Origin of the sequence: Amycolatopsis thermophila, from assembly GCF_030814215.1 — a bacterium.
In the GTDB taxonomy this organism is placed as follows: domain Bacteria; phylum Actinomycetota; class Actinomycetes; order Mycobacteriales; family Pseudonocardiaceae; genus Amycolatopsis_E; species Amycolatopsis_E thermophila.
Genome location: NZ_JAUSUT010000001.1, coordinates 112,672 through 228,014 on the forward strand (window position 1 = coordinate 112,672; position 115,343 = coordinate 228,014).

A 115,343-nucleotide genomic window follows, 5' to 3' on the forward strand; every position below is an offset into this window, starting at 1 on the left:
GGCGCTGTTGACCAGCACCAGGCTCCGCACCCGCGACGGCGCGTCCACCGACAACCGCATCGCGACGGCGCCACCCAGCGAGTTCCCGGCCACATGGACCGGGCGGGACTCCCCCACCGCGTCGAGGAACTCGGCCGCGAAACCGGCCAGTGCCTCCAGCGTGTGGCGTCCCGGTAGCGGTTCCGACCTCCCGAAACCGGCCAGGTCGACGCTGTAGGTGCGGTACTCGTCGGCGAGCAGGTCCTGCTGCTCGGACCAGTCCCGCAGGCTCCGGCCGATGCCGTGCAACAACAGCACCGGCGGCCCGTCGCCCGCGACCCGGTAGCGGGCCCGCCGCCCGCGCACGTCCACGAAGTCCATGTCAGCCCAGCCGCCCCAGGATCCGGCTGTGCGCACCCGGCAGCAACCGCACCAGCAGGTCGGGGATCTTCGCGCTCCACCCGATCAGCACGCGCGGCTTGCGGTGCTCGATCGCGTCCACGATGATCGCCGCCGCCTTCGCCGGGTCCATCCGCAGCACGCGTTCCCACTGCCGCGTGTCCATCCCGCCCGGCACCCCGCTGCCGACCCGCGCGGACTGCGCGATCCGGGTGCGGATCCCGCCCGGGTGCACCGAGGTGACCCCGACCTGACCGGCCAGCTCGTGCCGGATCGCCTCGGTGAACCCGCGGACCGCGAACTTGCTCGCCGAGTACGCCGACTGCCCCGCCGGCGCGATGAGCCCGAACACGCTCGACACGGTGGCGATGTGCGAACCGGGCGAAGCCTTGAGCGCGGGCAGCAGCGCGTGCGTCAGCTGGACCGGGGCGCGGAAGTTGATGTCGATCACCCAGCCGAACTCCTCCAGCGTCACCTGGTCGAAGCGCCCGCCCAGCGCCACCCCGGCGTTGTTGACCAGCAGCGTCAGCCGCGGGTTCTCCGCCAGCACGCGCTCGGCCACTTCGGCCGTCTCCTGCGCCGAGGCCAGGTCCACCACGTGCGTGGACACGTCCACTGTGGACCCCACCGTCTTCGCCACCGTCGCCAGCCGTTCGGCGTCGCGGTCCAGCAGCACCAGGTTGCTGCCCCGGGCCGCCAGCGCGTGCGCGAGCGCCTCACCGATGCCGCTCGCCGCCCCGGTGACGACGGCCGTGCCGCCGTCGAACACGTAGTCGCGCATCAGGCCACCCGCTCCTTCGCGGGCTTCACGGTCCGCGAGAACCGCATGGCGCCGTCCTCCAGCGAGCCGTGCCGCATCAGCAGCACGTCGCGGGGGTAGTTCTGGAACAGCCGCCACGGCGCCGACGGCCCTTGCTTGGGCAGCTTGTCGATACTGCGCAGCACGTACCCGGACTTGAGGTCGATCAGTGGCGCGGCCGCGGTCACCGACGGGCCGGGCACCGGCGTGCACGTGGTGAGGCCGCGCTCGTCGAGGTGGTTGAGCAGGCGGCACACGTACCCGGCGACGAGGTCGGCCTTGAGCGTCCACGAGGCGTTGGTGTAGCCGATGGTGAACGCGTAGTTGGGGACGCCGGAGAGCATCATCCCCTTGTACGCCAGCCTCTTCCCGATCTCCACCGGCTCGCCGTCGACCACCAGCTCGAGCCCGCCGAACGGCAGCAGGTTCAGTCCGGTCGCGGTGACGATGATGTCCGCCTCGAGCACCCGCCCCGACGACAGCCGGATGCCCTCCGGCGTGAACTTCTCGATGGTGTCGGTGACGATGTCGGCCTTGCCGCGCCGCACGGCCTTGAACAGGTCACCGTCCGGGACGAAGCACACCCGCTGGTCCCACGGGTCGTAGCTCGGCGCGAAGTGCCGGTCGACGTCGAAGCCCTCCGGCACCTGGGCCGAGACCCCCTTGCGCAGCAGCTTCTTCACCACCCCGGGCACGCGACGGCTCAGCTGGAAGAACAGCATGCTGGTCAGTACGTTCTTCCAGCGCACCACGGGATACGCCACCTTCGGCGGCAGGATGCCGCGCAGCTTGTCGGCGAGCGGGTCGGTGCCCGGCAGGGACAGCACGTAGCTGGGCGAGCGCTGCAGCATCGTCACGTGGGCGGCGTCGCCGGCCATCGCGGGCAGCAGCGTGACCGCCGTGGCGCCACTGCCGATCACCACGACGCGTTTGCCCGTGTAGTCCAGGTCCTCGGGCCAGTGCTGCGGGTGCACGATCGTGCCCGCGAAGGTGTCCTGCCCGGGGAACTCCGGTGCGTAGCCCTGGTCGTAGCGGTAGTACCCGGAGTTGACGTAGAGGAATCCGCACGTGACGCGCACCGTCTCGCCGGTGTCCGAACGCTTCGCCTCGACCGTCCACAATGCCTCGTCGGACGACCACTCGGCCCGCACCACGCGGTGGTGGAACCGGATCTTCCGGTCGATGCCGCGGGTGCGCGCGGTGCGCTGCACGTACTCGCGGATCGAGGTGCCGTCGGCGATCGCCTTCGCCTCGGTCCACGGCTCGAAGGAGTAGCCGAGGGTGAACATGTCCGAATCGGACCGGACACCCGGATACCGGAACAGGTCCCACGTGCCGCCGATCGCCCCGCGCGCCTCGAAGATCGCGTAGGTCTTGCCGGGACACTCGGCCTGCAGGTGGCTGGCCGCGCCGATCCCGGACAACCCGGCACCGACGATCAGGACATCGACGTGTTCGAGCGGCATCGCTTCCTCCCTCGTCCGACCCGGGAACCTACCAACAGTAAGTCGAGGTGGTCAACACCGTGTCGAGAGCGCCGACGCGGTGTTGAAAAGCTGCTACGGTGTCGGCATGACGCCCGAGTCCGCCACCCGGCCCCGGCCGGCTCGCGGTCGCCGCGTGCCCCGGCCCACCGGCGACGAGCGGGAGCTGGCGATCCTGGCCACGGCCGAGCGCCTGCTGGCGGACCGGCCGCTGAGCGAGATCTCGATCGACGACCTCGCCCGCGGCGCCGGGATCTCCCGGCCGACGTTCTACTTCTACTTCCGCTCCAAGGACGCGGTGCTGCTCACGCTGCTGGACCGGGTCACCGAGGAGGCCGACCGGGCCTCCTCGGCGGTGTTCGACCACCCCGGCCCCAGCCCCGCTCAGCGCTGGCGCGACTGCCTCGACGCCATCTACACCACGTTCCGCGCCCACCGCGCGGTCGCGCTCGCGGCCGCGCAGGCCCGGCACACCAACGCCGAGGTGCGGCAGCTGTGGGCGGGCATGATGGAGACGTGGGTCAGCCGCACGGCCGAGGCGATCGAGGCCGAGCGCGCCCGCGGCGCCGCGCCCGGCGGGCTGCCCGCGCGTGACCTCGCCATCGCGCTGAACTCCATGAACGAGCGCGTCCTGTACGCGACGTTCGGCGGCGACGGGCCCGCGGTACCCGAGGCGGACGTCGTGGACGTGCTGCTCGACGTGTGGCTCACGACCATCTACCGCACCCCCAGCCCGCCCGCTGAACCGTTTCGGCAGGCCGCGCCCGGGTAGACCCCGGTCATGGAACGCAAGGCCCAGCCCGACGACGCCCGCGAGGACCTCCCCGGCGCCGAGGACGCATCGCAGGACGAGCAGCAGGTGCAGCGCGGCGAGCAGGGCACGTCAGCCGGCGACCCGCACGACGACTTCGACCCGCAGCAGGGCCGGTAACTGGCACCCTGGAGGGCGTGGACCGCCTCGCCCGCTTCGAAGCCAACCGCCCGCGCCTGCTCGGCCTCGCCTACCGGCTGCTCGGCGAGGCGTCCGAAGCCGAGGACGTGGTGCAGGAGGCCTACCTCCGCTGGGACGCGAGCACCGGCGTCGAGGTGCCGGAGGCCTGGCTGACCAAGGTGGTCACGAACCTGTGCCTGACCCGCCTGAGCTCCGCGCGGGTGCGGCGCGAGCGCTACACCGGGCCGTGGCTGCCCGAGCCGGTGTTCACCGACCGCGACGAGTTCGGCCCGCTGGAGACCGCCGAGCAGCGCGAGTCGCTCTCGCTCGGACTGCTCGTCCTGCTGGAACGGCTGACCCCACCGGAGCGCGCGGCGTTCGTGCTGCGCGAGGCGTTCGGTCACAGCCACCGCGAGATCGGCGAGATCCTCGACCTCGACGAGACCCACGTGCGGCAGCTCTACCGGCGCGCGCGGCAGCACGTCAGCGAGGGGCGCAAGCGTTTCACCGCGACCGCCGAGCAGCGGCGCCGGATCACCGAACGATTCCTCGCCGCGACCGTCGAAGGCGATGTGGCGGCGCTGGAAAAGCTGCTCGCCGCTGACGCCGTCGCCTGGTCGGACGGCGGCGGCAAGGTCAGCGCGGCCCGCCGCCCGGTCACCGGCCGGGACAAGGTCGCACGCTACTTCTCCGGTCTGGCCCGTGACCCGCGGGCGGCGCACGCCGAGTTCACGGTGCGCTGCATCAACGGGGAGCCCGGTCTCGCGGTGCACCTGGCAGGCGCGCTGTACGCGGTGGTGGTGCTCGACCCCGGTGACGACGGGGTGGTCGCGACGCGGACGATCGTGAACCCGGACAAGCTCGCGTTCGCCGCCGCCCAGCCGGTGTGATCTGCCTCACTCCCCGTCACGAATCCCGGCGCCGCCCAGGTCAAGGGGCGTCGAAGGGAGCAGGAGATGAAACCCCACATCGTCGTCCTCGGTGCCGGCTACGCGGGACTCGCCGCGGCCAAACTGGCGGCCCGCCGCACCGGCGCCCGCGTGACGCTGGTGAACGCGCACGACCGGTTCGTGGAGCGGGTCCGGCTGCACCAGCTCGCCGCGGGCCAGGAGCTCACCGAGCACCCGCTCGCGGACCTGCTGGCGGGCACCGGCGTGCGGCTGGTCGTGGACCGCGTGACGGGCCTCGACGCGGGAAGCAAGCGGGTCCGGCTGGCCGGCGGGTCCGAGGTGGACTACGACGTGCTGGTGTACGCCCTGGGCAGTCACACGCCGGTTCCCGAGCACGCGTTCGGCGTGACCGGGCCGGCGGACGCGGCGCGGCTGCGCGCGCGGCTGGCCGAGGCGAGCACGGTGGCGGTCGTCGGCGGCGGGCTGACCGGGCTGGAGACCGCGGCCGAGCTGGCCGAGTCGCACCCCGCGGTCAAGGTCCGGCTGCTCACCAGCGGGGTACTCGGGGAAGCGCTGTCCCACCGGGCGCGGCGGTATCTGCGCGAGGTGTTCGCCGGGCTCGGCGTGGAGGTCCGGGAAGGGGTGCGGGCCGCCGGGGTCCGGCCGGACGGGGTGCTGCTCACCGGGGGTGAGCACGTCGCCGCCGACACGGTGGTGTGGACCACCGGGTTCGGGGTGCCGGATCTCGCCCGCGCCGCCGGGTTCGCGGTGGACGACCACGGGCGGATGCTCGTGGACGAGACGCTGCGTTCGGTGTCGCACCCGGACGTCTACGGCATCGGCGACGCGGCCGCCGTGCGCGACCAGCACGGACGGGAGCTGCGGATGGCGTGCGCAACCGGGTTGCCCACCGCGCACCAGGTCGCGGAATCGGTCGCCGCGCGGCTGGCCGGGCGTGCTGCGCGGCCGTTCCGGTTCCGGTACTTCAACCAGTGCGTGAGCCTGGGGCGGCGGGCCGGGCTCGTGCAGTTCGTGCGCGCCGACGACACGCCGGTCGAGCGGATCCTCACCGGGCGGTTCGCCGCCCGGTACAAGGAGGTCATCGTGCGGGGCGCCGCCTACGCGCAGCGGCGGCCGGGGGTTCTCGGCGTCTACTACCGGGCCGGTGCGCTCACCAGCGGTCACCACCCCCGCTGGAGCGGGATGGTGTCCGCGCCGGCGCGGCGGGCGGCGATGACGAGACAGCGCTCGCAGGGCATGCCCACGGGGCGGTCGAGCCGGTCCAGTTCGCCGGGACGGCCCTCGAACCCGCAGTAGGCGAGCAGGACACCGGGCCGCTCGGACGGCAGCGGGAACACGTGCGCGACGCGCTGGGTCTCGCCCACGACGCCGCGCCGCGGCCGGGCCAGGACGAAGGTGCCGTGCAGGTCAGCCGGCTCGTCGCGCACCCTCACCCATCCACTCACGGTGAGCCTCCTCTCCGGTGGACCCGAGGCGGGTCCACTCCGGATTCCCGAGGCGATGGTTCCCTGGCGCGGGCGCGCGGCAAACTCCCCGGCGCGGTTTTCACCCGTCAGTGGTCTGTCCACAGTGGTCCACGGTCAGGCGCGGACCGCCGCGTCCAGGAGCGGCCCCAGCTCGTGGACGACCGCATCGAGCGGGGCGACGTCCTCCTGGGCCCGCGCGAGGACGATCGCCCCCTCCAGCGAGCTGATCATCAGCAGCGCCAGCGTCCGGCACCGCTCCTCCGGAACGCCCATGCCGCGCAGGCTCTCCGCGACCGGCTCGAGCCACGTCTCGAACCCGTCCTTCACGGCGTCGCGGAGCTTTTCATTGGCCGCCACGACGTCCGCGGTGGTGGCGACGAGCGGGCACCCGGCGGCGAACCCGTCCTCGCGGAACTGGTCCCGCCACTGGCCGACCATGCCCGCGAACAGGCCGGACGGCGTCGGAGCCTGCTGGGCACAACGTTTCACCCGGGCCGCCGCGAAACTCCCCGCCCACGTGACCGCCTCGCGCACCAGCTGGTCCTTGCCACCCGGGAAGTAGTGCTGGAGGGACCCCCGCGGCGCCGACGCGTGCTCGACCACCTCGCGCATGCCCGTACCGCTCACCCCCTGGGTGCGGATGAGCTGCGCGGCGCTGTACACCATGCGTTCCCGTGGGCTGTGGTTCATGCGACCTCCGGTGCCGGCATCGTCAGTTCGTAGTGGTACTCGCCGTGGTCCAGGCCGTGCCGGGCGCGGAAACCCTGGCGCCGCAACAAGGCTCTGGCCGCGAGGTTGTCCGCCTGTGTCACCGCGCGCACCGTCCACCCCTGCCAGCGCCCGGAGGTCCGCAACCACGCGGCGAGGCCCGTCGCGATGCCCTGCCGTTGCCACGGGTCGGCCACCATGATGCCGAGTTCGGCCACCCGCGCCTCGGCGGCCACCAGGTTCAGCAGGCCCACCGCGGCGCGCCCACGCACGGCGACGAGCGCCACCCCGTGTGGCGGCCCGGCGAGGAGGTAGCGCCGATACCGTGCGAGAACGTCCCACGGATCCGGCCGGCCCGGCAGGAAGAACCGGCGCTGCAAGGTGCCCGGCGAGCAGGCGAGGACCACAGCGGCGACGTCCTCGGCCGCGGTGGCGCCCAGCTCGCGGAGCGTTATGACAGTCGTCATAGCTCCGGTGTACTCCGCCGCAGCGCGGCTGGCAAGGGAAGACGGCGATCCAGCGGCGCGGAAGCGCCCTGCCCCAAAGAGAGCTGGGTGGTCATCCCGTCGCCTGAGGCCGTCACATCACTGTGAGCCAGGCCCGCACCCCCGGCACCCGCGCGAGATGACATGCCAAGCTTGCGGGCCTGGCTCACAGTGATAGGCCTCAATGCAGGCGACGGGATGGCCACCCAGCGACCACCCACCCAAGGCGACCCGACAACGCTCCCCGGTCATCCCGGAGCCTGCCCGTCCGGCGAGGACATTCTTTTGATCTTTTCCCGCCGCTTCGCGGCAGGGCGCCTGCGGCGCCCAGTGGTCGCCTTGGGTGCCGACCTCCCCCGCCCCCTCCGGGTGGAGGGTTTCGGTCGCCGAGCAGGCGTGTCAAGGCGGGAAAGAGTACCTTGACACGCCTGGTCGGCGACCAAAGGCGGGCTGGGGATCGGGGGCGGGGGAGGTCTGGGGACGTCGCACCTCGCCTCGCGTCGCCGGGCGCCTGGGGGTGCGGGGGAGGCCTAGTGGGGCCGCACCTCGCCTCGCGTCGTCGGCCGCCGGGAAGTCTCGTGGGCCCGCCTCGCCTTGCCAGGCGCCAAGAAGTCTCGTGGGACCCGCCGTGCGTCGCCGGGCGCCGGAAGCTCTGGGCGCCCCACCGTCGCCTAGCGTTGCCAGGCGCCGGGAAGCCTCGTGGGCCCGCCTCGCGTTGCCGGGCGCCGGGAGGTCTGGGGAGGCCCCGGTCGGCTGGCGGTTGCCGGCCGCAGGTAGCGAAAAATCCTTGCCCGCCAGCTCATTGGCCCCACCCGACCCGGCACGCCGCCTGCCGAACCCGGGCCCGGGACCGCGCTCGGCCTAGACTGGCCCCCATGCGGCGATGGGTGTCCCGTGCGGACCGGCAACTGTTCGCCCGCGTGGCGGCGACCGATTCCGTTCTCCTGGACCGGGTGTTGCCACGCCTGGGCCGGTCGGCGAACTACGGCGGGTTGTGGTGGGCCGTGAGTGGCACGCTCGCCGCGACGCGCAATCGCCGCGCGAGGCGGGCTGCCTTGCGCGGCATGCTCGCCCTCGGCATCGCCAGCGCGACCGCCAACGGTCTGAGCAAGCGCGTCATCCGCCGCGCCCGTCCGTCGACCGTGGGCATCCCGCCGGTTCGCCAGCTCCGCCGGGCACCGTGGACGACGTCGTTCCCGTCGGGGCATTCCGCCTCCGCCGCGGCCTTCACCGCGGGCGTCGCCCTGGAGTGGCCCGCGCTCGCCGCGCCGGTGGGCGCGCTGGCCGCCGGGGTCGCGACCTCCCGCGTCGTCACCGGTGCCCACTACCCGTCGGACGTGCTCGCCGGCATCGGACTCGGCTTCGGCGCGGCCGCGATCACGCTGTCGTGGTGGCCGCGCACCCCGGCCGGCCCCGCACGGGCCGAACCCCACCCGGCTCCCGCCCTGCCCACCGGCGAGGGGCTCGTCCTCGTGGTCAACCCGTCCGCGGGCAGCGCCAACGCCGCGGTCCTCGACCGCGTCGGCAACGAGCTCCCCCAGGCCAAGATCGTCGAACTGGACGACGGCGAGGACCTCGAGGACGCGCTCACCGAAGCGGCCCGCACGTGCCGCGTCCTGGGCGTCGCCGGCGGGGACGGCACCATCAACGCCGCCGCCCGCACCGCCGCCGACCACGACGTCCCCCTCCTCGTCCTCCCCGCGGGCACGCTCAACCACTTCGCCCGCGACCTCGGCGTCGAAACCCCGGACGACGCGATCACGGCCCTGCGCAAGGGCGCCGCGGTGCGCATCGACCTCGGCAGCGTCGACAGCCAGGTCTTCGTCAACACCTGCAGCACCGGCCTCTACACCGACCTGGTCCGCTACCGCGAGAAGTGGGAGAAGCGGATCGGCAAGTGGCCCGCGATGCTGGTCGGCCTGGTACACGTGCTGCGCCGCGCGAAACCCCAGGACCTCGTGGTGAACGGCGAGCCGCGCAAGGTGTGGATGATCTTCGCGGGCAACGGGGCCTACCGGCCGCGCGGGTTCGCCCCGACCTACCGGCGCAGCCTGGACGACGGGCTGCTGGACATCCGCACCGTCTACGCCGAACGCCCCTGGGCCCGTACGCGCCTGGTCCTCGCCGTGCTCACCGGCACCCTCCGCTGGTGCACGCCGTACCAGGACCGGCCGGCCGCGCCGCAGCTGACCGTCCGCGCCCCGAGCGGACGGCTCGACCTCGCACTGGACGGCGAAGTGACACACGTCCCGCCCGATGTCACGCTGCGCAAACGCCGCGGCGCGCTGGTCGTCTACCGCTGACCGGCGTTTCATCGATATTCACGGCCGGGCTTCGCCGGATGGGGTTTGACGCTCGCCGCCGCGAGGACGTCAGCGCCGTCGTCGGCAGTACTGCCGGACGAAGTGGACGACCAGCTCGCGGCTCGCCGCGATGGCCGTCGACGCGATGTTCGCGCCCGGCTTCTCCGAGCCGCTGGGTGGACGTCGAAACCGTCTGCTGCGACGCGGAAACGGGCTACCCCCTCGACGAACCTCGGCCCGCCGAACCGTTCCACCCGCTGCGCCGGGCGCCGCACGCGGCCGGGATTCCCGTGGGTGTTCAGGCCCCTCGCCACGAACCCCTGCACCGCGCGGGTGGAGCTGCGCATCGTCAACGAAGCGGGAGTCCTGACCTTCGACCTTGCGCTCAACTGGTCAATCTGGCTCGAGCAGGCAGCGACCGGGCCGGGGCGACGTCGAAGCCGGGGTCGCGCGGCGCTCGGGTGGGACGTGAGCTCCAGCGGTTGAGTGGCGGCGTGGGTCAGGACTGCTCGGCCCGGGCCTTCAGCCTACGGAGCGTCGTGGCGATGTTCGCCCGGTTGCTGTCGTTGCGCCGCCACACCCCGGTCACCAGCGAGCTGGGCCCGCGGAACCAGCCGGGGCGCTTGTCCCAGGTGCTCTCGGTGACGACGCAGCCCTCGCCGGCCGGTTCGATGTCGTACTGCCACCGCGACACCGGGATGCCCAGCGAGCGCACCTCGAAGGCGAACCGCTTCCCCGCGTCGGCGTCGGTGATCGTGCTGACGGTGCTCCACCGCCGCACCCCGCGGCGGTTGACCCCGCGGAACCGCGCACCCACCCGTGCCCCGGAAGCGCCGCCGAGCCAGCGGAAACCGCTGTACTCCTCGGCCAGTTCCGCGAGCACCCGCGGATCGCTCACCAACCCGTACACGCGCCCCGGCTCGGCGCCGATCTCGATCCGGCCCGTCGCGTCGGGCTCCGTCATGTCCACCTCACACCCTCGTGGCACAGCTACATACCGACTGCATGTATCTTGCCCGCACCCCTGTCGACCAGGTCCTCGACACGCCGGACCAGGTCGGAGTCTTCGGCGGGGGTCAGGGTGACGCCACCGGCTCGGCGAGCCAGCAGGTAGCGGCCTTGCGGGGTGTCGAACCAGGCGACCACTGTGGACGGTCGACCGCCGTTGAGCACGCCGATCTGCCCACCGCCGCAACGGTTCCCGGGCGAACCGGGCCCGACGCCGGCGGCGCCGGGCGGGAAGACAGCCATGATCCGCTGCACCAGCGCGCTCGGCGGGATCCCGGTCAGCCACACCTCGCCGCCGGCGAGCACCGCCAGCACGCCGGTGCGGCCGTCCGCCGCCGCGAGGGCGCGGACCGGGTAACCGATGTGCCCGACCGCGTCGACCGACACCTCCGGACCCGCCAGCAGCGCTTCCAGCCGGGAATCGAGCCGGCGCCCGGTGGCCGGACAGCGATCGGCCAGTTCGCGGTACACCTCGACGGTCAGCAGGGCCCGCTCGGCGAACGTCCGGCCGGTGCTGGGAACCTGCAGCGGGTACGGCATCGCCGGCAGGCCGAGGTCGCCCCACAGCAGGTCGAACTCGTGCGTGGACAGCACGAAATCGGGCGGGCACCACATCTCAGCCGCGACCGGACGCGGCGCAGCCCGCGCCGCACGGGGGACCACCGGAACCCGGGATCGCCGGGCCGGTGGTCCACGTGCCGGGCAGCCGGGGCGAGTTCGCCGCACCCGGCCGATGGGTGGCGCTGTCCGCGGCCCCGGTGATCACGGGCGCGGACGGGACCGGCGGATCGCTCCGCCGGACGTCGTGATCTCCGAACGCGGCTGTCATCGCCGCCACGACCCGCACGGCCCGCTCGTGCGCGGCGCGGGCCCGCTCGCACCCGGCGCGCAGGTCGGCGGCCGCCTCCGCGGGCCCGCCCGTGCCGCCCTTGCCGAACAGCCGCGTGAGGGTCGCGTCGAGGTCGAAGTCGACCGGCTCGGGCATGGCCGCACGCGCCGCCGCCGCGATGGGCCCCTCCGCGCACCGCACCGCGTCGGCCAGCTCACGGTGACTGCGCGCCGCCCAGTTCTGCACGCCGCTCCCTCCGAGATCACCGTCAGTGAACCCGGCGTGAGCGGACCGCACCAGCGTCAGCGGTGTGACATGCCCGTTCGGACTGTCAACTTTGCCCGCCCGGTCCGGCGACGAGGCGTTTCGCCAGGCTCAGCGCGGCCTCGGTGCCCAGGTCTTCGCACACCGCCAGCGCCTCGCGGCGGTACTCCCCCGCCGCGGCGTCCTGCCTGCCGGCATCAGCCACCAGTGCCAGCTCCCCCAGCGCCTGAGCCCGCTGCCAGCGCGTGAGGACCGGGGTGAACACGTCCAGCGCCGCGCGCAGGCAGGCTTCGGCCATCCCGAGCCGGCCGGCCTCCCGCCACGCGGCGCCCTCCTGCACCGCGCATTCCGCCCCCGCCACGCGGAAACCGCCTTCGTCGAACAGGGTCCGCGCGGTGTGGAAGGCACCGGCACCGCCCGGCCAGTCCCCGGTCGCGGTCAGCGCCGTGCCGAGCAACTGGAACGTGAGCGCGCGGAAGAACCGGTAGGTGAACGAGTTGGCGTCATCGCGGTAGCGCTCGGTGTCGGCGAGCACCTCGCGGTGCACCAGCAGCGCCTCCCCCGGGCGCCCCACCGCGCACAGGACCTTCCCGAGCACGTTGCGGATCGAGCCCTGGCCCATCCAGAAGTCCATGTCGGCCAGCCCGACCGCCCGCTCGACGTGGTCCAGCGCCTCCTCGGGGCGGCCCAGCCGCAGCAGCACCGAGCCGAGGTAGGCCAGCGCCCAGGTCTGCTCGCGCCGGTCGCCGATCTCGGTGGCGATCTCGAGCGCCTCGCGGTGCGCGGCGCGACCGCCTTCGTTGTCGCCCAGGCAGTAGTAGCGCGCCCAGCCGAGGAAGTTGAGCAGCACGGCCTCGTCGCCGCGGCTGCCCAGCGCCCGCGCCGCGTCGACGCCGAGCGCGAACACCTCGTCCCACGGCAGCTGCTGGATGCGCCCGTCGGAGAACCAGTGCAGCGCCCTGGCCAGGTCCACCACCTGCCGGTACTTGCCGTGGTCGAGCGCCATCCGTTGCGCGGCACGCCAGTTCGCCGCCTCCGCGTCGAGCCAGGCCGAGGCCTGATCACGCGAGGCGAACCGGCTCGCCTCCACCGACTCCCGCAGCGCGTCCGGGAAGAACAGCCGTCCGGCCTCGATCCCGGTGTCCAGCAGGTGGTCCACCACCGCGCACACCGCGGCCGCCGACTCGGCCGCGTCCTCCTCGGCCGCCAGCCGCTCGCGGGCGAACAGGCGGATCAGGTCGTGGTAGGTGTAGCGGCCGGGAACCCCGCCCGCCTGCAGGAGGTTCGCGTCGACCAGTTCGTCGATGTGCGCCCGCACGTCGGGGACGGCCATGCCGGTGGCGACGGCCGCGAGCTCGGCACCGAAGTCCGGTCCGGGGATCACCGCGAGGCGGCGGAACACCAGCCGCGCGGCCGGGGACAGCCGCCGGTGGGACATCTCGAACGCCGACCGCACCCGCAGATCGCCCGCCGACAGGGCGGCCAGGCGCGTGCTCTCGTCCCGCAGCTGGTCGACGAGGTAGGCGATGCTCCAGTGCGGCCGCGTGGCCAGCCGGTTGCCCGCGATCCGCACCGCGAGCGGCAGGTTTCCGCACAGTTCGGCCAGTTCCGCGGCCGCCGACGGTTCCGCGTGCACCCGGTCCGGGCCCGCGATCGCGGCGACGAGCGCGGAGGCGTCCGCGGTCTCCAGCGGCCGCAACCACACCCAGCGGGCCGACTCCAGGCCGGCCAGCGCGCGGCGGCAGGTGATCAGGGTCAGGCAGCCGGTCGCCGCCGCCATCAGGGGACGGACCTGGGCCTCGTCGGCCGCGTTGTCGAGCAGGACCAGCACGCGGCGGCCGGCCAGCAGCGAGCGGAACAGCGCGGACTGCTCGGTCACCGTCGCCGGGATGTCCCCTGGCGGCACGTTCAGCCCGCGCAGCAGGATGTCCAGCGCCGCGCGGGGCGGGAGCGGCTGGTCGTCCATGCCCCGCAGGTCGACCGACAGGAAGCCGTCCGGGAACTCGCCGGCCAGCAGGTGCGCGGCCGTGCGCGCCAGCGCGGTCTTGCCCACGCCGGGGTGACCGACCAGCGAGACGACGACACCGCTCGGGGTGGTCGGCGCGTCGGCGGCCGCGCGCCGCAACACGTCCAGTTCGGGACCGCGGCCGACCAGGTCCGGCACGGCGGGCGGCGGTGGACCGGCGAACGTCGCGGACGGCTTCGGCTTGCGGCGGCGGCCGTCGCGGGCGGCGGCGAGGAAGTCGTCGCGCGCCGCACCGGCCAGCCCGAGGGCGTCGGCGAGCGCTTCGGTGGACCGGCGCTGGGCGGCGCGGGCCCGGCCGCGCTCCAGGTCGGACAGGGCGCGGACGCTGACCCCGGAGGCAGCCGCGAGATCGGCCTGGGTGAGGCGGGCGGCGCGGCGGTGACGTAGCACCAGCTCGCCGAAGGTCGGATCTTCCCCCGGCGACCCTACGTCCAGCGTCTCACTCACCGCGACCCATTAAACCGGCAGGAGTTGAACGCGGGAAACCTGCCGGTCCTTCCGCCTGGTTACCGGCGGGTCAGGTACGGTTGAGTGGTCCCATGGCGTTCAGCACCGCTTCGCGGGAACTCCCCGGCGCCCGGCCCGCCACCCGTCTGCACGCCGTTCCGGCCGCCGACCGGGCGGTCGTCCGGGTCGCGGTGCTGGCCGACGACGTGTTCCTGCGCGCCGGCCTGCTCAGTGAGATCCAGGGCAAACCGGGCATCCACGTCGTCGCCGGTTCGCCCGCGTCGGCCGATGTGGTGGTCGCGATCACCGAGTCAGCCACCGAGCTGCCCGCGCTGGTCGCCGACGCCCCGACGAACGCCCGGCTGGTGCTGATCACCGGCGCGCCGCGGCCGGCGGAACTGTGGACCGCGATCGAGCAGGGGCTGGTCGTCCTGATCCCGCGCGCGGAGCTCACGACGGCCCGGGTGCTCCGCGCCATCGCCGACGCGCACCAGGGTCACGGGCACCTCCCGGCCGAATTGCTGGGCCAGGTGCTGCACGGGCTGGCCCGCCTCCAACGCGACGTGCTCGCCCCGCGCGAGCTGATGCTGAACGGGTTGTCCCGCCGGGAAACCGAAGTACTGCGCCGGCTCGCGGACGGGCAGGACACGGCCGAGATCGCCGCCGAAATGTCCTATTCGGAGCGGACGGTCAAGAACATCCTGCACAACCTGACCAGCAGGCTCGGCTTGCGGAACCGCACGCACGCGGTTTCGTACGCGCTGCGCAACGGGTTGATCTGACCGCCGGCTGCGGCCGGGGACGGTGGCGCGGCGGTGGCGGTTGCGGGCGGCGGTGGCTGGACCAACACCGACACCGTGAACGGACCATTCAGATTGCGGGCGAGCCGCCGATAGTCCAATCGCGAGACCCGAACGAACCGTCCACCCACACCCGCGAGCACCAACGGACCAACCGTGCGGCCGCCGCCCCACCACTCAAGCACGCGCGGACACAACCCCCACCGGCACCGGCACCGGCAAACGCGAACATCCCCGCCCGCGAACCTAAACGCACCCGCGAACGCACCCACCCGCGCCCCCGCGAACCCGAACGCGACCACGTACCCCCAAGCCACGAAACCCAGCCAAGAAACGCAGCGGGCACACCGAGGCGAGGCGGCGCCTCGGCGTGCCCACCGAGCCCGGAGCGTGCGATGGTCGCCCCGGGAGTCGTGCGCCTCAGGCGACCGACGGCGCGCGCCAGGGATCCCCGGTGAAGTCGCGCAGCTCCTCGGCTTCCGGCGTGCCCATTTCGTCGAACAGGGTGTACGCCCGGCGCCAGTAGTCCTGCGCCAGACCGGCCCGGGCGGCGCACCGGTGCAGTTCCGCCAGCTCGTTCAACGCCCGCGCCTGCTGGTACCGCTCGCCACGGTTGATCGCCACCCGCAGGCCGGCCTCGGCCAGGTCGGCGGCCGTCAGCAGGTCCCCGATGTCGCGGTGCACGCCGCCGAAGTCGATCAGCACTTCGCTCTCCGTGGCGGGACCACTGACCGCCCGCACGATCCGCAGCGCCTCGTTCAGGTTCGCGAGCGCGTCGTCGAACCGGCCGGTCTCGCGATAGGTGTTGCCGAGCCGGTGCCGCGCGTAGGCGATCCGCGGCTCCAGCGCGTGCGCCTCGGCCAGTTCGACCGCCGCCTTGAGGTGCTCGACCGCCTCGCGGTGCCGGCCCAGCCGCCGCCACACGTCGCCGAGATCGGCCAGCGCTCCGCTTTCCCCGTCCGGATCACCGGTCCGCCGCGCCAGCACCAGCGCGTGCCGGTACTGGTCCACGGCGTCGTCGAGCCGTCCCAGAACCGCGAGCGTGGCACCGAGGTTCGCGGCGACAGCGCCGTCCAGCCGCGGCTCGCCCGCCGACCGGGCCGCGGCCGCCCGGAACAACCCCAGCGCCTCGGAGAACTCCCCCGCGCGGTGGCAGAGCACACCCAGCGCGCTGAGCGAACTCGCTTCCAGGTCGCGCTCGCCGTTGTCCCGGTGCAGTTCGATGGCGCGCCGGAAGTGCTCGCGCGCGTCGGCGGCGCGGCCGTGGTGCAGGTAGGCCGCCGCGAGATCGGAACGGGTGTGGGCCTCGCCGACCTTGTCGTGCGCCGCCGTCGCCGCCGCCAGCGCCGCTTCGTGGGTGTGCACCCAGTCGTGGTCGTGGCTGTAGCCGTAGAGGTACAGGTACGCGCGCAGGCACCGGGTCAGCTGCCAGGCGTGCGTCGGCCAGCCCTGCTCGGCGGCCAGGCCGACCGCGGCGATCAGGCACGGCCGCTCGGCCTCCAGCCAGCGCTTCGCCGCCTCGCGGTCGGCCAGCACCGGCCCGTGCACCGGCGCCGCGCCGGCCAGGTCGATCCCCTTGGCCGGGTAGATCAGGTACGTGGCGCGGGCCGCTGTGTGCAGGTAGAAGTCGAGGACGCGCGTGATCGCGGCGCGGCGCGCGGGCTCCGGCTCGCTGTCGCGGGCCAGCCCCCGCGCGTACTCGGCGAGCAGGTTGTGCAGCCGGTACCGGTCGCGCGTCACGACGGTGACCAGGTTCTCGTCCACGAGCCGGTCGAGCAGCCACCGCGCCCGCGCCGGGGTCAGCCCGGCCAGCGCGCCGACCGACTCGGGCGTGAAGTCCGCGCCGGGATGCAGGCCCAGCAACCGGAACAGGCGTCGCTCCTCGGTTTCCAGTGCCTGGTAGGACAATTCGAACACCGCCCGCAGGCGGCGGCTGCCCGCGGCCAGCTCGTCGAGGCGGTCGCCCGTCTCCGCGAGGCGCACCGCCAGGTCCGCGACTGTCCACGTGGGACGGGACTGCAGGCGGCGCGCCGCGAGCGCGACCGCCATCGGCAGCCACCCGCACAGTTCGACGACCCGGCGGGCGGCCTCCGGCTCGCTCTCCACGCGCTTCGCGCCGACGACCCGCACCAGTAGCTCACGCGCCTCGGCCGGGGTGAACACGTCCAGCGGCAGGGTGCGCGCCCCGTCCAGGGCGAGCGCGCGGCGGCTGGTGACGAGCACGAGGTTCGTCGGGCCGGCCGGCAGCAGCGGCAGGATCTGGTCCTCGCTGGCCGCGTTGTCCAGCAACACCAGCACATCCCGCCCGTAGACGCGGTCGCGGTAGAGCGACGCGCGTTCGTCGAGGCTCGGCGGGATCTGGTCGCCGGGCACCCCGAGCAGGCGCAGGAACGACGCGAGCACCGCGGCCGGGTCGGCGGGCGGCTGGTCGGAGTGCCCGCGCAGGTCGACGTAGAGCTGGCAGTCGCCGTAGCGGCCCTCGGCCAGCAGCTGGTGCGCGACGTGCACGGCGAGCCGGGTCTTGCCGACGCCCGCCATGCCCTCGATCAGCGCGATGCCGACCGCGGTCCCGCCGTCGATCGCGCGAAGCCCGTCGCGCAGGGTGGTCAGTTCGGCCTCGCGACCGCTGAAGTCGGCGGTGTCCAGCGGCAGCTGGCGGTGGGCGCTGACCGGGGCGAACTCCGGCCGCGCGACCTCCTGGCGCAGCACGCGCTGGTAGGCGGTGGCCAGTTCGGGGCCGGGGTCGGCGCCGAGCTCGGTCGCGAGGCGGCGGCGCAGGGTGTCGAACACGTCGAGCGCGGCGGCCTGCTGACCGCTGCCGGCCAGCGCGATCATCAGCCGCGCGTGGACCGCCTCGTGCAGCGGGTCGGCCTCGGCGACGCGCTGGAGCAGCGGGAGGACCTCCTGGTAGCGGCCGAGGTCGCTGGCGGCGCCGGCGTACTCGACGACCACCGCGCGGTACTCCCGCACCAGGGCGACGACGATCGGGTGCGACGCCAGCGCGCTCAGGCCTTCCAGCGGCTCGCCCCGCCACAGGCCGACGGCCTCGGCGAACAGCCCGCACGCCTCGGTCAGCTCACCCTCCTCGCGGACGTGGCGGGCACGCGCGACGAGACGGCGGAACACGAGCAGGTCGTGCTGCCCCTCCGCGACCTTCAGCTGGTAGCCACCGCGCGTGGACAGGATGGACCCGTTGTCCGGGTCGGCCTGCAAGCGGCGGCGCAGGCGGGAGACGCGGGACTGGAGGAGGTCGACCGTGCCGTGGTCGGGCTGGTCGCCCCAGATCGCCTCGACGAGCGCGTCCCGGCCGACCGGCGTGTTCGGGGACAACGCGAGCAGCGCGAGCAAGGTCCGCTGGGTTTCCGAGCCCGGGTCGACGGGGACGCCGTCGGCGAGCACGCGCAGCGGGCCGAGCACCTCGACGCGGAGACCGCCCCCGGTGGCCTGCTCACTGCCCGCCTCGCGCAGCAGCTCGCCCAGCTCCACACGGGACAGGGCGAGCACGTCGCCGAGCTTGCGCAAGGTGGACGCGCGCGGGCGGGTGACCCGGCCCTGCTCGACGTCACGCAGGCCGGCGACACTCAGCCCGGCCAGGTCGGCGACCTCGCGCTGGGTCAGGCCCGCGCGCCGGCGGAAGCCCTGGACCAGCGTCCCCAAGCGGCTCCGCGAACCGTCGCTCATCCGTCCACCGCCCCCGATCTCGTCGTTCACAGCTGGGACGTCACGATCCGCCCAGCCGTTCCCGCGTTACTCCGACAGAGTTACAAACTCCGCTTCGAAAACGCTTCGAACCGGCGGGACCGTCGCGTCGATCGGCGAAGCCGGCGCGCCCGCCCTCACGCCACGTGGCGGAACGCCTCCACCACCACATCAGCGCAGTGGCCGGGCGTGCCGTCATCGGCGCGGGTGATCACCTGGCCGGCCACGGTCAGTGGCGGGTCGAACGGGATGACCCGCACGCGCGTCGACGGCGCGTCCGCCAGCTGCTCGGCGGGCAGCACCGCCCAAGTGCCGGCATCCGCGCCGACCTCGACGACGGTCGCCTGGGTGCTCGCCGCCGGACGGCCCAGCCGCGGCCGCGCGCCCGCCTGGTCGAGCGCCGTGAGGACGGCGTCGTGCAGAGGCGGGTCGCAGCGGCGGGACGGCAAGCGCAGCACCGATCCGGCCAGGTCGCCGGGTGCCAGGGCCGCGCGGGACGCCAGCGGGTGCCGCACGGACACGACGGCGTGCAGTGGTTCGGTCCAGGCTTCCCGGACGCTCAGGCCGGCTCCGGCGACCCCGCCGCGGGCCAGCGCCAGGTCGATGTCCCCTCGCCGCAGGGCGCGCAACCGCGCGGCGACGGGCAGGTCGACCAGGACCACGTCGAACCACGTGCCCGCCACCCGCAGCGCCTCGACACCGCTTTCCAGGCGGCGGGTCAGGCCCGGCGCCGTACCGATGCGCACCGTGGTCACTCCCCCGGCGGCGATCCGCACCCGGTCCACCGACGCGAGCGTCTCCCGCGCCGCATCCAGCACGCGTTGCCCGGCGTCGGTCAGGCGCACGTGGCGCGGCGAGCGGTCCAGCAGCCGCACGCCGAGCTCCCGCTCCAGGCGCGCCACCTGCTGGCTGACCGCCGGCTGCGCGATGGCGAGCCGGTCCGCGGCCCGGCCGAAGTGCAGTTCTTCGGCGACCGTCACGAAGTACCGCAGGGCCCGCAGTTCCATTCCGCCTCCGATCAGCGACGATCAGCCGAGCTTATTACTGCGCGGGCGGACCGGGGCTGGTTCGGCGGCCATGATCGTGTTGAGCTCGGGGCATGCGCATCGGACTCCACCTCTCCAGCACCGGCCCCCTGGACGCCTTCCCCCGGGAAGCCGCCGCCGCACGTCACCTCGACAGCGCGTGGACCAACCAGCAACCCGGCGGATGGGACCCCCTGGCCCTCCTGCCCCACGTCGACGGCCCGCCCGAGCTCGGCACCGCGGTCGTGCCGACGTACCCGCGGCACCCGGTGGTGATGGCCACGGAGGCGTTGACCGTGCAGGCCCTCACCGGCGGCCGGCTGACGCTCGGCATCGGCCCGAGCCACGAGCACGCGATCACCGGATGGTGGGGCATCCCGTACACGAAACCCGCGAGCCACACACGGGAGTACCTGGAGGTGCTTCGCCCGCTGCTGCGGGGCGACCACGTCAAGTACTCCGGCGAGTTCTTCACCGTCGACCACCAGCTGGCCGTGACGGCGCCCCCGCCGCCGGTGCTGATCGCCGCGCTCGGGCCGCGCATGCTCGGGATCGCGCGGGATCTCGCCGACGGGACCATCGGGGTGTGGCTCCGGCCGGACACCGTCGAGAGTTACCTGGTCCCCCGGCTCGGGGAGAACCAGCGTGTCGCGGTGGTGGTGATGGTCGCCCTCACCGGCGACCCGGACGCTACCCGGGAACGGATCGCCCGCGACTTCGCGATCGTCGGCGAGCTGCCCGCCTACCGGGCCGTGCTCGACCGGGGTGGTCTGCGCGGCCCCGCGGACACCGTCGTGGCCGGCGACGAAGCCCAGGTCCTGCGGGAGCTGCGCCGCTTTCGCGACGCCGGGGTGACGGATCTGATCATCTCGCCGCTGACCGCGCGGGAGCGCCTGCTGGAGGTGGCGCTCGAGGCGCGGTGAGCGGTGGGCCGCGGCAGATCGCGGCCCGGTCAGCGCTGGGAGAGCACGCCGTCGAGTTTGGCGCGGATCCGGTCCGCGTCGGGCGAGCCCAGCTCTTCCAGCAACGCCACCGCCGCCTGCCAGGCCTGCCGCGCGGCCGGCAGGTCACCGCGCGCCTGGTGGGCGTCACCGAGGTGGTTGAGCGACCGGCCTTCGTAGTAGCGGCTTCCGTGCCTGCGGTACATGCTCACGGCCTTGTCGTAGCAGCGCACCGCCTCGTCGAGGTGTCCCAGCGACTGCCGCGCGTACCCCACGGTGTCCCACGCGTTCGCCTCGCCCAGCAGGTTCCCCAGCTCGGCCTGCCGCGCGATCGACTCCTGGCAGTACCCGAGCGCCTGCTCGTACCGCCCCAGCCGCGCGCAGCTCCACCCGACGTTGTTGAGCGCCAGCGCCTCCCCGAGCCGGTTCCGCGCGGCCTGGAACAACTCCAGGGCCCGCCGCGCGTGCCGGTACTCCTCGGTGTAGTCCCCGAGCCGGTCGCAAACCCAGGTCAGCCCCTGCCGCACGTCCGCCTGGTTGCCCAGGTCGCCCAGTTCCTCGAACAGCGCCAGGGCGCGTTCCAGCTGCGTGCGGGCCTCCTCGTCCCGCCCCAGCGCGGTGAAGATGACCGCCAGCCCGCGGTGGCTGTGCGCCAGCGCCACCGGATCGCCGAGCCGCTCCGCCGCCTCCAGCGCCGTCCGGTACGTCCGCGGCTCGCCGAGCCAGTGCCTGCCCTGCCGGACGAACGTGTGGCTCAGCGCGCACGCCAGCTGCCACGCCGCCACGTCGAACCCGGCCGCCGCGGCCCGGTCGATCGCCGCGACCAGCACCGGGTGCTCGGTGGCGAACCAGGCGGCGGCGTCGGCGGGCGGATCGACGGTGACACCGGCCGCGGGCGGGTCGAGCGCGATCCGGGTGCGCTGCGGGGCCAGCGCCGCCGCCCCGGCGTGCGCGGTGTGCACGTAGTGGTCGTACATGCGGCGCACCGCCGCGGTCCGCTCCGGCTCCGGGTCCTCCTCGTGCGTCAGCTCGATCGCGTACGCGCGCAGCAGGTCGTGGAATGCGTAACGGCCGGGCGCGCGCTCGGCGACCAGGTGCGCGCGGGTCAGCTCGCCCAGCAGCGGCCGCACCTGACGCACCCCGGTGCCCAGCAGGCTGGCCGCGGCCGCGGTGGTCACGTGCGGACCCGGGTGCAGGCCGAGGAACCGGAACAACCGGGCCGCGTCGTCGCTGATCGCGTGGTAGGACCAGGAGAACACGGCGCGCACGTCGGAGGCGTCGTCGCCACCTTCGAAGGCGTCCAGTCCCCCGCGCGCGGCGCACAGTTCCGCGGCCAGCTCGGCCAGCGTGAATCCCGGGTTCGTCGCCGCGCGCGCCGCCACGATCGCCAGCGCCAGCGGCAACCGCGCGCACAGGGTGTTGATCTGCGCGACCGCGTCCGGCTCGGCGGCCACCCGGTCCGCGCCGAGCCGCCGGGCAAGCAGTTCGCGGGCGTCGGTGTCGGACAGCAGATCCAGGCTCACCGGCGCGGCGCCCTCGACGGCGACCAGGCTCGCCAGCTGGTTCCGGCTCGTCACCAGCGTGAAACTGCCCGGCGCCCCGGGCAGCAGCGGCCGCACCTGGTCGGCGTCGCGCGCGTTGTCCAGCACGACGAGCACCCGCTTGTCGGCGATCAGGCTGCGGTAGAGGCTCACCTGCGCCTCGACGCTCACCGGGACCCGTTGCGCGGGAACGGCGAGCGCGTCGAGGAACCGCCGCACCGCCTCGGCCGGGCTCATCGCGCACGCGCCCGGATCGAAGCCACGCAGGTTGACGTAGAGCTGCCCGTCCGGGAAGTGCCCGCGCGCGCGGTGCGCCCAGTGGACGGCGAACGCGGACTTGCCCACGCCCGCACCGCCGCTGACGACCGCCACCGACACCGACGGACCCGCACCGCTGCCGTCCAACGGCAACAGGGCGTCCAGGCGCGCGAGGTCGCGGATCCGGCCGGCGAACTGCGGCACGTCGCCCGGCAGCTGCCGGGGCACGGGACTGGTCTCCTCGGGCTCGTCGCGCAGCAACCGCATCTGGGTCTCCCGCAGCAGCGGCCCCGGCTCGACGCCCAGTTCGTCGATGAGCCGCGACCGCACCGCGGTGTAGACCTCCAGCGCCTCGGGCGTGCGGCCGCACCGGTGCAGCGCCAGCATCAGCAGCGCCTGCAGGCGTTCCCGGAACGGGTTGTCCTCGGCCTCCTGCCGCAGCTCGCTGACCACCGACCGGTGCCGTCCCGCGGCGAGCTCGGCGTCGAAGTAGTCCTCCAGCGCGCTCAGGCGTTTCTCCGCCAGCGCGGGACCTTCGCGGTCGAGCAGGGACTGGGTGACGCCGCCCAGCGCGGGACCGTGCCACAGGTCCAGCGCGGCGCGCAGGCGCCCGGCCGCGTCACCGACCCGGCCGGCGTCGAGGTCGGACCGGGCCCGCGCCACGGCGTCGTCGAACTCGTGCAGGTCCAGCTCGCCCGGCCCGACGTCGATCACGTACCCCGGTGCGCGCCGCGTGATCACCGGTCCGCCGATCAGCTTGCGCAGCTCGGAGACGTACACCTGCACCTGACCGCGCACCGTCGCGGGCGGCGCGGCACCCCAGACCAGGGAGAACAGGTGCTCGTCCGGCACGACGCGCCCGGCGTTGAGCAGGAGCGCCGCGAGCACCGAACGCTGCTTGGGCCCGCCCAGCCGCACCGTCCCCTCCGGACCCGACACCTCGATCGGGCCCAGCAGCCGGTACCGCACCGGGCGGGACGGGGTCTCGGGCACAGCTCGTCATCACCTTTCCGCGTGCGGGCCAACGCCCGGTCATGGCTGAAAACAACCAGAAAGCCGGCCGGACGCGCTAGGAAGTCCCTCCATCGGAGGACAGGTCCTCCGCGATCAGGTCGACCATCTCGAGCACCGCGGGGCCGGTCAGGACCACCTCGGTGGCCGCCCCCGGGTTGAAGCAGAGGACGTGCCGTTCGTCCGGCCAGCGGATGAACAGGTTGAACATCAGGTCGGTGGTGTGGTGGTGGTCCGTGCCCGCGACCTCTTCGAGCATCGCCACCGACGAGAACGCGGTGATCACCGGGATCTCGTCGGTGCCGGCCAGGCGCCACGGCAGCGGCGGGATCCCCGGCCGGTCGGTGACCGGCACCGGTGCCGTCGTCGGCACCACCACCTCACCGGTCACCAATGCCTCCAGGAATGCCTTGTCGTCACCGCTTGCGACGGCCGCCGCGAGTGCGTCCTCCAAGGCGTTGGACGGCGGCAGGTCGGTGCGCGGTTCCCGCTCCCCGGCGAAATCGTCGAGCACGAGCAGCCGGACCACCGTGCGCAGCTCGTCATCGACCACCCCCTGGAACTCGGCGGCGGGCACGGTGCTCAGCCCACCCCCGGCCAGCTCGCTGATCGCCGGGACCGGCAGGTCCGCGCCGATCGGCAGACCCGGATCGATGAGCAGCCGGTCGGCGTCCAGGTCGGCGAACGCGGCCTGGTGGTGGCCACGGGCGTAGGGACCGAGGAAGCGGCCGAGTGCCGCGGCGGAGGTGAACACGATCAGGTCCCGCTCGCCCAACCCGAGTTGACGCGTCAACTCCTCACGTTCGGGCGTCCCCGGCTCGGGCAGGACCGGGACGTAGAAGGACCCGTCCAGCACCAGCCGCGCGTACCGCCGCGGGTCGCCGTCGTCGATCGCCGCCTGCAGTGCGTGCTCCAAGTCATTGCCCGGCTGCCAGGAAGGTTCCACGCGTCCTTGCCTCTCTGGGGTACCTTTCGTCCTGCAGACCCTAGTCGTCCGAACCACGGAAGCCATGCCACGCACCCTCTTCGTCGCCCCCGACCAGCGCGGCGCCCTGCCCACCATCCGCGACGCGCTCGAAGCCGCCGACGAGGGCGCGGTCATCTCGATCGCCCCGGGTGACTATCCCGAGCCGATCACGATCACACGCCAGCACGTGACGCTCTCCGCCCGCGAGGCCGGCAGCGTCACGATCAGCTCACCGTTCCCCGACCAGCCGGTCGTGTCCGTCACCGACGCCCGCGTCGAGCTGATCGGGCTGAAACTCACCGGCGAGGAGCACGCGGCGATCCGGGTGCGCGGCGGCCAGGTGAAGATCGTCGACTGCACCGCCACCGCGCGGTTCGCGCCGGGGATCGACGTCGCCGGCGCCGACCGCGTCGAGGTGCGCAACACGCAGGTCACCGGCGCGCAGTACGGGATCGTCGTCGAGGAGTCCGACGGCATGATCGACCGGTGCGAGATCCGCGAGATCGCCGACGACGGCGTGATCATCCGGCTCGGCTCGCGCGTCAAGGTGCAGCACAGCACCATCGCCGGATGCGGCTTCCGCGGCGTGTACATGTACCAGGCGGGCGATTCCGCGCTGGACCGGTGCGACATCTCGCAGACCGGCGACGCCGGGGTCGCGGTGGCGGACCAGAGTTCGCCCACGATCAGCACCTGCTGGGTGCACGACACGCAGGGCGTGGGGATCAGCGTGGGCCGCGGCTGCGGCGGCCTGATCGAGGACTGCCGCGTCGAGAACACCGCCGTCCCGGGCATCCACCTCGCCGACGGCGCGCGCGCCGAAGTCCGGGAGGGCGACCCGTCCCGCGGCAGGGTCCCGGTCGGTGCGGTCGCGACCACCGGCAACCACCAGGACCTGGAGACCGTCGACAAACTGCTCGGCGAGCTGGACCGCATGATCGGCCTGGGCAGCGTCAAGGCCGAGGTGCGCGGGCTGATCGACGAGATCCAGGTCAACGAGTGGCGCCGCAGCGAGGGCCTGTCCGTCGGCACGGTCAGCAACCACCTGGTGTTCGCCGGCGCGCCCGGCACCGGCAAGACGACGGTCGCGCGCATCTACGGGCAGCTGCTGAAGGCGCTGGGCATCCTGCCGAACGGCCGGTTCAAGGAAGTGTCCCGACGGGACCTGGTCGGCCAGTACATCGGTCACACCGCGGAAAAGGCGGCGTCGGCGTTCGAGGAAGCCCGTGGCGGCGTGCTGTTCATCGACGAGGCGTACACGCTGTCCCGGTCCAGCGGCAGCGGCGCCGACTTCGGCCAGGAGGCCATCGACACGCTGGTGAAGCTGATGGAGGATCACCGCGACGAGGTCGCGGTCATCGTCGCCGGCTACACCGACGAGATGGACAAGTTCCTCGACGCCAACCCGGGTCTGGCGTCGCGGTTCGGCAAGACGCTGGAGTTCGAGAACTACAGCCCCGAGGAACTGGTGTCGATCAGCCTGCACATGGCCCGCAGCGACGACTACCTGCTCGGCGAGGACCTGGACATCGCGCTGCTGGAGTGGTTCACGCAGATGGAGCGCGACCAGAACTTCGGCAACGCGCGTGAGGCGCGCAAGCTGCTGGAGCGCATGCGCAAGGCCCAGTCCACCCGGCTGCGGTCGCTGGGGCACCGGCCCTCGCGGGACGACCTGCGCACCCTCACGCTGGACGACCTGCTCGCCGCCGTGCGCGGCACCGGGTAGCGAACCGGGCGTGCGCGCAGAAAGGCTGCGCAGTGGCGGCTTTCACGTCGCGCAGGATCTCGGTGCTGGCCAGGCGGGTTTGGTCGGCCCGGCTTCCGGCACGGCCCGGAACCTTGGCGCACCACCATCGGGGATGCGGCCGAGTTTTTTGATGTAGACCTTCACCCCAGCTCGCCGAGATGGTTCCCGGCCACCACCGGCACGCCATGACGGCGCAACGTCGCGTTCATCCCTGCCGCGCCGTGAACGCGGTAGCGCTCAGCCCAGCGAGTCGCGCGCGGGTGCGAGCCCTGGAACCGTTCCGCTGACGTTCCCGAAGGAAGCAGCTGGAGCGCCAGGCCGAACGTCTTCGCCGGCTGGGCGAGCTTGTCCGAAGAGGACGAATCGCGGACCCGGGCGGTGCTGAGCGCGGCCACGGAGAACTCCTCGACCAGGCCCGTTCCGGATCGGTTCCGGCGAGCGCCGCCAGCGCGGTGCCCGCCCGGCCCGCCACGTCGTAGCGCGGGGTGCGCGGCGTCCAGGTACGGGCCGGTCCGGCTCTTGATCTCCGCGGCCACCTCCCGGGCCGCGCGCGCCGCGGCGAGGAACAGCACCCGGTCGATGTCCCACAGCTCCCGGTAGGACGGTTCGTCCGCGGCCCGCCACGACCCGCGGCAGCACCGGAACCGCTTGCGTGATGCCGAGGATGCCGCACGCGGCGGCCAGCGCCCGCAGCGGCGGGGAAATGCTGTCCCGCACCGGGAGTTCGATCGTGCCGAGCAGCCGGACCGCTCACGGCGCGCCACCAGGTCCGCGTGGGCGGGGTACGCCTCGCCCAGCGCCTCGATCGCTCGGCCTGCGGATCGGTGCACTCGGTCGTCCGCCAAGACGGCGGCGAGCGCCTCCCTCGCCCCGGTCAGCCGCACCAGGGCGCGAGTCGCCGCCACCCGCGCCGCCGGTTCGCCGTCGCGGGCGCCCTCCCGCGACCGGTCGCGGCCGGCGGCCGGCGGTCATCTTCGCCGCGCAGGTCCAGCTCGGCCGGGTCGGCGAGGATCCGCGCCGGCCGGGTGTTCCGCGCGCCGATGTCAGGCTCCCGCCGCGATGCCGTCGCCGCCCTCGCCGGTGGCGGGCCGCCCGGTGGCCGCGGCCTCAGCGATCGCCGTGACCAGTTCCGGCACGCTGCTGCCCGGCAGGGTCAGCTCCATGCTGGTGCCCGGGTTGAAGCACAGCACGTGATCCTCGCCCGGCCAGTTCAGTAGAACGTCCAGAAAGGACACGGTGACGCGAGGACCGCCGCCCGGGGCGACGGTATCGGCCACCCGCTCGGAACTGAACAGCGGCACCACCGGGACCTCGTCATCACCGAGGATCCGCCACGGGAAGTCGCCGTCCTCGATCCGCGACGGGTCGTCGACCGGTTCGGCGAGCGGCAGCACCACGTCCGAGCCGATCAGGGCGAGCAGGAACGTGTCGAAGTCCAGTTCGGACACCGCGTCGCGCAGCCGCTCCTCCAGCTCGTTGGCCGGCTGCAGCGCCGCGGCGGCGTCGGCGTCACCGCCCAGCTCGGCCAGCGCCAGCCGGCGCACCTCGGCCAGCACCTCGTCGACCATCGCGTCCTGGACGTCCGCGACCGGGACGAGCTCCTGACGGCCCTCGGCCAGGTCGTCGACCTCGCCGAGCACCAGGTAGACGCCGATCGGCACACCCGGGTTCACCACGAGCTGCGCGTCGTCGGGGTGGATCTCCCGCAGCGCGGCGACACCGGTCTCCCGCCAGCCGTCGACCACCCCGCCGAGCGCCCAGTCCAGCGACTCCTCCGAGGTGAACACCACCACGTGGTTGCCCTCGGGCATGGGCAGGCTCTGCGGCCACGGGTCGCCGGGCTCCGGCGCGTACGGCACGTACAGCACCGCGTCGCTCAGCAACTGGGCGTAGCGCCGGCTGTCGCCCTCCTGCAGCGCGGCCAGCATGCCGGTCTCGACCTCGTTGGCCGGGCGCCACTCAAAGTCCACTCCAGACACTTCCTTCTGCTCGTCGCTCCGCGGTACGCGTCGGGTCCCACGGTAGCCCGGGTGTCACCGATCCGGCGGCCGGGTCGTGGTGATGCCCAGGTCGAACTCCTTGCGGACGTAGCCGGCGTACAGGTCGCGCGGGCGGTCGGCCGCCGGGATCCGCCGCAGCTCCTCCTCGGTGTAGTCGTCCAGGTCGGCCTTGGTCACCTCGGCCCGGACGTGGAAGTACCGCAGCTGCCCGTGGTCCAGCTGGGTGCGCATCTCCCGCGCCACCCGCGCCTCGTGCCCGCCGCGGCTCTCCATCGCGTCGAGGATGTTCCGCACGTACTCCGGGTGCCCCTGCTCGTACCCGCCGTTGGCGTTGAGACCGGCGCTCGGGCCCTTCGCCTCGACGATCACGTAGTGGCCGTCGCCGTCGCGGTAGACGGCGTCGAAGTGGTGGGCGCCGCGGTCCGGGATGCCGACCCGCCGCAGGTCGCCCTTGCCCGCCGCGCGGTACTCCTTGCGCAGGTCGCGCACCGCGTGCTCGGCGGCGATGTCGCCGAGCTTGTTGTTCCAGTGGTTGCTCTGCACGTCGTTGAACCCGGACTTGTCGAACTCGTCCAGTGGCGTGGTGAACCGGCTGTCCGGCCGGTGGTTGCCCTTGACGGCCTCGACAGCCTCGGTCAGGTACTCCTGGATGCCCGGGCGGCCGGCGGCAAGGAGGTCCGCGTCAGCCCGGCGGGCCGGCGGCAGGCTGTCCCGGCGCCCGACCGTGCGGCTGCCCTCGATCGTGGCCGAGCGCACCGGCCCCTCGGCGGTGTCGTGCACGGCGAACGTGCCGTCCGGGCGGCGGCGCAGCACCGGCACCTCCACCCCGCGGTACCGCGCGCCGCTGTCCCGGCGCGGGTACACCCCGTCGGTGCCCATCTGCCGCCAGTACCGCTTGAGGAACTCGGCCGCCTTCGCGTCACCGCCGTTGACGATGGTGAGGATCTCGCGGTGGACCTGCGCTTCGCTGGGGACGCGCGGGTCCGCGCCGCGCACGTTCTCGTCGAAGCGGTTGACGACCGCCCGGTCCTCCGCGTGGCGGCGGGTGCGGGGGGCGACCGGGTTGAGACCGGGATCGCCGTCGGCGGGCACCGGCGGCGCGGGCGGCACCGGCGCCTCCCCGGGCAGCGGCGGGACGCCGACCACCAGCGGGTCGTCGAGGGACAGCAGCTGCGCGAACACCGGGATGGTCGGCTTCGTCGCCAGTCCCGGAATGTCGATCCGGATCTCGCCGTCCACCCGGACCGGCGTGGCCGGGACGAAGACACCGTGCCGGACCGACGGCATCGTCGCCAGCACGGGCATCCGCGCGTCGGCGACCGCGGGCAGCAGGTTCTCCAGCGCGGCGGTGGTGGCGACCACCGGCAGCCCGGACACCACACGCAGGAGCCGCGCGACGTGGTCGGCGTCGCCGAAGTACCCGGCCTTCATCTGACCCTGGTGGATCAGGGCCTGCTCCACCGCGAGCATCCACCGCGGTGCGGCGACCTCCGCCGGCAGCAGGAACTCGTTCGGCACCGCCACCTCGCGAACGCCGTCGCGCAGGTGCAGCCGCACCAGGTGGTCGCCGGAGCCGGGCAGCTCGGTGACGAGCTGGTCGCGGATGATGTCCGGCCGCGCGGCGGCCAGCGCGCGCAGCACCTGGTAGGTCACGCCCGTCCGCAGGCCGTGCGAGTCGAGCAGGTGCGGGTCGAGGGTCTCCATGAACGGCCGGTCGTCGCGGCGCCACTGTCCCCCGTCGGCGTCCGACGTGTACAGGAGCGGGCGATGGGCGAGCGGGTAGGGATTGGCCGGGTGGCGCGGGTTCTCCCGTGACAACACCGAGTCGGCCAGGTCGCCGAACGCCCGGTGCACGAGCACCATCCCGCGCTTGTCCGCACTGTAGAAGAAGTCGTGGTCGGCCAGCAGGTCGACCACCTCGGGGGTGTCGCGGTTGGCGAGCATGAACGCGGTTCGCGCCGTCTCCCGGTCCTCGGCGAAGCGCGCCGCGGGGTCGGCTGCCGTGCTCGGCGTGATCTCGGGGACCCGGCCGGACGCGGCCACCGGCTGGAACCGTCCGACGTCGGCGGTGCCGTGCACCGGGTGCAGGCGCATCCCGTGCTTGCGCACGAGTCCGGCGAGCACCGGAGCCTGCCGGGCGAATTCACGCAGCGCGTCCGGGGAGAAGGGGAGCGGCTCGCCGTCGGCGCGGGGGTCGAGCGTGCCGATCCGCGCGTACCGGGCCGCGCCCGGCGCCAGGTCGTCCGGCACCAGCGCACCGAACCCCCGGTCCCACTCCGCCGCCAGCGCCCGCTCGACGGCCTGCTCCGCGGGCAGATCCGGTCGCGCGTCCACGGCCCGGGCCCGGAAGGTGTCGAAGCCGCGCCGCAGCAGCGCGAGATCACCGTAGAGGTGCTCGTACCACGCGGCGAACTGACGCCGGGCTCGCGGATCGACGAGGTCGGCGTACGCGGGGGCCAGGTCACCGAACAGGGTGGGGTCGGGCTCCTCCACGACCAGGCGGGTCCCTTGGCGGACCCATTGCTCCAGCTCGTAGTCGGCGGCGGCGGGAACGTACTCCGCCGTCGGCGGGAGCTGACTGACCAGGCTGTCCACGGTGTGCTCCAGCACGACCGGTTTCCCGTCTCCGTCGATGACCAGCACGTCCGTGCCGAACGTCGTCGGGTAGTCCGGGCGCAGGGTCATCCGCTCGTGCGGGATCAGCCGGTCGGTCCGCACGCGGGGCTCGATGCCCAGGTTCGCGAGCTCGGCGGCGACGGCGAGGCGCACGATCCGCTCCTTGGCGTTGCCGGCCACCTCGGCGACCGAGATCGGCTTCAGCGGCGGCCGCTCACCGCTGATCACCTGGTCGGTCAGCCAGTACACCGTGCCCTCGTGGTTGATCACCACGACCGCGGCGTGCGGTCCTCGCGGATCGGAGGTCAGGCGGTGGAGCATCAGCGCCATCGCGCCGGGCCTGTCCCGGACGGCGCGCTCGACGACGGTCTGGTCGTCGACAACCGGATGACGGATCGTGCGGAAGCGGGCGGCGGTGATCTGCTCGACGCGGCCCGCCGCGCCCGCCTCGGCGCCGAACGGCTCGCCGTCGCGGATCCCGCGGAACGCCGGCATCGCCGGGAGTTTGGGCACCCCGTCGTGGTAGATCGACCGCGCGGCCAGGAACACCTCGAACGACTCGACGCCGGGCCGCCACAGCTGGTTCGCCCACTTCTTCGGGTTGAGCCGCGCGGTGAACCTCCCGTCCTCGCCGCGCATGATCTTCCGCAGCGGGGCGAGATCGCGGTCGATCGGCGGCCGGAGCCCGTCCGGCTCGTCGTAGGGCGCCCCGACCTCGCCGCTGGTGTCGGTCGCGCCGTGCGTGGAGTTGAGCATCGCCACCAGGTCGGGCCGGCTCTCGCCGAGGTGGCCCAGTTGTTCGGGGGTGAGCTTCTCGTCGTCGATCACCTTCAGGACGTGGTGGATCCACTCCAGGTCCGACATCCGGCTCGCGGGATGGCGCATCGGCAGCTCCGCGGCGGCCGAGGGCACCAGGTCCCGCAGTTCGGTGCGCCAGTTCCGCGCCAGCAGCTCGCCGAACGGGACGCCCCGCCACCGGGCGACGCTCTCCAGGTGCCGCACCGCTTCGGCGAACGTGTCCGGGTCGGCGATCGTCTCGGCCAGCGCCCGCAACTCGAGCCGCGCCGCCCGGTCGTTGACGAGCGAGTGGTACCGGGACGCGACCTCCGGCGGGAAGTGCGCCACCTCCTCGTTCGCCTGCTCCGCGGCCACGATGCTCTCGGCGCGCCGTCCCCAGGCGTCCTTCTCGCCGGCGGGCAGTGCGTCGAGGTACACCGTGGTCGGCGGCCGGCTGTTGATCTCGGACAGCGGCAGCCCCGGGATCGGCACCGCGGGCGCCGCCAGCTTGTCGCGGTTGTGGACGATGACGTCGATCGCCTCCACCCCGTCGGCGCTGGTGTACAGCGGCGTGTCACCGGACACCCCGCGCGCCGGATCGAGGTAGAGCGGCCGGCCGCGGTCCTGCACCGCGACCGCCGTGACGTAGGGCGCGTGGCCGCCGCGGTGCACCACGACGTAGGCGAACGCGTGTCCAGTCGTGGTGGCCGCGAGGAAGTGCTCGAGAAGCCGGTAGCCCTCATCCACTCCGGGCAGGCGCTGGAACCGCCCGCCGCGGTCGGCGATGCGGCCCAGCCCGTCGAGCTCGGCGCCGACCGGGCGGGTGATGTCGCCGTCGAGGAAGCCGTCGAAGGTGCGCCGGGCCGCGGGGTCGGCGCCCAGACCGATCCAGTAGTCGTGGAGCACCATCGCGGCGTCCGCGTCGGCGAGCCGACCGGCCGGGTCCCCCGGCCACGGGGCGAGCAGCGGCACCGCGCGGGCCAGTTCGTGCCGGGCGGGCTCGAACGGGTGCGAGATCGGCGACTGCCGTACGACGGCCAGTTGCGCACCGGGCGCGGGCAACAGGCCGCCGCGCTCGCCGAGCACGCGGGTGACGCGGGCAGGCGGGAACAAGTGCTCGCCCGTGGTGTACGCCGGGGCGACCTCCCCGGAGACGACGTTGGCGGCCCGCCAGTCGTCCTCGGGCAGGCTGCGCTGGAGTTCCGGCGGCAGCTCGCGCAGCTGCGCGCGGGCGGCGACGTCGAGGAGGTCGTCCCGCTCGGACAGCATCGCCCGGGTCAGCGGTCGCAGGTGCGCTTTCGCGACGGCATCGAAGTCGCGGCCTTCCGGCAGCGCGATCGCGACGTCCTGCGCCGCCTCGAACAACTCGTCGGTGCGGGCGGAGTACCCGTGCTCGACGATGGCGTCGGCCTGCTGGAGCGCCAGGACGTCGAGCGCCAGCAGGCGGCCTGCGGTGCCGGCGTCGACGACCGTCGCCGGGTCCGGGCCGCGCAGCCGACCGCGCCGGAGCCGCTGCAGCCGGGTCTCGGTGTTCCGCTCGTGCCGGATCCGGCCGAGCTGCTCGGCCAGCGCGCGGGCGGCCCGGTCGGCCGGTGTGCCCGCGTCGACGTGGAGCCGGACGACCGGCTGGGTCGACTCGTGGGCCACTTCGCGGAAGGCGGGCATCAGCCGGAGGCCGCGTCGGGTGGCCGCGTCGGTGTAGTCCACGGCGACCGGGGCACCGTCGAACGTGACCTGGGTGCCGGCGACGGTCAGCTCCGGCATGACCCGCCGCAGCGTCTCGAACGCGAAGAACAGTTCCTGCCGGTCGGTCAGGAACCGCTGCTCAGCACTGTCCCCACGGCCGGCGCCGGCTGCGCCGTCCGTTCCAGCAGCAGGACCGTCCAGCCCTCCCGCCTGGCCAGCGGCGACGGGAACTCCACCGAGAGCACCGCCCAGGCGGCCGAAGTTCCCGAGTCGGTCAACGTCGTCCCCGGTGCGATCGGCTCGCCCTGCTCGCGGCCCATCACCCGGATCCCCGGGAACGCCGCCAGGTCGTCCACCTTCGTCACCTGGAACTGCGTCATGAGCATGTCCTTCCCCGTGGAACAAGAACGGTTCGACCTCGCCGGCCGGAGCGGGCAGTTGGTCCGGCTCGACCACGGCCGGCCGCGAACGGCGACCGTACAGGCGGTCGACCGCGGCGTCGCCGTGGGCCTCGGCGTTGCGCTCCAGCAGTGGCACGAGGTTGGCGGTTGGCCGGATGCCCAGGCGCAGCTGACCGACGTGCGCCAGCTCATGCCCGAGCACGCGGGCCAGCGTTTCGGCGGACGCGAACGCACCTGGGGCCAGCCAGATCTCGTTCTCGGTGACCGTCGGCGTCAGGCCCACGGCACCTTCCTCCCGCATCAGGGCGAGGATCTCGGGGTCGTCGACGACCCGGATCCGGATGTCGGTGACGTCCAGCCCCGCCTGGATGGCCACCCGGCGCGCGGTGTCGGCCGACGGCTCGAGCGGGCCCGTGGGCAGGTTCGACGGATCACCGGACCCCTGGTCCGGACGGTGACCGGTGTGCTCCTCGAGCGCCTCGCGGACGTCCCGCGCCTTGAAGACGCGTCCGCTGCCCCACAGCTCGTGCGCGTGGTTGAGCTTGTTCGTCAGGTCGGCGACCAGCGCCGTACGGTGTTCCTCGGTCAGCGACCGGTCGGCGAACGCCTCCGCCACCCGCATGGTGTCGACCACGGCCGACTTGATCCACGCGTGGTCGGTGTAGCGCTGGAGGTCCTCTTCCCACCCCTCGATCGCGGACGGATTGGTCCGGCTCATCTCCTCGACCCACCGCTGGACGAGGTATTCCCGCTCACTGTCGGAATAGCGCATGTGGTACAGGTGGCTGGCCAGGTCGGCGACCGGGTCGCCGTAGAGCGCCAGCTCCCAGTCCAGGAACGAAGTGCTGTGTTCGCGGACCATGAGGTTGCCCCGGTGCAGGTCCATGTGCACCAGGCCGAACGGGCGGCGGGTGAGCTCCGGCCAGCCGGTCCGCACCACCTCCAGCGGATCGTCCGGGACCCCGAACGCCCGCAGCAGGTCGTCGCGCTCCTCACGGACGCGCTCGTGCACGGCCTCGGTGAGGTCCGACTGCCGACGCGCGAACCCGGCGGTGTCACCGGACTCCGCCCAGCCGGGTGGCAGCGGCGGCAGGTCGTCCGCGCCGATCGTGGAGGCCCGGGCGAACAGCCGCGCGATGTCGTCGAGGACCCGGGCCGGAACGGGCTCGCCCTCGGCCAGTGGCCGGCCCGCCACGAAGGTCTGCACCTGGTTGCCCCCGAGCGACTGCCACATGAACGAGACGTTGGCGAGCTTCGGGGCCAGCGGGACCTCGACCGGGCGGAGCCGCGCGAGCAGGTCCGCCTCGTGCCAGATCCGCATGTCCACATAGGACGCTCCCTCGATCGGGATGCGGACGTTGACCCGGCCGAAGCCGGTTTCCACGGGCACGTTGCGGTTGTAGTGGCCCTCGGCTCCGGGCTGGTTGCGGGCCAGCGCGATCACCGTCTCGCCCCACAGCTCGCGCAGCTCCTCGTGCTCGGGATCGCGGTGGGCCGGGTGCACGCCCTGCTCGCGCATCTGCGCTTCCAGGTACGCCAGCAGTTCCGCGGCCTCGGCGCGGGCCAGCGCCGGGGCCTCGTTGTCGCGCACGTGCCGGTTGAGATCGGCCCAGGTCCAGTTGTCCGGCAGCTGATCGGCGCGGACACCGTGGTGCACGAACACCTCGGTGGCCGATTTCGCGTCCCCGTCGAGGACCTCCCGCAGGATCTCGATCGTCTTGGGCGCGTACCACTCCGCCGCCTCGGCGAACTCGAGCAGGTCGAGCATCTGCCGGCGGCTGTACTCGGCGCTCTTGCGGGCGAAGTACTGGGCCAGCTGGTCGCGGTCCTCCGACATCACCGCGCCGTCGTAGGCGTACCGCCACCGGAACTGCTCGCTCTTGAGGAAGTCGCCGCGGCGGAACCAGCTCAACGACATCACGGTGACCGCGGCCGACTCCGCGCCCGATGCCCCCTGCTGCGCGATGCGGGCGGCGCTCGGATGCGGCGCGAGCACCTCCGTCGTGGTCCGGCTCAGGAAGCTGCCGACGTTGCCCGGGCCGAGCTCCTCCAGCAGCAGGTTCAGCGCCCCGGGCACCCCTGTCGGCCCGTGGTGGTAGACCTGCACGATCCGGGCGATCCGGTCCAGCGCCTCCTCGGCGTTCTCGCCCACGACGAGGAAGTGCGAGTCGATCGCGTTGGCCAGCACCCGGGTCGGCTCGCCGGGGATCCCGGTCACGAAGCGGAAGATCAGCTGCTGCCGGTGCGCACCGCGGAGTTTGGCCCACAGTTCCTTCGGCCCGGGCTTGCCGACCTTGTCGATGTGCAGGACGAGTTCGCCGTTGCCGTAGCGCAGCACCTTCGCCAGGTGCTTGACGCGCCGGACCATCTCACCGCTTTCCCGGAGGCGGTCCATCTCCTCGAACAGCGTCCCGGGGCGCGGTAGTTCCGTGCCGCGCCGGCCGAGGATCTCACGGGCCTTCTCGCCCAGCGCCGGGTCGTCGGCGTACCCGGTCAGGAGGTTTCGCAGGTCGCGGTCGGCGTTGTGGATGTCGGTGGCCAGTGCCAGGGCCCAGTCGTCCATCGCCCGCGCGGTCGCGGCCCGGTTGCTCAGCTCCTTCTGCAGCCGCGCCGCCACCCGTTCGATGCCGTTGCGCGCGGTCACCATCCGCATGGCCCCGTCGAGCGTCCGCTGGCTCGCCTCGGTCGCGGACTGGCCCGCCGCGGCGGCGTTGCCCTGCTGCACGCTGACCGCGGCGTTCACGGCACCGCTGCCGACGGCCTTGCCGAACGCGGCGATCGCCAGCTGGCGGATCTCCCGGCGGTGCATGAACTGCTCACGCTCGATGACGTCGTCGACGTGCCGGTGCATCCACGTCCGGAGGTCGTCTTCGGACAGCCGGGTGCCCTCCGCGGTCCACTGACCCGGCAGCAGGGTGACGAACTCGCGGACGTCGGTGTTGCCGCGCTTGTACACGGCGAGGTGCGTCGTCATCGGCGAGATCGCACCGGGAAGCCCGTCGCTGACGCCGACCTTGATGCGGAGCTCGCCCGGCACCTTCGGCGTCCGCAGCCGTGGCTCGGCCTTGACGAGCACCGTCAGGCCGTTGCCCACGCCGATAGCCCTGGCGATCTCCTCGACGGTGAACTCCTCGCCGTCGTCCTTGCGCCGGGCGACTGGCTTCGCCGCGGCCGCGGTCTCGTCGGCCTTCCGCTTCGCTGCGAGCACCTTCTCCCGGGCCGCCCGCAGTGCCGTCTCCGCCTCGCCGGCGGCAGCGGTGAGAGCCGCGACCTCCGCCTCGGGGGCACCGTCCTTGCGGGCCTGCCTCACTTCCGCGGCCGCCTTCCCGGCCTTCGCCTTGGCCACCGTCAGCGCCTTCCCGGCCGCCTCGTGCTCCGCCTTGGCCACGTCCGCGGCGATCTCTTCGGCACTGAGCAACCGGGCCGACTTGATGCCGGGACGGGTCACCGCCCGCGCGACCATCTCGTCGGCGGCGGCGCGCACCAGCATCGTGGCCGGGCCGGCCGGCACGACGGCGGGGGCCGGCGTGGTGGGCAGGTGTCGCCCGATCTCCGCGGCGACGCCGCCACTCACCCCGGCCGCGGCGCCCATCATCCGCAGCGACAGGTCGGCCATGCCGATCCGGGCGGTCGCGCCGATCAGGGCCTGGAAGCCCTGGCGCTCGCGGACGGCGTCCTCCCACAGTTTCCGGGCCAGAGCCGTGTACTTGAAGTTGAGGTACCGCGACGACATGAACCCGAAGCGTGACCCCGCGCTGCCCGCCACGAGCGGCGCGATCAGTTCGAGACTGCCGGCGCTCATGTTGAAGAACGTGGTGACCGCGATCTCCAGCGGGAGGGTCGTGAAGTTCTCCTTGGCCAGCGACCGCAGCGTGGGCTGGATCCACAACTGCGTGCCCTTGGTGACGACGTCGACCAGCTGTTCCGAGATCGCCGCGCGGATCGCGTCCGGCCCACCGTGGAAGGCGTTCGGCGCGACGCCGATCCAGTACCGCTGTTCGCTGTCGGGCACGCTGCCGCCCTTGAGGACCTGGTACGACCGGGGCAGGTTGCCGGTGACCAGGGACACCTTGAGCGTCTCGCCGGTCGGCAGCTTGAGGGTGAGCGTGCCGGCGTCCCGCACGGCCTGCGCACCGGCGTCGTGGACGGCGATGCCTTCGTCCGACCACGACACCGAGGTCAGTTCCTTGAACGTCTTGCGCAGCCCCGCGTTGTGGATGAGGTGTTCCGGGAACGCCTTCGCGGCCAGCTGTCCGGCCAGTTCGGCACCGATCCGCCGCATGTGCTGCTGCAGCTCGTTCGCCTCGTCGCCGGACAGGTGCACGAGCGGTTCGGGAGCCGGCGCGTCCGGCACCTCGGTGTGCGTCAGCTCGGCCAGGGGCCGCAGGACCTGGCTGGTGTCGTGCGCGCCCTGGGTGAGCGATTCGGCGGTCGGCCCGATGCCGCCGCGCATGAGGAACGCCCGCAGGCGGCGCATCTCGTTGGCCGCCTCGGACTGCTTGGCTACGGAGGTGTAATAGGCGGCCGGCGCGACCATGCCGGTCCAGCCGTAGTAGACCCCGCGGGCGATGAGGTACGTGCTGCTCATGCCCAGGCCGGCCCCCATCGACGCGAGGGTGCCGAGGGTGACGCCGGCGGCGCTGCCGGCCTGCACCAGCAGCGTGGTGCGGGCCTCCACGCCGAGCGTGGGCAGCTGTGAGCGGTACCCGGCGACCTGCTCGACGAGCAGCTGCTCCAGTTCCGCCCGCACTGGTGCGCGTTCGGCATCCGGGCGCACGGCCACGACCAGCTGCCCGCCGTCGACCCACTCCACCGGCACCAGGGCCGGCATCGGCAGCGCCACGCCCTCGGTGGGGTCGGAACCGTGCCCGGCGACGAACGCGTCCAGGTCCGCCTGGGTCCCGATCCGGACGCCGTGGTGCTCCTGGATCCACTGGGCTTTGGCGCGCAGGCGGAACTCGGCCGCGAGCGGGTGCTCACCCGACTCGATCTGCGCCAGCGACGGCCCCACCTTCGCCTGCAGTGTGAAGCCGGACCGGAACACCCGGCCGCCCAGCGCCATGTCGGTCCCGGAGTTCCAGGTGATCTTGACGACGTTGTGGAACGACGGTTCGGCGGCGGCGACCGCGTCCGGCGGTTCCTGCTCCTCGACCGGCGTGTACAGCGCCTCGATCGCGAACTCCGTGGACTGCCGGGCCTTGATGGTGTAGAGGCGGTCGTTCAGCACGCCCTTGCGGGTCCGGTCGCCGAACCCGCCCTTGTTGAGCTCGTCGAGCAGGTAGGCGAGTCCGCGCGCCGGGTGCTCGTCGGGCTTGCGCAGCTCACCGAGCAGCCGGAGGCTGCCCGGGTCGCGCACCCGGCCGCGGAAGTTCTCGTGCGTCAGGATGGCGTCTTCGAGCAGCCGCGCCCGCTGGTGACTGCGGGCGATGGCCTCGTTCAGGCCCAGCCCGTGGCCGGTGCCGTCAGCGTCCCCGTTGAGCAGCTGCCGCAGTGCGTCCTCGATCGCGGCCAGCTCGGCGGCCGCCTGCCGCACGGCGGGTTCGGACGAGTCGGGCAGGTGCGCGAAGTCGCTCGCCCGCCATCCCCGGTGTCCTGCGTCGTGCAGCGTGGCGACGACGCGTTCGCGGTCGGTGAGCAGGCCCACCACCTGCTCGACGTTCGCCAGGTCGCGCTGGGTCAGGTCGGACAGCGTGAGGCTGTCGCCGCGCAGCGGGTTGGCCCGGAACAGGCGCGCGCCGTCGGTGGCCGGGTCGATGCCCTCGGCCGGCGCCGCGAGCCGCTGGAAGCGCGTGTGGACCTGGTCCAGGGAGGCGGCTTCGCGGGTCAGCTCCGCCAGGGCCACCGACAGCGGCCGGCGCAGTTCCTCCGCGCGGGCCACGGCGCGCAGGAGGTCGCGGCGGGTGCTCTCGACGTACTGCTCGGCGGTGGCCGACGTGGCCGGCTCGCCACCGACGTCCGGCAGGTCCGGTGTGGTGCCGTTCGCCCGCGCCGCGGCTTCGGCGGCGCGAGCCTGCTCCGCCGTCTCGGTCCACAGCGCGAGCCGGGTGAGCTGGAAGTTGGCCTCCGCCAGCTGGGCCTGGTGGTCCTCGGCTCGCGCCCACAGCAGGTCCAGCGTCCCGGCGAGGCGCCGGTAGCGGTGCGTCAGCGCCGCCTCGAGCTCGCTCTCCCCCGTCTCGTGCCGTCCGGCCAGGTCGGTCGCCTGCTCGGCCAGCAGCACGACACGACCGCGGATCGCGTGCAGCATCCCGGTGAGCGGTTCGGCCAGTTCCTCGGCCCGCTCGGCGGCGGCCGGGTCGTCCGGGCTGCCGTCGATCTCGGCCAGCGCGGCCCAGCCGCGCTGGTAGGCGTCGGCCAGCTTGGCCAGGTCACCGACCTCGGCGCGCAACCGCCGGTCGGCGGTGAAGTCGCGCTCCGTTGCCGGGCCGGCCGCCTCGGGCGTGTGCTGCCGGGTCTCCAGCGCGGCCAGTTCGGCGGCGATGTCGAGCTGCGCGAACCCTTCGGTGACCGCCGCGCCCGGGATCTGCCCGGTGAGCCACGCCGCGAAGGCCGGGCCGTGACTGTGCAGCGCGGCGGCGAGCCGTTCGGCGGCGCCGGCCGGGACATCGGCGGTCGGGGTGCCGCCGTGGAAGAACCGGTCCAGCAGGTGCTGAGCGGTATCCCGGAGCCGGACCCGCTCGGCCTGCGGCAGCCGCGCGATCTCTGCGCGCGCCGCGCGGGCGAAGTCGGTGTCCGAACCGGGCAGCAGCGCCGACGCCGGCACCCCGTCCGGCAGGCTGTGGAACGCGTCTCCGATCACACCCGGCTCGGCCTCGGCGAACTGGCGCCGCTGCGGCCCGGTCACCAGGTGGTCGCCGAGCACGAGGAGCGCGGCCACTTCGCGCAGCCGTCGCAGGTCCACAGTGGACAGATCCGCCGGGATTCCAGCGCGGTCCAGCCACGCGGCGAACGCGTCCCCCTCGGCGGGGCCGAACCCGAACCACGGCGCGGCGTCGGACAGCGACCGCGGAGCCGGCGTGTGCGGGGGCAGCGTCATCGCGGCCTGCAGGCCCCGTGCCGGATCGCCGGCCCAGCGTTCGGCGAGCCCGTCGAGGTAGTCGGCGCCGTGGGTCAGCGCCACCTGCAGCGCCTCGGGCAGGAGGTCACCGAAGCGCCGGTGCAGCTCCGTCAGATCGGTCTCGTGGCTGAGCAGGCCGTAGACGTTCTCCCCTGCGGTCACCGCCGCGTGCAACGTGTCCGCCGGGATCGCCCCGCTGGGCCGGGCTCCGGTGGGCGGGGTCTGGGCGCCCTGCCAGGCCGGGTCCAGGTAGTTGATGGTGACCGGGTCCTCGCCGCTGCGCCGGGTGCGGGGCGCGACCGGGTTGCCGTCGTTCGCCGGCGGCGGCACCGGTCGTTCCGCGAGCGCCGCGCGGGTGCGGCTGGTGAGGTGGTCGGCCTGCACCTGGGCGAAGCTCAGGCCGGACGGCAGGTCCGCCTCGATCCGCCCGGCGAACGTCTGCATCTCGGCCAGGGCGCGGATCGGCGCGTCCCCGGCCGCCCGCTGCCGCGCCATCGCCTCGAGGATCATCAGGCGGCCGGCGAGATCCCCGGTCAGGACCGGGTCGCGGTGGCGGAGCAGGCCGCGGAAGAGGCGGCGGCCCTCCCGCTCCTGCCGCAGCTCGTGCAGCGTCCGGCCGAGGTGGTAGGCGATCTCCCGGGTGGCCTGGACCGGGCTGAGGCCGGCGGCCAGCTGCACCTCGATCCGGTGGTCACCGTCCTCGGTGACCACCTCCGACCGCGCGACGATGGGTTCGCCGGTCTCCTCCGGCGTGTTCAGCACCTCGCTCGAGCTGAGGAAGATCGTCACCGGGGTGTCGCCGGCGCGGAACCGGACCACGCTGCCGAGGACCTTCAGCGCCGCCACGCCGGGCAGCGCATCGCCGAGCAGCCGCACCGCGTCCACGACGTCGCCGGTGCCGGCGTCGTCACGGGCGGGTGGCTCCGGCGCCTCGTTCTGATCCGGTTCCGGATGGTCAACGGTGTGGCCGGTGTCGCCGGTGCGGTCGCTCCCGGCCGGCCCCGGTGGCGGGGTGGGCGGCTCGTCCGGCGTCGACGTCGGCGCGGGGGGTGGCTCGGTGTTCTTGACGCCGTGGATGGTGAGGGCACCGGCGGACCGCTGCGCCCGGGCGTCCACACCGGACTCCCCGAGCGCGGCGACGAGCGGAGCCTGGTCGGCTGCCGCGCCGGTGACGATCTCCACCGTGGAGCCCAGCGGCAGCGCGGATCCCAGGCGGCGCATCAGGTCCGGCGTGAGCTGGTCGGCGGGCAGGTGTTCCAGCCGCAGCCGCGCGGGCCGCCGGTTCGCGGGTGCCTCCGGGATGGCCGCCGCGTGGCGGTCGTGCTCGGCCCGCGCGTGGTCGAGCATGATCCGCGAGCGGGCGTCGCCGGCACCGGCGAGCCGGGCGGCCGCGCCGGCGTAGACGCGGGCGAAGGCGGCCGGGTCGTACGGGCCCTTGACGATGTCGACGACGACCATGCCCGGCGAGACGGCTTGGACGCGGATGTCGGTGGCGCCCAGCGCGAGCGCCTCCGCCGCCACGCCGGCCACCCGCCCGTCGTCGCCGCTGGTCAGCAGCAACCGGCCACCCTCGGGCAGGGCGTCGAAGACGTCCGCCAGCGCGGCGGCCGGGGAACCGGCGAACCCGTCCCGCGGCACCCCGTCGAACTGGACGGAGGTGAACCCGCCACGCCGCAGGACCCCGGCCGCGACGTCGGCGGCGGTGTCGGCGGAGGTGCCGGGCTCGAGGTCGATCGCGACATCCCCGGGCACGTGCCCGTCGGCCGCCCGGCCGCGGCCGATCACCAACCGCGGCCCCGCCGGCAGGTCGGGGTACACCGGGCGCCCGCGTTTGGCCCAGCCGACGATCCGGCCACCGTCCACCCCGGACTCGGCGCCGATCCCGGTGAAGTAGCGCTCGATCGTGTCGCGCACGGTGTCCGCGGCCAGGTCCGGCCCGACCTCGACGACGAGCCGGCCGTCGTGGCGCAGTTTCCGCCACGCCGCGGCGACGACCTCGGCCACCCCGCCGCTGCGCGGATCCGGCCGCACGCCGCGCAGGACGATCTCCGGAACGAGTTCTCCGGGACGAGCGCGCACCGCCTCGGGCGTGGCGTCGTCGACCACCAAGTGCCCGGCGGGCGCGGGACGAGGCTCGGCCACCGCGGGGGCCGCGGTGACGGTCAACGCCCGGTACGCGGTCCAGGCGCCGAGGCCGCGCAACACGTCCCGGCCGGGCCAGGGATCGGTGGCGCCGAGGACCATCCCCGGCGCGCCGAGGTCGTGGACCTCGCGGGCGGTGGGATACCCGGGGGTGCCGAACTCGTGTTCGGCGGCGCGCAGCAGGAGCGCGTCCGCCTCGTGGAGCGTGCGCCGGGTACGGGCCACGTCCAGGGTGCCGCCCTCGACCGGGAACGGCTGGCCGCGCCGCACCGCGGTCGCCATCGCGTCGCGCATGTCCCGCAGGCGGACCATGGCGCGGGCGGAGTCGTGGCGGCCGACCTCGCTCGGGTGCCAGTCGTAGCCGGCCTCCCCCACCAGCGGGACGCCGCGCTGCCCGGAGACCTGCTGGCTGACGTGCGACAACCCCGCCTCGCGGTAGATCGCCTCAAGGTGCCGGGCCACCCGCGCGGCCGCCGACGAACGCGGCGGCTCGTCGGGCGAACGCGGGTAGCGGTGCTCGGCCCAGAGCCCGCCGTCCGCCTCCCGGTGCAGCCGCACTTCCAGGGTCCCGGCGTGCGGCTGCCCGGGTTCGAGGTCGAAGGTCGCCACGACCGTGTCGCGTCCGCCGGCGCTGACCGGCCGGACATCGACCAGGCGGGCCGTGCCACTGATGCGGTGGCCCGGCGGGAACCAGCCGCGCACCGACCGGGTGAGGTCGTCGGCCCACACACCCCGGTGCGGGAAGTACCCGGCGATGCCGTCCGGCCGGTCGCCCGCGCCGGCCGCGGTGACCGGCGCCGACGCAGCCGGCGCGTGCGGCTCTTCCCGCTTGTAGCCGGTGAGGACGGCCTCGTCCGATCCGGTCACCTCGGTCACCTCGACCCCGGCGGCGTCGAGCACGGCACGGATCTGCGCGGTCGGTGCGGCGACCGAGGTGGTGATGCGGAGGGTGGACCCGGCGGGCAGCGCCTCGGCCAGCTGGGTGAGCACGTCCCCGGTCAGGTCGGCGTGCCGCCAGTTGTCGAGGGTCAGGGTGACCGGTTCCGCCACCGTGGCCGTGCCGGTCGTCTCCGCCATCGTCCGCGCGTGGGCCAGTGCGGCGCGCAGCCGCGGCGACGCGCCTTCGGTGTCCGCGCCGGCGGTTTCGAGACGGCGCACGGCCTCGCGGTAGACGCGCCCGATGCCGGTGGCCGCACCGGCGCCACGGTAGGCGGTGATCGCGACCCCGGCATCGGAGTCCGCGGTGATGGTGGTGGCGCCGGACGCGACCAGCGCGTGCACCACGTCCGGCAGGTGCCGGGCGGCCCGGATGCTGCTGGTGATCGCCAGGGTGCCGCCCGGCCGCAGCGCTGTCATGCCGTTCGCGACGGCCGCGATCGCGGGGCCGGTGAACGCGGCGGGCGGCAGGTCGTCGAAGCGGACCTGCCCGGCGTCGGCGCCGGGCACGGCCGCGGCGATGTCGTCGCCCGCGACCAGCACCGGCCCCGCGGCGGGCGCGATCAGCCGGGGGTGGCCGTGCGGCATCGAGGCGACCACGCGCCGCCCCGCGTCCGGGCTCGCGAGGTACTCGGTGTGGGCGAACCACTTTCCGAGCGCGGCGACCACCTGCCGTACGCGCTCGGGGGTCGCGTCGGCCGGCAGGCGGACCGTCAGCCGGCCGTCGGCGGTGAGCAGGTTCCACGCCTCCCCGGCCAGCCGCCCGAACCCGCCGTTGCTGTCGTGCCGCGGCAGCTCGCCCAGGGTGATCTCGTGGTAGGTGGTGTCCCGGCCTTGCAGGAGCAGGTCGGCGCCGGAGGCGAGGGTGAGTTCCCGCCGCGGCTCCGGGTGCCAGGACGGCTCCCGTTCGGGCACCGTGAGGTCGTCGCGCAGGCCGACCGCCCTGGGCGCGCTCAGCGCCGCCCGGCCGGGGGCGCCGATCTCGGCGATCTCCCGCGGCGACGGGTATTCCGGGCTGCCGAACTCGTGGGCCTCCGCCCGGCGCAGGATGTCTTCGACGGCCGTGATCTGGCGGTCGAAGGTCGCGCGGAGGTCGTCGGCGTCCGTCGCGCCGTAGCGGCGCACGGTCTGCTCGACCTGGCCGCGGGCGCCCCGCGCCAGCTGCCGCTCCAAGTGGTCCCGGCCCTCGCGCAGGCGGTCGAGTTCACCGGACAGGTGGGTCAGCACGTCCCGCGCCGAGTGCCGGCCGAACTGGTCTGGCGTCCACATGTGACCGGCCAGCGCGCCCGCGACCGCCGCCGCACCGGCCACGGCGGCGTCCACAGAGGACACTCCCCACTCGCGGTAGCGGGCGCGCAGGAACTCGTCGAGCGCGATCGCGACCGGCGAATCCGCTGAGGAGTGCCGCGCGCGCAGGGTGTCGCCGTCCCAGAAGAACGTCCGGTGGGCGGGGAACGCGTCGTCGGCGGAGCCGAAGCGCAGGTGGACCGCGTTCTCCTCGGTGCGCACGTCCGCCAGCGACACCTCGCCCGCCACCGGGCTGTTCCGGATCAGCTCGGCGAACCCGCGCCCGGCGTCCTGACCGGACACCGGGTGGCCCGGGCGGGGCACCAGCTCCGCGATCCCCACCGGCGCCGGCGCCACCGGCTGGGCGAGGCGGGGCAGCAGGTCCAGCGCCTTGCGCATCGCCGTGCCCAGCAGCAATCCGCGGTGCCGCTCGTCCGCCGGCATCCACGGCAGCTTCACCTCGGGCGTCCCGTCCTCGCCCGGCGGATACAGGCGGGGCCGCGGAGCGTCGCCGTCGACGCTCACGCGGAGGTGGAAGGTGTTCTCCCCGGCGGCCACCAGCCACACCCCGTCCCCGAGCGCCACACCGCGGTTCGCGCGCATCCACGCCTCGAGCGTCTCGGCGAAGCCGGCCGCGGGCTCCGCGGCCCGCGCCGTGCCGTTCCACGGCCGGCCCACGACGTGGTGCGGACGCTCGCGGAACGGGACGACCTCAGCGTCGCCGAACGCGTTCCCGTCGCCCGGCGCGAGGGTCTCGCCCGGCGCGGTGTGGATGGCCGACGCTTCCCCGGCGAGGTCACCGGGGCCACGGCCGGTGCGCGGGGCGGGCACCGGCGCGCTGTCGCGATCGAGCCGGCCGGTGCCGAACGGATCGTCGCCGCGGTGCACGGTCCGGCCCGGCCGGGTGGACGGCGGCGCCGGGTCGTGGCGCGAAGCCGGGCCGCGCGGGGGCCGCCGGGTGTGCTCGGCCAGCTTCGCCGCGTCGTCCTCGCGCAGGTTCTCGGCGACCTTGCTGGCGAGTTCCGCCCGCTGGACCGGGGTGGCCGGGTCCGGGTGGTGCGCCAGCCGGCCGACCGCGTCCAGGCCCCGCCGGACCCGGCCCCAGCCCAGCTGGGTGCCGTCACCGAACCCGGTCGCGGTGATCTCCGGCCGCTGCGCCCGCTGCGGTGCGCTGCCCTCGTAGCGGGTGTGGATGGGCGCCTGGAACCGCTCGATCGCCCGGAACCGCGCCCAGGCGCCGCGCGCCAGGTAGATCGCGGGGCCGGCGAGCGCGAACACCCCGGTGGCGGCCAGGGCCACGGGGTTGCTGGTGACCATCGACGTGCCGATCGCGGTCAGCGCACCCTGGGCGAAGAACATCGCGCCCGGCCCGATCTTGGCACCGGCCCGGCCTTCCTTGCGCTCGATCTGGAACCCGATCTGCGACAGCTTCGCGGTGGCGGCGGTCAGGGTCGTGCCGACGACCGCGTTGAGCCAGTGCCCCTCGTGGATGTACTGCACGGTGAGACCGGCGTTGGCGATCGTCAGCAACGGGAAGGCCAGGATGTTCTGCAGCCTGCGCATCCCCGGCCGGGAGAGCGGGTCGTACGCCGCCCAGATCCCGGGAATCGCGGTGATCCCGAACGCGACCGACGAGGGCAGGTAGGCCGCCGACACCCACGCGGCCAGCCCGGCCCCGTGCACCCACCCGTGCAGCTGGTTCAGCGCGTTGACGATCCAGGTTCCGGCGGTCAGCACGTGTGAGAGCCGCCCGAACACCCCCGCGGCCGGGTTCATCCGGTTGATCGAGTCCGACGTGCCGCCGATGACGCGGTTGACGTAGTCCTTCAGCCGCGAGAACAGCATGTTCGCGTGCACCCGGCGGCTCGCCGCGGTCACCCCGTCCGGAAGTTTGAAGTGGACGGTGGCGATGTAGTCGATGAGCATCTGCTTGACGTGCCGCTCGAAGTCGGCGACGACCCGTGCGACGATGGGCGCGAAGGCGTCGCGGAACTTCTTCCCGCCCGGCGCGATCTCGCTGACCATCAGCTTCCTGGTCATCTTCATCAGCCGGTGCGCGGACTCCACGTCGACCCGCTCACGCTCCATCATGGACTCGACGGTCACCCGGATGCTCTGCGCGTGCGCGGTCTTCAGGTTCGACAGCACCGAGCGCACGACGAACGCGGTGCCGGCGGCGATCCCGAGCGCGGCCGCGGGCACGGCACCGGCCACGACCGCGGCCGTGCCGGCGGCGGTACCGGCCGCCACGGTGGTCCACCCGATCACCCCGCGCTTGCGGAAGTGGCTGTGCAGCTCCTCCTGGACCTTCTCGGTCTCGAGCCGCTGCTGCTCGGTCTCGGTGACGTCCGTGAGAACCTTGCCGACGAGCTCCTGCCGCTCCTCGTGGCTCAACCCCTCGGCAGCCGTCATCGCGTAGTGCGCGGCGATCAGCGCCTCCACCGGCGCTTTCAGGCCGAGTTTGTCCTCCTCCACCGGCTCGAGGCGGTTCCCGTTGCGGATCCGTTCGAACCGCTCGGACACGGCCGTGCGGATCCGCGACTTCATGTCGCGCACGACCTGTTTGGCGCTTTCGGTGTGGCGGAACTCGCCGTAGGCGATCTGGTAGGCGTGGTGCAGCGACTGGATCTGCGGGTTCTCCCGCCAGTTCCCGTCCCGGGTGCCGGCCGGGCCCAGCGCCTGCCCCTCGCGCGGGCGGAAACCGGCGTCCCACAGTTCCTGCGCGCGGGCGTGGAACGCCTCCCGCACCTCCTTCGGCGCGTGGGCCATCAGGTCGAGCCAGGCGTCCCGGTGCTCGGAGAAGTACTCGTCGACGAACCGCTGGCTGCGCTCGTCCGGGGTCTCGGCCGACCGCAGCTCCGAGCCGTCGCCCATGGCGACACCGGGCCCGACCGCCTGGTCCGGATGGGGCACGAACCCCTTCTCGATCAGTTCCTTCGCCTTGCCGTGGAAGCCGGCCAGCACGTGCGGTGGCATGCCGGACAGGACCTCGAGCCAGGCGGTGTGGTGGCGGGAGAAGTACTCGTCGACGAACCGTTGGCTCGCGTCCCGCTCCGCCTCGCTCATCACCCGGACGTAGTTGCCGCCGCGGATCTTCGCGACGATCGCCTCGCCATCCGGGTAACGCTCCATGATGGCCCGGTAGACCGGCTCCATCTCGGTGGAGTGCCGGTCGAGCTGGGTGCTGGGCATCATGCTGATGCCGTCCGAGCCGAAGATCAACCGGTCCTGGTACTTGACGGCGAACTCGATGAACCGTTCGAACACGGCCGCGTCGTCGCGCATGTACTGGCCCAGCGGCGTCCAGGAGAAGTCGTAGTTCAGGCCCGGGACCAGCTGCATCATGCGATCGAGCCTGTCCAGGTGGTCGGCGGTCAAGGTGGTCCAGTTGCCGACGCCCAGGTGCGCCCAGATGATCCGGTTGTCGCGGAACTCCGGGTGGTGCTTCATCAGCGCCATCATCGGCATCAGGCCGCGCTCGTCCGGGTCGCCGGCGCGGAACAGCCCGTTCAGGTCGACGGTGGCGAAGCCGTTGTCCTTGTGCAGCAGGAAGGTCTGCCCGGTCATCCGGTTGCCGCGCAGTTTCGACAGCAGGTGCGGGTTGAACATCTCCGGCACCTCGGCCGGCAGGCTCGCCGCCATCTCCGGGTGGCCCGCCGACCGCAGCAGGTAGCGCAGCGTCTCACCGTTGTGGACCAGCTTTTCGAGGTAGTCGGCCTTGTCCATCGGTGAGCTCAGCGAGTCCGGGTCGCCGAGCAGCGCCCTGGCCTCTTCGGCCGCGGTGCCGGTCAGCCGTCCCTGTGCGAGGTCGGTCTTGACCTGCACCGCGGCGGCTACGCTCAGCTTGAGCTGGTTGATCCACTTCGGGTTGTAGGTGGTGTTCGCCTCGTCGCCGAGGAGTTGCTTGATGGCCTCCTTGTCGTCGGTCTGCTCCGCGCCGAGATAGGCGAACTCGGCCATCAGCATGGTCAGGTCGTAGCCCTCGGCGCCGGCGATGTCCCAGCGGGTGCCGACCAGCCCGACGTCGGCCCGCCACCGCACGTCCTCGGACAGCTCGCGGTACATCTTGAACATCAGCACGTCGGCGAGCTTGCCCTGCAGTTCCAGGATGTTCTTCTGGTCGACCAGGCCGGCCCGCAGCATCGGGATCAGGCCGTAGTAGACGGCACCGCTGGCGGCGGCGAGACCGAACGCTCGCTCGCGGATCGCCGAGTACAGGATCCGGCCCAGGTCGCCGCGCGCCGCGCGGTAGCGCAGCTGCCGCTCGGCGAGGCTCTGCTTCGGCTCGAGCTTCAGCCACGCGAGCAGCTGCTTGACCTGGGTCTTCGCCTCTTCGGCGTGCTCCCGTCCTTGCCCGAGGTACTGGTTGTCCAGCGCGTAGCTGAGCAGGTGGTGGTGCACGTCGCTGATGTCGCGGGTGGACAGCCGGTTGACGAACAGCGCGAGCGCGGTGTCCGGCGACACGCCCAGCTCCAGCAGCTGTTGCAGCGCGTCCGGCGAGTTCGGGTCGATCGCCTCGACCTTGGCGATGAGCCCGTCGACGTCGACGATCCCCTCGGCGGCGAGGACACGGCGCACCAGCTTGTCCATCAGGCCGTGCGCTTCCAGGTAGCGGTCGACGTAGGGCAGGCGGTAGCGGGACTCGGTCTCGGCACGGCCCGAGGCCACCACCCGTCGGGTGATCTCGCTGACCTCGCTGTCGGTCAGGCCGGTGCGGTGGGCGATCTCGACGAGCTTGACCCCGTCGTCGGCGGCGGCGTTGACCACCTCGCGCAGACTGTCCACATAGGTCCGGTGCGCCTCGTCGCGGGCCCGCTCCGCCGCCAGGTACGCCTCGATCGCCTCGTCCAGCTTCGCCTGCCGGGCACGGACCCGTGTGGCGGCCTGGCGCAGCAGCTCCGTCCGGTCGCCCTGGAACGGCAGGCGGGCCTCCGCGGTGCGGCTCGCGGTCACGTACCGCACCGGCAGGCCCAGCGCGTCCGCGACCGCCCGCACATCGGCGGCCGTCTCGCCCTGGGCGCGCAGCAGGGCGGGAGCCCAGCCGCGGCGTTCGTTCAGGGCCCGGCGCGCCTGCCGCAGCTCGGCGGCGGCCGTGCGGTACCGCTTCTCCACGGCCCGCCGGGCCGGTTCGTGCTCGCGGACCGCGCGGGCCAGGTCGCGGCGGGTGCCGACGAGGTCGCCGGCGGTGCGTCCGCGCACACCGAACTTGATCTTGTCCTGCTTGTCGCGGAAGTCGCGGGGCTTGAACTCCGGCCGCCTGCTCTCGTCGAGGACCTGGGCCAGCGCCGCCGACGTCGCGGACCGTGCGATCCGGTCCGGCAGGCCGTCGTCGATCGCGTCCTGGCGGATCCGCTCGATCTCCCGCGCGCCGTGGTCGCGCGCCTGGTTCCACCGGCGTTCCGCCTCGACCACCCGGTTGCCGGCGTTCTCCGCACGGACCAGCAGGCGGTCCCGGTGCTCTGCGACCAGCTGGAGGGTCTCGTCCGCGGTCCGGCCGATGATCTCCCGCGCGATCTTCGGCGGCGGTTCGATGACCTGCGCCCCGTCCAGCACCTTCCCCGGTTCGACGATGCGCGCCTCGATCTCGGGCCGGCTCAGGTCGTAAGCCGCCTCCAGCGCGTCCAGCACCCGGGTGTCGTTGACCGGCACCACGAGCAGCTCCGACAGCCGCTGCGCGACCCACGGCAGGTACGCCTCGTCGTCCTCGATCGCGTCCAGCGCCGTCAGGTACGCCTGCTGGGCGCGGCGCAGTTCCGCGAGCGAGTCCCGGACGCCGCCGGCGATCTCCTCGGCGGTCGTGCGCAGCGGGTGCGCCTGCGGGAACAGCGCGGTGTAGTCGGTCGGCTGGCCGCCGAGGTGGGCCACGGCCGGGTCGCTGGGGACGGGGACGACGGGCAGCAGGTCCGCCTGGCTGTCCGGGGCGATCGCGGTGCGGGGCGCCGGCGGGTCGCCGAGCCCGAGCGCGGCGTGCCGGTATCCGAGGACGCCGCGCAGCCCGTCGGCGACCATCCGGACCTGGCCGGCCTCCGTCGCGCCGGGTGGCACCTCGACCACGTAGGCGAGGTCGTCCCCGGCCGCGATGCGCAGCCGCGGCGCGTGGAGGCCCTGGACGGTGCGGAACTCGACGCGGAACGGCCGGCCGCCGGAGTCGGTGACGCGGACGGTCACCGCGCCGGCCTCGGGCCCGGGCGTGACGAGCCCGGCCCGCACCGAGTCGCCCAGCGCGGCGCGGGCGATGCCGCGCTCGGCAACGGCGACCGGGATCGCCTCGCCCGGGGCGTGCGAGAACCGGGTGGCGGCCGGGGGGTTGAGCTGGCTGCGGAACCGGGACAGGGTGATCTGCAGGACCGCGTCGGCCACCACGGTCGGCAACGCGTCGCCGAGCGCCGCGACCGGCAGGGGGATGTGGTAGGTGTTGCCGACCCGCAACCCGAAGGTGTCGTCGCGCGGCCGCACGCCGTCGCGCAGGTCCTGGAAGTACGGCCAGACCTCGGTGCTCTCCCGCACGACCACGGTGAACGGCCGCTGGTCGGCGTAGGTGACCACGAGGTGGACCTCGTCCGCGTCCACCCGGGTGGCGCTGACCCGCACCGGATGCCCGGCCATCCGCGCCACGACCGTCTCGGCGACTGTCCGCATCGGACCGTCGCTGCCGTCGCCCTGGCGGATCCACACCGGCGCCGGCGGTTCGACCGTGGGAACGGGGCGCGGGGTGATCGGCAGCGGCGCCGGCGGCTGGATCTCCTGCGGTCCCGGCTTGAGCGGCTCGGCGGTGGCCAGGCCCCATTCGGTGGCGAGGACGCGCAGCTCCCCGGCGATCATCCGGGTCCGCGTCGGGCCGTCCACCCCCGTCGGCACGGCGAACCGGTCGGCACCGGCGGCGCGTCCGCCCGGCTCGATGAACAGCCCGTCGGTGACGCTGATCCGGGCGCGGTGCTGGCGGCCGGAGCGGTCCAGCACCACGAGCTCTACGTGGTCCTCCTCGATGCGGGTGGCGACCTGGCCACCGTGGTCACGCAGCCCGGCTTCGGCGATCGCGGCGTCCACCTCGTCGCGCAGGGCCGCGAGGACCTCGGCTTCCGAGGGCGCTGCCGGGCTCCGGTCCGGGTTCTCGCCGGGGGCGGCCGGGTCGGGGACGGCCGGGGCGGGAGCGGCCGCGTCGGGAGCGGCCGGCAGGACCCCCCGCAGCGCGGTGACCAGGTCGGCGAGCCGGGCGCGCGGGTCGGCCTGCGACGGGACCACGACGCGGACCACGTCGTCGCCCGGCACCGCCGGGTGCACGTCCAGGTCGTCCCCGGCGCGGAACTCGATCCGGCGGGTGCCCGCGGTCACCGTCACGCCGTCCGGGTGTGCGGTGAGCGTGACGTCCGCCCGGTCCCGGACGCCCAGCTCCCGCAGGACGGCGTCCACCTCGTCGGCGCTGAGGAACGCGTCGACCGGCAGCTCGGCCCCGAAGCGCCGCTCGATCAGCCGGACCTGCTCGGCGATCGCGCCCGCCGGGGCGGACGGCTCCAGGAAGACGGTGGCGGTGCGCCCGCCGCGGTAGGTGAACTGCAGCGCGACCCGGCCCGGGCCGGTGAGCTGCGCGGTCACGTGCAGCGGGTGGCCGCCCGGCCCGCCGCGCACCGCGTTCGTCGCCTGCCGCAGCAGCCACAGGTCGTCCTCCCGGCCGAGGCTGGGCTCGACCACCGGGTCGCCCTGGCGCAGGGCCGTCGTGAAGCGGTCCACATGGTCCACAGTGGACGGGTACCGCCACCGCAGCACCTCGGTCAGCAGCTCCGGCGTCCAGGTGCGCACCTCGGCCAACTCGGCGGACAGCGGGCCGTCCAGGGCGCGCACCCACTCCAGCACCACCAGGTGGTCGGCGATCTCACGGCCCAGCATCAGCTCCGCGGGGTCCACTTCGGACGTCCGCGCGGCCTCGGCGGGCGGCTCCCGGAAGGAGGTGACGACTTCCTTGACCAGGCCGGCCGCGACGACGTCCACCGGGGCGCCCACGGCCAGCCCGACTCGCCCGGACCGCCAGTCGTAGACCGCGGCCGCGGGCAGGTACGGCACCAGCCGGTCGAACGCGGCCTGGTCGCCGCCGAAGGCACGGGCGATCCCGCGAGGGCTGAGTTCGAACGCGCCGGCGAGTTTCTCGTCGATCCGGCGGACCACCTCGTCCTCGCCCAGCTCCAGCGCGTCCGCCACGGCCCGGGCGCCCCGCTTGGCGAAGCCGCCGATCTCCGCCCGCGCGGCGTCCAGCGACGACACGACCGGTTCGGTGGACGGGACCAGATCGCCCGGGTTCGGCGCCGTCGGGGCGGCTTCGGCCTGGGCCCGCCGCACGTCCCCCAGCATCCGGCTGTTCGCCTGCTCGACCGCGCCGGCCAGCACGTCGGCCAGCGCCCGGCCGCTCACCGGCGGGACCACGATCTCCACCGGACCGGCCTGCACCCAGCGCCCTTCGGCGAGGTCGGCGTCGCTGCCCGCCATCGCGCGCGCGCCGAGGTGCAGTTCGACCGCCGGGACGTGCACCCGCGGTACGGCCGCGTCCGGGTCGACGCGCACCTGGTACCGCCACCGCAGCCCATCGGCCCGGACAGTGCCCTCCACCGTCCCGTCCGGACCGACGGTGGTCTCCGCGCGGATCCCGGCGGCGGTGAAGGCCTGGCCGACCTCCCGCGCCACGTCGGCGGCACCGTCCACACCGGACTCCGACCGGGGCAGCTCGAGGTCGGCCGCACCCGTGGTCAGCACCGCGAACGAGGCGGCGGGCGGTGGCTCCACCGGAGCGGACCCGGTGAGGGGTTCGGTGGCCACGTTCCCCACCGGCGGAAGGGACACGTCCTCCCAGGCTGTCCACAGCCCGCGCAGGTGCTCCACCGTCGCCCGCAGCACTTCCGGCGTGCGCACGCCGAGTTCCACCGCGAGCGGGATGAGCGCCCGGCGGTGCGTGGACGGCGCCGCGGAGACGGGGGGCACCACCACCTCCGCCACGCCGTCCTGCACCCAGCGGCCCGCGGCGAGCCGGCTGCCCGGTTCCGCATCGCTCGCGGTGTCGGCGTTCACGCGCAGGTGCAGGCCCGGCACCACCACCCGGGCCGTGGTCGCGTCCGGGTCCACCCGGACGCGGAAGCGGAGCACCGGGCCGTCGTCGCGGCCGGCCAGCAGCCAGGTGGTGCCGTCGCCGCCCGGGTCCGGCCGGATGTCCCCGGCCCAGTCGGCACGCGCGAGCATGTCGCGCAGCGTGTTCTCGATCAGCCGCGGATCAGTGGTGGGCGCGCGCCACGGTTCGGTCACCGGCGTCACGCCGCGCACGATCCGCTCGTGGCCCTCCCGGCGCAGCACGGTCACTTCGCCCTGCGCCACCGGGCCCGCCGGCGCGCCGGTGACGGGCAGGTCCGCCGCCACGTCCCGCGGCGGCGGCAGCTCGCCGAGCCGCGAGTCGCGCCGCAGGCCCTCGATGACGCCATCGACCGGCCGGACGATCTTGTCCCGGGCGTCCAGCAATGCCGAGACGACCATCGCCTGCCGCCACCCCGGCTCGAGCACGACCGGTGGCAGCACGATCTCGATCGGACGGCCCTGCGTCCAGCGGCCCTCGCCCTCGCCGATGCGGAAGTGGATCGGAGCGACCCGCATCCGGGCGTGGGTCGCGTCCGGGTCGATCCGCAGGGTGAAGCGGAATCCGGCGTCACCGAAGACGCCGGAGACGGTCGTGCCGTCGAAGGTGGTGTCCCGGACCCCGGTCGCCTCGAGCGTGCGGCTGACGGTGTCCGCGACGAGGGCCGGGTCGGCCGAGGTCACCAGCCACGGCGCCGCCGGCTGCGACCGCAGCGGGACCTCGTCGGTGTGGGTGTCGAGGGCGACCAGCGGGTCCGCCACGAGCACCACGGCCGGGTCGGCGGACACCGGAACCGGGTCGGGGGCGGTGATCTCCCGGGTGGCCGGGGACGGCCAGTCCACGGAGGCGGTCTCGGCGGCGAGGCCGCGGATGGCGGGCGGCACCTGCGACAGCAGCGCGTCGACGAGCCCCGCGGCCACTGTGGACCGCCACGCCGGGTGAACCGGCACCGGCGGCACGACGGCCACGACCGGGTCCTGGACCCACCGGGCACCGTCGAACCGCGGCGGCGGCACGTCGACCAGGGCGTTGCCGGCACCCGCGGTCCCCACGACCCCGTCGCGCACCAGGACGGTCAGCCGCCAGGACACGCCCCGGTCGCTCAGGGTCCACGTGGTGGTGCCGCCGTGCGCCTCGCGCACCGCGTGCACCCCGGCGTCGGCCAGCGCCCGCTCGACTGCGTCCGCCATCCCGTCCTGGTCGGCCGCCGTGATCACCTCGTCGGAGAAGACCGGCATCCCGGTCCGCAGCACACGTCCGGTGCGCCATTCCCCGGCCGCGTTCGGCTCCACCGGGGCGTGGCCGGCGTCCATCGCGGACCGGACCTCACCGAGGTGGTCGAACCGGGGCGCCGCGGAGAGTTCCGGCTGCCTGCCGAGCACGGTTTCGGCGCGGGCCCGCACGTCCGCCAGCGCCGCGTGCCGCTCGCCGTCGAATCCGTTCAGCCAGGCTTGGACGACGCGATGGTCCGCGGCCCGGCGGCGCGCGAGCACCCGGTTGGCCGCCAGGTCGTCGTCCCCGGCCGACCGGACGTCGTCGGCGGGTGCGGCCGTCCGGAACGACGTGACCACGCCCCGGACGAGGTCGGTCACCACGTCGGCGGCGGGCCGCCCGAGGCGCAGCCCGACGCGGCCGGACTCCCAGTCGTAGACGCTGTCGGCGGCGAGGTACGGCGCCAGGCGCTGCCGGGCCACGTCGTCGCCGGGGAACGCGGCGGCGACGCCCTGCTCGCCGAGCACGAACGCCTCGGCGGCCAGCCGGTCGAGGCGTTCCTCCACTTCGGACACCGCCACACCGAGCGCGTCGGCGAGGGTGCGCGCGCCGGCCTTGCCGAAGTCCGCCAGCGCCCGGCGCGCGTCGTCGCCGAGCGCGGTGACCGGCGCCGGTTCGCCGACGACTACCGGACGGGGATCTCCGCCAGTCCCTGCTTCGGCAGATCCATCGCGTCCAGCAGCAGCCACAGCGTCCGCCGTTCCGCCGCCGTCACCGGGATCCGGTGCCTGCGCAGCAGCGCGACCGTCGCCTGCGTCAGATCCAGCCAGTCCTGCTCGTCCTCGGCGTCCGTCAGCTCCCAGCGGTCCGTCTCCGGGATCCGCTCCGCGAACGTCGGCCGCAGCGTCTTCGCCTGCTCCGCGATCTGCGTCCCGGTCAGGCTGGTCACCTCGGCCAGCTTCGTCAGCTGCGCGGTCGCCCGGTCCAGCACCGTCCCCAGCCGGTTCGCCTTCGCCGGGGCCGCGAACGTCTCCAGCAACGTCCGCAGTTCCGCCCGTTCCCGCGTCGACACCGGGCTCCGCGCCCGGCTCAGCGACCCGATCAGCGCCTGGACCGTCAGCAGCCACTCCCCCGCGTCCCGGTTGCGCGTCACGGCCTTCAGGTCCGCCGGGTCCAGCCGGTCGGCGAACCGTTCCGGCAGTCTCGCCATCCGTGCGGCCACCTGCTCCTCGGACAGCGCCACGGCCTCCGCCCTCTCCCCGCTCCGGGTTCACCCGCACGCCCGGGCCGTTCGGGTCCGGGCTCGCGTCGTGGATCTTGTTCTGCTTGTCGACGATGATGTCGACGCGAACGCCATCGTAGACAGCGCGCAGCAGCTGCTGTTTGTCCCGCTCCGGGATGTCCTCGATCCGCTGGGCGCGGATCGCGTCGTTCGCGGCCTCGGTGAGGATGCGTTCCAGGCCACCGGGTTCGTTGAACCACCCCTCGGGGAACAGCGCCACCCCGGGCGCCCGGCTGGCCGGACCCAGCTTGTTCTCCAGCCGCTTGATCACCTTCGGCGGCACGCTCGCGGGAGTCTCCGACCGGGGCGGCGGCGCCGGCGGCGGGTTCTGCACGACCCCGCGCCCGCCCTCCGGGTAGGCCGTGAGGACGCCCTCGCCGGGCAGGATCACGACGGCCAGCCGGACGCCGTCGCGTTCCGCGGTGAGCCGCCAGGTTTGCGGGCCCTCCTCCCACTCGACGTGGTCAGGGTGGCGTGCGACGCGTTCGATGATGCCGCGCACGGCGGCATCATCGCCCCACCGCGCCGGGAACTCGTGCTTGTTCGGCTTGCCCAGGCCGTGCCGGTGCCCGCCACCGGTGGCATCGCCGTCCAGCACGTGCCTGGCTCGTTCGTCGCTGAGGGTCAGCTCGTCCGGGGAGGGGAAGCGCGGGTGGTCGGCGACGGCGTCCCAGCCATTGGGCCGGGTGCCATCGGCGAACGCGTCGACCGTTTCGGCGACCGTGCGGTGGGTCAGCGGCGACACCGCCATGGCACCCGCGCCGGACTCCCCGACGAAGGCCACCGGCAGCGCCGGGCCGAGGACGGCGAGTTCGCCTCGCAGCGCGTCCGCGTCGCCGTGCACGCGCACGACGGCGACCTCCCAGCCGTCGGCGTAGGTCAGCACGTAGTGCGCTGGCAGGTCGCCGGGGCTCTCGCCGGGCACGCGAGTCAGCGTCACCGCCGCGGGCACGCCCAGCTGGTGCGCGATGAACTGGGCGGTGGTGATCTGCGCGAACTCCCGCGCCTCCGGGGTGATCTCCGGTGCGCGTTCGGCGGCGACCAACCGGTCCAGGACCGGCGCGGCCACGTGCTCCGGGTCGCCCGGGGTGGCCGGTGTGGCCGGCGCGCCCGCGGTGAACCGGGCGGCGAGGTCGTCCCGGCGACGGATCAGCCGGGTGGTGAGGTCGTCGGCGAACGACGAGTCGCTGATCGTCGAGGTGACGATCCGCCGGATGGTGTCGTCGCTGATCGAGGCGACCGCGCGCACCGACGCCGCGGCGAGATCGGCCGGCATGCCGGCGAACAGGGCGGCGGTCCCCGAGTTGCGGCTGCCCATCCGCAATGCGTCGGCTTCGACGACCTGGTCACCGAACCCGGCCTTCGCCCCTCCCTGGGGGGTGTGGACCAGCGTTCCGCCGAACTCGACCCGCATCGGTCCGTCCGCGGTCATCACGATGTTGCCCGGGAGGTCGTGGTGATCGAGCCAGGCGTCGGCGCCGAACAGGGCCCAGAACACCTGCTTGTGCTCGTCGGGGAGCGAGTCGAAGCGCGCGCTCACGTGACCGGTGTTGTCGACCCAGTCGCTGGCGACGCCGAAGAACCGCCCGTGCCCGAGGCCGTCGAGCCGGACCACCTGCGTCCGCGGAACCGGCGCGGTGATCCCGGTCTCGGTGGCGACCGCGCGGGCGACCTCCTGGTACAGCCGTCCAGCGAGGACCTCCACCTCCGCCTCACGCAGCTGCTCCGCGGGCGCGGCCGCCGCAGCCGCCTTGACGTAGGCCGCGCCGTCCGGACCCGCGAACCGCCCGCCCCGGTGCTCGCCCAGCTGCTCGCCGACCTGGACCAGGCCGTCCACACCGGGCAGCGTCGCGCCCACGGTGCGGAGCCGGAGCAGCTGCGCGTCGCGCTCGGCGAGCCGCCGCAGATCGTCCTCGGTGTGGTACCAGCCGTTCTCCCGCGCGTGCCGCTGGTACTGGCCGGTGTCGAACAGCTGCGCACCGGTGATGCCGGCGACGGCTTCGGCCTGCTGGTCCGACGGCACGCCGCGCAGGACGTCGAACAGCGCCCGCGTCCGCAGGTCGTGCCCGTCGAGCTGGGCCGACCAGGTCAGGGCGGCCGCGACCGCCGGTGGCACGCCGTCGCGGTCCCCGTGCTCGCGGCCGGTCTCCGGGCCGAACCGGTACGCCTGGGCCTGGTCACCGATCCCGCCCGGGGTTTGCGGGCGCTCGCCGGTCGGCACCGTCCGCCGCTGCCCGGCGACGACGCGAGCCGACTCCACGACCCCGTCCTGGCGGACCACGGCCGTCAGGGTCACACCGTCGACGACGCCGCGGACCTCCCAGGCGTCGAACACCCCCGCGACGCGACCGACGATCGCCTCGGGCGCGGCGACGACGTCCGCCACCGCGGTGCGCAACCGGTCGGTGACGTCCCGGTCGCCGAACCAGGACCGGTCCAGGGTCCGGCCGGCCGGGGTCGCCACGTCCGGGCCGGCCGTGCGGACGAGTTCGGTCACCACCGGATCGGGCACCGCGACGGTGTCCATCGCGTACTCCGGCGGGGTCCACCCCTCCGGCTTCAGGCCGTGGACCCGCGGCCCGTCGTCCGGGGACCCGCTGTCGGCGAGCGGGATGCCGAGCTCCGCGGCGAGCGCGTGGCCGAACGCCCGCGGATCCGTCCCGAGCCCGGGACCGGTGCGCACGAGCACGTCCTCGTCCGCCCATCCCTGCGCCCGCACCGATTCGGCGACGCGGGCGGCGAGCTCGCCGGTCGTCAGCCGGGCGTCACCGTCGACGACCGCCTGGACCCCGAGCCCGGGCAGGTACGAGACGGTGAAGGCCGGCCGGGGCACCCGCATCGTGCCGGAGCCGTCGGGCACCGGCGTGGCGGCCACGAGCCGGAGCTGCTCGGCGCGCAGCCACCGCCGCTGCAGGGCCCGGTCCCGGCCGGTTTCCGCGAGGCGTCGGTCCACTTCGGACAGACGCGCGGCGTGGGCCGTGGCTTCGGCGGTGGTGACGTGAACCGTGACGGTCCGGCCGCCCTCGGCGGTCCAGGTGGTCCGCCAGCCGTGATCACGCCGGTGCCCCCATCCGATGTCCTGCGACGCCGGCGTCAGTCCGTGGCGCGTCAGCTCGTCGAGCACCGCCTGCGCGTCCGTGACGAACGAGTCGTGCCCGACCGTCACGGTGTACCGCACCGGCCCGTCGGTGCGCAGGTCCGCGCCCGGGACGGCCCGCACCGCCGCGTCCACGGCCGGCACGTCCGGCTCTGCCGTCTGCGGGGACCGCAGTCCGAGGCGGATCGCCTGGCCGGAATCCCGGTGGCGCAGCACGTGCGCACCGTCCTCGGTGCGGCCGGCGCCCTCGAACCCGTGCCGGCTGAGTTCCCGCAGCAGTGGTGTTTCGTCGCCCGCGTCGGGCAGGTCGACCGTGTACCCGATCGGGGCGCGCGAGCCGAGGTCGGCCACGCCCCGCACCGCGTCCGGCCGCAGGACCGCGCCGTCGATGGTGTGCACGGCGTCGAGCAGCGGGGAGAGCCAGCGGCCGGCCCCGCCAGGCGCGGGGCGACCGGCTTCGGCGTGCGGGCCCGGCAGCGGTCCCGCGTCCAGGATCTGCCCGTCGGGAGCCACGAACGCCGTGATCGCAACGCCGTCGCGCTCGCCGGAGACCTGCCACAGGCCGCTGTCCTCGTCGAACCGCGCACTGTCCGGCCGGCGCGCCACGGTGCGGACGAGCTCGCCCAGCGCGGACCGCGGGTCCCGGCCCTCTCCGAACCAGCGCGCCGCGATCCGGAGCCGCTCGGGGTCGGTCGAGTCCGGACCGCTGCGCCGCACGATCCGGTCGAGCACGTCATCGTCCAGCCGCAGATCGCCGAGGGCGGGCCGCTCCCGGTGAGTGGCGACGTCCGCCGAGTCCCAGGCGTTGGGCCGCTCCGCCGACGGCAGCTCGAGCACGCCGAAGTCGCCGGGCGAGATCACGCCCGCCAGGACCTCCGCGCGCCGGACCGCCTGCGGCCCGTCCGGGTCCAGCCGCGCGGCCTCGGTCCGCGCGGCGATCGAATCGGGCGTGCCGAGCCGGAGCACGATCGACTGGCCGGTCTGCGGGTCGGTCCACTCGGTGACCACGCCGGTCTCGGCGCTGTCCCAGCGCAACTCGGTGGTGTCCAGGCGCAGACCGGAGTCCGCGAGCGCGTCCACCATCACCCCGGTGTCGTGCACGAACATCAGCGGATCGGGCATCCGGATGGCGTAGTGCCGGGGCCCGCCCTCGCCGGTGTCCGGCGCGAGCGGATCGGCGACCAGACGGGCGCCCTTCACCGCGCCCAGGACGGTGCGGGCGAGCCCGGCGGTCGCCGGGTCCCGGTACAGCGGGACCGTGCCGTCGGTGAGATCGCCGAGGCCGTCCAGCACTTTCCCCACCTCGGACAGCGCCTGCCGGAGCAGGACCCGCTGCGCGATCCTCAACGGGAAGGCGTCGGGCACGCCCTGGTCCGAGAAGCGGAGCTGCAGGGGGCTGACCTGGACCCCGTCCGTCGTGAAGACGGGGTACACCACCTCGTACTGGCCGGCTTCCAGCTTCGGGTCGAGGGTGATCACCGCGTCGACCGTGGCCCGGTCGTAGAACAGCCGCACCGATCCCTCGCCGAACTCGGCCCGGTTGGGGAGCACGTCCGTGCCGGGCCGCCGCAGCGGGAACGCGTCGCCGAGCGCGGGCCCCGAGGGCGTCAGGACCGCGGACGGCGTGGTGGTCGAACCCAGGCCGCGCAGGAACGCCTCGATCTCGCGCGCGATCTCCCGCCGCTGCTCGGTGGTGTCCTGGTTGACCGGAACCGATCCGCGGACCGGTTCCGACGGCACCCGCGCCAGGTCCCGGTGGTTGACCGCGTGGTGGGGCTGGTCCCGGCCGGGCACGCCGTCGGCGACCAGGCGCAGACCCGTCTCCAGCATGGTCGGCAGGTCACCGCGGCCGAGCCGGATGGTGGCCTCGGTGAGCTGCCGCGCCGATCCGCCCGGCCGTACCTCCCACGTGCCCGGGTCGACGTTGACCGAGTGGTCCGGCACCCGGTCGTCGACCATGACCTGCACCAGGATCCGGGTGCCGTTGCCGTACTCGGCGAGCAGCGGGTCGCTGCTCGCGGCGTCGCCGTGCAGTACGGTGACCATCCGCGGGCTCGCCAGGTTCGCGAGGGCGGGGTCCGGCCCAGCCTGTTGACGGGCCGCGATGACGTCCGCCAGGTCCAGCTCGTCCGGCGCCGTCGTCGCGGCGTCGGCACCGACATGCACGGTGCGCGGCAGCGCGTGCCACACCGTGCCCTCCGGCTGCGGCGTCATGCCGCCGGTCGCCGGACCGGCGTGGGTGTAGACGAGGTCGGGCCGCACGGTGGCGGGCAGTGGCGCGCGGGCGAACATGTCGTCCAGCGCGTGACCCAGCACCTCACGGCTGTTCTGGAGCGCGACGTGGGTGTCGGCCGAGATGTTGCTGGAGATGCGCAGCTCGTTCCCGTGCAGCTCCGCGGCGCCGGCGGGCAGGGTGTCGTCCAGGGCCAGACGGAACTCCGCGGTCTGCTGATGCGGCGAGGTGACCGTGAAGAGGCCGGTGGTCTTGTCGACGTGCACGGTGTAGCCGGCCTGTTTCAGGCCGTCGAGCGTGCGCGCGGCCGCCGCCTTCGCGGTCGCCGGGCCGTTCTCCACCTCCCCGGGGGAGGTGTCCGGGTGGTACCGGCGGTGGGCCACGCGGGTGTCGGTGGCCTGCTGCCGGTCGCCGGAGTCGTGCTCGGCATCGTGGGTGGCGCCGGGGTCCGCGCCCGTGGTTCGGCCGGCACCCCGATCGGGGTCGCCACCGTGCGCGGAACCCTGGTCGGCATCACCACGGTGACCGGCACCATGGTCGCCGTCCCCCTGACGCGCCGACGACCGGCCCGCCTCGTCCCGCGCACCCCCATCGCCATCCCCCGCGTGCGCCGAACCCCGGTCGCCGTCCCCCTCGCGCACCGGACCCCGGTCGCCGGCGCTGTCCCGGCCGCCGGTCGCGTGCTGGTCCGGACCGGTGCCGGTGCGCCCGTGGCGCCCGTCCGCCTGGCCGTGACCCGCGCCGTCCCGGGTGTCCGGGGGCGAGTCACCGTCCCTTCCGGACCCGGCGTGCTCGGCCTCGCCGCCGGCCACGACCCGGCGCCGTTCCTCCGGTGCGGCACCGCGGTTCTCGCCGGTCTCCTCGCGTTTCGGCGCGGTGGTCGCGTCCCGCCCGTTCGACGTCGTCGTCCGCCGGGATTCCCCCGCGGACGAGTCGCCGCCCCGCCCGGTGCGAGCCTCACCCTGGCTCTGCGCCGACCCGTTCGACGAGCTGCCCGAACCACTCGCGCGCCCACCGGCGTCACCACCGGAGGCCGTGCCCGGCCGTGTCGCGGTCCCGTTCTGCGCACCCCCGGACGAGCCGGCCTGACCCCCACCGGTGGTGGTCTGGGTTCCGCCGCCGCTGAAATGCCCCCCGGGCGGCGCGGTGACCGGCGCTCCACTGGGCGTGAGGCCCGGCTGGGCCGCGATGAACTGCGAAAAGTCGTTGTGGTACCGGAAGCTGGTCATCAGGCGGGCGTCCGCCAGGTTGGTCGTGAAGTGCGACTTGAACTCTTTGAGCGTCGTGCCGCCTGCGTACAACTCCTGCGCGCCGCCGACCGCGCCACCCAGCGCGGCCTTCTTGAGGTTCTCCCAGCTGAGCGGGTTCTCGTCGGCCTGCCGGCCACCGCGGGCGCCGCGCGCGGTGGTGTCGTGCGGCGCGCCGGCCAGGTCGCTGTCGGTGTGCTTGGCGATCATGTCCGTCAGCGACGTGTAGCCGACCGAACCGACCTGCCCGACCACGCCGCCGACCGCGCCCAGGATCACGTGACCCGGCAACCCCGCGGCCAGGGCCAGCGGACCACCACCGAGCGAGGCACCGATGAACCCGGCCACGGTGTTGGCCGGGTTGTACTGGTACTCACCACCGGTCTCCGCGACCGTGAGAGCCTGGCCGGCGATATCGCCACCGCCACCGTAGATCGCACCACTGCGCAGGCCATAGCCGACCAGCCGCTGGCCGATGACGTTGCGCGCCGAACCGCCCGCCGCGACGTGCTCGGCCACCGCCTGCCCGATCCGGCGCTGCAGCTCCGGCGTCATGCCGTGCCGCGCCGCCCGCGCGGTGATCCGCTCGCTGGTGATCCGGCTGCCGTACCGGTGCGCGAGCTGCTGCGCGATCTCCTTGCGGATCGCCGGGTCCTTGACCTGCGGCAGGATCCGGGCCAGGGCCTTCTCGACCTCCTTGGCCCCGATCCGCCCGGCGATCTGCGCGAGGGAGACCTTGAAGCCGCGTCGCAGCGCGTCCCCGGCGCCCTTGAGGCTGATCTTCTTGATCGCCTGCTTGATGGCGATGGCGTCGATCTCGGCGACCGCCTTGCGCATCAGGGCGCGCAGACCGAGAGAGGTGTTGAAGAGCGCGGCCGGGATGGCGGCCAGGCTCTCCCCGATCGTAGGCACCGCAGCGGCCAGCGACACGGCGACCTCGACCGCGGTCATGACCAGCATGACCTCGTAGCTGTTCTTCGCCAGCGCGAGGCTCAGCTGGTATTGCGCGACGCCCATCCCCATCTGCGCGGCGTTCTCGATGCCGTTCAGGACTACTTCGCTGACGCGAGCGGACGCCGAGCCGAAGGCGGCAGGCGCCGCACCGTGGTAGACCTGCGTCACCATTTCGGTGAGCAAACCGAGGTTCTTCTGGAGCTCCCCCAGGTCCGTCGTCCGCAGGTTCCAGAAGTCGACGACCGCGGCCGCGTCGTCCGGGTGGGCGTCCGGGTACTCCCCGAGCCAGCCGTCGATCGCGTCCCGCACGATCGGCGGGATCATCGGGAACGGCAGCCAGTTGTTGACCTCGTGGATGAAGTGGTCGGCCGCGTCACCGAATTCCGTGAGGGCGTGCGCGATGGCCGCGAAGCCGTCATCGATGTCTCGATGCAAGCCCATGCGTACCCCTCAGGCGGACGGTCGGAAGCAGGTCAGGCGTAGCGGTCGGTCTTGTTCAGCAAGGCGATGTTGTCCAGCTCGGCACCCATCTGCTCGTCGATCGCCTTCCTGACCGAGTCGCCGAGCTTGGACAGCTCCTCGCCCAGCGCGTTCATCGACTGGAACAGCTGTCCGGCCTTGGTCGGGGAGAACTTTCCGCCGTTCTGGCTCGGCGCGGCACCGCCGTCGTCGAGGTCCCGGTAAGTCGGCTTGAACTGCTTGCCGAGGTCGTCGTCGCCGAACTTGCTCAGCTCGGTGTCCCCACCCACCGCCTCGCCGTGCTGGCCGGCCGCACCGGAGGCCAGGTTCTGCAGGTCCGTGCCCAGGCGCGCGATCTGTTCGCCCATCGACCGGATCTCCTCCACGCTCGTGCTGATCTCGAGAAAGCTCATCGCTCGTCCTCCCGTTCCGCGTAGATGTCGGCGTCCAGCCGGTTCATCAGGCCGCTGATGGTGTCGCTCGTGTTCTCACGCAGCTCGTGCTGCAACTGGAAGGTGTCGGACGGGAACTGGCTCGACATGATCTCCTGCCGCTGCGTGTTCACGTCCACGATGGCGTCCCGCGACGCGGCCATGATCGCGGCTTTCAGGGCCGCCGCGTCGGGTTTGCGGAACACGCGCGGGTCGATCTCCAGGTCGGCCAGCTGGCCCCGCGGGCCCACGACCACCTTGACCATCCGGTCCGGCGACCAGCCGACACCGGTCAGCTTCATCATGCGGGCGCTGGTCTTCGGCAGCTCCTCGGTCGCCTTCTTGATCTGCTCGAGCATGCTGGCCAGTGCCGGGTTCACCCGCCCTGAAGGGAAATCCACGCCTACCTCCGTCCATCCGGCACAGTGGCGACATTGCCACGTCCACCGGTCACTCCGCTAGCATCGCCGCCGTGAACACCACGCGCCTCCGTGCGGCACTGGTCGCCGCGGCCACCGGGCTCGCCGTCCTCACGGCGGCCCAGCCCGCCGCGCGGGCCCAGCAGAACTGTGTCGTATCCGGGGCGCCCGTGGTTCCCGTTCCCTGGTCGCAACAACTGCTCGCACCCGACCGGGTGTGGCCGCTGAGCACCGGAGCGGGCCAGCGCGTGGCCGTGGTCAGCACCGGCACCGCGGACAACCCGCAGCTGGCGGGCCACGTCGCCGAGCGGGCCACCTTCGCGCCGGCGGACGCCGGCCAGCCCAGTGGCAGCCCGGACTGCGTCGGCACCGGCACCGGTGTGAGCGGCATCATCGCCGCGCAGCCCAGCTCCGTGGTGGGATTCCACGGCGTGGCCCCTGGTGCGCAGATCCTGTCGGCGAAGGTCGTCGGCGATCAGTATCCGCCGGGCCGTCAGCCGTCCGGCACCGTCGCGCCGCAGACCCTCGCCGCGGGGATCAACTGGGCGGTCGACCGCAACGCGAGCGTCATCGCCGTCCCGACGATCACGTACGAGGACAACCCGGCCCTGCGCGGCGCGGTGCAGCGCGCGTTGTCCCGCAACATCGTCGTGGTGGCCGCGGTCGGCCAGCGCGCGTCGAACGAGCCGCCCGGGCTGGTCCCCTACCCGGCCGGCTACGACGGTGTGATCGGCGTCGGCTCGCTTGCCGAGAACGGCGAGATCGTCCAGGATTCCCGGCCCACGGCCGTGGACCTGGTGGCGCCCGGGGCGAACGTCGTCACGACCTACCCGAACACCGGCCTGGGCACCGCGTCCGGCACCGAGTTCGCCACCGCCTACGTGGCCGGCACAGCCGCCCTGGTCCGCGCCCACCTGCCCGAACTGTCCACTCAGGACGTCGCCAAACGGCTGTTCGCCACGGCGGCGCCCGCCCCGGAGGGCACCGGCAGCGCGCTCTACGGCTACGGCGTCGTGAACCCGTACCAGGCGGTGTCCGACGACGTGGTGGCGGGCAACCCGGTGGCGCTGCCGCCGCTCACCCCGGCCACGATCCCGCCGGACGTCGCCGCCCGGCAGGCAGCCGAAGAACGCAGCGACGACTGGGCCCTCGGCCTCGCCGCGGGCGGGCTGGCCCTGATACTGCTGGTGACCGCGATCGTCGTGTTCGGACCGCGAGGCCGGCGCCGCCGCTGGCGTTCCGGACTGGCCCCCGTCCCGCAGGACCGGCCCGAGGACGAGCGCCCCGAGCCGCCCGTGGAACTGTTCAGCGACCGCCCCAAGCGGTCCTGACTGCACCCTGTCGCACAACGAATTCCTCCCCGGCGGTTCTTCTTCCAGCGCGAGACAAGCCGGTCCCGGAGCGCGGACACGCTCCGGGACCGGCGGTGGCGAAAACTGGTTCAGGCGAAGAAGCGGCCCGCCTGCTGGTCGGCGTTGAACGCGTTCTCCATCGCCTTGATCACCGCCTGCCCGAACTGCGCGCGGGTCGAGGCGTACTGCACCAGCTGCGCGTTCCACTCGTGGTGCGCCCGCTCGAACTCGCCCGCGGCGTAACCGGCCCAGTCGCTGCCCAGGATGCCCTTGGCCTGCGCCATGAAGTCGTCGAACAGGTCCTCCAGGTCCGACGACTTCTTGATGTTCGACGAACCGGCGTCCCCCACCATGGGGGTGTACTTGAGGTCACCCATGTCCTGTTTCCCTCCAGCGGATCAGGGGTCGGCTCAGAGCCGGCCGTAGTGCATGTTCGCGGCGACCGCGTTGATGGCGCTCTTGTCGTCGCTGTCCTGGTTGTTCAGCACGTTCTGGGTGCCCGTGATACCCACGACGAGCTTGTCGAGGATGGGAGCCAGCTTGCTCTGCCAGAAGCTCAGCATGTCGGCCGAGGAAATCTGACCCGCGTTCGACGCCTGGCCGACCCACTCGGAACCGACCACGTTTTCGAGGTCACCGTGCATGCTCCGGCACAGTTCCTCACCGCGCTGCTTGGCGTCGTCGAGCAGCTGCTTCAACCGGTTGACTTGGTCTTCTTTGAGATTCAGGGCCACGCCTGTCACCCCCGTGTCGCGGACGTTTACCAGCAGAGTAGGCGCGGCGGCTGACAACCCCCCGTCGCCCCGTACCACCCTGGCACGGGGCAAAACCGCTGGTCAAGACCTCTTCGTCCGAAGTTCACGGACACCCGGTGCGGGCGGACTACGGGACCGCCGACGCCATGGCGGCGGACGGGCTCAGCGTCGGTCCCTCCGGGATGCGCTGCACCAGCGCGGCCGGCATGTCCACGGCTGCGGACGGGGAGTACCCCAGCTGCGTCAGCACCTTGTCGTCGGGCACCGGGTAGCGCAGGCCGGTGTCGGTGACCAGCGTGTAGGCCCCGGCTGTCGCGGTGGCCGACGGCAGTACCCGCACCACGGCGACGCTGCCCGGCGGGACCAGGACCCGGTCGGCGAGCTTGGTGCCGGTGCCGCTTTCCGCGCTGGTGTCGATGGCCGCGGCCATCGCGTTCGTGTCGCCGCCGATCGAGATCACCGGGTCGGTGCGGGCGTCGCGGGTCTGCGAGCAGAGGGCGACACGGCCCTCGTCGGGCACGGTGGCCAGCTCCGGTGGCACCGACGGCGGCGCCGCCTCGCCCTCGGCGGGCACCAGTGCCGTGCTGGTCGGCGCGGCGTTCGCGGCCGAGGCGGGGATCTCCTTCGGCTGCACCGAGTACTGGCCGGACAGGATGCGCACCTGCAACTCGGTCAGCGGTGCCAGTCCCTCCTGCCGGACCAGGTAGTACTGCACGCCGCGGGACAGCGGGTAGTACACCACGTCGCCGACGTGGAAACCACTGAGCACAGAGGACGGCGCGCCCTGACCGGGCACGTCGATCCGGCCGAGGTCCTGGCCCACCGGGAGCCCGTTCAGCCACGCCGTGCCCGCCTCGACGGGGCTCGCCTGTGCGCCGAACACCGAGCGGATCAGGGCGGGATCGGTGATCCGGTAGCGGTGGTTGTTCCACACCAGGTAGACGGTGCCGTCGCTGAAGTCGCGGGCCAGGATCGCGCGCTGGCCGAGCGGGGTGCCTCCCGGCATCGCCTGCCCGACCATCAGGGTCGTCGTGGTCAGCGGGCCGCCGGCCAGGTTGCGGCCCAGCACCGAGCACATCGTCCACGGCGTGGCCGTCGAGCGGTCGGCAGGCGGCAGCGAGGCCGGCGCACCGGGGATGCCCACCGCGGGCTTGCGCGGCAGACCGGCCAGGTCCGTGCCGGCCACGCGGTGTGGTCCGGCCTTGTCCGCGCTGGTCAGCAGGCGTGCCGAGGCGTAGTTCAGGGTCGGCTGCAGTTCCCCGGACCGGTACACGAAGGTCGCGCCCGTCTCGCGTTCGATCACCACCGCGCCGTCGGTCTTCCAGGACGTCCCGCCGACGCCGGTGAACACCCCGTAGACACCGAAGCCCGCGGCGACCAGCACCGCGATCATCACCCCGGCGAACACCGCGCCCACGCCGCGCCGCAACGGCGTCAGCTCCGGATCGGTCTCGTGCACGATGAGCGCGGAGGTGACCCGCTGCATCATGAACTGGTAGGCCTGCAGCTGGTCGCGACGAGTGGGCACGCCTATCCCTCAGCCGATCGAGGCCATCAGGCCCTGGACGTATGCGAAGAATCCGGTGATGAAACCCGCGAACGGGATCAGGGCCACGATAGCGAGGACGTCCACGATGTCGGCGATGCGGCCGAACCAGGGCGAGGGGTTCTTGCGGCTGTAGACCAGCCCGGCGGCCGCGACCAGCAGCGCGATCACCACCAGGGCCAGCAGGAACAGCCCGATTCCGCCGTTGCCGGACGCGGTGGCGAAGCACCGGTCCGCCAGCAGTGCGAACACCCACAGCCCGGCGATCAGCAGCGGGATCCGCTGGCGCGGCACCGGGAACAGCCGCGCGCGCAGCAACAGCGCGGCCGTCGCGAGGATCAGCATGATCAGCCGCGACCCGCCGCCCTGCGCGGCCAGGAAGATCGACGCGAAAGCGCTGGTCAGCGACGCCCCGATGAGCAGGCCGGTGAGGAGTTCGTCGGCGCGGGCGGCCGCGTCGAACACGACGGGCGTGGCCGGGTGCGGTTCGTCGTTGAGCAGGTCGGCCGAGCGCTGCGGCAGCGCGGGCAGCGGGACCCGGCCCAGCCGCAGCGCCAGCCACGGGTACCCGGGCAGCAGGCCGATCGCGATGGTCAGGACCAGCGCGCCCGCCGCGTCCGGGTCCATCCAGCCACCGAACAACGCGCCCAGCGCGCCGAGGAAACCGGTGGCGACGGCCGCGACGAACACCCGGCTCATCGCCCCGACGCCCAGGTGGCCGACGATGCCGAACACCAGCAGCGCGATCGCGCCGAGCAGCAGCTGCGACCAGCCGAACCCGAACAGTCCCTGGTGCTCGGCCGCGGTCGGCAGGTACCCGCCGAGGAACGCGTACGGCAGCGCCGATCCGGCGAACACCGCGCCCGCGTACGCGTCCGGTACCGCGCGCGCGACGACGATGCCCAGCGCGGTCAGGACCACCGCGACGGCGAGCATGATCAGGCCGGCGTGCAGCCACGGTGGTTCGAACAACAGCGAGACCAGGCTGCCGCCGCACAACAGCACCGCGGCGACGACCAGCCCGGCCCGCCGGGTGGCCGCGCGGCCCCAGCTCCGCCCGTACCGCCGCGCGCCGCTGGCGATGGCCTCGACCAGGTCGTCGTACTCGATCTCCGGCCAGTCGACGGGACCGGGGACCAGGTGCAGGATCTCGCCGTCGCGCACCTGCTGCGCGGCGAGCGTCTGCCTGCCGTCGAGCCGTTCGCCGGTGGGGCGCCGCAGCGTCCAGCCGCCGTGCTGCTCGCCGGTGTCCGGCGCGTCTTCGCCCGCGTGCCGCAGGATGTAGGGGAGCAGTTCCGCGACCGGCACGTTCTCCGGGAGCGCGACGTCGATCCCGCGTTTCGGGGTCGTGATGCTCACCTTCGCGAGGGTCGTGCCCATCGCCGACGTCATGCTGCCCCTACCTCCAAATTGGACCCCGAGACCGGCTGGGAGAGTATCCATTAAAGCGCGACACTAGGCTGGCGGAAAGCTCTATGCTGGCGCACCCGGGCGCTCGGGAGGTTTTCGGTCTTGGGAACGATCATAGTCAAGCGGCCACTCCGGCGGCCCGCGCCCGATCTGCCCTCGGGCGACGTGGTGCTCGACCCGCCGCCGGAGAACCCGCCACCGGCGGGCAAGAGCTGGACGCGGGTGCTGATGATCCTGCCCATGCTCGCCGGCACCGGCGGCATGGCGCTGCTGATCGGCGCGGGCCGGTCCGGTCCGCTGATGTACGTCGCCGGTGGCCTGTACGGCGTCGCGGTGCTCGGCATGATCCTGTTCCAGATCATCAGCCAGGGCGGCCAGGGCGCGAGCAAGCAGGAGATGATCGCCAACCGCCGCCGCTACATGCGCCGGCTCTCGCAGTTGCGCGCGCAGGTGCGGGACACGATCGACCAGCAGCGCACGGCGATGTTCTACCGCCACCCGGACCCGGCCCGGCTGTGGTCGACCGCGCAGAGCGCGCGGCTGTGGGAGCGCCGCCCCGGTGACTGGGACTTCACCGTCATCCGCATCGGCCTCGGTTCCCAGGAGCTGGCCACGCCGCTGGTGCCGCCGGAGACCAAGCCGATCGACGAGCTGGAGCCGCTGTGCGCGATGGCGCTGCGGAAGTTCGTGACGACCTATTCCACGGTGGCGGACCTGCCGGTGGCGGTCGCGTTGCGCGGGTTCTCGCGCATCTACCTGACCGGCGACGACGACCGCAAGCGCGCGATGGCCCGCGCGCTGGTCGCGCAGCTGGGCACCTTCCACGCGCCGGGCGACGTGCTGACCGCGTTCTGCGTCCGCGAGCGCGAGCTGTGGGACTGGGCCAAATGGCTGCCGCACGCGCTGCACCCGACCAAGACCGACGCGGTCGGCCAGATCCGGCTCGTCGCGCCGAGCGTCACCGCGCTGGAGGCGATGCTCGACGACGTGCTGGCGAACCGGCCGCGCTTCAACCCGGGAACGCAGCCGATCGAGGGGTCCACGCACGTCGTGGTGTTCGTCGACGGCGGCGACACCGGCGGGTCCGAGCACCTGATGATCGAGGGCGGCGTCGAGGGCGTCACGGTCATCGACCTCTCCGGCGAGCCGCCGCGCCTGCTCGACTCGGCCACGCTGGTCCTCGACGTCTCCCCCGACGGCAACCTCACCAGCCGCACCATGGACGGCGCGGGCAACATCGGCACCGCCGACGGCCTGGACGTCACGGAGATGCGCGGCCTGGTGCGCACGCTCGCCCCGATGCGGCTGTCCGCGCTGACCGCGAGCGAGCAGCCGCTGTCCGGTTCGCTGGAGCTGACCGACCTGCTGGGGCTGGGCGACCCGTACGAGTTCGACCTCGCCAAGAGCTGGGAGGCGCGGTCCAACCGGGACCGGCTGCGCGTCCCGATCGGCATCACCGCCGACGGACGGCCGATGGAGCTGGACCTCAAGGAGTCCGCGCAGGACGGCATGGGCCCGCACGGTCTGCTCGTCGGCGCCACCGGGTCCGGCAAGTCCGAACTGCTGCGCACGCTCGTGCTGGCGCTGGCGGTCACGCACGACTCGGAGATCCTCAACTTCGTCCTGGTGGACTTCAAGGGTGGCGCCACCTTCACCAAGCTCGACCGGCTGCCGCACACCAGCGCGGTGATCACCAACCTCGCCGACGAACTGCACCTGGTCGACCGGATGCTCGACGCCATCGGCGGCGAACTGGTGCGGCGGCAGGAGCTGCTGCGCAAGGCCGGCAACTACGGTTCGCAGCGCGACTACGAGAAGGCCCGCATCGCCGGCGCCCCGCTCGACCCGCTGCCCGCGCTGCTGATCGTCGTCGACGAGTTCTCCGAACTGCTCACCGCGCGCCCGGACTTCATCGACATGTTCGTCCAGATTGGACGCGTCGGCCGTTCGCTCGGCGTTCACCTGCTGTTGGCGTCGCAGCGCCTGGAGGAGGGCCGCCTGCGCGGGCTGGACTCGCACCTGTCCTACCGGATCGCGCTGCGGACGTTCTCCGCGATGGAGAGCCGCGTCGTGCTCGGCACCCCGGACGCGTTCCAGCTGCCCCGCTCCCCCGGCAACGGCTTCCTCAAGACCGGTGTGGACGAGCTGACCCGGTTCAAGGCCGCCTACGTGTCGGGCGTGCACCGTCGCGGCACGGTCCAGCGCACCGACGACGAGGGCCGCCAGATCGACCCGGTGCAGGACTACTCGACGGCCTACCTGCGCCCCCGCCTGGCGGAGAAGCCGCTGGAGCAGCCGAAACCGGCCGACGACGACCTCGGCGAGACGTTGATGGACGTCCTGGTCGAGCGGCTCGAGGGCCAGGGCGCGCCGGCGCACCAGGTGTGGCTGCCGCCGCTGGCGGAACCGCCGACGCTGGACAAGCTCCTGGAACCGCTGGTGCAGGACCCGGAACGCGGCCTCACCACCGGGGTGCGCGAGCACCGGGGTGCGCTGCGCGCGGCGGCGGGCATCATCGACCGGCCGGCCGACCAGCGGCGCGACGTGTGCTGGCTGGACCTGTCCGGCGCGGGCGGCAACGTGGCGGTGGTCGGTGGCCCGCACAGCGGCAAGAGCACCGCGGTGCGGTCGATCATCGCGAGCCTCGCGCTCACCCACACCCCGGCCGAGGTGCAGTTCTTCTGCCTCGACTTCGGCGGCGGCGGTCTGGCCGCGCTGCGCGACCTTGCGCACGTCGGGGGCGTGGCGACCCGGCGCGAGGTGGACCGGGTCCGGCGCACCATCGCCGAGGCGCGAACCCTGATCGCCGAGCGCGAGCAGCGGTTCGCCGAGAACGGCATCGACGGCATGGCGACCTACCGCAGGCTGCGGCGCGAGGGCGCCTTTCCGGACGACCCGTTCGGCGACCTGTTCCTGGTGGTGGACGGCTGGGGCACGCTGCGCACCGAGTTCGACGACCTGGAACCCGACGTCGCCGAGGTGGTCAACCGCGGCCTGGCCTTCGGCGTGCACGTCATCGCCGCCGCGAACCGCTGGATGGACCTGCGGATGAACCTGCGGGACATGTTCGGCAGCAGGATCGAGCTGCGCCTGGGCGACCCGGTGGACTCGATGATCGGGCGCCGGCAGGCCGCCGGGGTGCCGGAGCAGGCGCCCGGCCGCGGCCTGGCGCCGGACGGCATGCACTTCCTGGCGGCAGTGCCCCGGGTGGACGGCCGGGAGACCGCCGACGACCTGCCCGCCGGGATCGAGCACCTGGTCGAGACGGTCAACGCGGCATGGCCGGGCAAGCCGGCGCCGCGGGTGCGGCTACTCCCGCCGATGCTGCCCTACACGGCGCTGCCCGCGCCGGACGAGCACGGCATCCCGATCGGGATCTCCGAGGCCGACCTGCAGCCGGTCGCGCTGGACTTCACCACCGAGCCCCACCTGGTCCTCTTCGGCGACGTGGAGAGCGGCAAGAGCACGTTCCTGCGGGCGCTGGCCACGAGCATCATGGCCCGCTACACGCCCGACCAGGCGCAGATCGCCCTGGTCGACTTCCGCCGGAGCATGCTCGGGCTCGTCCCGGAGGAGTACTTGATCGGTTACGCGACCTCCAGCGGAACCGTGCAGCAGATGGTGCGTCTGACTGTTGACGCGATGCAGAAGCGACTGCCGGGAGGTGACATCACGCCGGAGCAGCTCCGCTCCCGCAGCTGGTGGAGCGGACCGGAGCTGTTCATGCTGGTCGACGACTACGACCTGGTCGCGCCGAACCCGCACGACAACCCGCTGACGCCCCTGCTGGAGTACATGACGCAGGGCCGCGACATCGGCCTCCACCTGGTGGTCACCCGTCGCACCGGCGGTGCCGCGCGGGCCATGTTCGACCCGGTCATCTCCCGCATCCGGGACCTGGCCTCGCCGGGGATCCTGATGTCGGGCAACCGCGAAGAAGGGCCGCTGCTGGGCAACATCAAGCCCCAGAAGTTGCCCCCGGGCCGCGGCTGGCTGATCACCCGCGGCGCGGGCGCCCGGCTGGTCCAGCTCGCGGACCTGCCGCCGCAGGCCTGAGGACAGGCGGACAACGAGCCACCGGGCTTGACACCCGGTGGTTAGCTGGGGTGTGCGGGGGTCTGCCGCCCCCTACCCCCGGCGGGCCCCCGCGACCCGCCGGCTCACACGACGTTTGGGAGGGACCTCGTGGCACCGATACCGGAGGACGACGGCGGCATCCCGACCCCGGACTGGGCGGCGCACGGTGCCGAGCTCGAACTCGACCCGACGAACTTCCGCAACTACGGGCGGAACATCGCGCAGGTCGGCAAGGACCTCAGCACGGACTCCATGTCCGCCAACTCGGCACTGCAGGGGCCTGGGCCGAAGGACATGCTGCTCAGCACGTCCTTCCAGCCGGGCCAGGACGTGCAGGCGGCCGCCACCCGCAACGCCCAGGAGGTCGGGCTGTTCGTCACCGACCTCACCAAGAACGTCACCGCGATCGCCTCGGTCGCCCTGCTCATGGGCGAGGTGTTCGAGAACATGGACGCCGGCAACGCCGCGATGGTGGACGCGGTCGAGTGGGCCTTCCTGATGAAGGGCGGCAAGAAGCCGGCCGGGCTGCCGTCCTGGGTCGACCCGAAGAAGACCGTCGCCGACACCTTCGCGGCGCCGGTGGGCTCGGGCATGACCAACACCACCGGCGACCATCTGATCAACACCATCGTCGTGGGCAACATGACGATCACGACCTACCGGACCGCCGACGGCGGCACCCGGACGATCCAGTCCAACGGCGTCATCACCACGGAGTACCTGGACGGCAAGGACGGCAAGCGCCGCTACGAGATCCGGACGACCAAGGAGGAGGGCCGCGACGAAACCGTCACGATCAACTACCTCAACGGCGAACCGATCGGGCAGACGCGCCGCCTGACGACGACCAAGAAACTGGACCGGAACACCACCGACCAGGTCACCACGATCCAGCAGCTGGACAAGGACGGCAAGCCGCGCACCAGCGCGGCGGCCAAGCAGGAGGACCCGGGCACGCAGCACGTCGTCACCCACACCTACGCCGACGGCACCCACAGCCGCGAGTACTACACCGAGAAGAAGGTGACCGACACCGACGACGTCAACCACAACGGCAACCACACCGAGAAGGTGCCGGTCCGCACCGACGAGCGGACCATCGGGGTCCAGGCCGACCCGCCGTTCACGGTCGACGGCAGGACGATGAACGAGCGTCTCGAAGAAGCACGGCGCGCAGGGGGGTTGTGACGGGATGGCCGGCGACGACGACCCGACGTTCGGCTACGACCTGAAACCGGTCGGGGCCGGCGCCGCGGGTGCCTACTACACCGACGACAAGCTGGAGCACCGGGACTACGACTTCAAGAACCTGAGCATCGAGGACCTGCACCGGCAGATCGTGCAGGGCGAGCAGCCCGGCACCACAGCCGACCGCGCCCAGCAATGGCTCAACGTCGCGCTGATGCTCCAGACCGCCGCCGACGACCTGCACGACCAGACGCAGACCCTGGCCGACCACTGGAAGTCGCCGGCCGCGAAGAAGGTGTTCCTGGCCAAGGTCGGCATGACGCTGGCCCACCTGCGGCAGTGGCAGGACGCCGCCCTGAACAACGGCACCGCCCTGTACGGCCTGTCGAACGTCATGTACGAGGCGCAGGCCGAGATGGACCACCTGTACCAGGAGTACAAGACCACGAAGGCCGACGCGGTGAAGAACGCGACCCGCGACCTCCCGGCCGCGGTCGAGTGGAAGAGCGGTCCGCTGCCGGGCACCGACAAGGACAAGGCCAAGGCGGCCATGAAGGTCGAGTCCGAGTACGACCAGAAGGCGCAGAAGCTGGCCGAGAAGATCGCCGGCGAATACGCGCCCTACATCGCGAAGATGCAGGCCGCGCACGCCCCGAAGCTCGAGGTCCTCAACGCGATCTGGCACCCGGAGGCCAACGGCACGCCCCGGCCGCCCACGCTGCCCCCGCCGGGCGCACCGGGCGGGCCCGGCGGCGCTCCTCCGGGTCCCGGCGGTGCCCCTCCGCCGCCGGGCAATGCGCCGAAACCGCCACCGACTAACGCGCCCGGGCCGCCGCCTCCGGGGGATGCGCCGAAGCCGCCGCCGAAGAACGCGCCGGGCCCGCCTCCAGGCGCGCCGCCACCCGCCCCGGGTACGCCTCCGCCGGCGCCCGCACCGTCGCCGGGTCCCGCACCCACGGCCCCGAACGGTTTCGCCGGCAGCCCGCCGCCGGGCAACGCCCCGAACCTGCCGCCGGCGCTCGCCGGTCTGGCGGCCGCGGGTCCCGCCCTGGCGCCGAACGGGTTCACCGGAAAGCCGCCCGCCCCACCGGGTTTCGGCGGCACGGGCCCGAACCTGTTCTCCGGCAACAAGGTGCCGACCGGGGTGCCGCCGACACTGGGTCTCGGCGCGGGTTCGCCGACGCCACCGCCGGCCGGGTTCTCCGGCGCGCCGCCGTCGGTCAACCAGAACAGCCTGTACCCCCCGGGCACGATCACCCCGCCGCCGGGCAGCCAGCTGCCGCAGCAGCCGCCGGGCAAAGAGTTGGGCGGAAACCGTCCGGGTGCGCCGACGTTCGGCACGTCGCTGCCGTTCGACGACCACTTGGATCTGGAGGCGAAGGCCGCGTACCAGCAGTACGCGCAGTCGGCGCCGCCCCCGCCGCCGGGTGGGCAGTCGGCGCCGCCGCTTCCGCCGGGCGCGCAGTCGCCCGTGGGCGGGGGCGTCCGGCAGCCCGGCTCGCGGCCCGGCGCGCCGCTGATGGGTGACCTCGCCGAGCAGTCCCCGGCGTTCCAGCCACCGCCGAGCACGACGCCCCCGGTGCTGGACAACGACCGGAAGCGCACCGCACGGGGCGGCAGCACGCAGGAAGCGCCGACGGGCACGCGGGACGGGTTGCCACCGGGGGTGGGTGCGCCGCCGGTGTTGTCCAATCCGCACCGGAAGGCACCGGCGAAGACGTTCAGCGAGTGGCAGGCCGAACGCCGGCGCCGTCGGCCGCAGCCCGGTGGGACGCCGCAGTCCGAGTTCACCGCGAACCTGCCCGCCAGTACCACGTCCGTCTTCGACGGGCGGATCTCGGCGGAGGAGTACCTGGTCGGCTCGGCCGGGGAGATCCCGTCGGTGCTGCGGGCGCCCACGCCCGTGGTGTCCGCCCCGGACCGGCACGCCAAGCCGGTCGTGCACGCCGACCGCGCGACGCGGGTGGCGAAGCCGGACGAGAAGGCGCCCGTCACGGATCAGTCGGTGTTCGAGGTCGAGACGCCGGGTGGTCCGGTGGTCGCGAACGGGGAGCCGGAGAAGCGGTACCGGCCGGCTGAACCGTCGGCTTTGAACGGACGGAACTGATCGCGGTTCCGGTGCGTCGGGCCCACGGCAAGAACCCGCGAGGTCCGCTGTGGACCTGACGCACCGGAAAGCGAGTTGTACCCCCTGTCAAGCATTGGACAACGTTGCCGGGGCGGACGACGCGTCCGCCTCGTCGCCGACCCTGGGTATGGCGAAGGCCGACGCGAAGTACGAGGGCTGCGACCTGTCCGCCGCCCCGGACGGCGCGGCGATCACCGGAGCCGAATACCACACCGACGACTACGACGACGCTCCTGTGGGCTGGACCAAGTAGGCGCCAGTCCCCTCCAGCCGGCTGTCACCGCACAGCGCCACCCAGGTGGCCGTCGATTTGCGGTGGCAACACCGCGCCCCCGATCCCCAGCCGCCGCTGATCGGCAACCGAACACTCCAACCGGAGGACGGGGGAGGTCGGCACCCGAGGCGACCAGCCGAGCGCCGAAGGCACCAACCGCCCGCGAAGCGGCGCTCCGGGCGGCAGGCACCGGATCGGGAAGCACGGGCAACACCATCCCTCTCACGCCAGCCCCACCAGGCCAAATGCGGCAGCAGCCACGTCTGCCCGCTCGCCGGCCGCGACGTACTGCCGCGGGCCAGCAGCGGCCGAACCCGGCCCGATGGCGGCAGCTGCGGGACCAGTAGCGGGCCCGGCAGGCCGAAACCGGCACAGCCGGAGGTAGAAGCGGCCGAACCCGGCCGGGACGCGGCGCCGCCCGGCGTCAGTACCGGCCCGGCCGGCCCAGCCGCTCGCGCTCCACCGGCCCCGGGTCCACCCACACGTAGTGGTTGGTCTCCCCCGCCAGCACAGCCAGCATGTCGTCGCGCAGCATCTGCAGCTGCTGCGACGTCCGCTGCGTCAGCCGGAGCGCGGGCGCCAGCAGTGACGCCTCGTTGGGCGTGAGGCGCTGCATCAGCACCAGATCCGAACCGGGCACCGCACCGATCCGTTCCGGTGTGAGGCGGCGGTGCAGCAGCACGCGCGTCTGCCACGCCTCCGGTTCGCTCTGGGTCTGGGGCGCGTCGTGCAGGCACAGCACCGGCGCGTCCGCGCTGGCGCTCACCGCGGGCGGCGATCCGGGCGCCACGACCGCGACCCGGTCGGTGCGCCCGGTCGCGGACTGCCCCAGCTGGACCCAGTCCGACGGGTGTTGCGAGAACACCAGCAACCGCGCACCTGCCCGCAAGGCGCGGAAGGCCATCAGGCGTGCCGCCCACGCGCCACCGATCAGGCTCACCGACACCGGCTCCGGCCGGAACAGCGTCAGCGCCACCGGGAAACCGTTCTGGTCCCGGCCCAGCGGCAGCCCCACCGACGACGCGGACACCTGCAGCAGCTCCAGCGCGGCGTCGGAGGCGTGGTGCGCGCCGATCCGCAGCCGCGGGATCGACCGGTGCCGCCGCGTGCGCCAGTCGCGGTGCCCGCGCGCCACGGCCGTCGCCGGTCCGGCGGGGCCCGGCCCGGGCGGGCCGGGTGGCATGGGCGTCGGGACGCCGACGGCGAGCGCCGGCCGCGCGACCTCGACGGTGGCCGCCGTCGCGACCGCTTGCGAACCGGCTTGCTGCTGCGCCTGCGCCGGGGCGGGCACGTTGACGACGGCCGGCGCCTGCGGCACGGCCGGGGCGCCCAGCACGGCCTGTCCCGGCGGAACCGGCGCCGGCGGTGGTGGCTGCGCCTGGGCCGGCGGGCCCGGCGGCGCCGGTCGTGGCATCGCCTGCGCGGGCGGCTGCGGCCGCGACGGCGGGTACTGTCCGGCGTTCATCGTGCACCTCCCCCGCTCGGAGCCGAAGCATACACGGCCGGCGCGTGCTGACCGTCCAAACGGGACACGCGGGCACCGTTGCGCTGCGCCAGGGTCCGGACCAGGTCGCAGACCTGCCCGTACCGCTGCGCCGTCGCACCCACCCGGACCAGGCAGCGCAGCATGGTCCCGTCGTAGGACGGTTCGAGCAGCAGCGCGATGCTGACCAGGTCCGCGGGCAGCTCGCTGAGAGCGGCGAGCAGGCCGGTACCGCGGTCGGGATCCGGCCAGGACTGGATCCAGAAGCAGCCGTGCGACAGCCGCGCCGAGTGCCAGGCCTCCCAGGCCTCGTGCACTCGCGCCGGGCCGCCGCCGGGCAGCAGGTCGCAGGAGCGGGCGAGCGCGTCGACGACCTCGTCGGCGGTCAGCATCCGCGCCTCCAGGCCGCGCCGCCGCAGCATCCGTTCCGCGCGCCGGGTGATCTCGGCCAGGACGGTCGGCACGTCGAGGCGCCCGGCCGGGGAGTCGATCATCGACTCGGCGACCGCCTTGGCGTCCAGCCGCACCGCGACCCACAGGGCGCGGTCGCGCGTCCCCGCTTCCCGCCCGGGCACGGAGTGCGTCACGACCTGGATGACGACGCCGGCCTGTTCGGCTTCGGCCGCGGTGCGGGCCAGCGCGGCGAGCGGGACGGGCGGGGTGGCGACCCCGGCGCCACCACCGACTTCGAGCACGGCGAACCAGCCCGCCTCGTCGCTGCCCATGCCGAGCTTGGTGTCGCCGGGGCCGTCGATGTCCTCGACGACCAGGTCCGGCGCCAGCTCGCACAGCGCGGCGAGCCGCGGGTCGTCCCGCTGCTCGCCCGCGGTGCCGCGGCGCGACCGGAAGCCCATCCACAGCATCAGGCTCTCGGTCCACCAGCGGCCCTTCGAGCGCCCGAACATCAGCACGATCACGGCGAGACCGATCGCGCCCGCGACGATCAGCGCCCACATCTCCTGCACGCCGACGGCCGCGACGACCACGAGCACGACCTCGAACGCCAGCAGGCGCGCGAGGCTCACCACCCCGAGCCGCCCGCGCCCGCGAGCGGGACGGAACCACGCCTGCCCTCTGGACTGGGCGCGCAGCTCGGCGGAGCCGCCACCGCGCGCGTCGAACTGCGCGGCGGCCTGCGGCTGCTGGCCAGTCGTGATCACCTGCGGAGCCCCTTCCACCAGCCAACGATATCGCCGGACCCGGCCATGATCACCGTACGAAAATCCGCGGCGCTCACGGCGGCCCCGTAGCCGACCCGCACCGTACCGCACTCCGGGGCGGCCGGGTTCGTGATGACCTGGCGTTTTTCCCTTGGACGCACGACGCCGCGCTGTCGGTTCCGTGCCAGGGCGATCAGCCACCCTGGTACAGGTAGCAGAATCTCCTGGCTGTCGGAGGCAACGGCAGGTGACCCCACCGCTCTTCGAGCCGGCCGATCCGGTCCGGGCGTACCTCAACGGCATCAGCCGGTCCGAGCTCCTGACACTCGAGGAGGAGGTCGTCCTCGCGAAACGGATCGAGGCCGGGCTCTACGCCCAGCACGTCCTCGCGACCACGCGGATCGCCGACCCGGTGCACCGCGCGGACCTGCTGACCATCGCCGAGGAGGGCCGGGAGGCGAAGAACCGGCTGCTGGAGGCGAACCTGCGCCTGGTCGTCAGCGTCGCCAAGCGTTACACGGGGCGCGGCATGTCGTTGCTGGACCTGATCCAGGAGGGCAACCTCGGGCTGATCCGCGCGGTCGAGAAGTACGACTACACGCCGGGGTTCAAGTTCTCCACCTACGCGACGTGGTGGATCCGCCAGGCGATCAGCCGGGCGCTGGCCGACCAGTCGCGCACCATCCGGATCCCGGTGCACCTGGCCGAACAGGTCAACCGCGTGCTGGCCGCCCGCCGCGAGCTGGCCGTCCGCCTGGGCCGCGAACCCGGGCACGAGGACATCGCCGCGGAGCTGAGCCTGACGCCGTTCCAGGTGATCGAGCTGCTGTCGTACAACGAGGAGCCGATCAGCCTGGACCAGACCGTCGGCACGGACGGCAGCAGCGTGCTCGCGGATCTGCTGTGCCACCCGGCCCGGCCGGGGGTGCCGGCGTCGTACCACGTGCTGCGCCGCGAGATCGACGACCTGCTGGCCACGCTCAAACCGCGCGAGCAGCAGGTGATCCGCCTGCGCTGCGGCCTCGACGACGGCCGCCAGCGCACGCTCGAGGAGGTCGGCCGCGAGCTCGGCGTCACGCGCGAGCGCATCCGCCAGATCGAGCGGCGCACGCTGGACAAGCTGCGCGAGGAGTCGCGCACCGCGCGCCTGCAGGCCTACGTCTCCTGACTCCACTGTGGACGCCCGCAGCGCCGCAGTGTCCCGGCCGTACCGCGGGCACTGACCTGCACCTTCGACCGCGCGTACGCGTCAGCCAAGCGGTCTCGATCCGCCAGCACGGCCGAGCACACTGAACCCGGCAGTGACCGTCGAGGGGGAAGATGGGCAGGCTGACATGGCTGAGACGAGGACCCTCTGCCGCACGTGCGGGGACTCGGACGGCTGGATCCTGGAGACCGACGTCGACCCGGTGACCGGTCTCGTGACGTCACGGGAAGCCCCGTGCCCGCGCTGCCGGCCGGCTTCGCGGCACCAGGACGATCTGTTCTCGCAGTTTTGACATCTGGAGCTCATGTGTAACACATGACTCTTGCAGGATCGTTCAACAATTCTGTACGGTCGCGGCACCCGAACGAATCGGAGTTGCCATGGCCGCCGTGCTCGAGGTCGTCGAGAGCGGACCGCTGTCGACCGTGCAGGACCTGGGCCGGCCCGGGTACGCCGACATCGGCGTGACCGGGTCCGGCGCCGCCGACCGCGCCTCGCTGAAGCTCGCGAACCGCTTGGCCGGCAACGGTGAGGGCGCGGCGGCGATCGAGGTGACCTTCGGCGGGTTCGCCGCCCGCGCGAGCCGGGACGTGATCGTCGCCGTGACGGGCGCGCCGTGCCCGATCACGGTCGACCGGATGGGCGCTCCGATGAACTCCCCGCTGCGGATCCCGGCCGGGACGGAGTTCCGGCTCGGCTGGCCAGACACCGGGTTGCGCAGTTACGTGGCCGTCCGCGGCGGCATCGCGGTGGAACCGGTCCTCGGCTCGCGGGCGACGGACCTGCTGTCCGGGCTGGGACCGGATCCCTTGCGGCGCGGGGTGGTTCTACCCCTGGGTGACCAGGTCGGTGACGCGTCCCCGGCCGGTTTCGCGCCGGTTTCCGCTCCCCCGTCGGACGAGTTGTCGCTGCGGGTGTTGCCGGGGCCCCGGGACGACTGGTTCACCGAGTCGGCGCTGCGCACGTTGCTCGGGCAGCCGTACGCGGTGACCTCGGAGAGCAACCGCGTCGGCATCCGGCTCGACGGGCCGGTGCTGCCGCGGGCGCGGCACGGCGAGCTCGTCAGCGAGGGCATGGTCACCGGCGCGCTGCAGGTTCCGCCGTCGGGCAAGCCGACGCTCTTCCTGGCCGACCACCCGGTGACCGGCGGGTATCCGGTGATCGCGGTCGTGGTGGCCGAGGACGTCGACAAGGCCGCGCAGGCCCGCCCCGGCCTGCGCGTGCGGTTCGACCTGGCCGGCGTTTAGGCCGAGAGTGTTCTAATTCACCTTTCCGGGTGTATATCGTTTCGTGATCGGGCGGGTGGGAAATCGGATCGGGTTCCGGCTCGGGCCGGTGAGCCGGATCCCGAATAGAAGAACCGCAATACCTTCGGTGACTGAAGGAGGGTTCAACTGTGCCCACTCGAATACGCCGGCTGGTCGTTTTCCCGGTCGCCTGCGCGGTCGCGATGGCCGGGTTGCTGGGTCTGGCCACACCCGCCGGCGCGACGCAGCTCAGCACCGGTGACCGCATCGTGAACGCCGCTGCCGAGGAGGCCGGCACGCCGTACCGTTCCGGCGGTTCAGGGCCGAGTGGTTTCGACTGCTCGGGTCTGACGCAGTACGCGCACAAGAAGGTCGGAATCACCCTGCCGCGCACGGCGCGCGACCAGCGTGCGGCGGTGCGCAGCGTGCCGAAGTCGCAGATGCGGCCGGGCGACCTGGTGTTCTTCTCGAACGGCCGCAGCGTCTACCACGTCGGCATCTTCGCGGGCAACAACAAGATCTGGGCAGCCCCCGAGTCCGGCGACGTCGTCCGGTTGCAGACCATCTGGACGAATTCCTACACCGTGGGCCGGGCCTGGTGACCCGGCCGCACTGACCGGCCATCCCGCCGCCGGGCGCTCGTTGACGAGCGCCCGGCGGACTCGCGGCTGTCCCGGTCGCCTTGCGGGTCTCCCTGTCGCCTCGCGGGTCTCCCTGTCGCCTTGCGGGTGTTCCGGCGCGTCGCGGATGTTCCGGCCACATCGCGGGTCTCCCGGTCACCTCGCGGGTGTCCCGGCGGCCCCGCGGATGTCCCCTCACGAATGGCACGTGCTCCGCCGACATCGCGGTGCGTTCCGGCGGCCTTGTCCTCGCGGCATCGCCTGTGTGCCGGCATCGCTGCCTTTCCTGCTGCGGCATTGCCTTTGGCCCTGCGGCATCGCTGGTGCCCTGACCACATCGCACTTCGCACTCGAAGCATCGCCTTGTTCCAGAGGCATCGCCTTCGGCCCGGCCTTTCGGAACGCGCCCGCAGACTTTCTGCCTTTTCCCTGGCCGGCTCGCGCGCGCCCAGCCTGCATCGGCTGCGCACTACCCCGCTCGTCCTTGTCCCCTGCCCGCCGCCCACCACCCATCGACCCCCCGCCCGCAACTGCTCCCAGCCCATCCGGCCCACGCCCCCCGTCCCCGCCTCTCCAGCCCGCGCCCGGTGTCGGCGCGCCCCAGCCCAGTTCGCCCCCAGTCCGCGCATCCCGGCCCTCGCGCATCCCCTACCCGCATCCAGTCGCCGCCGCTACGGTGACCTCGGCTTGCAAATAGTCGTTTTCGACTGGTAGTTTTCGACCATGCCACGTCGAGTCCTGGAGAACCCGCTGGTCCTGGCCGTGATGGGCCTGTTGCTGGAGTCTCCGATGCACCCGTACCAGATGCTCGCCGAGTTGCGGGAGCGCAGCAAGAACCGGTCGGTCAACCGCGGCACGCTGTACGACGTCGTGGAGGCGCTGGTCGCCGCGGAATGGCTGGCTCCACAAGGAACCGAGCGTGACGGCAATCGTCCGGAACGAACGGTGTACGCCCTGACCGGCGCGGGCCGGCACGAGCTGAAACGGCGGCTGGACAACCAGATCCGCGAGCCCCGGCGCGAGTTCACCGAGTTCCTGGGGGCGGTGAGCTACGTGGGGGCGCTCGGCCCGGACGGAGCGGTGGACGCGTTGACCGAGCGCGCGCGGCGGCTGGCCGAACGCATCGAGGCAGACCAGGCCCGGCTCGACGAGGCCCTGGACGGTGGCGTGCCGCGGTTGTACGTGATCGAGGCCGAGTACGCGCTCCACCTGTCCCGGGCCGAACTGGGGTGGGTGCGGAATCTGGTCGACGAGATTCGCGCCGGTTCCCTGGCCTGGCCGTCCTGAGAGAGGAGTTCTGTGCTTTTCGGTGTTTATCCCGGTGGTGTCACGGGCGACGACAGTGGCGGTTTGACCACTGGACCGCCGGACGATCCGGAACAGGTGAACCGCGCGATCGGCATGTTGCAGGGGCGTCCGGGTCGGCCGTTCCTGGTGCGGGCCTACCTCGGTTTCAGCGACACCACGTCGCCCAACGGTCCACACGAGACGGCCACGCCCGCAACGGCACTGCAGTACACCGGTGAGGGCCGCGCATTGGACCTCGTCGCCCAGTACCAGTCGGCGGCTGGGAACGTTCCGGGTTATGCCGCGTTCGTGCGACAGGTGGTCTCCCAGTACGGCGCCCAGACCGCGACGCTGCAGGTGACGGAGGAGCCGAACATGCCGGACAACCCGGTGCTGGACGGCTACTACCCGAAGGTCGTCGAGGCGCTGGTCGCCGGCGTATCCGCGGCGAAGGAGCGCGCCCGCGAGCTCGGTTTCGACCACCTGCGCGTCGGGTTCAACACCACACCCCTCTTCGGCCCGGGCGCGTCGTTCATCGCCGACCTGGTGCAGGCAGGCGGGCCGGCTTTCGTGTGCGACCTGGACTACATCGGCCTGGACTTCTTCCCGGACGTCTTCCGCCCGGTGCCGATCATCGAGTTGGCCGACGCAGTGACCGGCCTCCTACGCCACCACCGCGAGAACGTGCTGGCACCGGCCGGTCTCGGGGATGTCCCGCTGCACATCACCGAGCACGGCTGGCCCACCGGCCCCGACCGTTCATCGGCGCGTCAGTCCGAAGTGGTCGAAACGGTGGTCCGCGCGCTCGCGGGGGCGGCTGCGCAACTCAACATCACCACCTACACCCATTTCTCCCTTCGCGACGCGGACAGCTCCAACTCCGGCCTGTTCCACCAATTCGGCCTCCTGACAGATACCTACACGCCGAAACCCGCCTTCCACACCTACCGTGACTTGATCAACGAACTGGCCGGCTGACCGGCAGCGTCGGCTCCCCACTGTTCGACTCCCGCCGCACCCGCCGTGCTGGTCACCGACACCTGCCCACGCGCGGCGCCCACGGAGCCCCGTGCCCAGCCGCGCGCGCCACAACCACCTCCCTTACTCACTGGCCACCCGCCGGTCGAGCGCTCATCGACTCACCATCTGCGCCCGCGCCGCCGCGACGGCATCCCGCGCCGCGTCGTCCACCACCGCCGGGTCGGGTGGCTCCCGCAAGAGCACCAGGCGGTGGTAGATCGGCGCCGTCGCGGCCACCACCACCCGGTGCGCGTCCGTGCCTTCCGGGACCTCGCCGCGCGCCACCGCCCGGTCGATCACCACCTCGCAGCGCCGGTAGCGATCGCGCCAGAACTCGCGCAGCGCGGCGGCCGCCTGCGGGGATTGGAACGAGGCGTTGATCAGCGCGCGGGTGACCGATGTCTCCGCGTCCAGCGCCTCGTACACCTCGCGGTTGATCGCGGTCAGGTCGCCGAGCAGGGACCCGGTGTCGGCGGGCGCCCACTCGTCGTCGGTCGCCGCGTCGAACACGTCCGCCAGCAGGCCGCCGACATCGCGCCACCGGCGGTAGACCGTGGCGCGGTGCACGCCGGCCCGCTCGGCGACCGCGTCCATGTTGAGGCCGTCGTACTGGACCTCGACCAGCAACGACATCGCGGCGTCGATCACCATCTCCCGGTTCCGGGCGGTGCGCCCGCCAGGACGACGACGGGGAGTTGCGGATTCCGGCTCGGTCATGCCATCATCTTACTGCGACATCCGTCGCATTAACAGAGGGGGCGGGGATGAAATTCGACGAGATCGCGGTGACCGGCGCTCCGTACGGCGTCACGGCGGGGCCGGACGGACGGATGTGGGTGACGTCCGTCCACAGCGGACAGATCCTGCGCATCGGGGACGAGGTGTCGGTGTTCGACCTCGATCCGGGCTGCGGTCCGGCCGTCATCACCCCCGGGCCGGACGGTGCGCTCTGGTTCACCCGGCTGCACGACCACCGTATCGGCCGGATCGACGTCGATGGCGCCAGCACGTCGTTCGCCCTGCCCACTCCGGAAGCGGGCCCGTACGGGATGGCGGCCGGGCCGGACGGCGCGCTGTGGTTCACTGAGATGAACCTCGACCGCGTCGGGCGGATCACGGTGGACGGCGAGATCACCGAGATCCCGCTGGGCGTCGAGGGTTCCTACGCCTCGACGATCGTCACGGGCGCGGACGGCGCGCTGTGGGTCACGCTGAACCAGGCCCACGCCATAGCCCGGGTGACCGTGGACGGCAAGGTCACGGTGTTCGCCCTGCCGACCGAGAAGGCCGCACCGGTCGGCATCGCCCGGGGCGACGATGGCGCGGTTTGGTTCGTCGAGATCGGCGCGGGACAGGTTGGCCGGGTCACACCGGAGGGTGAGATCACAGAGTTTCCCCTGCCCCAACGGGACGCGCGCCCCCACGCGATCGCCGCCGACGGCGCGGGTGGGTGCTGGTTCACCGAGTGGGGCGCGAACCGGGTCGGGCACGTGACCGCGAACGGGGAGTTCGAGCACTTCGCCCTGCCCACACCGGGTTCCGAGCCGCACGGGCTGGCGGTGGCGCCCGACGGAGCGGTGTGGGTGGCGCTCGAAGCCGGGAAGGTGGCGCGATTGCACTGAGACCTGTGACGAGCCCGCAGGCGACGGGGCTGGTTGCCACCACCGGGCAGAGTGGATGCGACGGGTCGGTACGGACGCCGGTGGGAGCGCACCCAGATTGGTGGGCACGCGGCTCGGTGCTCGAACCGGCCGGCGCGTAAACGGGTCGGTGGCGCGCCGGTGAGAGCGCACGCGGATCGGTGCGCAAACGGGTCGGTGCGCGAGCTGGCCGGTACGCACGCACATCGGTGCGCAAACCCAGCCGGTGCGCGGGTCGGCACGCAAACGGGCCAGTGCGCAAACTGACCGGCGCGCACCCGGATCGGTGCACAAGCAGATCGGCGGGCGAACGGGCGGTGCGCGAGAGGGTCAGGGCGCGCGGCTCGACGGGCAACCGGATCGGTACGCGAACGCGAACGGGCCGGTGCGTGAGCGGGAGGGCGGCCCCGCGGACCGCCCTCCCGGATCTCACTCGCCCGGCGGCCGGCGGCATGTGTGCCGACAGCCCTGGGCGCTACACGGCGGCCGGATCGCGGCGGCGTACCAGCTTCCGCGCGAGGGGCCACACCAGCAGCACGGCGACCAGCACGTAGACCGCGATTGCGAGCGGGGAGTTGACCAGGCCGGACAGATCACCGTCGCTGATCTGCAGTGCGCGCCGCATCTGCTGTTCCGCGCTTGGGCCCAGGATGACCCCGATGATCGCGGGCAGGACGGGCAACCCGAAGCGCCGCATGACGAAACCGATCACGCCGATCACATAGAGGAGGATCAGATCGATCACGGAACCGCTCACGGCGTACGCGCCGACACTGGCGAAGAACAGGATCCCGGCATACAGGTAGGGCCGCGGGATCCGTAGCAGCTTCGCCCACACCGGTGCCATCGGCAGGTTGATCAGCAGCAACAGCACCAGCCCGACGAACAGGCTCGCGATCAGTGCCCACACCAGCGCGGACTCCCGCTGGAACAACAACGGGCCGGGCTGGATGCCGTACTGCTGGAACGCCGCCAGCATCACCGCGGCCACCGCAGTGGTCGGCAGACCGAGCGTCAGCATCGACACCAGCGTCCCGGCAGCCGAGGCGCTGGCCGTCGATTCGGGGCCGGCGACGCCCTCGATGGCGCCCTTGCCGAACTCCTCTTTCCTGCGGGACAAGCGCTTCTCGGTCACGTAGGACAGGAAGGTCGGGATCTCGGCCCCGCCCGCGGGGATCGCGCCGAACGGGAAACCGATCACCGGCCCGCGCAGCCACGGCTTCCAGGTCCGGCGCAGGTCGGAGCGCGACAGCCACGGCCGTCCGACCGGTATCGCCTCGGCCTGGGTCTGCCGCAGGTGCGCCGCCACCCACAGCGACTCACCGACGGCGAACAGGCCCACGGCCACGATCACGACGTCGACGCCGTCCGCGAGGTGCAGTGAACCGAACGTCAGTCGCGACTGGCCGGTCATCTCGTCGAGCCCCACCAGGCCGATGGTCAGACCGATCAGCAACGACGCGTAGCCGCGAACCCGGGACCTGCCGAGCACCGACGTCACCGCGATGAACGCCAGCACCATGATCGCGAAGTAGTCGGGCGCGCCGATGTCCACCGCGAGGTCCGCGATCAACGGCGCCAGCAGCACCAGGGCGATGGTGCCGATGATGCCGCCGGTGAAGTGGCCGATCGCCGCCGCGGCGAGCGCCTGCGGACCACGGCCCTTGCGCGCCATCGGGTTGCCCTCGATCGCTGTGACGACCGCGGCGCTCTCCCCTGGCGTGTTCAGCAGGATCGACGTCGTCGAGCCGCCGAACATGCCGCCGTAGTAGATGCCGGCGAACATGATGAACGCCGCCGTCGGGTCGAGTCCGTAGGTCACCGGCAGCAGCAGCGCCACCGCCATCGCCGGGCCGATGCCCGGCAGCACCCCGATCGCGGTGCCGAGTAGGACACCGATCGCGGCGAACAACAGGTGCGACGGGGTCAGCGCGGTGCCGAAGCCCGCCCAGAGGTTCGACAGGTCCATCGGTTACAGCACCCCCATCAGCGGGCCGCCGGGCAGCGGAACGCCCAGCAGGACGGTGAACACGAGCCACGTCACGAGCGACACCGCGGCCGAGATCAGCGGGTCACGGACGGGGTGGCGGCTGCCCAGCGCGTAGGCCGCGCCCCAGAACATGATCGCCGACGACAGCGGGAAGCCGAGCGTGTCGATCAGTGCCGCGTTGGCCAGGAAGGCGCCCGACAGCAACAGGACCGTGCGCCAGTCGGCGGGGGCGTCCAGGTCGACGTCCTCCCCCGCCTCGGCCTCGCCGCGCCCACCGCGGAGCACGTCGCGCGCAAGCAGCACGGCGACGAGCAGCAACAGCGACCCGACGAGGATCGGCACCGCCTTGGGGCCCACCGGTCCGCGCTGGGTGAAGTCCGCCGGGATGCGCAGGGCGTCGACGAGCACCAGGACACCGACGGCGAACAGGAAGGCGCAGACGCCCAGTTCGGAATGCGTGCGCCACCAGGACTTTGGTGGCGCCTCCTGCTCGAGCACGCTCATGCCAGCTCCTCCACGCCCCACCAAGGAACATCCAAGTCCGACTGCACACGCCGCCACCACGTCGACGGCGCCTCGCGCTCGCTCCTCGGGCCACCACGGCGCTCGATACGCGCGCCATCCGCGCGAGCGCACGAGTTCAACCAGGAGGGCGCAGGACACCACGAAGTCGACGGCGACACGGCGCTCCTGCCGCACCGGCCATCCACAACGTCCCGACCGCCCACAACGTGCCAGCCGTCTACAACATGCAGGCCACGCACAACGCGGCAGCTGGCCACAAGGCGCCGGGCAACCGGCCGTCGGGCACACCCTGTCCCGGGTGCGTGCGGCCGCGGCCTCGGCAACATCCGCTCCGCACTCAAACCGGCCCCACTACGCGAGGCTGGGTAACCGCTCACGGCCGAGTCCGCCGGCACCTCCCGCCGGCCACCCACAACGCGCCCGCCGTCCACGACGCGCCGGCTTCCCGCGACGCGCCCGTCCACGACGTCCCGGCCATCAACAACGTGCTGGCCGTCCACAACGCGCTGGCCAGCCGCTACCGGCGGATCATCCGCACGCCATCGGAGCGTTCGCGGGAACTTCGGCTCCTTCATGCCAGCCCCAGCTCCTTCAGCACCCCGGCCACCCGGTCGTTCTCCGATTTCAGGAACGCGGCGAAATCGTCCCCGGGCTGGAAGGCGGGTGTCCATCCGTTGCGTTGCAGGGCATCCCGCCACTGGGGCGTGTCCTGCAGCCGCGTGAAGAGGCCGATCAGCCGCTCGCGGTCGGGGTCCGACAGGCCCGGCGGCGCGACGATTCCGCGCCAGTTGGTGAACGAAACGTCCACACCGGACTCCCGCAGCGTGGGCGCGTCGATGCCCGGCACGCGTTGCGGTCCGGTCACCGCGAGCGCCCGCAGCGCACCCGACGCGATCTGGTCCCGCGTCTCGCCGATGCCGGACACCCCGAAGCCGACCTTGCCGCCCAGCACGGACGCCATCAGCTCGCCCCCGCCGTCGAACGGGATGTAGTTCACCCGCGGCGGCGCGATCCCGGCGGCCTGCGCCATCAGCATCGGCGCGAGGTGGTCCGGCCCGCCGGGCGCGGACCCGCCACCGACCGGCACACTGCCCGGATCGGCCCGCCACGCCTCCACCAGCTGCTGGATCGTCTGGTACGGCGAGTCCTTGCTGACCACGATGATGTCGGACTCCTCGGTCAGCTTCGCGACCGCGGTGGTGTCCTGCAACGACGACGGCGACTTGTTGGTGTACACCGAACCCACCACGCCAAGCCCCATGGACATGGCGAGCTTGCCGTTGCCGCGCTCGTTCACCAGCCGTCCGAGGCCGACCGTGCCGCCGGCGCCGGGCAGGTTGAACACCTCGATGTTGCCGTTGAGCCCGGCGTCCTCGATCGCCTTCACCGCCGTGCGGGCGGTGATGTCGTAGCCGCCGCCGGGCGAGTTGGGGACCATCATCCGCAGGCCCCGGATCTGGGGCCCGGTCTCCTCGCCGCCCGCCGACACCAGCGGGGGGATCAGGAGCAGTGCCGCGGCCGCGCCGAGAACGGCCAGCCACGCCTTGCGATTCTTCATCAGCGCACCTCGTTGTGGACTTTCGTCGTGGCGCATCCTGCCGCCCGCCCACGCCGCTGTCACCCGTTGCGCACTTATCGATCCTTGTGGTCATTGTGGTCACGGGCCACACCGCGCCCGCGGATGCGATAGTGGGGGCGTGGGTGCGCAAGGATCGCTGGCCCGCCAGCTGCTGGGCTGGCAGCTGATCATCGTGTTCGCCCTGCTCGCATGCGTGTTCGGCTACTCCGCCGTGCAGTCCGACCGCACCTTCACCGACACGCAGGGCCGCAAGCTCCTCGCCGTCGCCGAACAGGTCGCCGCCACCGCCGGGGTGCGCGCGAGCCTCGCCGACCCGGTGCGCCGCGACGCGCTGCCGGCCTTCGCCGAGAGCGCGCGCACCCTCTCCGGAGCCGACTCGGTGATCATCGCCGCCCCGGACCGGCGCATCCTCACCTCGCCCGACCCGAACCAGCTGCGCACCGAACTCCCCCTCGGCGCCAGCACCGTGCTGCACGGCCGCGCGTGGGTCGGCGAGATCGGCGGACAGCTCGTCGCGCACGTGCCGGTGATCGGCGACGCGGGACAGACCCTCGGGATCGTCGCCGCCGGCACCGAAACCCCCGGCTTCTTCGAGGGCGTCGCCAACTCCCCCGGCACCGCGCTGACCCTGCTGGCCATCGCCACGGTCGTCGGCGTCGCCGGGTCGCTGCTGCTCACCTGGCGCGTGAAACGGCAGACCCTGGGCATGGAGCCGCGCCAGATCACCGCGCTGGCCGAGCACCGCGAGGCGCTGCTGCACGGCATCAAGGAGGGCGTCCTCGGCCTGGACGAGCAGCACCGCGTCACCCTCGTCAACGACCAGGCCCGCGACCTGCTGGCCCTGCCCGAGGCCTGCGTGGGACGCCCGGTGACGGAGCTGGGCCTCAACGAACGGCTCACCGACGTGCTCACCGGCCGCGCCCAGGGCGTCGACCAGATCGGTTTGCGGGCCGGCCGGGTGCTGGCGCTCAACCGCATGCCGATCGCGCGCGGCGCGGTCGTCACGTTGCGGGACCGCACCGAACTGGCGACGCTGCGCGAAGAGCTCGAAGCGACCACCCGCGCCACCGACACGCTGCGCGCGCAGGCCCACGAGTTCACCAACCGCCTGCACATCATCGCCGGGCTGATCGAACTGGGCGAGTACGACGAGGTGCGGCACTACGTCGACCTGGTCAGCCAGGCGCACGAGAAGTGGCACGAGGAGGTGACCGCGCACATCGCCGACTCGGCCGTCGCGGCGCTGCTCGTCGCGAAGGCGAGCCTGGCCGCCGAACGCGGTGCCGGGCTGCGGCTGGCGCCCGGCACGCGACTGGACGATGTGGACGACCAGCTGTCCGCGGACCTGGTGACCGTCGTCGGCAACCTCGTGGACAACGCCCTCGACGCGCTCGCCGGCCGGGACGGGGACTGGATCGAGGTGGAGATCCGCCAGGATGGCGACGCGGTGTCGGTCGTGGTGCGCGACTCCGGGCCCGGGGTGGCGCCGGAGATCGCGACCGAGGTGTTCACCCACGGCTTCACCACGAAGGCCGCCGAGCACGGCGGACAGCGGGGGCTCGGCCTGGCGCTGACGCGGCAGACGTGCAAGCGCCGGGGCGGGTCGGTGGCCGTGCACAACGCCGACGGCGCGGTGTTCACCGCCGTCCTGCCCCGGCGGGCGGAGGTGCCGCGGTGATCCGGGTCCTGGTGGTGGACGACGACTTCATGGTCGCGAAGGTCCACAGTGGATACGTGGCGCGGACGCCCGGCTTCGCGGTGGCCGGGGTCGCGCACACCGGCGCGGAGGCGCTGCGCGCTGCCCGCGAGCTCGCGCCCGACCTGGTGCTGCTGGACATCTACCTGCCGGACGTCGACGGCCTGGCGGTGCTGCGGCAGCTGCGCGCCGATCCGGGCACCCAGGACATCGACGTCCTGGTCATCACCGCGGCCCGGGACGTGGAGACCGTGCGGGGCGCGCTGCGCGGCGGGGCCCTGCACTACCTCATCAAGCCGTTCTCCTCGTCGGCGCTGCAGGCGCAGCTGGAGGAGTTCGCCGCGCGGCACCGGAAACTGCACCGCCTCGCGCAACGCCACACCGCCGGGCAGGAGGACGTCGACGCGGTGTTCGGCGCCCGCACGCCGAAAGCGCTGCCCAAAGGTCTCACCGAGCAGACCGCCGAGCTGGTGCGGCAGGCCCTGCAGGCGCACCCGGACGGGTTGTCGGCCAGCGAGTGCGCGGGCGCCACGGACCTGTCCCGGCCCAGCGCCCGGCGGTACCTGGAGCACTTCGTCGCGGCCGGGCGGGCCGAAGTCCGCCTGCGCTACGGCGGGACCGGCCGGCCCGAGCGGCAATACCACTGGCGCGGCTGAGTTCCCGTTAGGGTGCCGCCGGTGAGCACGCAGCCGATCCCCGTGGTCCTGGTCGCCGGTTACCTGGGCTCGGGCAAGACGACACTGGTCAACCACCTGCTGACGCACGCGCGCGACCACCGCATCGGGGTGGTCGTCAACGACTTCGGCCGCATCAACGTGGACGCCCTGGCGGTCGCCGGGCAGGTCGATGCGATGCTGCCGATGGGCAACGGGTGCCTGTGCTGCGCGGTCGACTCCGCGGGCCTGGACCGGATGCTGGAACGGCTGACCGAGCCCGAACTGGGCATCGACGCGATCGTCATCGAGGCGAGCGGACTGGCCGAGCCGCGGGACCTGGTGCGCATGTTGCTGGCCGGCGAGAACCCGCGGATCGCCTACGGCGGCCTGGTCGAGGTCGTGGACGCGGTCGAGTTCGAGGGCAACCGCGTGCGCCACCCCGAACTGGACGAGCACCTGCGCTTCGCCGACCTGGTGGTGCTGAACAAGACCGATCAGCGGGACGACGACGCACTCCTGGAACTGGTGCGCAAGGTCAGCGGGGGACGGCCCGTCGTGCGGGCGTCGTTCGGCGCGATCGATCCGGGCCTGCTGTTCGACCCGGGTGCGCCCGAGCCGGTGGCGCGGCAGCTGTCGTTCGACGACCTGCGGCACGAGGACGGCCACCACCACGCGCACCTGCACGAGGGCTACCGCACCGTCGAGTTCAGCACGGACACGCCGATCCACCCGCGGCGGCTGCTGGCCTTCCTGACCGAGCGGCCGGCCGGGCTGTACCGGATGAAGGGGCCGGTGCACTTCGGCGTGCCCGGCCACGACGACCGGTTCCTGCTGCAGACGGTCGGGCCGTACTTGCGGTTCCACCGCTCGCCGTGGGACGGCGAAACAGCCGGCACCCGGCTGGTGCTGATCGGGACCGGTCTCGACTCCGACGACCTGCTCACGCGCCTGGCGGCCTGCGCCGAACCCGATCCGGCGGCCCGCACCGAGCGGGCGATCCTGCCGGTGCTCAAGCACTGCGGCTAGGAATGCCGTCCCCGAGAATCGGGGCCTACGATACCCGGAATCACTTGTGGGATTGTTCAACAATCGCTATCTTGTGATCCACATCGCCGGCAGATCGGCGGTGGGTTCTGCCTCTCGAAACCGAAATGAGGTTCGTTCCATGCACAAGCTCCAGGCGGCCGTCGTCGTCGCCGGTATCGCGGCGACCTGCGTGATCGGCGGCACCGCCGAAGCGGCCGCAGCCGGGGTCACCTGCGGCGGCGTCTCCTACCAGGGCCTCAGCCGCGGCAACGCCTGCTACTACAGCGACGGTGACAAGATCCTCGTCAGCGACGTCCGCAAGGACGGCTACTGGGTCTACGCCCATGTCGTCGACGAGCCGGTGAGCGCTCCGCACAACGACTACTACTGCAACAACAAGAAGGGCGGCGGCACGACCGTCACCTGCGGCCGGAACGCGAAGGAGGGCGGCAAGGTGCGGTTCTCGATCACCGTCATGCGGGGCGACACCTTCCTGGCCAGCAGCGGCCCGATCTCCGCGAGGTCCTGAGCCGGCCGGGTTCCGCGGAACCCGGCCGGTAACCCCCCGGCGGTGGGGCGCGATAGGCGAAGCAACCCGGCGAGGAGTGGTTCGCATGCGCGCATCCGCGATCAGGTGGTTCTGGCCGGCCGTGGCACTGGCGTTCGCCGGCACCGCCGCCGTCGAGATCTACGTGGCCGTGACCATGGTCGCGACCTGGGCGTGGATGCTGGCGGCGGTGCTCGTCCTCGCCTCGGGTGGGTGCGCCGCGGCCGCCTTTCGCCGGGAACGGGTCAGCCCGCCGCGGGGCCCCGGAGTCTGAACACGGCGGGCCCGGCTCTGTCGCCCCGGGCGCGCATGGACAAGACTGTGCTGGTGACGGACGAACTCATCAGGCCCGCCGAAGGTGCCGAACTCGCGGATGCGCTGAGCGCGGTCGTGCGCACCCTCGAGCCGGAGCCGGACGTCGAGCGGACGGTGGCCAACATCGTGCGCGCCGTGGCCGCGACGGTGCCGGGCACCGAGGACGCGGGGGTCTCCCTGCTCGACTCGGGTGAGCTGAAGTCCGTCGCCCCGTCCAGCGAGCGGGTGTCGCGGCTGGACCAGTTGCAGCACAAGCTCGGCGAGGGCCCGTGCGTGGACGCGGTCTTCGAGGACCCGGTCTACCGCACCGGCGACATCGGGGCGGACAGGCGCTGGCCGCGGTTCGGTTCCGGTGCCGCCGAGCTGGGGATCCGCTCGATGCTCGCCGTCCGCCTGTTCACCGGCAAGACGTTGCTCGGGGCGCTGAACCTGTACGCCACCGAGCGCGACGCCTTCGACCAGTCGGCCGAGCACGTGGCCGGCCTGTTCGCCGCCCACGCGGCGGTCGCCCTGGCCGGTTCGCGGGCCCAGGCGCAGCTGCGCAACGCGCTGGGAACCCGCGACGTGATCTCGATGGCGAAGGGCATCCTGATGGAACGCCACCGCGTGACCGACGACCAGGCGTTCGACCTGCTGGTGCGCGCGTCGCAGAACTCGAACCGCAAGCTCTACGACGTCGCGCGCTGGCTGGTGACCGGGACCAACAACGCCATCAACGAGGGCAACTAGGGGCCGCCCGGACGCCGCGCCCGCCCAGACGGGCGCTTGGCATGTCCGGCACCCGCTGCGGCCTGACGAGCAAACGCTCACTGACCGCCTACGGCCACCGACACCAACTTCACGGAATCACTCGTCTAGTCGAAAGAACCGCCGCGGCCGGCGCCGGCCGCGAAGCGTTGCGCTCCGCTCGCCGCGTCGGTGGCCAGTGAGGTCAGGCCGTGCCGCCATTCGTTGGCCATCGCGGCCGGCTCGTCGAGCCCGTCCTGTTCGAGCAGCGACAGCCGGTCCTCGCGGAGGCACGTCTGCGGGAAGCGCGCGAGGCCCGCGGCGAGTTCCTCGGCCGCGGCGCGCTCGGTGCCGGCCGGCACCACCCGGTTCGCCAGGCCCATCGCCAGTGCCTCCGGCGCGGGCACCGGACGGCCGGTGAGCACCAGGTCCATCGCCCGGCTCTGCCCGATCAGCCGGGGCAACCGGACCGTCCCGCCGTCGATCAGCGGCACACCCCAGCGGCGGCAGAACACGCCGAAGACCGCGTCCTCCGCGGCCACCCGCAGATCGCACCACAGGGCCAGTTCCAGTCCGCCCGCCACGGCGTGACCGGCGACCGCGGCGATCACCGGCTTGCCCAGGCGCAGCCGCGTCGGGCCCATCGGGCCGGGACCGTCGTCGCTGACGCGGTTGCCGCGCTCGGTGCCCAGAGCCTTGAGGTCGGCACCGGCGCAGAACGTGCCGCCCTCGCCCCACAGCACGGCGACCGAGGCGGTCTCGTCGGCGTCGAACGTCTCGAAGGCCTCCAGCAGGGCCTGCGCGGTGGGGCCGTCGACGGCGTTGCGCGCGTGCGGCCGGGACAGGATCACGGTGTGGACCGGGCCGTTGCGCTCCACCCGGACGGCAGGTTCGACCATGTGATCACGTTTCCACACCGGCCATCGCCTGTCATCCGGCCCGCCTAGCTCAGTGCCTCCACCGCGTCCGGCAGGCTGGTCAGCCGGCGCGCGTCACCCGGGAGCGGGACGCCTTCCCAGCCGGGACCGGCCGCGTACAGGCGGGTGCCGGACAGTTCGCCGGCCGGGACCTGGCTCGCCAGCTCTGCCGAGTGGGCCCACACGACCGTCGCCACGGGCTTGCGCGTCGTGACGGCCGTCAGCAGCGAGTGCGGCGGGACCCGCGCGCCGAGCGAGATGGTGCCCTTGCCGCGTTCGGCGAGCGCATGGCGCAGCACCTCCAGCGGCAGCGAGTGCTGTTCGTCCGGGGCGCAGGCCAGCAGCACGGACGCCGGGCCGGTGTGGTTGCCCGCCGGGAGGGCGTGCAGCGCCGCGATGATGCCGTCGGTGGCCAGGTGCTCGACCTCGACCGGCCCGCCCGGCTCGGCGCACCGCTCACCGAGTTCCTGCAGGAACGGCACGAGCAGCTTCTGCCAGGTGTCGATCGTGCCGTGCCGGTCGAGGAACCCGACCACGATGCGGCGGAAGGCATCCGGGTCGAGCTTCTCGGCCGCGCCCCGCAGCGACCGTCGCCGCCGGGACGCCACCCGGTCCGCCACGCGACCGGACACGATCGCGGGCGGAACGCCGCCCGCGCTGACGGTCGCGGCCGCGCTGGCCACCGGAACGCCCTGCCGCACGAGGTGCACCACGCGTTCCAGGCGGCGCAGGTCGCCGACCGTGTAGCGGCGGTGCCGTCCGGGCTCCCGCGCGCTCGGGCCGAGGCCGTGCCTGCGGTCCCAGCTGCGCAGCGTCGCGACGGCGACACCGAGCCGGTCCGCCACCGCCGCGGGGGTCAGCACCGCCTCGGGCGGTACCGCTTCTCGCGCGGCCTGCCCCGTGCGGCTCATCCGTCCACGCCCCCCGATGACGTCCCACTACCACCCTTCCGGCGGTTCATCGTTAGATTGTGCAACATTCGCGAGGCAGATGGTTGATGATCGGCACGATGGGCGGGTCGGGCTCCGGTGCCCGGCCCGCCTCAGGTCCCGACCTGCACCACGTACTTGCCCCGTCCGAGCCCGCCGGCGAGAAGGTCGTGGACCGGCGCGACGGACCCGAGCGACTCGACAACGGTGATGTCGGGCCGGACGCTGCCCCTGGCGATCAGTTCGAAACCGTTGGTCAACGCCTCGGCAGCGGCACGCGGGTTGCTCGCGGTGAGCCGGCTCATGCTGAACCCGATGATCCCCACGTTGCCCCCGATGAGGCGTCCCGCCTGCGGCAGCGGTGCCGGGGTGCCGCCGGCGGCGTTGCCGAACAGGACGACCCGTCCGCCAGGCGCCGCGAGGCTCAGGTCGAGGTCGAGCAACCCCGTTCCGGTGGGGTCGAGGATGACGTCGACGCCGCCGGGGGCGACCTTGTGAACCGCTTCGGCCAGGTCGTCGTCACGGGCGAACACGTCGTCCCAGCCCGCGGCGAGGCCGTCGGCGATCTTGCCGGCCCGGCCGACCGTGCCGATCCTGCGCCCGCTGCCGAGCGTCGCGGCCAGCTGGCTCACGACCGAGCCGAGGCCGCCGCTCGCCGAGTGCATGAGCACGGTCTCGCCGAGCCGAATGCGAGCCCGCTCGGTGAGCAGGAGCACAGCGGTCGACACGACCAGCGGTGCGGACGCCGCCGTCTCGAGCGGGATGCCGTCGGGCACGCTCACGGTGACCTCGGCATTCGCGAGGGCGACCTCCGCGAGACCGCCGCCGGGCGTGAACGCCGCCACCCGCTGGCCGACCTGCTTGTCAGTCACCCCGGCGCCGACCGCACGGACCGTGCCGGCCACCTCGCGTGGTCGAGGTGGCGACACCCGAGCCCGGCCCCGGTCAGGTGGCCATCGACGTCGCCTACGCGGGCATCAACTTCATCGACGTCATGGCCCGCCGCGGAGATCCCGGTTACGCGTCCGCGTGGCCGTACGTCCCCGGCCTCGCTCGTCGCGCTGCCATCCGCCGCAGGTTCGGACATGAGCAAAGCTTTCACAACAGCTCCTGATTCACCATTCGTCGTACCTGGTCAGCTCTCGCCGGCGACGGTCACCGGGCCGGGCACGGTGTCGCCGAGGATGCGGCCGACGTAACGACCGCGGTCCAGCACACCGGGATCGTCATGCGCGGGCACGACGAACCGGTACTGCCGCGCCGCCTTCGCCGCCGCCATCTCCTGCAACACCGAAGTCGTGAAGTTGTTCGTCAGCGCAGGATCGTCGATGGCCAGGTACGTCGGCTGCACTCCTGCGACGAACCCGTCCCGCGGCTGGTTCCGGAGTGCGCCTTCCACGTCGTAGAACAGGTCGCCGCACAGATACGCCTCCCCTTCACCGGTGTCGACGACCACTCCGATGGAACCGGGGGTGTGCCCGCCGGACAGCCGGCAGGTGACGCCGGGGAACAACTCCTCACCCGCACCCGGGTGGTCCAGGTCCAGGAACCGCAGGGCACCCGGCGTGTACAACCGGTCGATCAGGTGGTGGAGGTCGTCCTTCGCGTAGGCACGTCCCTGGATTCCGGTGCAGGCACCGCCGAGCTCGCTCCGGTTCACCACCACCGGGACCGTCATCGGGACGCGGTGCAGGTGCCCGGCGTGGTCTCGATGCAGGTGGGTGAGGATGACGCAGGTGAGGTCGCCGGGTTCGAGCCCGTGCGCCCCGAGCTGCTCCTCGAAACCTTGCCCCGGTGCGATTTCGCCGCCTGCGCCGAGGACCGAGGGGTCCCGGTACCCGGCGTCGACGAGGATCGGCCCTGCCTCTCCCTCGAGCAGGAAACCCTGTGCGGGCACGGCGATGCGGTGTCCCGGCGCGATGCCGCGCAGGCGCATCGACTCGTCGATGACGACCGAGCCGAAGTTGAGCCGGTGGATCCGGTAGGTCATCTCATCCCTCCGCGTGGCGCAGGTAGCGCCGGAATGCGTCGGCGACCGCCTGCCTGATCGCGCCTCCGCCCTGGCCGAGGTAGTTCTGTTCGATGGCGGTGAGCACTGGCGTGACGTCACCCCGGAGATCGAGGCCGAGCAGGAGCTCCGCGAGCCAGGACCGGACCAAGCCGGTCGCGGCCGTCGAGTCGACCTCGATCACGGTGCCGGTGCGCCGGTCGACCCGAAGGCAGACCGAGAACAGCTGGTGCACTCCGTGCGACGCGGAGGTCGCCGGCACCTTCGCATATCCGACGACGATGAGGTTGTCTGCCACTGTCATCGCCGGAGTCTGCCACGGCTGTGCCGCCGGCCGCGCCGCCGCGGCGATCACGGTGAGACCTTCGCGGATTCGGGTGTCGGCGCGGTGACCGCCGGCCGGGCACGGGCCAGGCTCAGGCACACCGCACCGAGAAGCATGCCGGCCACCATCGCGAGGAACACCGGGGTGAACGAACCGCTCACCTGGATGAGCCAGCCGATCAGCAACGGCCCGAGCAAACCGGCGAGCTGGGTGCCCATGTTGATGAACCCGAGCCACGTGCCGACCTCGTGCGGCCGGACCACGTCCATCGGGACGGACCAGAACGGGCCCAGCCCCGAGTAGAGGAAGAACCCGGCCGCCGTCAGGAACACGCCGGAAAGGGTCGCGCCGGCCGCGAGCACCGTCAGCGCGATGAAGATCGCGGTGAGCAGATAGGTGGCCGCGACGAAGTACCGCCTCGAGTTGTTGAACCACCGCTGACACAGCCACGCGCCCGACAGCATGCCGACGGTCCCGGCCACGAACGGGAGGGTGGCGAACACCCCGGTCTTGGCCACGGTCAGCCCGCGATAGGTGAGCAGGTAGGTCGGCAACCACGTCATGAGCCCGTAGAGCACGAATCCGAAGAAGAAGAACGCCGCGAAGGTGAGCCAGATGTGCGGTACCCACCACTGGCGCGGCTCGCGGGGACCACGGACCTCCGGCTCGGTGCGCAGGTTCCGCGTGCCCGGCCTGTCCCACATGAAGAACAGCACGAGCGGGACGCACAACACCCCGGGGATGATGGTGGCGTAGAAGACCCAGCGCCAGCCGAGGTGCGTGACGAGGGGGAAGGCGATCGACGGGGCCACGGCGGGACCGAGCGTCAACGCGGTGAGCATCAACGCCAGAGGCAGCGAACGCCGCCCGACCGGGAACCAGTTGGCGAGTGCGCGCCACAGTGGAGGCGCGTGGAACCCCTCACCCGCTCCCATGAGCAGACGCACCGCCAGCAACGCGGCGAGGCTCCCGGCGACCGCACCGGTGAGGACGCTGAACACGGTCCACCACGCGATCGCCGCCGCGATCACGCGGCGCTGCCCGATCCGGTCGGACAACCGCCCGGCAGGAACCTGCACGATCGTGTAGCTGAGGAACAACGCGCCGGAGATCAGCCCGGCTGTGGACGGCTTGATCCCCAGCTCGCGGGTGATGAACGGCAGTGCCGATCCGAGTGCGACGCGGTCGAAGTAGGAGACCAGCAGCGTCACCCACAGGATGCCCAGGACGATCCAGCGGTACCGCCCCGTGGAGGCCAGCTTCACCGTCATCACCCGGCTTTCCGCTCGGCGACGGAAGGGTCGAACCCGGCCCCCTCGGGGAGGAACTCGTTGACCGGCGAGCCGAGGAACTCCGGGACCTCGTCCTCATCGTGCAGACCGACCGCGAAGCTCTTGATCAGCGGGTCGTCCTGCAGGCCCGGGGTGTGGACCTCGAGCAGTGTGCATGGCGCTTCGGACTTGTTCCACGACCAGTGGACCTTGCCCGCGGGGATGCGCAGGAAATCCCCGGCCTCGAGGTGGAACGCACGGTCTTCGACGAACACCCACAGTTCGCCGTCGCGCAGCCAGTTGAGCTGCTCGCAGTCGTGGGTGTGCGGGCGCGAGTGGTAGCCCGCCGGGCGGGTGGCGATCATGAGGGACGAGGAGTTCCCGAAGACCGCTTTCGTCGTGAACGACGTGGTGCCCATGTCGGCGGTCTCTTCCGGAACCGAATCGCCGCGAACGTGGATCGGCACAGCATCTCCCTTGACGCATTCGACTGGTGGCGCTTCGCGACACCTGTCAAGGGAGTTGACGCGATACTCGGGGCGGCGTGGCTCGAGCTCTGCTCGTCAGTCACCGCTCCATCAGCGTCAGCTGTTGACCGGCGCAAGCGTAACCACGGGAGTGCCGGCAGGCAAGACGTTCAGGCTCAGGGACCGAGGCGCTGCACGCCGCGCTGGAGGTGTTCTGGCGGCAGGGCTACGAGGCCACCTCGATGCAGGACCTGGTCGACCACGTGGGCGTCAACTTGTACGCCACCTACGGCAGCAAGCACGACCTCGGCCCGGCCCGGCCCTCGAGGCCGTCCGCGACTTCATCCGGTCCTACGTCGCCGATTCGCGTTCGGACAGCCGGGGTGGCCTAATCACCAACACCGCGACCGAACTGCTCCCGCACGACGCCAAGGCGGCCCGCCGGGCCGACATCGCGTTCGGCGAACTCGAGGCGCCACCGGCGGGCACCCTCTCCCGCGCCCAGCAGGAGGGCGACCTCGCCGAGGGCAAGGACCCGCCCGCGCTCGCCCGGCGTGTTCGCCGTGGTCACCAGCGAGTTCGTCGTCGCCGACCTGATGCCCCAGCTCCCGAAGACCGCGCTCATGACGCTGTTCGCGATCTTCCTGGCCGGCAACGTGCTGGCCGCGACCGCGAGCGGCTACAGCACGATGATGACCGCCCGCATCGTCACCGGCGTCGCCGGGCAGGCGTTCTTCGGCACCGGCATCGCGCTGACCGCGCAGCTCACCCGCCCGGAGGTCCGCGGCCGCGCGATCGCGGTGGTCATGAACGGTCTCATGCTGGGCACCCTGCTCGGGCTGCCGCTCGCGACCGTCGTCGGCCGCGGCCACCGTGATCGGCAACCTGGTCGTCGGGCGGCTCGCCGACCGCCGCACCATCCCCGTGCTGGTCGCCGGTCTCGCACTGAACCTGGTCTTCCTCGTCGCGTTCGCGCTGCTCGCGGACCTGCCCGCGCCGGCGGTCGCGGCGATGCTCGGCATCGGGCTCACCGGCGTCACGATGAACCCGGCGATGGTGACGCGTGTGCAGCGCGCCGACAACGGCCTGGTGGGCCTGCTGCCCGAACTGGTGCGCCGTCGCGGGCACGCCCCGGTCATGCAGCCGTGCGCCTGACCTGGCCCGACAGGAAGGTCCACATCAGACCGGTCGCGCCGGCCGGCCAGGCGTGCGTGACCCCGGAGTACACGAGGGACTGCACGGCGGACCCGCCCGCGCACCCCGTCCACGTCGTGACCACCGCCGGTGACACGCGCCGCGACGAGGACGCGGGCGGGCACGCGTCGAGCGTGCGCCAGGTCGCGGACGCGTGCTCGGCGACCTGGGCGCCGTGCCCGAGCACGCGGTCGCCGGTTCCGGCGGCGACGAGTGCGGACAGCCCCTTCGCGGCCGGGTTGGTGCACGGGGCAGGCGGCGCGGCACCGTAGGTCGCGAAGGCGGCGAACAGGCCGGGCGAGACGCACGCGAGGTGGAACGCGAGCCGGCCGCCGTTGCTGTAGCCGACGAGGTACACGCGGCGTGGGTCGGACGTGAACGCGTGGGCCGCGTCGGCGACGACCGCCGCGATGAACGAGGTGTCGTCGACCCGCTGCCGTGCCGCGATGCCGCAGCACCCGCTGCCCGCGTTCCACGATTGTCCGATTCCGGCCGGATACACGATATCGGCCAGTCCCTGTTCCGCATAACCCAGGAAACCGGTCTGCACCGCACCATTCCGGACATCGACACCACGGCCGTGCAGAACCACCAGCAACGGCAGTCCGGAATGAGCCTTTTCCGGCCGGACCGCCAGATAGGTCCGGCTGAGGTGACCGGCCGGCAGCGTGCGCGTCTCGATCGAGATGCCCTGCCCCGCCAGGGAATCCGCCTTCACCGGCGCGGCGCACCCGGCCAGCGCGACGCACAGCAGGAACACCGGGATCCCTCGTCGCCACCGCGCCATTCGTTCATCCTGGACGATTGCGCGTCGGGTCACGGTGAGCGCGGTGATTTCTCAGGACGTTCTTAATGACCGCCCAGCGTCCGCCCAGAAACGGGAACGAGACTCGGCCCGGTCTTCCCTTTTCGACCGCCTGGAGGAATGATGGCCGTGATTTCCCGGATGCTGCCGGTCCGTGCCCGCGAGCGTCCGGACGACGTGGCGTTCCTCGACGGCGCGGACGGACGGGACCTGACCTGGCGCGCCGTCGCCGCGCACGCGCAGCGGTGGCGGGAACTGGCCCGCGACCTGCCGCCCCGCACCCGCGTCGGCCTGGTCGCGGCCGACCCGCTGGTCTTCACCGCCTCCTACCTCGGGTGCCTCGATGCCGGCCTGACCGCGGTGCCCGTCGATCCGCGGCTGCCGGAGGCCGAACTGGCGACCACCCTGGCCCGGCTGCGCACCGGCCTCGTGGCGACCGACCGGCCGGACCTCGTGCCCGCGCGCCCGACGTGGCACGTCACCCTCGCCGGGCCGCGGCCGGTGCGGGCGGCGCGCGTCCGCCCGGACGGCTACGCGCTGCGGCCCGCGGTCCTGCTGACCAGTTCCGGCACCACCGGCGCGCCGAAGGGCATCCCGCTCAGCGAGTGGCAGCTGGTGCACACCGCCCGCCGCGTGGCCAGGCACCACCGGTTCGGCCGCGGCGAGCGCGGTTACACGCCGCTCCCCCTGTTCCACGTCAACGCGCAGGTCATGGGCCTGCTGGCGACCGTCATCAGCGGCGGCTCCCTGGTGCTCGACCGGCGGTTCAGTGCCGGCGAGTACTGGGAGCGCGTCCAACGCTGGAAGCCGACCTGGCTCAACACCGTGCCCGCGATCCTCGCGTCCCTGACCCGGCAGGCCGCCCCGCCGGACGAGGTCGCCCGCCGGATCCGGTTCGCCCGCTCGGCGTCGGCACCCTTGTCGCCGGAGATCGCGCGCCGGTTCACCGCCCGCACCGGCATCGGGGTGCTGGAGACCTACGGCATGTCCGAGGCCGCCGGGCAGATCACCGCGAACCCGCTCGCACCGGCTCGCCGGCGCACCGGCTCGGTCGGCCTGCCGGTCGGGGTCGGGCTCGTCGTCGCCGCGCCGGACGGCACGGTCCTGCCGCCGGGCGAACGCGGCGAGGTGCGGCTGCGTGGCCGCCAGGTCGTCAGCCGCTACCTCGAACTGGACGGCCTGAGCGAGCGGATCCGGCCCGCCCGGACCTCGGACGGGTGGCTGCCGACCGGTGACGTGGGCGAGCTCGACGCGGACGGTTTCCTCACGCTCGCCGGCCGCGTGGACGACGTCATCAACCGCGGCGGGGAGAAGATCTACCCGCAGGCGGTCGAGGACGTCCTGCTCGCGCACCCGGCGGTCACCGCGGTCGCGGTCGTCGCCGCTCCCGACGAGCGGCTGGGCCAGGTGCCGGTCGCGTTCGTCACCGGCCGTCCCGGAACCGGTCTGGAGGGGGCGCTGCGGGACTGGTGCGAACACCGGCTCGCCCGGTACCAGCGTCCGGCGGTGATCGAGGTGACACCGGCGCTGCCGCTCGGCCCGACCGGGAAGGTGCTGCGGCGCGCGCTGCGGGCCGAGGCGGGGCGGTGAGCCCGCGTGGCGAACACCTGCACTACGTCGACCTGGTGCGCGTCCTGACCGTCGGGCTGGTGATCGGCCTGCACGTGCTGGCGCTGGCACCGTTCGCGCCGGGGGTGCCGATCGGGGCGCTGATCATCGTCTTCCACGTCAGCCGCGAGGTGTTCTTCCTGCTGACCGCGTTCGTCCTCACCCACAGCACGGCCCGCAGACCGCGGTGGCCGGAGTTCTGGCGGCGGCGGTACCTGTTCGTCGTCGTGCCGTATCTGCTGTGGACGGTCGTGTACTTCCTCGCCGACGGCGGCCCGTACTCGGTCGTGTCGTTCCGGACCGAGCTGCTCACCGGGACGGCGCGCTACCACCTGTACTTCCTGCTGGTGTCGATGCAGATCTACCTGGTGTGGCCGGTGATCCGCGCGCTGATCGCCGCGACCCGCCGCCACCACCGGGCGCTGGCGGCGTTCGCCGTGGCCTACCAGCTGGTGTTCTCGCTCGCCGGGCAGCAGCAGTGGACCATCGGTGCCCTGTCCGGCTGGCTGCGCGCGCCGGACGCGTGGCTGCCCAGCTACCTCGGCTACGTCCTGGCCGGCGCACTGGCCGGCGCGCACCGCGAAGAGCTCGTGGCGTGGACCCGGCAGCACGTGCGGGTGGTCCTCGGCGGGTGCCTCGCGGCGCTGGCGCTGGGTGCCGGTGTCTACCTGGCACAGGTGTACCTCGGCGGGCAGCCCCCGCTGGTGGCGAGCACCGTGTTCCAGCCGGTGGTCGCGGTGGAGAGTTTCGCCGTGGCGTGGGCGTTCCTCGCACTCGGTCTGGTGTGGACGGAGCGCGGCACACCGTGGCGCGGTCTGGTCCGCGCCACCTCCGACGCCTCCTTCGGCGTCTACCTGATCCACCCGCTCGTCCTGCAGTACGTGCTCCTCGGGGTGACCGCGGCCGGGTTCACCGCGCGGCCGGTGCCGGACGCGGTGGCGCTGCCCGCGCTGGTGCTCGTGGTCGTCCCGTTCGTCTACCTCGTGTCCGGCCTGGTCACCGCGGCGGCGCGGCGCACCCCGGCCAGCCTCGCCCTCACCGGGCGGGCCCGGCGGCGGCGCAAACCCGCGCGGGTGCCCGAGCTCGCCCTCGTCCAGTCAGGAGGAACCCCATGAACACCGGTGTGACCATGGTGATCGATCCCGGCCTGCCGACCGGCGCGTTCACCGACCTGATCGCCAGCCACGGCGACCACATCGGCCTGCTCAAGTTCGGCTGGGGCACCGCGCTGGTCACCAAGGACCTGCACCGCAAGATCGCCGTGCTGTGCGAGGCCGGGATCGGCTTCTACTTCGGCGGCACCCTGTTCGAACACCACCTGGTGCGGGACCGGCTCGACGACTACCTCGCGTTCGTCGAGTCGACCGGCGCCACGCACATCGAGGTGTCCAACGGCACGATCCCGTTGTCCCAGCACGACAAGGCGTCCTATGTGGAGCGGATGGCACGGTACCGGCCGGTGCTGGCCGAGGTCGGGTACAAGGACGCCGGGCGCTCGGCGTGCCTCGGCCCCGGCGACTGGGTCGGCGCGATCCTCGAGGACCTGGCCGCGGGAGCCGACTTCGTGATCACCGAGGCACGGGAGTCCGGCCGCAGCGGGCTCGCCCGGCCCGACGGGCACGTGCGCGAGGACGTGCTGCACGCGGTCATCTCGTCGGTCGACCACCGGCGGCTGCTGTTCGAGGCGCCCACGAAGGACCTGCAGGTCGAACTGATCCAGGCACTCGGGCCGTCGGTCAACCTCGGCAACATCGCCACCACCGACGTGCTCGGCGTGGAAACCCTCCGGCGCGGGCTGCGCGCCGACACCCTCATCCAGCTCACCCCGGCCCCCGTGGCCTGAACGGAGTTCCCGTGCGTGACCCCCGAGACGCCTGCCACGTCGCCATCCCGGCCCGCGACCTCGACGAGGCCGTCGAGTTCTACGTCCTCGGCCTCGGCGCGAAGATGGCCCGCCGCTACGACGACCGCGTGACGTTCGACTTCTTCGGCGACCAGCTCGTGTGCCACCTGTCGGAGACCGTGCCCGCGGAGGCGGTGGCCTACCCGCGGCACTTCGGCGTGAGCTTCGCGCGCGCCGAGGACTTCGACCGGCTCGTGCGGGTGGTCGAGCACCGGAAGCTGCCGGTGCTGTCCGGGCCGTCGCTGCGGTTCGAGGGCACGGCCGAGCAGCACCGGACACTGTTCCTGGTCGACCCGTCGAACAACGTGCTGGAGTTCAAGAACTACGACGACCCGCGGTTGCAGTACTGATGGCCCTGCATCTGGTCCGGCACGGGCAGAGCGAGTGGAACGTGGCGGGCCGCGTGCAGGGGCAGTCGCCGCGCGCCGGCGGGCTGACCGCGCTCGGCCGGGAGCAGGCCGCGGCGGTCCGGGTGAACGGGACGGCGATCGTGACGAGCGACCTGCCGCGCGCGCGGGAGACGGCCTCGATCATCGCGCGACGTCTGGGGCTGCCGGTGCTCGTCGAGGCCGGCTTGCGGGAGCAGCGGCTGGGCGCGCTGGAGGGCCGCCGCTTCGCCGACGTGCAGCCGGTGATCGACGGGCTGTGGGCCGATCCGCGGCGGCCTCCGCCCGGTGGCGGCGAAAGCATCGCCGACCTGCACCGGCGGGTGCACCGGGCCCTGGCCCGGCTGGCGGCGCGCCACCCACGGGAGGAGCTGATCGTGGTGACGCACGGCGGGCCGGTGCGGGTGGCGACGACGGCAGCCGACCCGGTGCTCGGCGAGGCGGTGCCGCGGGACGCGGTCGGGAATGCGACGGTGATCACTGTGCATCCGGGCGCGCCCGTCTAGCCTGCGGCGCGTGACTTCCCTCGTGCGCGTGGAACGCGACCCGTCCGGGCTGGCCGTGCTGACGATCGACGCCGGGCCGCTGAACCTGTACTCGCTGGAGTTGCACGCCGACTTCGACGCCGCGCTGGACGAGCTGGGCGAGGCACGGGCGCTGCTGATCCGGGCCGAGGGCAGGATCGTGAGCGGCGGGGTCGACGTGTCGCTGTTCGACGCGCAGGAGACGCCCGAGCAGGCGAAGGAGCTGTTCGACCGGATGCTGGCGCTGCCGGAGCGGGTGGCGGCGCTGGAGATCCCGACGGTGTTCGCGGCGCACGGGTTGTGCCTGACGTGGGCGTTCGAGCTCGCGGTGGCATGCGATCTGATCGTCGCGGCGGAGCGGGCGTCATTCGGCCTGGTGGAGAAGGTCGTCGGGCTGACCCCGACGATGGGCGGCACGCAGCGGCTGGCGGCCCGTGCCGGTGTGGGCCGCGCGAAGGAGTTCGTCATGACCGGCGACCGCTACCCGGCGGCGGTGCTGGAGCGGTGGGGCGTGGTGAACCGGGTCCTGCCCGACGACGGCTTCGACGACGCCGCTCGCGCGTTCGCGGCCGGTTTGGCCGCCGGCCCCACCCGTGCCCACGCGGCGACGAAGAAGGTGCTCGCCCACTTCGAACGCGGCGGCGTCCCGGAGGCGAACGCGCACATCACGTCCCTGGCGGCGGAGTTGTACCGCACCGAGGACCTGCGCAACGCGATCCGGTCGTTCCTGACGGACGGCCCGGGGAAGGCGACGTTCACCGGGCGCTAGGACCTGTCCTCAAAGTGGGTTCGGTTGTTCTGCTTTGATCAACGGGATGTTGTTCAAGGGCAGGACGGAGGCGGCGTGGCGGGACCTGCCCGAGCGTTAGGGGCCGTGGAGGACGGTCTATCACCGGTTCTGGCGCTGGTCACGCAACGGCACCTCGAGCATGCTGGTGTCGACGGTGCGGGTGGTCGCCCACGCGATCGACGAGCTCGATCGTGAGGTGTCGATCGATTCCAGCGTCGTGCGTGCCCACCACCACGCCGCTGGTGCTCGCCGGACGAGCTCACACAGGGGGCGAGCGGATCTTCCGGCGGCACAGCGAGCCAGGTGAGCATGCCCTCGATCGTTCGCGCGGGGGACCGACCACCACAATCCACCTCGCCTGTCACGGTCACCGCCGGCCCCTGCCGGTCGTGCTGACCGGCGGGAACATCAACGACTGCACCATGGTCAGCCGCAACGTGGTCGAACGCTGCTTCAACCGCCTCAAGCAGTCCCGCGCCATCGCCACCCGCTTCGACAAAACCGCCACCTCACACCACGGCATGATCGACCTGGCCACCCTGCTCATCTGGCTTTGAGGACACGCCCTAGGGAGGTCCAGCGGCAGGGGGCGCCAGGAGCTGGTGACCGTGACGCGTGCGTTGTGATCATGATGTGACACGGGGACTTGTGGCGCGCGCCGCGACGTGCCGACCGGAACAGACGTGAGCTTTCGCAACTTCTGGGAGTTCGTGCTCGGGACCTTCGCACTGCCGAGCGCAGGCCGGTCGCCTTCCTGGTCCCATCTTCATCGCACACGGCCGGGCTCTTCGGAGTCCGAGCCGATCACCTGGATCACACTCCTGCTGAGCTGGACGATGTTCGGCTGGATAGCGGCTTTGGTGTGGGCGTTCAACTCCAAGCCCGCCGAGCAGGTGCAGGCCGCCACGTAGCCGGCTCGTGGCCGTCCACCTCGACGTCGGCGACCTCGGTCACCACCGGCGTGAGGCACCCCCGGCGCGGTAGCGCCGGGGGTGCCCTCGCGTCAGCGCTTGGCTTCCGTGGCCGGGAGGATCCTCCCCCGCACCTCGCCGAAACCGATGCGTCCCTCGGCGCCGGGCGCGGTCGCCGAGATCGAGACCTCGTCGCCGTCCAGGAGGAAGGAACGTTCTTCCCCGTTGACCGTGACCGGCTCCTTGCCGCCCCAGGTCAGCTCGATGAAGGCGCCCCGCTGGTCCTTCTCCGGGCCGGAGATGGTGCCCGACGCGTACAGGTCACCGGTCCGCGAGCACGCGCCGTTGACCGTCATGTGCGCCAGCATCTGCGCCGGCGACCAGTACATCTCGCGGTACGGCGGGCGGCTGACCTCCTGCCCGTTCCACGTCACCGACAAGTCGACATCGAGGCCCCACGGCTCATTTTCCCGCAGGTACGGCAACACCGGCGGATCCTGCACCGGCGTCGGGACGCGCGCGGCCTCCAGCGCGAGCAGCGGCACGACCCACGGGGAGATCGACGTCGCGAAGCTCTTGCCCAGGTTCGGGCCCAGCGGCACGTACTCCCAGGCCTGGATGTCCCGCGCCGACCAGTCGTTCACCAGCACCGCGCCGAACACGTGCCGCGTGAAGTCGGCCGTGGACACACCCGAACCGAGTGGCGAACCGACGCCGACGATGAACCCCAGTTCCGCCTCGATGTCCAGCCGCCGGGACTCACCGAACGTCGGCGCGTCCTCGTCCGGCGCCTTCCGCTGCCCACAGGGCCGCACGATGTCCGTGCCGGACACGACCACCGTCCCGGACCGCCCGTGGTAGCCCACCGGCAGGTGCTTCCAGTTCGGCATCAGCGGCTCGGCATCCGGCCGGAACAGCCGCCCCAGGTTCGACGCGTGGTGCTCCGAGGCGTAGAAGTCGACGTAGTCGGCGACCTCGACCGGCAGGTGCAGCCGCACCTCGTCCACGCCGAACACCGCCGCGGCCGGCACGTCGCCCTGGACCAGCGAGACCAGACGCGACCGCACCTCGACCCACCGGTCGTAGCCCTGCGCCATGAACGCGTTCAGCGACGGCTGGGCGAACACCTCGTCCCCCAGCGCCGCGGCCAGGTCCACCACGGAATCACCGACCCGGACACCCACCCGTGGCGCGGTGCCGGGCGTGGAGAACACGCCGTAGGGCAGGTTGTCCAGCCCGAACAGCGACCCTTCGGGGATGTCGATCGTGGTCACGCCGTCACTCCTCCTTCCAGCGCCGAAGCCGGGACCAGTCCCAGGTCCACCAGCTCCGCCACCGGCTCGTCGATGCTGCACGTCCCGAACGAGCGGAACACCGCGCGCGCCGGAACGTCCACTTCGGACACCAGCTCGGCCACCCGGGCGCCGTCCCGCTCGGCCAGCAGCGAAACCAGTTCGTCGACACCGGCCCCGCGCACCGCGGCCGCGGTGGCCAGCAACAGGTTCAGGAACCCGTGCTGCTCGAACCCGGTCGACGGATCGGTGTTGCGCACGGCGTGGTGCAGGCCGGCGGTGGCCTTGAACGGCACTTCCGCCCGCACCACGGCCAGCACGGCCTCGGCCAGCTCGGTCTCGCCGGGATACAGCTCGGCCTTCACGCCGCCGGTGCGGAACTTGGCCGCGTGCCCGGTCTTCGCGCAGGTGGCGATCACCTCGGCCCGGCGGGCGTCCCGCGGCACCTCGACGAACACCGGCACCTCACCGGCGACCTCCAGACCGCGGAAGAACTCCGGCACCGGCAGATCGGCGGGGACCGCGACCTCGAACCCGGCCAGCCGCACCGGCAGGTCGGCGGCCCGGCCCAGAGCGTCCGGCAGCTGGGCCGGGCCGCCCGGCGCGGTGACGGCCAGGTCCAGCGGATCGGACACGACCGCGCCCAGTTCGGCGAGCGCGGGAGCCGCCAGGATCAGCGGCCCGACCAGCTCGCCGTAGCCGGAGGCCAGGTGCGCCGCGTGGTCCGGCACCGCCTGCGCCAGCGGCTTCAGGCCGGGCGGGAACACCGCCGCGTCGTCGAGGAAGCCGTCGAACAGGCTCGCGGCGGTCACTGCGGTCCCCGTCCGGCCCAGGTCCACGCGTAGTTCGGGTCCTCGGCCGCACGGCCGCCCTCGCCGAGCTCCAGCGGCCGGAACGTGTCGACCATGACGGCCAGCTCGTCGAAGAACTCGACGCCGATGCTGCGCTCGTAGGCGCCCGGCTGCGGCCCGTGCGAGTGGCCGCCCGGGTGCAGCGAGATCGAGCCCTGCCCGATGCCGGACCCCTTGCGCGCCTCGTAGTCGCCGCCGCAGTAGAACATGACCTCGTCGGAGTCCACATTGGAGTGGTAGTAGGGCACCGGGATGGACAGCGGGTGGTAGTCCACCTTGCGCGGCACGAAGTTGCAGACGACGAAGTTGTCGCCCTCGAACACCTGGTGCACGGGCGGCGGCTGGTGCACGCGGCCGGTGATCGGTTCGAAGTCGCTCACGTTGAACGTGTACGGGTAGAGGCAGCCGTCCCAGCCGACCACGTCGAACGGGTGCTGCGGGTACACGAACCGCGTTCCGACGATTCCCGTGCTGCCGCGGTGCTTGATCAGCACCTCGACATCGGTGCCCTCGGCGAGCAGCGGCTCGGCCGGCCCGTGCAGGTCGCGCTCGCAGTACGGCGCGTGCTCGAGCAGCTGGCCGTACTTCGACAGGTACCGCTTGGGCGGCGTGATGTGCGAGTTGGCCTCGATGGCGTAGGCGCGCACCGGCCCGTCCGGCACCCAGCGGTGCGTGGTGGCGCGCGGCAGGATCACGTAGTCGCCCTGGCGGAAGGGCAGCACGCCGAACACCGTCTCGACGGTGCCCTCGCCGGACTCGATGTAGACGCACTCGTCGCCGATCGAGTTGCGGTACAGCGGCGAGGTCTCGCCCGCCGCCACGTACGAGATGCGCACGTCGCCGTTGCCCAGCACGAGCCGGCGCCCGGTGACGATGTCGTGGGACTTCCACTCCTCACCCGGGAACAGCTCGTGCAGCTTGAGGTGCCGCGGCCGCATCGGGTGGTTGGCCTCGGTGGTCAGGTCCGGGAGTTCCCAGACCGTCGAGTCGACGATCGCCGACGGGATGTTGCGGTGGTAGAGCAGCGAGGAGTCGCTGGAGAAGCCCTCCTCCCCCATCAGCTCCTCGTAGTACAGGCCGCCCTCGGGTGTGCGGTGCTGGGTGTGTCGCTTCGGGGGAACGGCACCGACCTGCCGGTAGTACGCCATGACCTCGCCTCCTTGCCGGTCCGATGTAGTTAATGTATGTACTACTTCGCCGGAGCGCAAGGGTCAGTTGCGGCCGCGCACGTCGAACTGGTCGCGGTTGGTGATCAGCTTGTCCAGCAACATGATCAGGATCCGCTGCTCGGCCTCGGTGAGCACGCTGGTCCACTCGTGCTCACGCTCGTTCTGCGCGCGGAACACCTCGACCATCTCGGCGCGCCCGCGCTCGGTCAGCGACAGCAGCACCGAGCGGCCGTCGTGCTCACCGGGCGTGCGCTCCAGCATGCCGTCGGCGACCAGGGTCTTGGTCAGGTTCGACACCGCGGCCCGGCTCATGCCGGTCAGCTCGGCGGCCTTCTTGGCCTCCAGCGGCCCGGCCAGCCAGGTGACGAACAGCAGCCGGAACCCCGACCAGGACCGGCCGCGCGGACGGTGGACGCTGGACTCCAGGTCGTAGGTGACGATGTTGGACGCCCGGTTCAGGGTGAGCAGCACCTCGGTGGCCAACTGGTGCCGGAAGCCGAACTCGTCGGCGAGACGGCGGTTGGCGAGCTCGACGAAGGACCAGAAGTCGAGCCCGCTCACACCGCCGTCCGCCATGACCGCAACCCTAACGTCCGAAGAAGTAGTTAATACCTAAACTACCTCAGGGGTGCGCTCCACGCCACGCCGTTCCTTCGTCACCTTGAGGAAGCACAGCATCACCGCGCAGAGGACCAGGCAGCCGATCGGGAAGTACAGACCGACCGACACGTCGTCGGCGGTGGCGTTCTTGCCGATGACGTAGGGCCCGAAGAACCCGCCCAGCGCGGCGATCGAGTTGATCGCCGCCAGACCGACCGCGGTGTGCTCCTTGGACAGCACGCGCGCCGCCAGCGCCCAGTAGGGCGCGAGGTAGCCGAGCACGCCGATCGCGACCAGCGACAGGCAGATCAGCGCGGCGACCGGGGTGTGCCGGAACTGGATGGTGCCGAGCAGGCCGATCGCGGCCAGCAGCATCATCGCGACGACGTGCCCGCGCCGTTCGCCGGTGCGGTCGGAGTTGCGGGCCACGATCAGCATGCCGAGGGCGCCGACGATCCACGGGATCACGCCGAGGAAACCGATGTTGGTCGCCGAGTACGACGGGTCCATCTGCTTGACGATCTGCGGCACGAAGAAGGTGAACCCGTACAGGCCGCACGCGGCGAAGA

The 115,343-nt window shown here is 72.9% G+C and carries 77 protein-coding genes and 2 pseudogenes (2 of these 79 only partly in view); 37 read left to right on the forward strand and 42 right to left on the reverse strand.

Going from position 1 to position 115,343, the window contains the following annotated elements; all coding sequences use genetic code 11:
- The 3 genes in view from FB470_RS00545 to FB470_RS00555 are tightly spaced (at most 1 nt apart) and all read right to left on the reverse strand, a layout consistent with a single transcriptional unit that may run on beyond the window.
- Nucleotides 1-360: the 5' portion of an alpha/beta fold hydrolase gene (locus FB470_RS00545; protein ID WP_306987809.1), read on the reverse strand. 468 nt of this gene lie to the left of the window's left edge; only the first 360 of its 828 coding nucleotides appear in the window; it begins with the start codon at nucleotides 358-360; its stop codon lies off the left edge, out of view.
- Between the two features lies 1 nt (nucleotide 361).
- Nucleotides 362-1,159: an SDR family NAD(P)-dependent oxidoreductase gene (locus tag FB470_RS00550; RefSeq protein WP_306987810.1), complete on the reverse strand. Its 798-nt coding sequence runs from the start codon at nucleotides 1,157-1,159 to the stop codon at nucleotides 362-364.
- A complete protein-coding gene (locus FB470_RS00555) occupies nucleotides 1,159-2,643 on the reverse strand; it encodes a flavin-containing monooxygenase (RefSeq protein ID WP_306987812.1) in 1,485 nt (494 codons plus the stop codon). The genes FB470_RS00550 and FB470_RS00555 overlap by 1 nt, the downstream gene beginning before the upstream one ends.
- 106 nt (nucleotides 2,644-2,749) lie before the next feature.
- Between FB470_RS00555 and FB470_RS00560 the strand changes: the two genes are divergently transcribed.
- The 4 genes from FB470_RS00560 to FB470_RS00575 all read left to right on the forward strand — a co-directional run bounded on the left by FB470_RS00560 (nucleotide 2,750) and on the right by FB470_RS00575 (nucleotide 5,799).
- Nucleotides 2,750-3,433 carry a TetR/AcrR family transcriptional regulator gene (locus tag FB470_RS00560; RefSeq protein ID WP_306987814.1) on the forward strand — a complete coding sequence of 228 codons (684 nt, stop codon included), beginning with the start codon at nucleotides 2,750-2,752 and terminating at the stop codon, nucleotides 3,431-3,433.
- Nucleotides 3,434-3,442: 9 nt separating this feature from the next.
- Nucleotides 3,443-3,592, forward strand: coding sequence for a hypothetical protein (locus tag FB470_RS00565; RefSeq protein ID WP_306987816.1), 150 nt, complete (start codon nucleotides 3,443-3,445; stop codon nucleotides 3,590-3,592).
- 17 nt (nucleotides 3,593-3,609) lie between these two features.
- Nucleotides 3,610-4,482 (forward strand): RNA polymerase sigma factor SigJ, encoded by an 873-nt coding sequence (gene sigJ, locus FB470_RS00570; protein WP_306987818.1) that lies wholly within the window; start codon nucleotides 3,610-3,612, stop codon nucleotides 4,480-4,482.
- Between the two features lie 66 nt (nucleotides 4,483-4,548).
- Nucleotides 4,549-5,799 carry an NAD(P)/FAD-dependent oxidoreductase gene (locus FB470_RS00575; protein WP_306987819.1) on the forward strand — a complete coding sequence of 417 codons (1,251 nt, stop codon included), beginning with the start codon at nucleotides 4,549-4,551 and terminating at the stop codon, nucleotides 5,797-5,799.
- A gap of 284 nt (nucleotides 5,800-6,083) precedes the next feature.
- On the opposite strand, the gene FB470_RS00580 is transcribed toward FB470_RS00575, so the two are convergent.
- Nucleotides 6,084-6,659 (reverse strand): TetR/AcrR family transcriptional regulator, encoded by a 576-nt coding sequence (locus tag FB470_RS00580; RefSeq protein WP_306987821.1) that lies wholly within the window; start codon nucleotides 6,657-6,659, stop codon nucleotides 6,084-6,086.
- Nucleotides 6,656-7,144 (reverse strand): GNAT family N-acetyltransferase, encoded by a 489-nt coding sequence (locus FB470_RS00585; RefSeq protein WP_306987823.1) that lies wholly within the window; start codon nucleotides 7,142-7,144, stop codon nucleotides 6,656-6,658. The genes FB470_RS00580 and FB470_RS00585 overlap by 4 nt, the downstream gene beginning before the upstream one ends.
- Nucleotides 7,145-8,037: 893 nt before the next feature.
- On the opposite strand from FB470_RS00585, the gene FB470_RS00590 reads away from it, so the two are divergent.
- Nucleotides 8,038-9,465, forward strand: coding sequence for a bifunctional phosphatase PAP2/diacylglycerol kinase family protein (locus FB470_RS00590; RefSeq protein ID WP_306987824.1), 1,428 nt, complete (start codon nucleotides 8,038-8,040; stop codon nucleotides 9,463-9,465).
- 499 nt (nucleotides 9,466-9,964) lie between these two features.
- On the opposite strand, the gene FB470_RS00595 is transcribed toward FB470_RS00590, so the two are convergent.
- The 4 genes from FB470_RS00595 to FB470_RS00610 form a co-directional block, all read right to left on the reverse strand.
- Nucleotides 9,965-10,429: an SRPBCC family protein gene (locus tag FB470_RS00595; protein WP_306987826.1), complete on the reverse strand. Its 465-nt coding sequence runs from the start codon at nucleotides 10,427-10,429 to the stop codon at nucleotides 9,965-9,967.
- A gap of 26 nt (nucleotides 10,430-10,455) precedes the next feature.
- On the reverse strand, nucleotides 10,456-11,067 hold the full coding sequence (locus FB470_RS00600) for an ESX secretion-associated protein EspG (RefSeq protein WP_306987828.1): 612 nt from the start codon (nucleotides 11,065-11,067) through the stop codon (nucleotides 10,456-10,458).
- Nucleotides 11,068-11,089: 22 nt separating this feature from the next.
- Nucleotides 11,090-11,548, reverse strand: a complete 459-nt coding sequence (locus FB470_RS00605) for a hypothetical protein (RefSeq protein WP_306987829.1) — start codon at nucleotides 11,546-11,548, stop codon at nucleotides 11,090-11,092.
- Between the two features lie 85 nt (nucleotides 11,549-11,633).
- Complete coding sequence (locus tag FB470_RS00610; RefSeq protein WP_306987831.1) at nucleotides 11,634-14,039, reverse strand: ATP-binding protein; 2,406 nt, start codon at nucleotides 14,037-14,039, stop codon at nucleotides 11,634-11,636.
- Between the two features lie 92 nt (nucleotides 14,040-14,131).
- On the opposite strand from FB470_RS00610, the gene FB470_RS00615 reads away from it, so the two are divergent.
- Nucleotides 14,132-14,821, forward strand: coding sequence for a helix-turn-helix transcriptional regulator (locus FB470_RS00615; protein WP_306987832.1), 690 nt, complete (start codon nucleotides 14,132-14,134; stop codon nucleotides 14,819-14,821).
- Between the two features lie 438 nt (nucleotides 14,822-15,259).
- Here FB470_RS00615 and FB470_RS00620 read toward each other — a convergent pair whose 3' ends face one another.
- Nucleotides 15,260-18,520, reverse strand: coding sequence for a BTAD domain-containing putative transcriptional regulator (locus tag FB470_RS00620; protein WP_306987833.1), 3,261 nt, complete (start codon nucleotides 18,518-18,520; stop codon nucleotides 15,260-15,262).
- Between the two features lie 155 nt (nucleotides 18,521-18,675).
- Nucleotides 18,676-19,545, reverse strand: a complete 870-nt coding sequence (locus FB470_RS00625; protein ID WP_306987834.1) for a LysR family transcriptional regulator — start codon at nucleotides 19,543-19,545, stop codon at nucleotides 18,676-18,678.
- Nucleotides 19,546-19,637: 92 nt separating this feature from the next.
- Between FB470_RS00625 and FB470_RS00630 the strand changes: the two genes are divergently transcribed.
- Entirely contained in the window at nucleotides 19,638-20,486 is an 849-nt protein-coding gene (locus tag FB470_RS00630) for a TIGR03564 family F420-dependent LLM class oxidoreductase (RefSeq protein WP_306987836.1), read from the forward strand.
- Nucleotides 20,487-20,515: 29 nt separating this feature from the next.
- Here the strand turns inward: FB470_RS00630 and FB470_RS00635 are convergent, their stop codons facing one another.
- Nucleotides 20,516-23,296 carry an AfsR/SARP family transcriptional regulator gene (locus FB470_RS00635; RefSeq protein WP_306987838.1) on the reverse strand — a complete coding sequence of 927 codons (2,781 nt, stop codon included), beginning with the start codon at nucleotides 23,294-23,296 and terminating at the stop codon, nucleotides 20,516-20,518.
- Between the two features lie 76 nt (nucleotides 23,297-23,372).
- Nucleotides 23,373-24,260 (reverse strand): SseB family protein, encoded by an 888-nt coding sequence (locus tag FB470_RS00640; RefSeq protein ID WP_306987840.1) that lies wholly within the window; start codon nucleotides 24,258-24,260, stop codon nucleotides 23,373-23,375.
- A 64-nt stretch (nucleotides 24,261-24,324) separates the two neighbouring features.
- Between FB470_RS00640 and FB470_RS00645 the strand changes: the two genes are divergently transcribed.
- Nucleotides 24,325-26,007, forward strand: a complete 1,683-nt coding sequence (locus FB470_RS00645; protein ID WP_306987842.1) for a right-handed parallel beta-helix repeat-containing protein — start codon at nucleotides 24,325-24,327, stop codon at nucleotides 26,005-26,007.
- Nucleotides 26,008-26,168: 161 nt separating this feature from the next.
- Here the strand turns inward: FB470_RS00645 and FB470_RS00650 are convergent, their stop codons facing one another.
- From FB470_RS00650 to FB470_RS00670, 5 genes are all read right to left on the reverse strand, one after another.
- Nucleotides 26,169-26,858, reverse strand: coding sequence for a hypothetical protein (locus tag FB470_RS00650; protein WP_306987844.1), 690 nt, complete (start codon nucleotides 26,856-26,858; stop codon nucleotides 26,169-26,171).
- Nucleotides 26,859-27,071: 213 nt separating this feature from the next.
- The gene (locus tag FB470_RS00655; RefSeq protein ID WP_306987845.1) at nucleotides 27,072-27,998 is read right to left on the reverse strand and encodes an SseB family protein; all 927 of its coding nucleotides are present in this window, start codon (nucleotides 27,996-27,998) and stop codon (nucleotides 27,072-27,074) included.
- A gap of 63 nt (nucleotides 27,999-28,061) precedes the next feature.
- Nucleotides 28,062-64,502, reverse strand: coding sequence for a hypothetical protein (locus FB470_RS00660; protein WP_306987846.1), 36,441 nt, complete (start codon nucleotides 64,500-64,502; stop codon nucleotides 28,062-28,064).
- Between the two features lie 32 nt (nucleotides 64,503-64,534).
- Nucleotides 64,535-64,933, reverse strand: a complete 399-nt coding sequence (locus FB470_RS00665) for a hypothetical protein (RefSeq protein WP_306987849.1) — start codon at nucleotides 64,931-64,933, stop codon at nucleotides 64,535-64,537.
- Nucleotides 64,930-65,352, reverse strand: a complete 423-nt coding sequence (locus tag FB470_RS00670; protein WP_306987851.1) for a YbaB/EbfC family nucleoid-associated protein — start codon at nucleotides 65,350-65,352, stop codon at nucleotides 64,930-64,932. The genes FB470_RS00665 and FB470_RS00670 overlap by 4 nt, the downstream gene beginning before the upstream one ends.
- A 71-nt stretch (nucleotides 65,353-65,423) precedes the next feature.
- Here FB470_RS00670 and FB470_RS00675 point away from each other — a divergent pair, with 71 nt between their 5' ends.
- Entirely contained in the window at nucleotides 65,424-66,701 is a 1,278-nt protein-coding gene (locus FB470_RS00675) for a S8 family serine peptidase (RefSeq protein ID WP_306987852.1), read from the forward strand.
- Nucleotides 66,702-66,811: 110 nt separating this feature from the next.
- Here FB470_RS00675 and FB470_RS00680 read toward each other — a convergent pair whose 3' ends face one another.
- The 4 genes from FB470_RS00680 to eccD all read right to left on the reverse strand — a co-directional run bounded on the left by FB470_RS00680 (nucleotide 66,812) and on the right by eccD (nucleotide 70,415).
- Nucleotides 66,812-67,099 carry a hypothetical protein gene (locus tag FB470_RS00680; protein ID WP_306987853.1) on the reverse strand — a complete coding sequence of 96 codons (288 nt, stop codon included), beginning with the start codon at nucleotides 67,097-67,099 and terminating at the stop codon, nucleotides 66,812-66,814.
- A gap of 33 nt (nucleotides 67,100-67,132) precedes the next feature.
- Nucleotides 67,133-67,456: a hypothetical protein gene (locus FB470_RS00685; protein ID WP_306987854.1), complete on the reverse strand. Its 324-nt coding sequence runs from the start codon at nucleotides 67,454-67,456 to the stop codon at nucleotides 67,133-67,135.
- A gap of 148 nt (nucleotides 67,457-67,604) precedes the next feature.
- A complete protein-coding gene (eccB, locus tag FB470_RS00690; RefSeq protein ID WP_306987855.1) occupies nucleotides 67,605-69,005 on the reverse strand; it encodes a type VII secretion protein EccB in 1,401 nt (466 codons plus the stop codon).
- Between the two features lie 9 nt (nucleotides 69,006-69,014).
- Nucleotides 69,015-70,415 (reverse strand): type VII secretion integral membrane protein EccD, encoded by a 1,401-nt coding sequence (gene eccD, locus FB470_RS00695; RefSeq protein ID WP_306987856.1) that lies wholly within the window; start codon nucleotides 70,413-70,415, stop codon nucleotides 69,015-69,017.
- Between the two features lie 120 nt (nucleotides 70,416-70,535).
- On the opposite strand from eccD, the gene eccCa reads away from it, so the two are divergent.
- The 4 genes from eccCa to FB470_RS00715 all read left to right on the forward strand — a co-directional run bounded on the left by eccCa (nucleotide 70,536) and on the right by FB470_RS00715 (nucleotide 78,079).
- The gene (eccCa, locus tag FB470_RS00700; RefSeq protein ID WP_306987858.1) at nucleotides 70,536-74,489 is read left to right on the forward strand and encodes a type VII secretion protein EccCa; all 3,954 of its coding nucleotides are present in this window, start codon (nucleotides 70,536-70,538) and stop codon (nucleotides 74,487-74,489) included.
- Between the two features lie 129 nt (nucleotides 74,490-74,618).
- Nucleotides 74,619-75,698, forward strand: coding sequence for a hypothetical protein (locus FB470_RS00705; protein WP_306987859.1), 1,080 nt, complete (start codon nucleotides 74,619-74,621; stop codon nucleotides 75,696-75,698).
- A gap of 4 nt (nucleotides 75,699-75,702) precedes the next feature.
- A complete protein-coding gene (locus FB470_RS00710; protein ID WP_306987861.1) occupies nucleotides 75,703-77,805 on the forward strand; it encodes a hypothetical protein in 2,103 nt (700 codons plus the stop codon).
- A gap of 94 nt (nucleotides 77,806-77,899) precedes the next feature.
- Nucleotides 77,900-78,079, forward strand: coding sequence for a hypothetical protein (locus FB470_RS00715; RefSeq protein WP_306987863.1), 180 nt, complete (start codon nucleotides 77,900-77,902; stop codon nucleotides 78,077-78,079).
- 445 nt (nucleotides 78,080-78,524) lie between these two features.
- Here the strand turns inward: FB470_RS00715 and FB470_RS00720 are convergent, their stop codons facing one another.
- Both FB470_RS00720 and FB470_RS00725 read right to left on the reverse strand, forming a co-directional pair.
- Nucleotides 78,525-79,565: a hypothetical protein gene (locus tag FB470_RS00720; RefSeq protein WP_306987864.1), complete on the reverse strand. Its 1,041-nt coding sequence runs from the start codon at nucleotides 79,563-79,565 to the stop codon at nucleotides 78,525-78,527.
- A complete protein-coding gene (locus FB470_RS00725; RefSeq protein ID WP_306987866.1) occupies nucleotides 79,562-80,743 on the reverse strand; it encodes a type VII secretion protein EccE in 1,182 nt (393 codons plus the stop codon). Before FB470_RS00725 ends, FB470_RS00720 begins: the two co-directional genes overlap by 4 nt.
- Before the next feature lie 247 nt (nucleotides 80,744-80,990).
- On the opposite strand from FB470_RS00725, the gene FB470_RS00730 reads away from it, so the two are divergent.
- The 6 genes from FB470_RS00730 to FB470_RS00755 all read left to right on the forward strand — a co-directional run bounded on the left by FB470_RS00730 (nucleotide 80,991) and on the right by FB470_RS00755 (nucleotide 86,082).
- The gene (locus tag FB470_RS00730) at nucleotides 80,991-81,911 is read left to right on the forward strand and encodes a sigma-70 family RNA polymerase sigma factor (protein ID WP_306987868.1); all 921 of its coding nucleotides are present in this window, start codon (nucleotides 80,991-80,993) and stop codon (nucleotides 81,909-81,911) included.
- Between the two features lie 166 nt (nucleotides 81,912-82,077).
- Nucleotides 82,078-82,242, forward strand: a complete 165-nt coding sequence (locus FB470_RS00735) for a hypothetical protein (RefSeq protein ID WP_306987869.1) — start codon at nucleotides 82,078-82,080, stop codon at nucleotides 82,240-82,242.
- Nucleotides 82,243-82,330: 88 nt separating this feature from the next.
- Nucleotides 82,331-83,197 carry a 5-oxoprolinase subunit C family protein gene (locus tag FB470_RS00740; RefSeq protein WP_306987870.1) on the forward strand — a complete coding sequence of 289 codons (867 nt, stop codon included), beginning with the start codon at nucleotides 82,331-82,333 and terminating at the stop codon, nucleotides 83,195-83,197.
- A 203-nt stretch (nucleotides 83,198-83,400) separates the two neighbouring features.
- A complete protein-coding gene (locus FB470_RS00745) occupies nucleotides 83,401-83,799 on the forward strand; it encodes a C40 family peptidase (RefSeq protein WP_370876649.1) in 399 nt (132 codons plus the stop codon).
- Nucleotides 83,800-84,540: 741 nt separating this feature from the next.
- The gene (locus tag FB470_RS00750) at nucleotides 84,541-85,104 is read left to right on the forward strand and encodes a PadR family transcriptional regulator (RefSeq protein ID WP_306987873.1); all 564 of its coding nucleotides are present in this window, start codon (nucleotides 84,541-84,543) and stop codon (nucleotides 85,102-85,104) included.
- Between the two features lie 63 nt (nucleotides 85,105-85,167).
- Complete coding sequence (locus FB470_RS00755; protein ID WP_306987875.1) at nucleotides 85,168-86,082, forward strand: glycoside hydrolase family protein; 915 nt, start codon at nucleotides 85,168-85,170, stop codon at nucleotides 86,080-86,082.
- A gap of 153 nt (nucleotides 86,083-86,235) precedes the next feature.
- Here the strand turns inward: FB470_RS00755 and FB470_RS00760 are convergent, their stop codons facing one another.
- On the reverse strand, nucleotides 86,236-86,841 hold the full coding sequence (locus tag FB470_RS00760) for a TetR/AcrR family transcriptional regulator (RefSeq protein WP_306987877.1): 606 nt from the start codon (nucleotides 86,839-86,841) through the stop codon (nucleotides 86,236-86,238).
- Nucleotides 86,842-86,888: 47 nt separating this feature from the next.
- Here FB470_RS00760 and FB470_RS00765 point away from each other — a divergent pair, with 47 nt between their 5' ends.
- On the forward strand, nucleotides 86,889-87,746 hold the full coding sequence (locus tag FB470_RS00765) for a Vgb family protein (RefSeq protein ID WP_306987879.1): 858 nt from the start codon (nucleotides 86,889-86,891) through the stop codon (nucleotides 87,744-87,746).
- A 493-nt stretch (nucleotides 87,747-88,239) separates the two neighbouring features.
- On the opposite strand, the gene FB470_RS00770 is transcribed toward FB470_RS00765, so the two are convergent.
- The 3 genes from FB470_RS00770 to FB470_RS00780 form a co-directional block, all read right to left on the reverse strand.
- Nucleotides 88,240-89,733 (reverse strand): tripartite tricarboxylate transporter permease, encoded by a 1,494-nt coding sequence (locus tag FB470_RS00770; protein WP_306987881.1) that lies wholly within the window; start codon nucleotides 89,731-89,733, stop codon nucleotides 88,240-88,242.
- Between the two features lie 3 nt (nucleotides 89,734-89,736).
- Complete coding sequence (locus tag FB470_RS00775) at nucleotides 89,737-90,258, reverse strand: tripartite tricarboxylate transporter TctB family protein (RefSeq protein WP_306987882.1); 522 nt, start codon at nucleotides 90,256-90,258, stop codon at nucleotides 89,737-89,739.
- 592 nt (nucleotides 90,259-90,850) lie between these two features.
- On the reverse strand, nucleotides 90,851-91,837 hold the full coding sequence (locus FB470_RS00780) for a Bug family tripartite tricarboxylate transporter substrate binding protein (RefSeq protein ID WP_306987884.1): 987 nt from the start codon (nucleotides 91,835-91,837) through the stop codon (nucleotides 90,851-90,853).
- A 139-nt stretch (nucleotides 91,838-91,976) separates the two neighbouring features.
- Between FB470_RS00780 and FB470_RS00785 the strand changes: the two genes are divergently transcribed.
- The 6 genes from FB470_RS00785 to FB470_RS00810 all read left to right on the forward strand — a co-directional run bounded on the left by FB470_RS00785 (nucleotide 91,977) and on the right by FB470_RS00810 (nucleotide 96,827).
- Nucleotides 91,977-93,536, forward strand: coding sequence for a sensor histidine kinase (locus FB470_RS00785; protein ID WP_306987886.1), 1,560 nt, complete (start codon nucleotides 91,977-91,979; stop codon nucleotides 93,534-93,536).
- On the forward strand, nucleotides 93,533-94,210 hold the full coding sequence (locus FB470_RS00790) for a response regulator (protein ID WP_306987888.1): 678 nt from the start codon (nucleotides 93,533-93,535) through the stop codon (nucleotides 94,208-94,210). Before FB470_RS00785 ends, FB470_RS00790 begins: the two co-directional genes overlap by 4 nt.
- A gap of 21 nt (nucleotides 94,211-94,231) precedes the next feature.
- On the forward strand, nucleotides 94,232-95,236 hold the full coding sequence (locus FB470_RS00795; RefSeq protein WP_370876429.1) for a CobW family GTP-binding protein: 1,005 nt from the start codon (nucleotides 94,232-94,234) through the stop codon (nucleotides 95,234-95,236).
- 139 nt (nucleotides 95,237-95,375) lie between these two features.
- On the forward strand, nucleotides 95,376-95,765 hold the full coding sequence (locus tag FB470_RS00800) for a hypothetical protein (RefSeq protein ID WP_306987890.1): 390 nt from the start codon (nucleotides 95,376-95,378) through the stop codon (nucleotides 95,763-95,765).
- An 85-nt stretch (nucleotides 95,766-95,850) separates the two neighbouring features.
- Complete coding sequence (locus tag FB470_RS00805; RefSeq protein WP_306987891.1) at nucleotides 95,851-96,057, forward strand: hypothetical protein; 207 nt, start codon at nucleotides 95,851-95,853, stop codon at nucleotides 96,055-96,057.
- A 53-nt stretch (nucleotides 96,058-96,110) separates the two neighbouring features.
- The gene (locus FB470_RS00810; protein ID WP_306987893.1) at nucleotides 96,111-96,827 is read left to right on the forward strand and encodes a GAF and ANTAR domain-containing protein; all 717 of its coding nucleotides are present in this window, start codon (nucleotides 96,111-96,113) and stop codon (nucleotides 96,825-96,827) included.
- 125 nt (nucleotides 96,828-96,952) lie between these two features.
- Here the strand turns inward: FB470_RS00810 and FB470_RS00815 are convergent, their stop codons facing one another.
- The 7 genes from FB470_RS00815 to FB470_RS00845 form a co-directional block, all read right to left on the reverse strand.
- On the reverse strand, nucleotides 96,953-97,723 hold the full coding sequence (locus FB470_RS00815; RefSeq protein ID WP_306987895.1) for a crotonase/enoyl-CoA hydratase family protein: 771 nt from the start codon (nucleotides 97,721-97,723) through the stop codon (nucleotides 96,953-96,955).
- 44 nt (nucleotides 97,724-97,767) lie between these two features.
- Nucleotides 97,768-98,652 (reverse strand): MerR family transcriptional regulator, encoded by an 885-nt coding sequence (locus tag FB470_RS00820; protein ID WP_306987896.1) that lies wholly within the window; start codon nucleotides 98,650-98,652, stop codon nucleotides 97,768-97,770.
- Between the two features lie 131 nt (nucleotides 98,653-98,783).
- Nucleotides 98,784-99,542 (reverse strand): quinone oxidoreductase family protein, encoded by a 759-nt coding sequence (locus tag FB470_RS00825; RefSeq protein ID WP_306987898.1) that lies wholly within the window; start codon nucleotides 99,540-99,542, stop codon nucleotides 98,784-98,786.
- 263 nt (nucleotides 99,543-99,805) lie between these two features.
- Nucleotides 99,806-100,660, reverse strand: a complete 855-nt coding sequence (locus FB470_RS00830; RefSeq protein ID WP_306987900.1) for an N-acyl homoserine lactonase family protein — start codon at nucleotides 100,658-100,660, stop codon at nucleotides 99,806-99,808.
- A 1-nt stretch (nucleotide 100,661) separates the two neighbouring features.
- Entirely contained in the window at nucleotides 100,662-101,033 is a 372-nt protein-coding gene (locus FB470_RS00835; RefSeq protein WP_306987902.1) for a DUF3870 domain-containing protein, read from the reverse strand.
- On the reverse strand, nucleotides 101,030-102,274 hold the full coding sequence (locus tag FB470_RS00840) for an MFS transporter (protein WP_306987904.1): 1,245 nt from the start codon (nucleotides 102,272-102,274) through the stop codon (nucleotides 101,030-101,032). The genes FB470_RS00835 and FB470_RS00840 overlap by 4 nt, the downstream gene beginning before the upstream one ends.
- Nucleotides 102,274-102,741: a cupin domain-containing protein gene (locus FB470_RS00845; RefSeq protein WP_306987905.1), complete on the reverse strand. Its 468-nt coding sequence runs from the start codon at nucleotides 102,739-102,741 to the stop codon at nucleotides 102,274-102,276. The genes FB470_RS00840 and FB470_RS00845 overlap by 1 nt, the downstream gene beginning before the upstream one ends.
- Before the next feature lie 242 nt (nucleotides 102,742-102,983).
- On the opposite strand from FB470_RS00845, the gene FB470_RS00850 reads away from it, so the two are divergent.
- Nucleotides 102,984-103,133, forward strand: a complete 150-nt coding sequence (locus tag FB470_RS00850; RefSeq protein ID WP_306999005.1) for a hypothetical protein — start codon at nucleotides 102,984-102,986, stop codon at nucleotides 103,131-103,133.
- Here FB470_RS00850 and FB470_RS00855 read toward each other — a convergent pair.
- Nucleotides 103,130-103,366 (reverse strand): hypothetical protein, encoded by a 237-nt coding sequence (locus tag FB470_RS00855; protein WP_306987907.1) that lies wholly within the window; start codon nucleotides 103,364-103,366, stop codon nucleotides 103,130-103,132. The genes FB470_RS00850 and FB470_RS00855 overlap by 4 nt on opposite strands.
- On the opposite strand from FB470_RS00855, the pseudogene FB470_RS00860 reads away from it, so the two are divergent.
- Both FB470_RS00860 and FB470_RS00865 read left to right on the forward strand, forming a co-directional pair.
- Nucleotides 103,365-103,541: pseudogene (locus tag FB470_RS00860) on the forward strand (MFS transporter); the annotation flags it as partial. The gene FB470_RS00855 and the pseudogene FB470_RS00860 sit on opposite strands and share 2 nt — an antisense overlap.
- Nucleotides 103,542-103,614: 73 nt before the next feature.
- The gene (locus FB470_RS00865; RefSeq protein ID WP_306987909.1) at nucleotides 103,615-103,896 is read left to right on the forward strand and encodes a hypothetical protein; all 282 of its coding nucleotides are present in this window, start codon (nucleotides 103,615-103,617) and stop codon (nucleotides 103,894-103,896) included.
- On the opposite strand, the gene FB470_RS00870 is transcribed toward FB470_RS00865, so the two are convergent.
- A complete protein-coding gene (locus FB470_RS00870) occupies nucleotides 103,877-104,722 on the reverse strand; it encodes a CE1 family esterase (RefSeq protein WP_306987911.1) in 846 nt (281 codons plus the stop codon). The two genes, FB470_RS00865 and FB470_RS00870, sit on opposite strands and share 20 nt — an antisense overlap.
- A 141-nt stretch (nucleotides 104,723-104,863) precedes the next feature.
- On the opposite strand from FB470_RS00870, the gene FB470_RS00875 reads away from it, so the two are divergent.
- The 8 genes and pseudogenes from FB470_RS00875 (at nucleotide 104,864) to FB470_RS00910 (ending at nucleotide 110,862) form a co-directional block, all read left to right on the forward strand.
- Entirely contained in the window at nucleotides 104,864-106,330 is a 1,467-nt protein-coding gene (locus FB470_RS00875; RefSeq protein WP_306987913.1) for a class I adenylate-forming enzyme family protein, read from the forward strand.
- Nucleotides 106,327-107,463 (forward strand): acyltransferase, encoded by a 1,137-nt coding sequence (locus tag FB470_RS00880; protein WP_306987914.1) that lies wholly within the window; start codon nucleotides 106,327-106,329, stop codon nucleotides 107,461-107,463. Before FB470_RS00875 ends, FB470_RS00880 begins: the two co-directional genes overlap by 4 nt.
- Entirely contained in the window at nucleotides 107,460-108,191 is a 732-nt protein-coding gene (locus FB470_RS00885; protein ID WP_306987916.1) for a phosphosulfolactate synthase, read from the forward strand. The genes FB470_RS00880 and FB470_RS00885 overlap by 4 nt, the downstream gene beginning before the upstream one ends.
- An 11-nt stretch (nucleotides 108,192-108,202) precedes the next feature.
- A complete protein-coding gene (locus FB470_RS00890) occupies nucleotides 108,203-108,601 on the forward strand; it encodes a VOC family protein (RefSeq protein ID WP_306987918.1) in 399 nt (132 codons plus the stop codon).
- Nucleotides 108,601-109,143, forward strand: a complete 543-nt coding sequence (locus tag FB470_RS00895) for a histidine phosphatase family protein (protein ID WP_306987919.1) — start codon at nucleotides 108,601-108,603, stop codon at nucleotides 109,141-109,143. Before FB470_RS00890 ends, FB470_RS00895 begins: the two co-directional genes overlap by 1 nt.
- Before the next feature lie 10 nt (nucleotides 109,144-109,153).
- Nucleotides 109,154-109,930, forward strand: a complete 777-nt coding sequence (locus FB470_RS00900) for an enoyl-CoA hydratase/isomerase family protein (protein ID WP_306987920.1) — start codon at nucleotides 109,154-109,156, stop codon at nucleotides 109,928-109,930.
- A gap of 217 nt (nucleotides 109,931-110,147) precedes the next feature.
- Nucleotides 110,148-110,508: pseudogene (locus tag FB470_RS00905) on the forward strand (transposase family protein); the annotation flags it as partial.
- 126 nt (nucleotides 110,509-110,634) lie between these two features.
- Nucleotides 110,635-110,862, forward strand: a complete 228-nt coding sequence (locus FB470_RS00910; RefSeq protein WP_306987924.1) for a superinfection immunity protein — start codon at nucleotides 110,635-110,637, stop codon at nucleotides 110,860-110,862.
- A 92-nt stretch (nucleotides 110,863-110,954) separates the two neighbouring features.
- Here FB470_RS00910 and fahA read toward each other — a convergent pair whose 3' ends face one another.
- From fahA to FB470_RS00935, 5 genes are all read right to left on the reverse strand, one after another.
- Nucleotides 110,955-112,136, reverse strand: a complete 1,182-nt coding sequence (gene fahA, locus FB470_RS00915) for a fumarylacetoacetase (protein WP_306987925.1) — start codon at nucleotides 112,134-112,136, stop codon at nucleotides 110,955-110,957.
- Nucleotides 112,133-112,993: a hypothetical protein gene (locus tag FB470_RS00920; protein WP_306987926.1), complete on the reverse strand. Its 861-nt coding sequence runs from the start codon at nucleotides 112,991-112,993 to the stop codon at nucleotides 112,133-112,135. The genes fahA and FB470_RS00920 overlap by 4 nt, the downstream gene beginning before the upstream one ends.
- Nucleotides 112,963-114,153 carry a homogentisate 1,2-dioxygenase gene (locus tag FB470_RS00925; RefSeq protein WP_306987927.1) on the reverse strand — a complete coding sequence of 397 codons (1,191 nt, stop codon included), beginning with the start codon at nucleotides 114,151-114,153 and terminating at the stop codon, nucleotides 112,963-112,965. Before FB470_RS00925 ends, FB470_RS00920 begins: the two co-directional genes overlap by 31 nt.
- Nucleotides 114,154-114,216: 63 nt before the next feature.
- Entirely contained in the window at nucleotides 114,217-114,750 is a 534-nt protein-coding gene (locus FB470_RS00930) for a MarR family winged helix-turn-helix transcriptional regulator (RefSeq protein WP_306987929.1), read from the reverse strand.
- 36 nt (nucleotides 114,751-114,786) lie between these two features.
- On the reverse strand, nucleotides 114,787-115,343 hold the 3' end of the coding sequence (locus FB470_RS00935) for an MFS transporter (RefSeq protein ID WP_306987931.1). The gene runs 766 nt beyond the window's last position; the window shows 557 of its 1,323 coding nt (coding positions 767-1,323); its start codon lies beyond the right edge, outside the window; its stop codon occupies nucleotides 114,787-114,789.

What these genes read in the sequence shown, in the direction of transcription:
- FB470_RS00550 (WP_306987810.1), bottom strand. Translation starts at nt 1,159, where the DNA reads ATGCGCGACTACGTGTTCGACGGCGGCACGGCCGTCGTCACCGGGGCG.
- FB470_RS00555 (WP_306987812.1), bottom strand. Translation starts at nt 2,643, where the DNA reads ATGCCGCTCGAACACGTCGATGTCCTGATCGTCGGTGCCGGGTTGTCC.
- FB470_RS00560 (WP_306987814.1), top strand. Translation starts at nt 2,750, where the DNA reads ATGACGCCCGAGTCCGCCACCCGGCCCCGGCCGGCTCGCGGTCGCCGC.
- FB470_RS00565 (WP_306987816.1), top strand. Translation starts at nt 3,443, where the DNA reads ATGGAACGCAAGGCCCAGCCCGACGACGCCCGCGAGGACCTCCCCGGC.
- FB470_RS00575 (WP_306987819.1), top strand. Translation starts at nt 4,549, where the DNA reads ATGAAACCCCACATCGTCGTCCTCGGTGCCGGCTACGCGGGACTCGCC.
- FB470_RS00580 (WP_306987821.1), bottom strand. Translation starts at nt 6,659, where the DNA reads ATGAACCACAGCCCACGGGAACGCATGGTGTACAGCGCCGCGCAGCTC.
- FB470_RS00585 (WP_306987823.1), bottom strand. Translation starts at nt 7,144, where the DNA reads ATGACGACTGTCATAACGCTCCGCGAGCTGGGCGCCACCGCGGCCGAG.
- FB470_RS00590 (WP_306987824.1), top strand. Translation starts at nt 8,038, where the DNA reads ATGCGGCGATGGGTGTCCCGTGCGGACCGGCAACTGTTCGCCCGCGTG.
- FB470_RS00595 (WP_306987826.1), bottom strand. Translation starts at nt 10,429, where the DNA reads ATGACGGAGCCCGACGCGACGGGCCGGATCGAGATCGGCGCCGAGCCG.
- FB470_RS00615 (WP_306987832.1), top strand. Translation starts at nt 14,132, where the DNA reads ATGGCGTTCAGCACCGCTTCGCGGGAACTCCCCGGCGCCCGGCCCGCC.
- FB470_RS00620 (WP_306987833.1), bottom strand. Translation starts at nt 18,520, where the DNA reads ATGAGCGACGGTTCGCGGAGCCGCTTGGGGACGCTGGTCCAGGGCTTC.
- FB470_RS00625 (WP_306987834.1), bottom strand. Translation starts at nt 19,545, where the DNA reads ATGGAACTGCGGGCCCTGCGGTACTTCGTGACGGTCGCCGAAGAACTG.
- FB470_RS00630 (WP_306987836.1), top strand. Translation starts at nt 19,638, where the DNA reads ATGCGCATCGGACTCCACCTCTCCAGCACCGGCCCCCTGGACGCCTTC.
- FB470_RS00645 (WP_306987842.1), top strand. Translation starts at nt 24,325, where the DNA reads ATGCCACGCACCCTCTTCGTCGCCCCCGACCAGCGCGGCGCCCTGCCC.
- FB470_RS00660 (WP_306987846.1), bottom strand. Translation starts at nt 64,502, where the DNA reads ATGGGCTTGCATCGAGACATCGATGACGGCTTCGCGGCCATCGCGCAC.
- FB470_RS00665 (WP_306987849.1), bottom strand. Translation starts at nt 64,933, where the DNA reads ATGAGCTTTCTCGAGATCAGCACGAGCGTGGAGGAGATCCGGTCGATG.
- FB470_RS00680 (WP_306987853.1), bottom strand. Translation starts at nt 67,099, where the DNA reads ATGGGTGACCTCAAGTACACCCCCATGGTGGGGGACGCCGGTTCGTCG.
- eccD (WP_306987856.1), bottom strand. Translation starts at nt 70,415, where the DNA reads ATGACGTCGGCGATGGGCACGACCCTCGCGAAGGTGAGCATCACGACC.
- FB470_RS00710 (WP_306987861.1), top strand. Translation starts at nt 75,703, where the DNA reads ATGGCCGGCGACGACGACCCGACGTTCGGCTACGACCTGAAACCGGTC.
- FB470_RS00720 (WP_306987864.1), bottom strand. Translation starts at nt 79,565, where the DNA reads ATGAACGCCGGACAGTACCCGCCGTCGCGGCCGCAGCCGCCCGCGCAG.
- FB470_RS00735 (WP_306987869.1), top strand. Translation starts at nt 82,078, where the DNA reads ATGGCTGAGACGAGGACCCTCTGCCGCACGTGCGGGGACTCGGACGGC.
- FB470_RS00740 (WP_306987870.1), top strand. Translation starts at nt 82,331, where the DNA reads ATGGCCGCCGTGCTCGAGGTCGTCGAGAGCGGACCGCTGTCGACCGTG.
- FB470_RS00745 (WP_370876649.1), top strand. Translation starts at nt 83,401, where the DNA reads ATGGCCGGGTTGCTGGGTCTGGCCACACCCGCCGGCGCGACGCAGCTC.
- FB470_RS00750 (WP_306987873.1), top strand. Translation starts at nt 84,541, where the DNA reads ATGCCACGTCGAGTCCTGGAGAACCCGCTGGTCCTGGCCGTGATGGGC.
- FB470_RS00760 (WP_306987877.1), bottom strand. Translation starts at nt 86,841, where the DNA reads ATGACCGAGCCGGAATCCGCAACTCCCCGTCGTCGTCCTGGCGGGCGC.
- FB470_RS00765 (WP_306987879.1), top strand. Translation starts at nt 86,889, where the DNA reads ATGAAATTCGACGAGATCGCGGTGACCGGCGCTCCGTACGGCGTCACG.
- FB470_RS00770 (WP_306987881.1), bottom strand. Translation starts at nt 89,733, where the DNA reads ATGGACCTGTCGAACCTCTGGGCGGGCTTCGGCACCGCGCTGACCCCG.
- FB470_RS00775 (WP_306987882.1), bottom strand. Translation starts at nt 90,258, where the DNA reads ATGAGCGTGCTCGAGCAGGAGGCGCCACCAAAGTCCTGGTGGCGCACG.
- FB470_RS00780 (WP_306987884.1), bottom strand. Translation starts at nt 91,837, where the DNA reads ATGAAGAATCGCAAGGCGTGGCTGGCCGTTCTCGGCGCGGCCGCGGCA.
- FB470_RS00800 (WP_306987890.1), top strand. Translation starts at nt 95,376, where the DNA reads ATGCACAAGCTCCAGGCGGCCGTCGTCGTCGCCGGTATCGCGGCGACC.
- FB470_RS00805 (WP_306987891.1), top strand. Translation starts at nt 95,851, where the DNA reads ATGCGCGCATCCGCGATCAGGTGGTTCTGGCCGGCCGTGGCACTGGCG.
- FB470_RS00815 (WP_306987895.1), bottom strand. Translation starts at nt 97,723, where the DNA reads ATGGTCGAACCTGCCGTCCGGGTGGAGCGCAACGGCCCGGTCCACACC.
- FB470_RS00820 (WP_306987896.1), bottom strand. Translation starts at nt 98,652, where the DNA reads ATGAGCCGCACGGGGCAGGCCGCGCGAGAAGCGGTACCGCCCGAGGCG.
- FB470_RS00830 (WP_306987900.1), bottom strand. Translation starts at nt 100,660, where the DNA reads ATGACCTACCGGATCCACCGGCTCAACTTCGGCTCGGTCGTCATCGAC.
- FB470_RS00840 (WP_306987904.1), bottom strand. Translation starts at nt 102,274, where the DNA reads ATGACGGTGAAGCTGGCCTCCACGGGGCGGTACCGCTGGATCGTCCTG.
- FB470_RS00850 (WP_306999005.1), top strand. Translation starts at nt 102,984, where the DNA reads ATGCAGGACCTGGTCGACCACGTGGGCGTCAACTTGTACGCCACCTAC.
- FB470_RS00855 (WP_306987907.1), bottom strand. Translation starts at nt 103,366, where the DNA reads ATGAGCGCGGTCTTCGGGAGCTGGGGCATCAGGTCGGCGACGACGAAC.
- FB470_RS00870 (WP_306987911.1), bottom strand. Translation starts at nt 104,722, where the DNA reads ATGGCGCGGTGGCGACGAGGGATCCCGGTGTTCCTGCTGTGCGTCGCG.
- FB470_RS00875 (WP_306987913.1), top strand. Translation starts at nt 104,864, where the DNA reads ATGGCCGTGATTTCCCGGATGCTGCCGGTCCGTGCCCGCGAGCGTCCG.
- FB470_RS00885 (WP_306987916.1), top strand. Translation starts at nt 107,460, where the DNA reads ATGAACACCGGTGTGACCATGGTGATCGATCCCGGCCTGCCGACCGGC.
- FB470_RS00895 (WP_306987919.1), top strand. Translation starts at nt 108,601, where the DNA reads ATGGCCCTGCATCTGGTCCGGCACGGGCAGAGCGAGTGGAACGTGGCG.
- FB470_RS00925 (WP_306987927.1), bottom strand. Translation starts at nt 114,153, where the DNA reads ATGGCGTACTACCGGCAGGTCGGTGCCGTTCCCCCGAAGCGACACACC.
- FB470_RS00930 (WP_306987929.1), bottom strand. Translation starts at nt 114,750, where the DNA reads ATGGCGGACGGCGGTGTGAGCGGGCTCGACTTCTGGTCCTTCGTCGAG.